Raw genomic sequence first — 115,343 nt, 5'->3', positions numbered from 1 at the left:
TATTTGGGTGGGAGGTCCGTTGGGAACTCCGGTCGGTACCCCCCATCCTGCACAAACTGATCCTGTAACAAGTCGCTCAAAATGGGGCTATTCTAATTTTTTTGAAAAATAAAATTACCAATAAGATCGCACTAATTAAAATTTGGTTAAGTCCTCATTTTTTAGAAAAATGGAAAGCATAAATTGCATTATACCTATTATTGAAGCCGTGTTTTCTCAAATATATAGTATATAATAAAGAAATTGGATTACATTTGCGACCTATGGAAAACAATTTTACCAGCCCATGACAACATTAGATTCTTATGATTTTTCGGGCAAAAAAGCCCTGGTCCGCGTGGATTTCAATGTCCCGCTTAACGACAAGTTTGAGATTACGGACGACACAAGGATCCGTGCGACAATTCCCACAATCACAAAGATTCTGAACGACGGAGGTTCCGTCATTTTAATGTCACACCTGGGGCGTCCGAAGGACGGGCCTACGGAAAAATATTCCCTGAAACACCTTGTTAACCCATTATCCCTGATTCTGGGCAGGACCGTAAAGTTCGCCGACGACTGCATTGGTGCCAGTGCCACTGAGATGGCTGAGGCATTGAATTCAGGCGAAGTTTTGTTGCTGGAAAATCTTCGGTTTTATAAAGAAGAGGAAAAAGGTGACGAAGAATTTGCCGAAAAACTTTCCAAACTGGGTGATGTCTGGGTAATGGATGCTTTCGGAACAGCTCACCGTGCACACGCTTCGACAGCAGTGATTGGTAAGTTTTTTGCGGATAAAGTGTGTGGCTACGTCATGCAGGCTGAACTGGATAACGCGCAAAGACTTTTGGAACATTCTGAGCGTCCTTTCACCGCGATCATGGGCGGTGCTAAAATTTCTGACAAAATATTAATTATTGAACGCCTGATCGATACGGTAGATAACCTGATCATTGGAGGCGGTATGTCCTATACATTTTCCAAAGCACAGGGTGGTAACATTGGCCAGTCACTGCTGGAAGCGGATAAGCAGGACCTGACATTGGAACTGGTTCAAAAAGCGAAGGATAAAGGAGTTAACCTGATATTACCTGTTGATTCGGTTATCGCTGATAAATTCAGCAATGACGCTGAGCGCAAAGTGGTGGCAGCTGGCGAGATTCCAGACGGATGGCAGGGATTGGATATCGGTCCTGAAACGATCAAGATTTTCGCTGATATCGTCAAAAATTCGAAAACCGTACTTTGGAATGGTCCAATGGGTGTTTTTGAATTCCCAAATTTCGCGCAAGGTACCAATGCGATTGCCAAATCGGTAGTAGCGGTTACGGAAGAGAATGATGCTTTCTCACTAATTGGTGGAGGTGATTCGGCATCTGCGATTAACAATGCAGGATATGGTGATCGTGTCAGCTATGTTTCCACAGGCGGAGGCGCGTTGCTTGAATATATGGAGGGAAAAGTACTTCCTGGCGTAGCTGCACTTGAAAGTTAAGAAAAGAAATTTCTGGGTTGAATATAAAAGAAATGCATCCCGCACATCGCGGGATGCATTTTCTGCATAACAAACCTAACTAATTTATGAATACGGGCTCATTAAAGCCGGAATTCCAACCTAACTTCCGCCATTCGCCCGTTTCTGAAGATCGTCAGAACCGGTATTGCGCTGGCGGGCACCTTTCACATTTTGATTACCAAAATTGTATGTGAAAGTCAATCTGAACTGGCGGCTTGGCCACTGCGATTTTACTGAAAAGTCAATGTCTTTATACATTGCTGTTCCACGAAATCGGTTCGTCCAGAAAATGTCATTTACATTTAAGCGGAGGGTGCCTTTTCTGTTTAAAATGGTTTTTTGCAGGCCCGCATTGACCATTCCCATCGGTTTGGCTGCATATAATCCGTAAAAGGCCTTGCTATTATACCAGCCGGAGATTTCGCCCGACCAAGTTTTTGAAATAGTGAATTGATTGCTCGCATACATATTCCAGGATACCTGTTTCAGTTCCAACTGCTCTTCTAGATAAAACGATTTATAGTGATTGTAGACTCCCGTGAAATTTGTCTGCACATTCCACCATTTCGCGATCTTGATTGGAAATGAAACTGTAAGGCTTACATTATCCTGGTTATCGAGGTTGTCGGATGTGACGAAAGTTTTGTTTTCGGAAGCGATCTGCTGAGGTAGCTCCTCTGCAATCATATCCTTAATCCGGCTGTAAGCCAACGTAGTATTCAGGAAGCTTTTGTAAACATGCACCAGCTGGAATGAGTTGGTATACTGTGGTTTAAGATTTGGATTGCCCCTCTGGAAAGTATAAGGATCCAGGTAGAATTCAAATGGATTGAGCGATTGGTAATTCGGACGGTCAATCCGACGGCTGTACGATAGGTTCAGTACATTGTTCGTATCCAGTTGATTGGACAGGAAAACACTGGGGAACAAATTGACATAGTTACGGTCGCGTTTCTGGTTCAGCGTGACGGAGTTACCAATCGAGTGGGTATGTTCACCGCGAAGGCCAAGCTGATATTTAACTTTTTTGGATATACTGCCGCTGTAATTCAGGTAAGCCGCATTCACATTTTCGGTGTATTTGAAACGATTGGAGCGAGTTGGGTCCAATACCCAGTCATCTGTTTTAATTTCAAAAACCATATCATTGTCGGAAGCCACGAGGCTGGATTTCAAACCTGTTTCAAATTTACCTTTCCAAAGCGGCTGCGCGTAATCCAGTTTGGCAACGCCGATGTTGATATCAGAAGGCATATTATTTTTGACGGTTTCGGGACTTCCGTCCTGTTGGCCGTCAGGTTTAAAATACCGTGTATCCAGGTTGCTGCTTTTCTTTCCATCATAATTCACAAAATCCAAATCAAAAGTCATTTCCTTGCCTTTATCATTGAACTGATGTTTAAAATTGACATTTGCGCTGACGTTGTTCATGATACCGCCATTGTAAACATTAGTCCTGAATGTCCGTTGCAGGGAAAGGTCTTCGTTCAGAATCCTGGTATTGGTTTGGCCGAAAGGGCTGCTCCAATTGTTATAAAAACCTGAAACCAGCACGCCAATGGTTGTTTTGTCGTTCACAAAATAGTCGAGGCCAGCGCGTACGTTGTAGTATTTCGATTTATTGATCCTTTCCGTTTTCTGGTCGAAAATGGTGACTTTGTTCTCGAAAGGAATTTTACGGTATATGTCGTTATTATTGAATCCTTTATTCAGGAAAGCGCCTCCGCTGATAAATGTGCTGATCTTGCCTGCCCTGTGATTGATGGTGGCAGTTGCATTTGATCTCCCGTAACGGGCATATGCAGCGCCAAGGTTAATGTTACCATTGGTGCCGTAGTTTTTATTCCGCTTCATCTTAATGTTGATAATGCCCGAGTTTCCGGCAGCATCATACTTGGCAGAAGGATTGGTAATGAGCTCGATCTTTTCAATGTTGTCGCTTGGCGTATTGCGGAGCAGGGTGATCAATTCTTGTTGTGACAGAAATGTCTGTTTTCCATCTATCTGAACAATAACACCTTCTTTTCCCCTTAATTTGAGCTGTTCATTTTGCTGATCAACGGTCACGCCGGGAGCGCGTTCGAGCACTTCCAGGGCCGTAGCACCAGCAGAAACAATGCTGTTTTCCACATTCACAACGGTGCGGTCAATTTGCTGTTCGATGAAAGGTTTTTTGGCGATAACGGTAACCTCGCTAAGCGATTTAATGTCTGTTTTGAGGGAAATTACGGGGAGATTAATGGAGGCATCAGCGACGGAAAAGACATCTGTGTAGCTCTTCTGATATCCTACCATCGAAACCAGAACGAGGTATTTACCGGCTGCAACCTGATCAAAAATGAACTTGCCACTTTCGTCGGCGGCAAGTCCTTTTACGAGTACAGAATCTTTGGCTTGAAGTAGCAATACATTGACAAACGGGAAGGGTTGCGACTTTTCATCCAGAATTGCTCCGGATACTTTTCCGTTACCAATGTTGTTTTGAGTGGTTTGTGCAGACGCAAAAATTCCACTCAGTAGCAATGCTACGGTTAGGTTAATAAAAAATTTCATGGCTAATAGATTACGTTAAGTGTACCGCTTTTAAGTTCCAGTACTTTGCAAATGTAAGTACTTGGTATAACATAGAACCTTAGATTACATAAGTGGTTTTTCTGTTATTTAAGCGGGAGAGGTGTGCGCCAACTTGTGATTTATAGATACAAAGGGAATCACGAAAGTTGCACGAAGCTTCAAAAAAAGTTTGAATGGCGATATTTGAATACGAACGAATGGGAGGCGCTATTTTTCCATCAATCTGCCTACCTTTGCGATTTAGATAGCATATATATGACTGAACAAATTCTGATTTTAGATTTTGGCTCACAGTATACACAGTTAATAGCGCGACGTGTCCGTGAACTTAATGTTTATTGTGAAATCCACCCATACAACAATTTCCCCGATCTCACCCCCAATATCAAAGGCGTAATTTTGTCAGGAAGTCCCTGCTCCGTCCGGGATGCAGATTCGCCCAGAATCGATCTAAACCAATTTCGTAAAATAGTGCCCGTGCTGGGTATATGTTATGGTGCCCAGTTGATGGCGCAGGAGTTGGGCGGTGACGTAAAACCTTCTGAGCATCGTGAGTACGGCCGCGCCCGTCTGGCGATAGATGATTCCGATTCTTCTTTGCTTGCGGGTTTGTCGGAGTCATCCCAGGTTTGGATGTCGCACGGCGATACAATCGTTCGTGCCCCCGAAGATTTCCACGTCATTGCTTCCACAGAATCTGTAAAAGTTGCTGCATTCAAGATTGAAAATGAATTGACGTACGGCATTCAGTTCCATCCGGAGGTAACACATACCACGGAGGGTAAAAAGCTGATGTTCAACTTTGTCGCTAAGATTTGCGGCTGCCGCCAGGATTGGACATCGGAGTCATTTGTGGAACAGACCATTGCCAATCTCCGAAAAAAATTAGGCAATGACAAGGTCGTGATGGCACTTTCGGGCGGGGTTGACTCGACGGTCGCTGCTACGCTGGTGCACCAGGCAATTGGCGAAAACCTGTATTGCGTTTTCGTAGATAATGGGTTGCTGCGAAAAGATGAGTTTGAGGAAGTATTGCATTCATATCAAAACATGGGATTGAATATCAAGGGTGTAGATTCAAAATCACACTTTTATCAATCTCTTTCAGGCCTTACCGAACCCGAATCCAAGCGTAAAGCAATTGGTAAGTCGTTTATCGACATTTTCGATCAGGAAGCGCATCTTATAGAAGAAGTGAAATGGCTGGGTCAGGGCACTATTTATCCTGATGTCATTGAATCTGTGTCCATCAACGGCCCGTCGGCTACCATCAAATCGCACCATAATGTTGGAGGCCTGCCAGATTTCATGAAACTGAAAGTGGTGGAACCACTGAACACACTCTTCAAAGATGAAGTAAGAGCAGTGGGTAGAACATTGGGGATAGACGAGAAAATTTTAGGACGCCACCCATTTCCAGGTCCCGGACTTGCAATTCGTATTTTGGGAGAAATCACCCCCGAAAAAGTGGCAATTCTCCAAGAAGTAGATTCCCTATTTATTGGTGGGCTGCGTAAATGGAATTTGTATAAAGATGTATGGCAGGCAGGTGCCATGCTTTTGCCAGTGCAGAGTGTGGGGGTTATGGGAGATGAAAGGACTTACGAAAGCGTAGTTGCATTGCGGGCGGTGACTTCCGTTGATGGAATGACCGCCGACTGGGCACATTTGCCTTATGAATTTCTGGCCGAGGTTTCCAACGACATTATCAACCGTGTAAAAGGTGTTAATCGGGTTGTTTATGATATCTCTTCTAAACCGCCTGCAACCATTGAATGGGAGTAGGTTATAAAACAAAAAAAGCGGATGTGAATCCGCTTTTTTTATTTAGCTATATTTTTTCGTGTCAGGATCGGCCTACACCTCTGCTGAGCAGGCTTAGTACAAATAATACAAGGAATACGAAGAAAAGAATTTTAGCAATTCCGGCCGCACCGGCAGCTATTCCACCAAATCCGAGAACTCCGGCGATAATAGCGACAATCAGAAATATTACGGTCCATTTCAGCATGATTGACAAAAGTTAAGTTTCTTGATAAATAAATCTGATAAGAGACTTAACAAATATGTGCCAAATCCACAACCATAATAAAATATCAAATAGATGTGTAAAAACAGTTTGAAAACAGATTTCAGCACCTTCCTTGTGGAGTTTGATGCCCATTGATTGTGGTATTAAACATGTTTTGGATGATAGGTGTCTTGCATAACCCTATAAATCCGTTATCTAGTAATTAACCTACTAATTAAAAAAGATGAAGTTCAAGTTATGTATTCTGCTAATCATTGCAGTAGTGGCCGAGGTTTCGGCGCAGAGTGACCGTTGGCAGCAGCGGGTGAAGTATCAGATGAATATTGACTTTGATGTAGCCAAAAATCAGTATAAAGGCACCCAAAAGCTGGTTTACAGCAACAATTCCCCAGACACGCTCCACAAGGTTTTTTATCACTTATATCTTAATGCGTTTCAGCCGGGCAGCCAAATGGATGTTCGTTCGAGGACAATCAGTGACCCGGATGCACGGGTTAAGGATCGCATTTCTAAATTATCCCCTTCCGAAATTGGCTATGAAAAGGTCATTTCTTTGAAACACAATGGGAAGCCAGTCAAATATAAGGTAGTGGGTACCATCCTTGAAGTTACACTCAATGACCAAATCCTTCCGAAGAGCCAGCACACATTCGACATGGAATTTGAAGCGCAGGTTCCCGTACAGATTCGTCGCACAGGACGGAATAATAGTGAAGGTGTCGAATTTTCAATGGGGCAGTGGTATCCTAAAATGAGTGAGTACGATTATGAAGGATGGCATGCGAATCCGTATATAGGAAGGGAGTTTTATGGTGTCTGGGGCGATTTTGATGTGAAAATAACATTAGATGCTGCATACACCGTTGCTGCAACAGGGTATCTTCAAAATCCGGATAATATAGGCCATGGCTACACAGAAAAGCAGGTAACGCATAAGCCTGGTAAAAAACTGACCTGGCATTTCGTCGCGCCGGAAGTACACGATTTCATGTGGGCTGCGGATCGCAATTACAAGCATGATGTCGTCAAAGTCGATGACCAGCTGGATCTGCATTTCTTCTACAAAAACGACAGCCTGACTACTGGATGGAAGGAAATGGAGCCTTTGGCGGTGCGTTGTTTTAATATTATGAATGAAAAATTCGGGCGTTATCCCTACAAGCAATATTCGGTCATACAGGGTGGAGATGGTGGGATGGAATATCCAATGGGCACTTTGATAACGGGGCGTCACAAGCCAGGCGGATTGATTAGCGTAGTGGTGCATGAATCGATCCACAGCTGGTTTCAAATGCTACTGGGAACCAATGAATCCAAATACCCCTGGATGGATGAGGGCTTTGCTACTTATGCGGAAAATCAAGTGATGGCCGCGTTGTTTTCGTCGAAGGCCGATCTTCAGCTCAAAAGCACAAACAGTTACCGCAACCTTGTGAAGTCCGGATTAGAGGAACCGCTTACTACTCACGCGGATCATTACAATACCAATCGTGCATACAGTATTGCAAGCTATGCGAAAGGAGCTGTATTTTTGAACCAGCTCAATTATGTGATTGGAAATGAAACATTTGAGCGCGGTATCAAACGTTATTTTAATGATTGGAAATTCAAACATCCCAATCCTACAGATCTTAAACGGATCATGGAAAAGGAATCCGGGCTGGAACTGGACTGGTATTGGGAAGATTTCATAGGAACCACCAAGACCATTGATTTCGGTATAAAAGAAGTGATACCCATTGTGGACAAAACCGACATTGTGCTCCAAAGAATCGGACAAATGCCTATGCCGCTGGATGTTGTGGTCAGTTACGTTGACGGGAGTCAGGAAAACTTTTATATTCCGCTGGAAATAATGCGGGGAGAAAAAGAAGAAAAACTCTTCGCCAAGACGCAACTTTTGGCGGACTGGGGTTGGACTTATCCCGAATATACCTTTTCGATCAACCGCAATGCGTCTGAAATTCAAAGAATCGCAATTGATCCCAGCCAAAGAATGGCAGATATCAACCTGGATAACAATGTATTTCCGCCACTCGTCAAAGAACTACCAAGATTCAGAAGTGACGTTATCAGATAACCTTATCTCCCGATTGGAATAGAAGTTCCAATACGCCAGCCCATTCCCTTAAAATGACTTCCGTGAAATTGAGCGACTGCTTCAAGCCGAACAACGCGGTAAATGTTATCAATGCCATAAACCAGTTCCGAATAATTCCGGATTGTTGGTACCCTCAGATAATGAAGCTGGATGGTTTCTGACAGTCCGGTAACCCGTAATGCCTGAATTTTTGTGATTACGAAATTTTGGGAAGACCAGATTGCATGTGCCTGAAAGAACCAAGAGGCTGTGCTGTAACGGTAATATTGCAGCATACGGAATTGATCCGACGGATAGGTGTACTGAAAGAAGAATTCATTACCCATAAAATGGCGGTAATCAGGGAAGTACATTGATTTTTTACTCAAAAAGCCACCTCCATTAGCCAGGTATTCAAGACTGCTTCTTGGCCCGAGGTTAAGATTTTGGCGAATCGTTCCCTGCAACATCGAATAATCAACATCACCCGCAAATCCAAGCCCTCTTTTGTAATTGGCAGTAAATGAAGGGCCTTTGCTTCTGAGGTATCGTTTTTCACCATTTCGGATCAAGTATCTGCGCCAGGGACGCAATGTGGCAGTCAGGTCGAGGATTGTGGCGTTATGTTCGGCAAATCCGGTATTTGGAAGCTCCTTGTTGAATGGGCGGTTGGAGGTATAGCTGTAATCACTCCAAAAGAAAATCGGCCGTGCGCTGGGCTGGTTAAAAAGCTCCTTCCGATGTTCTAAATCCAAGGCGGCATCGATCGTAAGGATATCCGCAATGTTGCGTAATGTAAAATCAATTCTACCATACTGCTTTTGGTAAAGCTTCATGTAATTACGGTCGAAAAACCTTGCACCTATGCTATTCGGAAGCGGCAAAATCGGATTTTTATTATTGATCTGGCTCGCCATTTCACCACCCGAAAGGCCCAGGTTCCATTTGTTATTGCCAATGTTAGTTTCCAGGTTTCCATAAACCCTTTTCCGACCAAAAGAATATCTGACCAGCGGCCTCAGACTTAGCTGATATGATTTGCCCCATTTTTTCTGCCATTCGGTAATAAAGTTGATCGCGTTGCCTTCAACCGTATTATAACTGATTGATAATATGGGACTTTTGAAATAAAACGTATTACGATTGCCCAGTGAATAGGTATTGCCTGTTACAATATGAATGGGTTTGAAGTAAAGAGAATCAGGTCGGGATTTTATTTTCAGGGAGTCTTTCACCACCTTAATGCTATCCTGCAAAACATAACTGGAAACCTCCGATTTTGTTAAGGGAATGGGCCGCAACGATTGCCAATAAGTGGTATCCCGTTTGTTAGCCATCGAATCGATCACAATCGAATCCTGTCTAACCAACCGATCGTCACTATCTAGTGATTGTGCTTCTTTCTTCTGTTCTTTCTCGTATGCTTTGGTGAGTTTTCGGAAATTCTTTGTAGAGAATTCTTTTTGATCTTTGATCAGGTTTTCAAGATCCTTCTTGCGTTTGCCTCCATCTGCAACCGATTCCTTTTTATGATCTTTAATAACAATATCTTCCTTCAAACCCGGATCAATGTCCAGTTTCTGATAGGTCAGAGAAACCAGATATTTGAATTCTCCTGCAAAACCCAGGTAACTCCCGTTGATCCGAAATTGCTGATTAACAGGGATCCATACGTCCTGAACTGGGCTGAAAAGTTGTTTGGCGGAAATATTTAATCCTTGGGTCGTTGTTTGAAGATCGTAACTATGGATAGACCAGCGGTCTTCCAGGATAAAAAGACTTCCTTTAAAGACGCCTTCGCCATAAGCTCTTGGTATCACTTTGATTTTGTTAATTAGCTGGCCCTGCTCCTGGAAATAGCCTTCATATTCAAACTTATAATATGCAAATGCTTTGGGGGAAAGCGGCGAGATGGTACCTGCTATTTCGGGGCTATATAAACTGGCAAGAATGTATTCATTGGGTGATGGGATGCTGTTATCCAGGCTATTACGTGTTGAAACAATGCGCTGGCTGTAATTGCCAGGGCGACGGTATTTTATTTCCGCAACACTTTCATTCAAAATTGCCTTACCCTCCTGAATGCCTTCTTTTTTCAATCGTCTTTCAACCAGATAGGGGATTTTGGTAGGTAAAGCCGTGCTTCTGGAATAAACCCTTGCTGTGTAACCTCTTACCTGAAGTTGGTGAAACCGCGCCTTTGCAATGGCGCGGCGCATAATGCTGTAAGCGGGATCTTCCTTGCTTTTTCCAATGGTCGCCTCTTGTAAACTCAGCGCCTGCTCTTCAAGCGTAATATTATGCTCCGAGAAATCGGTGGTTACTGTTACTGTTTTGTAAATGGTTTTGAAGCCAAGATATTGATACACAATCTCGTACGCGCCAGGAGATAAGCTGAATTCGTATTCTCCATCTTCATTAGCCATCGTACCATTACTAGTACCTTTTACGGCAATGCCAGCGTAGGGTAGCGCTTCGCCATTCTCTGTAGTGATACGACCTTTAATTCCCCCGCCCTGGCAGGATGTTCTAATTATAATGGAAAGGAACAGGAATAATGCAAGGCGCAACATGATAGAGCGTTATATAAGCTTAAAGTGCAAAACAGGTGAAATTACTACTCCACCTGTTTGCCTTTACCTATATAACCGTACCAGCGTTGCGAAATCTAGTCACATACCCCGTCTGGGCCGCATGACGAGCCTTCCGCGAATGTTACCAAGGGTTGAGGGTTTGCCTTTTCCCATTCACTAAACGATTTTTCCAATGCATTCAAAAAAGTTTCAGGTTGTTGTGCACCCGAAACCGCATATTTTCGGTCCATTACAAAAAATGGAACACCACGTGCACCAACTTGCTGTGCCTCATAAATATCGTTACGGACATCTTCACTGAACCGTGTACCTTGCAAAACTGCTATTAATTCACTGGCATTTAAGCCAATTTCGCTTCCAAGCTCCACCAGCGTTTCATGATTGGAAGTATCTTTCCCATCCGTAAAGTATGCTTTAAAAAGCTGCTCCTCAGCCGCATCACCCAATCCTTTTGTTTTTGCAAACTGAACAAAACGGTGTGCATCGAACGAATTCGCCACAACTGCCTCATCCATATTATATTTCAAGCCCACCTCCGCGGCCAGATTAGTGACATGATCGTTTACTTTTTGTGCATAATCGGGTGCCCAGCCCTTTACTTCGGCCAGATAGTCGTTAATGCTCTTACCCGGTTCCGTTTTCATTTGCGGGTTGAGCTGGAAGCTTTTCCACTCCACCTGAATTTGATCTTTCTGAGGGAACTGCGATAATGCATTTTCGAATTTGCGCTTCCCGATATAGCAAAACGGGCACATGACATCACTCCAGATTTCTACCTTCATAGCTTTATTTATTAACTACACTGTAATAAAAAACTCATCGTGCGGACGTTATCCAGTTTTTCTTTGGGTACCATTTCTCCATTCATTCGTTTGGCTGCATAGCGCCAGTTCAGTTTTTCTATCAGTTCACTCATCCTCTATATCCGTTTACTAAATGCTATTGTAAACTTAATTAAATATACTATACATTTGTAAGTACTATACAAAAGGATAGCGAATCAAGTTCAGCCAGTCATGAAAAACGAAGAAGTAAAAGTTGAGGGTTACACATTGGGTGAATGTACCAAAAACATTCTACCTGTGCGGGATGCATTGGAAGTACTCAGTGGCAAATGGAAACTGCCCATTATCATATCTCTGATGTTTGGAAACAAGCGTTTCTCCCAAACCGCCCGGGAAGTGCCCGGTATCACGGATAAAATGTTATCCAAAGAACTGCGCGACCTCGAATGCAATGAACTCGTCAAAAGGACAGTTTACGATTCAATCCCCGTTGTAGTGGAATATTCGCTGACGGAGTATGGGCATTCTTTGAAAGTGGTGATTGAGGTTCTGAGGGATTGGGGGGTGAAGCATAGGGAGCGGATTATGAGTGCGGTTTGAATGGGAGGGTTCATTCTTCTAGCACGATCCTATCCTCATAAACATTAAATCGAGAAGGATTTGGCCCCTGATAACTCCAATTTGTGAAATAGCCTGTATTTAAGCTCAGGGTATCTCCCCTAGCTAAGAGCGCAGTAATCATGAATCCTCCTTCTGGAATTCTAAGGTCTCGTTTGATATTGAGTTTTAATCTTTCAATTTTTCCAGGTTCTATATTTTTGATTATCCATACTTTGGTTCCGTAATCTCCGTCAATTTTTAACTCAGAAATTACGGTTGCAGTTTTATTAGTTATCAAGAACTCAATGTCATACTTCTCTTTGTATAGCCTGTCTTCGCAGGAAAAGAGGAACAAGAAGCTTAAAACGAATATGGTTTTCTTCATGGTGAGATGTATAGCTTGTCTGATTAGTATTCTACTATAAAAAGTAACCCAGCCCGATATCCAGCTGGGCTGGGTTGTTTTCATATTATCTGCTTCCTACGATAGTGTCTTCATAAATATGAAAGTCCGTTGGATTTTCTTCCAGAAAATAGCCATTGGTGTAATACCCGGTATTTAATGTTACACTATCCGTTGTACTAAAAAATGCAGTAATTATAAACGCTCCTTCCGACCGCCGAATGTCCCTTTTTATATTAAAGCGAAGCTTTTCTGTCGTTCCCGGCTGGGTGTTTTTAAACGTCCATACCTTCACACCGTAGTTAGCATCAATTTCTATTTCTGAGACCACCTTATTGGTATTGTTCGTGATTGTAAATTTCGTATCAAATTTCTTCTTGTAGAATTTGTCTTCGCAAGTGAAACTGATTGAAAGAAGCAGCATAAATATTATTTTTTTCATATTACAGTTCATTTCAGTCTAACCAGAACATTCAATGGTGAGCCATTTTGAATTTCGGCTGAACTGAGAACAAGTCTAGAAGTCAAGGCGCTGATATAATTAAATATTTCATCATCGCTTTTGGTTACGCGAACATTATAATCGAAAATGTTCTTTTTGTAGCGTTCAGCTATTTGTACATAATATTGCAGCCCCACCAGGTTGTTAAACAAATCCATATCCCTACTCAGGGTTCAGCATTTTCAAAATCGGGATGCTTTCTCCTGACGTTTTCAACTATTTCATCGAAACTATTTCCTGAATGCTCCCGGAGATTCGATTTATTCTCTGGATTTACAGTTAAGGAAATATGTTCCAGATCGCCGTAGGTGTAGCCAATCAAAGCGTCGGGGTAATCTTCGGGCATTTGCGCTTTCAAGCCTTGATACTGAACGGATTTCATTTTTACTTCCCGGCTAACTGACTTTTCCTGGGAAACTGACACCTCATTTTCACAAGCCATTGATAATGTGCACAGAATAACAAAAGCGGCAACTTTGAACTTAAAATGCATAACTAATCTCAATTTTTAGATGATGGAATAACTGATTTTCTTCCAAGCAATCTAAGCGAGATCAGTTCGGTAGTTTGTAGAAGCCAACTTAACATCCATCCTCCGGCCGACATCGCTTATTGATCGGTAAAATGACTCACCACGAATTACGTTGGCTACAAAAAAAGAGCAACCCTCACGGGCCGCTCTTCAATAATCAGGAATTAACCCGACATCTATAATATCTCAGCTTTTACCCCAGCTGATTAATGCAATTCAAATCTTCGAATGCACCTTTGAGGCGTTGGATCATGGATTCTTCGCCTTTACGAAGCCAAACACGGGGATCGTAGTATTTTTTGTTTGGCGAATCGGGGCCATCTGGGCTGCCCAATTGGGTCTGCAGATATCCTTCTTTTTCTTTGTAATATTTCAAAATTCCTTCCCAGGTCGACCATTGCATATCGGTATCAATGTTCATTTTGATCGCGCCGTATTCAATTGCCTCGCGGATCTCTTCGCGGGATGAACCTGAGCCACCGTGGAATACAAAATTCACTGGCAATTCAGCAGTATGGAATTTTTCCTGGATAAAGTTTTGGGAATTGCGAAGGATTTTCGGTTCAAGTTTTACATTACCTGGTTTGTAAACGCCATGGACGTTTCCAAATGCAGCGGCTATTGTAAAGTTTGGAGAAATTTTCAGAAGTTCTTCGTAAGCGTAAGCCACTTCTTCAGGCTGCGTGTACAATTTAGAGCTATCCACGTCGCTGTTATCCACACCATCCTCTTCTCCGCCTGTTACACCCAACTCTATTTCTAGCGTCATACCGATTTTCGCCATACGTTCGAAATATTTGGCAGAAATTTCGATGTTCTCTTCAATCGGCTCTTCCGATAAATCCAGCATATGGGAGCTGTACAAAGGCTTACCATATTGGTCAAAATGACGTTCGCCGGCGTCCAGCAGGCCATCGATCCAGGGAAGCAATTTTTTGGCGCAATGGTCGGTATGAAGGATTACGGGAATGCCGTAAAGTGCTGCCATTTGATGCACATGCATGGCTCCGGAGATACCACCCGCTATCGCTGCCTGCTGATTGGTATTGTTGAGACTTTTCCCTGCATAAAATATAGCACCGCCATTTGAGAATTGAATGATGACAGGGCTGTTTACCGCTTTCGCAGTTTCCATTACCGCATTCACTGAGTTGGTTCCTACCACGTTAACCGCCGGGAGGGCATAGTTATTTTCGTTGGCATGGCGGAAAATTTCGCTGACACCATCACCGGTAACAACCCCGGAGGCAAAGCGTTTTGTGGTTTCGCTCATAGTAATTAAGAAGATTTTTTCGAGAAATAATTTCACAATTCAGGTAACAAAAATGAATTGGGAACCGATCGACGCAAGTTAGGTATTTTACAGAAAATGGAGGAAATATGTATGGTTTATTATACATTATAGGGAAGATTAATACGGTTTTAATCGTTTTGGCACAATCTGTGTATCTTTGGAAATCATTGAAAAACCGGGTATTAACCTGCCTTCTTTTGTTACTAATTACGCATTAATGAATTCCAAACTTAACAGGACAGTATTACTAGCGCTCGCACTTGGTTTCTTTGCCGTTTGGGTCCTGGAATTCCGCAGAGCTGGACTGTTTGAAAGTTACTGGCTTCTGCTATTGAGCATTGTTTGCCTGCTTTTTTTTCAGTTTATCCGGTTGAAAGCAGCGACCCGCAACGGAGTTACAGAAGAAAAGAAAATCATTTCGCCAAGAAAAGCTCCTGGCAAAAAGCCTAAAAGATGATCACCCCGTTCGCCCTTACCATCGTATTCTTTGTTCTGGCCGGATATTTCGGAGCAGTGAGATCGGTATTGATAGATTTTTCGATTGACAGGTATTCGCTACGGAACGAAAAATCTGAAGTGGTAATCCAGACGCTGTACTGGCGACGGGTACTGCGAATGATACGTTTGCTGGCCGTGGCGCTGGGCTGTTTCATGGCAGTTATTACAATCTATCCCTATCTGTTCCTTACCTCTGGTTTTCAGGAAGTGCTCATCATCATTGCATTGTTTGCGGGATTGGCGGTTTTCTGGATGGTTTCATACAGCAGTTGGATCAAAGTTGGCCGCAGTTTCCCGCACGTGCTCGACTTAAAGTCTTTCCCCGTAAGATTTGGTGAATGGGTGATGACGCCGTTGTATTGGGTCGTCGAGCCATTTGTGAAGGAGAATATATTATCGGCCTCTCTTCGTGATGACATTGTTTCCGCCGACGATCCGGATTTTGATGACCACAGCATTGAAGAGCGGATGTTTATTAACGCCCTTGATTTCAAAGATTTGCGGATCAGGGATTGTATGATTCCCCGGACGGAGATTTCGGCAGTCAATGTGAATGCGACTATTGAAGATTTGAGGACGGCGTTTCTGACCAGCGGGCACTCCAAAATTATCGTCCATCGCGAGTCCGTGGATGAAGTGCTGGGTTACTGCCACGCTTTATCGCTTTTCAAAAAACCCAAAGAAATCAGCAACATCATTACCCCGATCCTGATTGTGCCCGAAGCGATGCACGCGAGGGATTTAATGCTCCGTTTTTTAGAAGAAAGAAGGAGTATTGCGCTGGTCGTGGACGAATTTGGCGGTACTTCCGGCCTGGTAAGTGTGGAGGATGTGGTCGAACAAATTTTTGGTGAGATCCAGGATGAATATGATTCTACTGAAGATTGGACCGAAAGGAAGCTGGACGATGATACATATATGCTCAGCGCAAGGCATGAGCTCGACTATTTAAATGAAAAATACGGCTGGGAGCTTCCGGAAGGCGATTATGATACCCTTGCAGGAATGCTCATCCAATATTGCGGCGATTTGCCGGACGTTAACGAAACGGTCAGCATACCTCCGTATTCCTTCCAGGTGATATCTGTTCAGGATACCCGGATAGAGCTTGTGAAACTGACCATTGAGGAAAAGGAGAAAAAAGGAAGCAGAGAGTAAGCAGTAACGCTTAAATTCATTTCAATAAGGTGCTCAGGTGCGGATATCGGTTGAAAATATTGGGAAGAAATTTGTGAGGGAGTGGATTATCCGCAATGCCAGTTTTGAATTGTCGGCAGGTCAGAAATATACTTTCGTCGGGCCAAATGGCAGTGGAAAATCGACGGTTCTGCAATTGCTGACAGGTATGGTACCGGTTTCGGAGGGAAAGATCAGATACCATTCAGATGGCAAAGAGATTGAGGAAGATCATTGGTACAAGCATTTGATCATTGCGGCGCCTTATCTCGAGTTGATCGAGGAATTTACTTTGCGGGAACTGATAACTTTCCACAGCAAATTCAAGCCATTCAAAGACAATATGTCGTACCAGGAATTCGAAGATTTCATTCAACTTTCCCACGCCAGCAACAAAACAATTCGTCATTTTTCTTCGGGAATGAAGCAAAGAGTAAAACTTGGGCTTGCGTTTATGTCCGATGTCCCCATCATTTTTTTGGATGAACCTACCACCAATCTGGATGCGCAGGGTATCAGCTGGTACCTTGATCATGTGGTTGATAACACTCAAAATCAGCTTGTTTTGCTTGGTTCCAATGTAAAACAGGAATATGAGTTTTGTGAAAATATCATATCTGTTTCTGCGTTCAAATAAAAAACGAGGTCGTGCCGATGCAGAAAACTTTACGCTCAATCTTCATCATCTTTATTCTTACTACTTTCTCTGCTCTGAAATCTTTGGGTGGTGGAATGTATTTCATTGAAAACCGTGGTCAATGGGAAAAGGACATTCTTTTTCGTGCTGAGATACCCGGAGGTTTTCTTTTCCTAAAAAATCACTCTCTTATTTATGTGCTGTACGATATCAAAAAAGTATCCGGACATCACGCAAAACATCATGCTACCGCTGCGGTCAGAGAGAGTTCATTGGACGAAAATATTCCTGCTCATGGTGTGGAAGTACAATTTCAAAATTCTCTTTCTTCTGTAAAGCATGATCCAAAGCGGCCAATAGAAACCTATTTCAACTATCTTCTTGGCAAAGAAGAAGCTAAATGGGCCGGAGGTGCGAAAGGTTTTGAGGAAATCATTTATGAAAATCTCTATCCCGGAATCAATTTGCGCATTTACCTTCACCAATTTAAGCTCAAATATGAATTTTTGGTCCAGCCCAATGCAGATCCAAGTCAGATCAAGCTTCAATATTCGGGTGCAGAAAAGGTGTCATTGAATGAGACCGGTCAATTGGTAATTAAAACTTCTATCGGCACATTCAAAGAAGCTGAACCCTATTCATTTCAAAATATCAATGGCAAGACAGTGGAAATTGCGTCCCCATTTTCTCTGCTGAATGAAAATACGGCGCAATTCAATCTACCAAAGGGCTATGATAAAAAACAGATTTTAACAATCGATCCAGAGCTTATTTTCTCTACCTATTCCGGATCGACCTCCGACAATTGGGGGCATACGGCAACGTATGACGATGAGGGTAACCTTTATTCCGGCGGTACTGTATTTGGTGCAAATTTCCCTGCAACTGTCGGTGCATTCCAAACCAAATTTGAAGGTCTGGTAGATATTTCGCTGATGAAATTCTCACCGGATGGCAGTAAGCTTATTTACGCGACATTTCTTGGCGGTAACAATACGGATCTTCCGACGAGCCTTATTGTCAATTCTAAGAAGGAGCTTTTAGTATTGGGTACTACTTCCTCGAAAAACTTCCCGACCCGGAGCAACGCTTTTCAGCCTGCATTCGGCGGAGGTACACGGGTAGTTCCCATTTCCGGCCTGGATCTTGCAAATGGTTCAGATATTTTTATTTCAAAATTAAGTATGGATGGCAAGCAGCTGGCTGGCTCCACCTATTTGGGCGGAAACGGTAATGACGGCGTCAGCAATAGCCTCTCATTTACAATCCGGAATTACGGGGATGCATTCAGGGGTGAAATCGTGGTGGATAACTCAGACAATGTATTGATTGTATCCTCCACCAATTCCGGGAATTTTCCTGTTAAAAACTTCGTGCAAGGAAAATTGGACGGAAGCCAGGATGGCATTGTTAGCAAATTTGATGCAGGTTTAAACACGCTTTTGTGGAGTACGTATTTTGGAGGTGAAAAAGAAGAAGCGGCCTATTCCCTGAAATCAATGGCAAATGGCGACGTCTATGTGGTCGGGGTGACAACGAGCAAGGTTTTGCCTACGACTGCATCTTCCTACCAGCAACATCTGAAAGGTACCGAGGATGGGTTTGTCGCAAAGTTTTCGGCAGACAAAATTGCTGCGGTTACTTATATGGGGACGGACAGGGAAGATCAAGGTTATATCGTCGACACCGATCCAAGCGGTAACGTCTATGTTTATGGCCTTACCAATGGCAATTACCCGGTGAGTGAGGGAGTTTATCAGAATGTCAAAAGCGGGCAATTCATTCATGCACTCGATCCTGCGTTATCCAAAACCATTTTTTCAACCGTAATTGGGTCCAGCCGCGGAACACCTGACATTTCGCCGACTGCGTTTCTGGTGAGTGAATGCGGCAATATTTACATTGCAGGGTGGGGAGGAAATGTAAACACCGATACCGATAACAACCTGGCGAGCAGTACAGTTGGCCTTAAAGTAACGGAAGACGCCATCAAATCATCAACCAACGGCAACAACTTTTACATTGCCATACTTGAACAAGGAGCGAAGTCACTTTTATATGCCACATACTTTGGGAGCGATAGCCGCAACAACAATGTACAGGGTGATCATGTGGATGGAGGTACCAGCCGCTTCGATAAAAACGGGACGATTTATCATGCTACCTGCGCATGCGGCGGCAGTTTTTTCCCAGTAACACCCCAGGCTTGGTCCAAAACCAATAACAGCGATAACTGTAACAATGCGGCTTTCAAAATCGACATCGATCGTTTAAAGGCTGATTTTGATGTTTACTCGGGAAAAACCAAAGATGTGTTGCGAGGTTGCGCCCCGCTGGCCTTATCCTTCGTCAATACCAGCGAAGGTGGCGTGGACTACATTTGGGAAGTAGGTGGAAGCACCATTTCCCGTGAAGAAGACCAATCTGAATATACCTTTACAAAACCGGGAGAATACATTGTTACATTGAAGGCCTATAACCGGCTCAGCTGCAAGCGGGTAGATGTAGCCCAAAAGACGATCATTGTCGAAACATTGAATGCAAAAGTTACAGGGGATACCGCAGTTTGTGAAAATACAGCCGTAAAACTGCTCGCTTCCGGAGGTACCCAATATAAATGGTCGCCTGCTGAAGGTTTGAGCAGCACGACCACTGCCAACCCGACAGCTATCGTAAAAGAGCCAACCGAATACTCCGTGGAAATCAGCAATGCTAGCGGCTGTAAGGTGAATGCGAAGGTGAAAATTGAGGTGGAGAAAAAGACGGATTTTTTGGATATGCCTGATACAGAAGTCTGCCAGGGAACAACGGTGGTACTATCTGTGAACGGCAAGGCTACCCAATATCGTTGGCTCGCCACCGCCGGGCTTCAAGAAACCATTGGCAAATCGGTCACTGTAAAGCCTACGCAAACTACAACGTATACGGTGGAGGGGATATATGCGGATGGGTGCAGGCCTGTGCGGGAGATTACTGTCAATATCGACAACTCCTTTGAGCCGCAGTTTGAAATTGTAACTTCCGGTGGCGCTTGCAATGAGCCATTCAGCTATTCCACGACCAATAAAACGCCCAATGCCCAGCGGTACGAATGGAACCTGGGAGTTGGTGGTAAGGTGACCGAGCCGGAGATCAGCGAATACATTTATGATACCCCTGGCGAATATGTCATCACCCTAACCGCTTATAATGCGGCCGGTTGTGCATTGACAACTTCCAAAAAGATAATTGCTTCGCCGCCATTCACTTTAACCAATGTAATTACCCCAAATGGTGATGGAAAGAATGATTTTTTTGTGGTACCTGTCTCGCCGTCCTCTCTGGAAATGTTCAATCGGTGGGGAAAATCCATTTTTAAAACAACAGATTATAAGAATGATTGGGGGAAAGAAATTTCCAACGGGACTTACTTTTATGTGGTGGATACACCGCAGGGAAACCATTGTAAAGGGTGGGTCGAGGTGCTGCACTAGGGTAGGTATTTCACTTTTGATCAACAAGTGTTATATTTAAATAAATTCTCGTTTTATCAATAAAAACAAATCTGACTCATGAAAAAGCTGTTTACATTTTTACTGGTCGCCACCGTTGCTTTCACAGCGAACGCGCAGAGCACTACTCATTTTGGCAAAGAAATCACTGAAAATAAAGCAATTGAGGCAAAAGCACTACCCGCAAAAATGGGTGATAAAACTGAAATGGAGGCGAAGGTAAGCGGTACTGTTGAATCTGTTTGCCAGGTTAAAGGTTGCTGGATGACGGTGAAATTGGAAAATGGTGAGACAATGCGGGTAATGTTTAAAGATTATGGTTTTTTTGTTCCGAAAGATATAGCAGGAAAAACAGTGGTCTTTGAAGGAGAGGCACAGAAGAAATCAGTTCCGGTTGACCACCTTCAGCATTATGCCAAGGACGCCGGGCAAAGCAAAGAAGAAATTGCTAAAATCACCGAGCCAAAGGATGAATTAACATTCGTTGCGGATGGTGTAATTGTGAAATAAACATATTTAATAGGGAAGAATTATATAACTGGACGCTTTGTAGAGATACAGAGCGTCCTTTTTTGTGTTTATGAAAATAAAGTTTTTTACCTGGCTGGCGATTTTTATTTGCGTTTCCTGGGCTGCCAATGCGCAGTCCGAAAAACTGAACTGGTGGAACCCGCAAACCGCCACCTTTCCGGTTATTGAAGGTCAGGCCTGGCCAAAAGAAATGAAAAACCCCTATGACCGTTTGCCTGCCAGGGCCGAGAATCAGGTAAGAGATGCGGTATGGACCTTGTCCAATCAGTCGGCTGGATTAATGATCCGGTTCCGGGCCAATGCGTCTCAGATTAAAATCAGATACATCGTGGGTGGCAAACACGCATTGCCACATATGCCCGCTACCGGCGTAAGTGGCGTGGATTTATATGCCATTGCGAGTGACGGAGATTGGCGCTGGTGTGCCGGGAAATATGCATTCGGCGATACGATTGTGTATGGTTTCAAAAATCTGGAACCGAATGATACCTACCATAAAAAAGGGCGGGAGTACAGGCTGTTTCTTCCTTTATACAACAGTGTAAAATGGATGGAAATCGGTACCTCCGAAGGAAGTGAGTTCACGCCATTGCCGGTGAGGCCGGATAAGCCGGTTGTTATTTACGGTACTTCCATTGCCCAGGGTGGCTGTGCTTCCAGGCCTGGTATGGCGTGGACGGCCATTTTAGGCAGAAAATTGGATCATCCGCTTATTAATCTCGGGTTTTCTGGAAACGGCCGATTGGAAAAGGAAGTGGTGGATATGATCGCGGAAGTCGACGCGAAGATTTTTGTGCTGGACTGTTTGCCAAACCTGACGATCAGGCCAGGTGCTGCGCTGCCCGTGACTGCCGAGGAAGTAAAAAAGCGGATTTTAAGCACGGTAAATACATTGCGCTCGAAGCATCCGGATACGCCTATTGCATTGGCAGAACATGCAGGATATACTGATGAAGCCATCAATCCTCAGAGCAAGCATTTTTATGTAGAAATCAATGAGCTATTGCGAGGTGCTTTCCAGCAGTTGAAATCGGAGGGAATGGGCAATATCTATCTCATTCCAAAAGCGGATTTTGGGTTGGATATCGAAGGAACCGTTGATGGCACGCATCCCAATGACGTTGGAATGATGAGCTACGCCGAAGGTTACGAAAAGCATATCCGGAACATTCTTCATGAATATAAAGGAGAGGTTAGCACTACAAAACCAAGTACTCAGCTGCGGGAACTGAATAATTATGACTGGGAAATGCGACACAAGGAAGTCCTGGAACTCAATACAAAGTCCGCACCTGCCACCATTGTGATCGGCAATTCGATTACGCATTTCTGGGGAGGCCTGCCGAAAGGGCCGCGTGCTACGGACGAAGATTCATGGAACAGCACATTTGGCAGTAATTCAAGGAACCAGGGATATGGCTGGGACAGGATCGAAAATGTGCTTTGGAGAGTATACCATGGAGAGCTGGATGGCTTTTTTGCCAAAAATATCCTGGTCAATATTGGAACAAATAACCTTCACCTGAATACGGATGAAGAGATCGTCGCAGGATGGACGTTGCTGATTGACGCGCTGAAATATAGACAACCCAAAGCAAGAATTACAATGATCGGAATTTATCCCAGAAGAAACCAGGAGCAGCGAGTTGCGACATTGAATGAGAAGCTAGCACTCCTGACCGGACAAACCAATGTGGTTTACATCGATCCAGGCAAGGTTTTCCTTCAAAAAGACGGGAAAATTGATGAATCACTTTTCTCGGATGGCCTGCATCCCAATGCGAAAGGATATACGGTTCTTGGAAGAGAAATTCAGCCTTTTATTAAATAGAGGCCTTTCACAAAACAATACCAATGCCAAAAAGAATCACAAAAAGCAATGTTGACAATGCCATTTGTTTGAGGTAGGGATCCAGTTCGCTTGCTTTGGTTAATCTCGAAATAGCAAGGCCATTTTTTATAAACAGCGGAAAACTGAAGAGGAAAATAAGGCTGGTGTAATGTGAGAAATGAAGAATGGTGTAAATCAAAACACATAGCATGCCGGTAATCAGGATAGCCCAATGATACCTAACTGCTTTTTCGCGACCAAGCCTGACTGGGATTGAATTTTTGCCAGTTGCCTTGTCTGATTCGATATCCCGGATATTATTGATATTCAAAACACCAACAGCAAAAAGGCCGCAGCTGCTTGCAGGAAGCAAAAGTCCCCAATCCCAAATGTGGGTATGCAGATAGCTGCTGCCCAAAACGCCTACCCAGCCAAAAAAGATAAGTACCGACAAATCGCCAAGGCCGACGTAGCCATATGGACGTTTACCAGCGGTGTAAGTAATAGCAGCAATGATACAGGCAATCCCGATTCCGAGAAACACCCAGAATGCATTGGCTGGCGCATTTCGCAAAGCAATGGTTAATAACAAAACTCCGGAAATGAGGGCTAATGCTGCAAAAACAACAATGGCCTTTAACATGGAGGAGGAAGAGATTTCACCAGAATGCACTGCCCGTTTAGGACCTTGCCTCAATGCAGTGTCCTTGCCATTTACCGCATCGCCATAATCATTGACGAAATTGGAGAGCACTTGCAGAATGATCGTAGTTAGGACACTCAGGAGAGCAACGGGCCAGCTGAATGTTCCGGACGCAGCGGCCAGGAAGCAACCCATTAAAATACAGGAAAGCGCCAAAGGCAATGTTCTGGGGCGCGCCGCTTCAATCCAGGGATTCATTGATAGGAGGTAGTAATAAACAAACTGCCAGGATGAAGTCCTGGCAGTTTTAATTTTTTTAATCAGATCCCTACGGATTTCAAAAACTCAGCATCGGTAGGCAATACTTTTGAAGCAAAGAAATTGGTAAGTTCACCTTTTTCATTTACGACATACTTGCAAAAATTCCAGGTTGGCACTTTATCATTCCAGCCATTCAAATCTTTGCTGCTCAGCCATTTGTAAATGGGAGCCTGATCTTCTCCCAGAACTGAAACTTTCTCGAACATTGGGAAAGTCACGCCATAAGTGGCAGAACAGAAAGTGGCAATTTCTTCACTGGTACCTGGTTCCTGGCCACCAAAGTTGTTAGCCGGGAAACCCAGGACAACCACTTTATCACCATGTTCTTTGTTGAATTTTTCCCAATCAGCATATTGCTTTGTGTAACCGCATTTAGAAGCAACATTCAGGATCACTACTTTTTTGCCTTTGTACTGGCTCAAATCCACTGTCTTTCCACCTACCAAAGATTTTACTTTAAAATCGTATAAGGATTGTGTGGCTACCGCTGCATTGTCGGGGCGGGAAGCACTTTCATTCTTGTCAGCAAACAGGCCGCTGACCATTGAGGTAATCATAATTAGAAGTGTTTTAATGAAGCTCATAATAGTCTTTTTGGTTATTGGTTAGTAAGAATTTATAGTAAACGATTTTAAAATAAGCCTGTGGTTTTGGTGTCTTCTACATTCTTTCCGGAACCCCTATGCCCATTAACCCCAAAGCTTTGCGAATTGTTTCCGAAACGGCGGCCGATAATCCGACGCGTAACCGTACGGCTTCAGGATCGGGATCCGAAAAGATGGAAACCTCCGCATAGAACTGATTGTAAACCTTCGCAAGCTCGAAAACGTATTGCGAAATGAGTGAAGGAGCGAATTCATTTGCACTCGCCGCAACCTTGACCGGGTATTGAGAAAGAACGAATATCAGCTCTCGTTCAGCCTGATGCAAATGGTAACTATCGCCGGGGATTGTCGGTTGGATACCCGCCTGCTCAGCCTTGCGGATAATCGACCGGATCCGGGCGTAGGTATACTGAATAAATGGCCCGGTATGTCCCTGAAAATCAATGGATTCTTCCGGGTTAAACAACATTCTTTTTTTAGGGTCCACTTTCAGGAGATAGTATTTTAATGCGCCCATGGCAAGCTGGTTATACAACAGCTTAGCCTCTTCACCATCGAAATCATCTATCTTACCCAGTTCCTGCGTACGGTCAGCGGCGGTTTGGATCATCTGGCTTACCAGATCGTCAGCATCGACAACCGTTCCTTCGCGAGACTTCATTTTGCCGGATGGCAAATCCACCATGCCGTAACTAATGTGATAGCAGCCCTCTGAATAAGTCTGGCCTAAACGTTTTAAAATGGCAAAAAGGACTTTGAAATGATAATCCTGCTCATTGCCGACCACCCACAAATAACGATTGTTATGAAAATCGCTGTTTTTCAATTCTGTCGTCCCTAAGTCCTGGGTTATATAAACGGATGTGCCATCGCCGCGTAACACCAGTTTTTCATCCAACCCTTCACTTGAAAGGTCAATCCAGACTGAATTGTCTGGTTTTTTATAAAATACGCCTGTTTTAATTGCTTCCTCAATAATATCTTTTCCAAGGAGGTAAGTGTCGGATTCATAATAGGTTTTATCAAAGCTGACACCAATTTTATTGTAGGTCTGGGCGAAACCTGCATAAACCCAATTGTTCATCGTTCGCCATAATGCCACTGTTTCTGCGTCGCCTTGTTCCCAAAGCAATAGTAACTTTTGCGCTTCCAGGATCCAGGGAGCTTTTTTTGCGGCTTCTTCCTCCGGGATTCCCTGTGCGACCAGTTCTGCAATTTGTTTTTTATATTCTATATCAAACTTGACATAATATTTTCCCGCCAAATGGTCCCCTTTTAAACCGCTGGTTTCGGGTGTTTCCCCATGCCCGAATTTTTTGTAAGCAAGCATTGACTTACAAATATGAATCCCGCGATCATTGACCAGACAGGTCTTAACAACATCATATCCACTGGCTTTCAGGATTCTGGACAAAGAATCACCCAGGAAATTATTCCTTAAATGGCCAAGATGAAGTGGTTTATTGGTGTTGGGTGAAGAGAATTCGATCATGACAGACAGGCTATTGGAAGGAAATGTTCCAAATGCTTCATCTGCTGAGATATCGGTAAATAAATTCAACCAGGTGCTGTCTTTCAGGCTTATGTTCAAAAAACCTTGTACAACATTGAAGCCTGCAACGATTGAAGCGTTTTCTACCAGATGTTCTCCGATAATCTGGCCAATTTCCGCCGGAGCTTTTCGGGTGGTTTTGGTTAGAGGAAAAGTAACGAATGTGTAAAATCCTTCAAATTCTTTTTTGGTAGGTTGTAACAGGATATCATCAGCAATAATATCAAAATGGGTGGAAATCGCCTTTCTTATATCCTCTCTCAAAATGTCTTCAATCGTCATGAAATATAGGGTAAGCAGGAGGCGGTACTTTAAAATCTGGTAATCGCTTCCCGAAGTTTTTATTTAAGTGAAATTATTTCTAATATTAATAGTAATGTTGTCCTTTTTGATGCAAAATTAGGGTAATTATTGAAGACAGTTATACGCTGAAGTAAGAAGTTATGCATTACCGTTTCCTAAATTGTTTTCGGATTTTTATAACCGCATTATTTGTCCTCGGGCCGGTATTGGGTGCGTGGGCTCAACTGCAACAATCCGATCGTCTGGAAATTCCTACCAGTACCTCTGCCAGCGAACAATTTGAAGTTTTCAGCCTGGGCGAACAAGGTATTTTGTCTGTAATCCGCGGCAATGAATATTCGAGTAACAGGAATGAGCAATGGCAATTTGTGAAGTATGACACCACGTTAAGAGTTGTTTGGAAAACGGCTTACAAGCTGGATTTCAGGTATATCCCAGTCATGGCATATAAAGGTGAGTCCATTGGATATTGGCTGTTCGCCGAACCGGATACTGACCGCTTTTTATTTATTCAGCTCAATTTTCAAGATGGTTCCATCGATACCTTCAAGGGTAACCTGCTCCCTGGTGTTGATGTACAACAATTCAAGGTTATTGGGAGTAAGGCGCTGGTTTCAGGTTATTACAGGTCTAGGCCCGTGGTCATTGTCCATTCTTTTTTCGATCACACTACCCGGGTCTTGCCTGGATTATTTGAAAAAAATACAGAGCTTAATAATGTGGATATTAATGAGATCGATGGATACATTAATGTGATCACTTATGCTTTCAGGAAAAAAAATTGTGTTTTTGAAATAAAAACTTATAATTATGATGGAAAGTTTTTAAAGAAAACAACATTAAGCGATCCAAGGTACAGTTTCATTTCGGGGCAGATTGTTCCGCTCAATCCAGACGATTCCTACTTGATTGGTAATTACTCTGTGGGTTGCACGCAGTATTCTCAGGGCTTGTATGTGACGCACATTGAAAGTGACACGCCCGCTGAGCCTCAATTCATAGAATTTTCGGAATTGCAGAATTTCTTCAATTATATGAAGCCGAAACGCAGGCAACGGATGCTGGAGAAGATCGGAAAACGCAAGAGTCTGGGGAAGGAAAACAAGTTCAGATATCGGCTGCTTGTACATGAGCTGATCCAAACGCCCGATGAAATCGTGCTGGTGGCGGAAGTTTACTACCCCAATCAGCGATCGACCAATCCGGTGATCGCAGGCGGCCTTTCACGTCCGTATGTTGCCCGGTCATTGGAAGGATACCGATACACTCACGCAATCGTTTGTGGGTTTGACAGGAATGGGAAGTTCATTTGGGACAATTGCATTACCATTAAAGACCTGACCAGTTTTGATCTTCAGGAAATGGTGCAGGTTACTCCCGTGGATGATTATTTTGTGCTGGCTTATCCTCAGGAAGGCGACATTCACACCGAGGTGATCAGCAGGAGCAAAGTAGTTGTTGAAAGCGAGAAATTTAAGATTAATCCAAAATCGGAAAGGGACAAGGTCCTTAATAATGAAGATGGTTATCTTTCACCATGGTATGGGCAGTACTTTCTGGCATATGGGATGCAGCGGCTTGGAACCTCGGCTGTAGGGCAGGGCAGGGAAGTATTTTACGTTAATAAGCTCACTTACAAAACCGAGGACATAGGCAAAGATGCTGAGAAGGAGGAGGCATCCAGGCCGAGATAAGGCCCTTACGCCTTAATCAACAAGCCAGATGTGGTCTGTTTCAAACCCTTGTTCCCGCCATTCCACCTGGACCCGCTGGCTTTCCACGGTACTCACCTTCATTCCCGAATAATCAGGGTCAATTGGTAATTCGCGGTTGTAGCGGCGATCTATCAATACCATGAGTTCGACAACCTTGGGACGGCCAAAAGCGGTCATGGCATCAAGCGCCGCCCGCACCATCCTGCCACTGGCAAGAACATCATCAATCAGAATTACCTTTTTACCTTCGATCAGAAACGGAACATTCGTTTTGTTGGGTACCAATGGCGATTCCCGCCTTCTGAAATCGTCGCGGTAAAAGGTAGCATCCAAGTAGCCCAATAAAATATTGTTGCCGGTACGCTCCCGGAGTTCGGCGACAATGCGCTCAGCAAAAAAGATACCTCTAGGCTGAAGTCCCATCACCAGTGTATTGGAGAAATCCTGGTGATTCTCAATCAATTGCTGGCATAACCGGCTGATCATGATTTCCAGAAGGGGACTGCTCAGTATTAAACGTTTTTGGGCTACCATGTAATTTCCCTGAATTTTAGCCTAATTTAAGTGCTCAAAAATGAAATCAAAAACTTTTACCAAATGAAATATCTTGTTGCCGGACTCGGAAATATTGGTCCGGAATACGCCTTTACCAGGCATAATGTTGGTTTCATGGTCCTGGATCGCCTGGCTGCGGAACATGGATTTACATTCAGTTTCGAAAAGTTAGCCTTTGTTGCGGAATGGAAATACAAAGGCCGTCAGATTTACTTCATTAAGCCAACGACATTTATGAATCTCAGTGGCAAAGCGCTGCGCTATTATATGGACCAGTTCAAAGTGACTGCCGAAAACTGCCTCGTCGTTGTCGACGAACTGCAATTGCCGTATGGAACTACGAGAATTAAACCAAAAGGAAGTCACGGCGGACACAATGGATTGAAAAATATTGAAGAGCTTTTGGCGACTTCCGATTACCCAAGATTGCGTTTTGGAATAGGCAATGATTTTCCGCGCGGAAGGCAGATAGATTTTGTTTTGAAAGCTTTTTCGAAAGAGGAAATGATAGAGCTTCCGATCTTTTTAGATCGGGCGGGAGATATGGTTTTATCTTTTTGTACTTTGGGAATACAGTCGACAATGAATAATTATAACCAATGATTGAACAATTTAAAGAAAATATAAATATTTCAAGATGCGATGATATTTGGATTTAGTGGTAGAAATTAGAATTTTATTCAGTAATAGGCGCTTTAAGTAGCATATTGTAGTTAAATAACGACTTATAAATGCTTTTTATTCCAAATAAAATTTCGTTCACCTCATTCTTGTTTATTTGTAATTTCAAAATTAATAGTGATATTTGTATTACAGTTGTTCAATACAAAAATTGAATAAATCAGGGAAGGGAAACTGACCGAGTTATAGGTTTGATGAAAATTAGAAAACTCTCTTTGGACTATGTTTCAGGCAAGTAAGTGAAGTTGGCTGGTGAGACCGGAATCGTGATAGGAGCAAAAATTAAGGCAGAATCTGAAAGTGGAAATCTTTCGTATATAGATAAAAATTCCCAAAGTTTAATAAATAAGAAGTTGGAGTATGATTTGTAATATTCCTGCTTTATAGAAAAAGAGACATCTGACATTCATGTCATAAAAATATCCAAGAAAAGAAAAGGTTAAGGGTTTAGGAATAGTCAGCATAAAGCCATCTCCATGAGATGGCTTTATCTTTTTATAGGCTCCGCCCAAATCTCAACTCTCCGATTGGATTTTTTCTGTATTTCCGTTTGGTTCATTTTGTTCGGTTGTGCCGAGCCAAAACCAGTACCCTCAATCCTCGTTTCTGCAATTCCCTTTCCCGTCAGGTAAGTTTTAATAGTAGACACCCTTTTGTTGGATAGTTCCAGGTTTTTCTCAAAACTTCCGGTATTGTCGGTATGTCCTTTCAGCACGATTTTTAAGTCTGGGCGCTTTTGAAAATAGGCGATTGTAGAGTCCAGACGTTGAAATGAACCATCTTCCAATGTTTCATTTCCCTGCTGAAAATACAATGTTGAGAGTGGTAAGGCGTAAGTTTCAGGAGAGAGGCTGATTAAGGACTTTACTTCTTCAAAACGGTTGGTTGTACGAATATTCACGCTTTTTGACTGAAAGCCTTCCACCTGGGCCGAAATTCGATAAGACTCATAAGGTGCCAATTCGAAATTGAAAACGCCTTCCACGGTCTTTGTTTGGGCTACCAATGAATCATTTGCAGATTTGCGCACCAGGACTTCCGCCTCGTGGACAGGTTTGAGGCTGCCACCGTCATAGACCCTTCCGGTTACTAATGTTAGGTTTTTATTTCTTGCGGGCTTTTCATCAGGCAGCGTTTCCTTTACTGGTTCCTCCTCTTCCTGTGCAACAGTTTCTTTGGCAACCTTGCTGATTGTCTGGTAGCTTCTTCTGATAAAAACTGGTGTCATCACGCGATCGTATAAACGAACCAGGACTATGGAACCTGCGCTGGACTCATGATTGGCAATGAGATCATCCTGGAAAAAGTTGAGAACCTGATCATTATCCAGCATGCCCTCAGTTCCCGGATCTTTAAATTCTAGCTTAGATTGCCCGTTAATGTACATTTTGATATTCTTGGTTTCAAAATCACGCGAATAAACATAATGCACATATTGATTGGCTCTGACAGGCGCCTTTTCACCGATGGCGTAATCATAAAAATTGAGCTTGCCATCATAAATGTAGCTTCCGTAGTCACTTTTTCTATTTTTGAAGTCGAGGACGCGTTTCCAGCTATCGAGCTCAGTCAATTTGAAATAGATCTCTATGGTAAAAGATTTATTTAAAAATCCTTTTGCTTCCGCATTATTAAATTGTAAGCCGCTGTTTTTTTCGAACTGGTAGATCGTCCTGTTGAGATAGTCGGAGCCAGGAATTTTTTCTTTAATATACTGGCCGGGTTGACCAAGTGGCTTTAATGCGGGCCCGCCAATTTCAATGGGATTAAGACCATTGTTAAAATCGTAAGTCCACTGGCTCTGCGAAAATGAGCATTCAGCTCGTGAAATCAGAAGAATTATTAGGAGCCACTGCACATTTTTATCAATCATTGCCAAAAATATGGAATGTGGCCGGAGAAGCCGAAAAGCAAGCTGTATTTTTGCGGGGTAATTCTTTTTGCTGGTGAAAAACATTGGTATTGGTATCCTCTTCTCTATTTTGTGGTCGTCGGCTTCGGTAGCAACGAAATTTGGCGTTCAATCTGCCGCTCCTCTTATACTTGCAAACGTTCGTTTTTTTATCGCAGGTATCTTGTTGCTCTCATTTTCGTATTTGTTTGGCAAAGATGATAGCTATCGTTTACCGACGCAAAAAGAATTGAAAAAACTCGCCTTGTTCGGATTTTTGAATACAACGATGTATCTCGGGCTCTACGTGTGTGCCATGAAATATACCGCGGCCGGGATAGGAAGCCTTGCTGTTTCCACAAATCCGCTCATTATCGTGTTGTTATCTTCCTGGTGGCTGGGCCGTCGGCCAAGAGCGGAGGAATGGATTGGTATTGCGTTGGGAATGGCGGGCGTCGGTATTGCAACTTATCCACTGCTGGCAGATAGTTATACAACCTTAGGCGGCATTTCACTATTACTGATCAGCATGGTCGCTGTCTCAGCAGCCAGTGTTTATTATGCCTCGGTGCAATGGGAGCTTCCTAATTTACTGATTAATGGCTGGCAGGTGTTTCTGGGCGCGTTATTCTTGCTTCCTGCAACTTTCGCATTAAGTGATTTTTCAAATACCGTTTTTGATGGTATCTTCTGGGGATCTGTTCTTTGGCTAAGTCTTGCGGTTTCTATTGTAGGGCTGATATGCTGGTTCTACCTGCTGAGGATCGATACCGTAAAGGCGTCGTTGTGGCTTTTTCTATGCCCTCCTTTTGGTTTTTTCTTTGCCTGGTGGCTCATGTCCGAACCGGTAACCATTTACACCATCGCAGGTACCTGCCTGGTAATCGCAGGCTTGTACGCTGGGCAAAAAAATAAAATCAAAGGATTGGGCTGAAATCAGTCAATCAGAATTTCACCTTTAAGAAAAAGCCGGGCCTGCCCTCCGATGAAAACCCTGTCTCCACTCAGCTCGCATTTAAGAAATCCGCCTCGCTTCGAAAGCTGGCGGGCAGTTAATGTTTCTTTGGACAGTTTTTCGGCCCAATAGGGAATGAGTGTTGTATGGGCGGAGCCGGTCACCGGATCTTCGTCAATGCCGGACTGAGGAGCGAAGAATCGCGAAACAAAATCCACCTCATCTCCTGCTGCTGTAACGATAATTCCGCGGGCAGGAATGGTAGAGAGCACAATGATATCAAGTTCCAGGTTTTGCAATGTCTCTTCTGATTCTACAACGACCATATAGTCGGTTTTTCCTTTGTAGACTTCCAGAAGCGTTGTGGTATTGAGGCATTCCATTAAGGCAGGAGGTGGAACAGCAATGTGATATTGATCAACCGGGAAATTCAATGTAAGCCAATCCTCTTTGCAATCAACCCTCAATTCTCCGCTTTTTGATTCAAAAAGGATGGTTTGTCCTTCGTATTTCTGAATGTTGAAGATGACATAAGCTGCTGCTAATGTTGCATGTCCGCATAGGTCAACTTCTACTGTGGGTGTGAACCAGCGGATGTGAAAACCGGATCCTGAGGGGACATAAAATGCAGTTTCTGCTAAATTGTTTTCGGCCGCAATGTTGATCATTGTTTCCTCGGGTAACCATTCTTCTAAGGGAACAATCGCGGCAGGGTTACCACCAAAAAGTTTATCTGTAAAAGCGTCAATCTGATATATAGCTAGTTTCATGTAAAGATTTAGTCGGTTTAGTATTTACAAGGTATTAAAAATATTTCCGATTCACGGACGATGCATCTGGATATTTTTAATATTATTTGTTGGAATGAGATAAAAACATCTCAGTATTTTGGAGACTTAACTTTTCCTGTTTTTCATTCTAAGATAGATCCCGTTGGTCCATCCGAATCCTTCCTGAATTTCGTATTCCCCTCCGCCCGCGACGAGGTTGGTGTCCGATACATTATATTTCTCAAGCATTTTTCCCGAATGTTTAAACTCCTTATCTATCAATCCCAGCCACTCCGCAGAAAGCTCATTTGCCGTACGGTGAAAATTGTAGTTTCTCAAACCCTTGTATGCAATCCATTGCAAAGGTGCCCAACCATTTGGCGCGTCCCATTGCTGGCCTGATCGGACTGTGGTTGTGAGCAAACCACCTGATTTTAGAAAATTGAGACGAATATAACCCCTTACATAGTGGGAATTGGACTTGGATGCCAGCTTGAAGAACAAAGGAAACGTCCCCGCCAGGGTTACTGATTTGGTGAAATTCTGCTTTTTAAAGTCATAATCCATATAGTAATTTTTCCCCTCGTCCCAAAAGTATTTTTGGATGCTTGCGGCACGTTGCTGTGCTTTTTCTTCATAGATCTTACTTATTGGCAGCGCGTCGTTCAGGCGATAGGCTTCTGAGAGCGTTTGTTCCAGATGATACATCAGGCAATTCAAATCCACAGGCAGAATATCAGTGGTATGGATGGAGGTAAAGTCGGTTTCATCTTCAAACCAGCGGCTGCTGAAATCCCAGCCCGACTCGGCCGCAGCGCGAATATGTCGGAATACTGCATCAGCAGGAGCTTTAAATTTGTGCAATGCCACTTCCGCGTGTTCCAAATCTTCCCGGTAAGATTCGGGTCGTGGGGTTGCTTTATCATCCCAATAGCGGTTTAATACAGCTCCGTCGGGCAAATGCACCAACCTTCGGTGTGGCTGAAAAGGTTCGGCGGGATTTGGACCGGCGTCCATCCAATAATCGTACTCCCGCTGCATTTGCGGCAAATAACGTTTCAGTATTTTTTTACCCTCCATTTCGCTGAACAAGCGAACCATCAGTGAAAAGAATGGAGGTTGCGAGCGGCTTAAATAATACGTGCGGTTTGCAGTTGGTATAAAGCCAAAGTTATCAATCAAGTATGCAAAATTATTGATCATACTCTCGATCAATTCCACGCGGCCTGATTCTCGCAAACCCAGCATTGTAAAGTAACTATCCCAATAATAGATCTCGCGGAACCTTCCGCCGGGTACAACATAGGGAAATGGTAACGGGATCAGTGAGCCGCCTCTTTCCTGGTTTTCAGGCTGGCGCGTGAGCACCGACCAAAGTCTTTTGATGTGCTCCGAAGTCGAAATGCTTGTATCTGTCTGAAATTCGGAAACAATATGTCCTGCCAGCTTGAAATATTTATCAACAAATGCTGCAATTTCAAAATCTGGCCCATCTTTTTCGCGGTGATATCTTTCGATAATGAGCAGGGGATCTTCCAATGGAATGGAATCCACAAAAGTCTTGGAATCAGGGAAAATATGGCTGTTTTGAACGTCCTTGAACAAAGTTCCGTACAATTCTTCGGGAGAAGCATTCGCTTGGCCGTAAGTATAAGAGGGGGTTACAAATCCGTACAATTCGGGCTGATTAAAGGGTCGCGAACATTGGTATCACAACCAAATCACAAAGATAGAGCCAGGAAATGCCACGGCAAAATAGAATTCATGCAATTGTTTGCATTTTCAGGCATCCACACTTAATATTGCACCATCAAGTCAATTGCTTCACAAACCGGCGATTGATTTATAAAGAAGAGGCGAGAGAATGGGCTCAAAGAACCTCTGGCAACCTGCTACCAATTTGGAGAAAGGTGCTAATTCCCACCTAAGTTATTAGGAGATATAAATTCAATTCGCGTGTACTTACAGTTAGAAATTTCCGTAAGCCGAATGGCTTTAATCTCGCACCTATAAACCTGTGCTGAGGCATCATGCAAGCGGAACAAAAAATATTCAAATATCCCTACGCTTATTCCCTGGAGATGGGAGGTGAACTTCCTGGCTTTGAGCTATCATATACTACATATGGAAAGATCAATGCGGCTGAAAATAACATTGTATGGATTTGCCACGCGCTGACGGGAAGCTCGAATGCTGCCGATTGGTGGGACGGACTGGTGGGGGATGAAAAATACTTTGATCCTGCGAAGCATTTTATTGTATGCGTAAATGTATTGGGCTCTGCGTATGGTTCCACCGGTCCGTTATCTGTCAATCCAAAAACACAGAAACCTTACTATCGTGATTTTCCCGTGATAACCGTTCGGGACGTCGTAGGTGCAATGGAATTGTTAAGGCAGGAACTGGGCATTCGTAAAATCAAGATTTGCATTGGCGGATCCTTAGGCGGTCAGCAGGCGCTCGAATGGGCAGTTGAAGTTCCTGATTTATTTGAAGAATTGATTCTGATCGCTTCCAATGCGTTACATTCTCCGTGGGGAATTGCTTTCAATGAATCGCAAAGAATGGCCATTGAAGCCGATCCAACTTTCAAAGATGAACATTTGGAAGCAGGAAGTATGGGCATGAGGGCGGCCCGCTCCATTGCTCTGCTTTCGTATCGCAATTATGATACTTACAATTTTACCCAGGCCAGGGATAACCCCGACCAGATCGACGATTTTCGTGCTTCTTCCTATCAGCAATATCAGGGAGATAAGTTTGTAAAGCGGTTCAATGCGTATTCCTATTGGGTTTTATCCAAAATCATGGATTCGCATAATGTTGGCCGAAACAGGGGAGGTATTGTGCATGCGTTGGGCCTGGTTAAGGCAAAGACACTTGTTCTAGGCATCAAATCGGATCTTCTTTTTCCCTTATCCGAACAACAATTTCTTGCCCGGCACATTCCAGATGCTGTTTTTCAGGAGATTGACTCTCTCTATGGTCACGACGGTTTTCTGATCGAATACAAGCAACTTACCCAGGTGATCCGCGCCTGGCAGGAAACGAACGGGCAACTTCAAATGGCTAGGATGTAGTTGTCGTGAATGCTATTTGGTAAGACTTAAAAGCAATTCCGGCTCATTAGTGGTGATGAAATCAATGTCTTTTTCGAGGAACCATTTCAATGCTGATTCGTTGTTTACAGTCCAGACATTACTTGTCAATTTTTTCTCCCGCATCGCCGAAATATATGCTTCATTTTTTTTGAAAACACCCTGATTATAGTCGATCCCATCCAGGCCAGCGGCCGCAATTTCGTCCGGCGTTTTATCACCATTCAAATATTCAACATGTGCTTTCGGATCTAATGCTTTGACTTTCAGGCAAACATCGAAATCAAAAGCGATGTAATCCGTGATATCCGTCACCTTAAGTTTTTTCACCAGTTCGACACACTTTGTCGCCAGTGCCAGCGATCTTTCTTTACTGACCGATGAAGTTTTAATTTCAAGAATCAGGCGGGTCTTTTTCTGTTTTGACCCAGCCTTAAGGTAAGCCTCTAGTGTTGGCAATGTTTCTCCATTTTCCAATTTGATCTGCGAAAGCTCCTGAGAAGTGGTTTTTTCAATGTGTGTTCCTTTAATCGAGTGATCGTGAAGCACATATAAAACGGAGTCAGCAGACATATGAACGTCAAATTCACTTCCATAGCAACCCAGTTTGATGGCATGCTCCAAAGCACCAATAGAATTTTCGGTAGCGCCGGTATTTTTCCAGGCACCGCGGTGGGCGATTACTTTATTTTTGTTCTGGGCCATGACCGGTGAAACGAGCAGGGTAAGCAATGCAATGGTTATAATGAACGAATGCTTTTTCATGAGCTTTAAGGTTTGCGTGAAAGGTAAATATCATACACCGAGCCTTTCCTTCCAAGGTATTGGTTTGCTTCCCCCGGGCCGGAAGTGATGTGAAGAAGGGTTTGATAAGTATTTGGATACGTATCATAGGGCATCGGAGTAAACGGGAATTTATCTGGAAACAATGCTGAAACTACCAGATTATTCCGCAGCGAACGCACAATATGTCCAGCTGGAATCAAAAGACTAAGCCCCATCAAAGTAATAAGAAAGTTAAAATACACAGTTCTTTTCCACTGTTTTGTTTGATAAAGTACATATAGTGACCGGACAATGAGGAGTAGCATCATGTACAGCAGCGGGTTATAACCCCGCACGAACCAATCATTCCAGTAGCCGATCCTGTAAGTCGACATGATTACGAATAATGCCAATGTTGCCATTGCAAACCAGTATGGAACCAGGTCGTCAACGCCGCGCAATTCTCTAATAATCAGAAAAATCAGTATTAGGTCCAACACTACGCCCACGAAGTATTCAGCCATGATTTCGGCCAGCGGTTCGAATTGCCAGATGAAACCATTGACAGGCATGCCATCGGACGATCTCAAAAAAATGAAGATGGGCAGAAATGCAATTCCTGCAAGCACTAATGGGGTCAATAGTTTGAAAGTGAAAAGCTGCTGCCACTCTCCTGCATATTTTTTTAAGAAAATAATCCCAAAAAGAAGCACAAAGATGATGGAAGGAAAGATTGCCCATAAAAAGCACAGGGTAATTGGTAAAAACATGTCTTCGACGCGGTCTGTGATGAAGGCGTCGTAAATTAGTATGGAAGACAGGAGCAGGATGGGGATAATCTGACTGGTAACCCAAATCGACTGGTCGAAGATGGACCATATCTCACTGTAAAACGTAGCGACATGGAATGGCTCACTGGTCATAAACAGGTAAAAGGCGACTTTCACAAGATGCCCAACTCCTCCGAGAAACAAAAAGAGTACTATCAGGAGTTTTCGGTTTCTCAGCAGAAGATAGAGCCATTGCAATGCAAGCCAATAACCCAGAACCGTCCAGGCGAGAAGCGCTGTGACCGAAAGGTGACCAAGCACTTTGGAAATTGCCGCCGGCACGATAAAATAGCCAAAATAATAACAGGCATACTGTCTTTTTTCTGGAAAATAAGTCGGCCAGGGATTTTTGAAAAGATCGTAAAATTTCGCATTGTGCGCCTGATGGTCTGCAATCTGAAAACTCAATCCTCCAACACCCGTGCAAAAAGTCCAGAAACAGGCAGCCAGAAGAAGCCAAAGCATATTACCCCGGGACATCTGGTAACGTTCGTTTGTTTGACCATTCCTCAGTTGCGTAAAAAAAAGGTAAGCGAAAATAAAGGTAACCGGAACGCTGTATTGCCATCTAAACCAGCCCAGGGCAAACAAGATATTAGGGGCCAGCAGATAACCGAGGCTAAAATTCCTTAACGTAGCAATATTCATTCATCAAGCTTTGGTAATCGATTCGGTTGAGCAGGTATTTGGTATTATTGGGCAATTACTTTGATAATCACGTGCTTGGAGGTTGGCGTATTGCTTTTTTCAGCGACACTGCCAATTGGCACCAGCACATTGGTTTCAGGGAAATAGGTAGCGGTACAACCTTCCGGAATTGGGTAAACCACCACGACAAATTTACGCGCAATGCGCTCTTTACCGTCAAAATGATTGAATAAATCCACCAGATCACCGTTTTTCAAGCTTCTTTTTTCCACATCTTTTTCATTCATCAAAATGATCCTCCGCTCATTATAAATGCCGCGATACCGATCATTCAGACCGTAAATGGTTGTATTAAATTGATCGTGGCTGCGGATCGTCATCATAATCAATTCATCTTCCGCTATTTGAGGATTATACATTGGTGCAATATTAAACTGTGCTTTTTTGGAAGAAGTATCAAAATCTCCCTCGCGATTGCAGTTGGGAAGATAAAATCCTCCGGGCAATCTCACACGCTCATTGTAATTTTCAAAACCAGGAATTGTACGTTCAATGTCTGCCCTGATCACATCATAATCTGCATATTTGTCCCAATTAATCTGGCTTCGCCTACCCAGAGTTGCTTTCGCAAGGCGGCAAACGATTTCAGGTTCGCTTAGCAATTGATCTGAGATTGGAGGTAAAACCCCCCGGGATAGCTGTATTACACCCATTGAATTTTCGCAGGAAACAAACTGACTTTCTTCGTCATTGCCATCCACATCACTTCTTCCCAAACAGGGAAGAATGATGGCTTCCTCACCGTGAACCAGGTGACTGCGGTTTAGTTTCGTAGAAACATGTACCGTCAGCTTACATTTGGTTAATGCTTCCGCTGTGAAATGGGTGTCGGGCGTAGCAGATAGGAAATTCCCACCCATCGCAAAAAATACTTTCGCTTTTCCGTCATGCATGGCATTAATGGATTGTACCACATCATAGCCATGTTTCTTGGGAGGAGTGAAGTGGAAATTTTTTTCAAGGGCGTTGAGAAGTTTTTCTGAGGGTTTTTCAAAAATTCCCATGGTACGGTCGCCTTGCACATTGCTATGCCCTCGAACCGGACAGGTACCCGCGCCGGGTTTTCCGATGCTCCCTTTCAGCAAAAGCAGATTTACAACTTCCTTAATGGTATCTACCGCATTTTTGTGCTGTGTCAGTCCCATTGCCCAGCAGGCAATGATCCGTTTTTTGGTAGCAAGGACCCTCACGGTTTCCTGGATTTTGGTTAATGGCATCCCGCTTATATTGGCCAGTTGCTCTTCGTTAAAAGACTGGATATGTTCAATGAATGCAGCATATCCTTCCGTTTTTTTGCCGATAAAGTCCTGATCGAAAACCATTCCGGGATTTGCCATTTCTTCTTTTAGTAACAAAAGCTGAATGGCTTTCAAAAGGGCCATATCGCCATTTATTTTGACCTGAAGAAAGATATCGGTAAGTGAGGAATTGAGGCCCAATACACCGGCTACACGTTGCGGATTGTTAAAACCCATTAAACCCGTTTCGGGCAATGGATTGATCGAAATAATTGTCGCCCCGTTTGCTTTGGCTTTTTGCAGGGCAGTTAACATTCGAGGGTGATTAGTACCCGGATTCTGACCCAAAATGATAATCACCTCAGCTTTATAAAAGTCTTCCAACGTGACCGAACCTTTCCCGATTCCCAGCGACTCACCCAATGCTACGCCGCTGCTTTCATGGCACATGTTGCTGCAATCCGGCAGATTGTTCGTGCCGAATTCACGTACAAAAAGCTGGTATAGAAATGCTGCTTCATTGCTGGTACGACCGGAGGTATAAAAAACCGCTTCGTCCGGGGAAACTAGTGCATTGAGGTTTAGAGCAATTTTGGTAAATGCTGCCTGCCAGGTAATGGGCTGGTAATGTGTGCCTTTCGCGGGCAAAAACATGGGCTGTGCAATGCGACCTTTTCCGCCGATCTCATAATCTGATAATTTGCCGAGATCGTAAACCGAATTTTGAGAGAAAAATTTAGCAGTTAACTTTTTAAGTGTAGCCTCCTCTGCTACGGCCCTCGCACCGTTTTCACAATATTCTGCAATGCCCGACCGCTCATCATCAGGATCTGGCCAGGCGCAGCTCGGACAGTCAAATCCGCCTTTTTTGTTTAAATGAAACAATGCCTTCATGCCCCGATTCACGCCGGCTTCTTCAATCGTTTTCTCAAAACTTGAAATCACCGCAGGAACACCGGCAGCAACTTTCATGATCTTGCCTTTCTTCAATCCGGTCAGTTTTTCAGGATTTTCTGCGCCTGCTACGATGTGAGGTTTGTCGGCCATATCTAGCAAATTTTATTAGGGTTTTCGTAATTATGCGACTGGTCCTCAGTGACATTGTCCAGACATTTAAAATCTTTTTCAATCAGCAAATGCAATGAGATTTGACCACTCACTACCATTTGTGCATCCAATCCTACAACTTCATTTTCAGCCCATTCCGATAAAAAATGGGCTGGAACGGCTAATGTTATTTTATTATTTTCAAATGAAGCAGATAACGTATTGATCTGAAAATTCTTTTGAACTGAATAAGTAAGTTGAGACTGCAGGAAAAGTGTTTGCTCCTCCACAATACCTTCTTTACACAATTGCTCAACTTCAGGTTTTGATAACCTGAACCGGACGGAGTTTGCTTGGATCCGAATTTTCATATGTCCAGTATTCGATGAAAACCTGTATAAATATTGAACCGCTCATTTCTCAGAAAGCCGATCAACGTAATGTCACTTTCCTCGGCTAGCTGCACCGCCAGACTTGAAGGCGCACCAATAGCAGCTACTATTTGAATGCCAGCCATGGCTGCCTTTTGGATCAGTTCAAAGCTGGCACGTCCGCTGAGCAGTAATATGTGCTGGAATAGCGGAAGTTTGTCTGCCAGAAATGTTGCTCCAATTAATTTATCCAACGCATTATGCCGGCCTACATCTTCACGGAGCATCAGAAAGTCGCCGTGTTGGTCGAACAAGAAAGAAGCATGCAGTCCGCCGGTACTTTCGAAAATATGCTGCTGTGCTTCAATTTGCTGGTCAAGTTGGAAAATGACTTCCCTGTTAATTTGTATCGATTGGGAAGGTACTTTGAAATCAGATACCGTTTTGATTGCGTCAATGCTGGCTTTGCCGCAGACGCCGCAGCTGGAAGTGGTGTAAAAATTCCGTTCAAGTGATTTCAGCGCTGGCTCGAAGGAATCGGCGAGCGTTACCAGGACAATGTTTTCTTCAAATGTAGGAATAGCGACCTCTTTAATTTCCGTGTGCAACTTTATTATGCCTTCTGAAAACAGAAATCCTACTGCGAGTTCCGCATCATTACCAGGTGTGCGCATTGTAACCGAAATGGCTTTCTGCGTCATTCTCCCTTCCGAGCGATATGCAATACGGATTTCCAGCGGCTCTTCTACCGCAAGCTGATCTTGCAGATCGACGGCATGATGCCTCCCGATTCTTTTTATCTGTTGATGCGTTATTCCTTTGGCCTCCATTTTTACTTCGTTTCTTTGTGCATATCCAATGCTTTTTGAAATTCCTCAGGTGTATCTACGCTCATCATACTGATTTCCGACGTTGGAATGTATTTATCCGCCCCAATCTGGTTTAAGAAATGTTGAAGTGAGCATTCTCCTTTTGTAAAAAAATCGAGCAACAGGCGTGCCGTATGTTTTGAATACCAGGCTAGCACCGGTTCATATGTGTTTTCTTGATTATAAAAGGCTGCGGCAAGTGATTCCCTTTGAACAGAATTCAAAAAAAGTTCTAATTCTGTCTGACTCAGAAAAGGATAGTCGCAACCCACGATTAGTAGATCCTGATCCGAAAATATTTGAAAGGCAGTCAAAAGAGCGGAGATTGGGCCCCTATCTTCAAATTCGGGTGCATCTATCACTTTTTCATTTGGCGTTAGCATTGTCGCAAATTGCTCTCTATTGCAAGAAATGACCACTTGTTTACAAATTGTCATAAGCTGGTCGTGCACGTAATCATGCTGAGGCGCATCGTAATAAACCAGCCTGCTCTTGTCCATTCCCATGCGCGAGCTCTTGCCACCGCAAACTACGACTCCGTAAGGTTTAAATTGAGCATCAATCATATGAAGGCCTTGGTAACGCTGAGTCGGTTCCGTCTGATTTTAAACTATCAGTCAAATATGCGTAACTTCCTTTTATGGAACAGGGGGATGTTACAATTTTAAAAAAGAAACCGATTTATCCGGTTAGTCCGGAGCTGAGGAAGTATTTGCGGGCCTATCAGCGCGACGCTCGACTTTCGGTTGGTTATCAGGACTTGCTCAATTTTTACGAATCGTTTCCGGTCACCGATAAAAATGGAAAAGATACACTTTGGGAAAGCCCTTTGTATCCCGCTCATGAAATGGAAAGATTGCATAACGGGCTCAAAAAAGTATATGCAATGCTCAAAGCATCGGGGAATCTCCGTATCGTGGAGCACAAGTACATTGACCGCATCGACTATTGTAAATTTGGAAATTCAAATCCATTCAGAATTAAAATCGTAAATCGACTGAATGACATTTATGATTATTTCTACGTCAAAAAGGCCGATGCTTCTCGAATCTATGGGTTAGAATTGGAAGAGATCTTTTCTCCCAATCAGGTTAATTATTTGGTAGACGGCGACTCGCTGATCGAAGAACATATAGCAGGAATACCTGGTGACGAGTTTGCAAAAACACGTCTTCGCCACACCGATTATAACCCAATCCGCATTGCAAAAGAATTTGTAAAGTTTAATGAACGCTGCATGATTACCCTTTTAGGCGATATGCGTTCTTACAACTTCGTCATGCAAATCACCCCGGATTTTGACGATTTTCAGTTCAGGTTAAGGGCCATTGATTTCGATCAGCAGTTTTACGAGGGAAATTTGAAAGTATATATGCCACAGTTCTTCAAGGAAAACCGACCATATGTTGAATTGGCAATGGAATTTCTTACAGATAAAACAGTTCTGCAATACCAGCAGGAAGAGCAATCGTCCATCATGTACCAGGCCCGAAGTGAACGTTATCGTTTGAAAGAGTTGCGTGACGTTTCAATCAAAGACAAAATATCCACTGTTGATAACATTCATCAGCTGCGTGAAGGTCTTTTCAAACATTTCGGGGATCCACATTACCACCATTGCGAGACGATGACGGAGATTATTGAGTTGAATATTAAGAGTATTATCCGGCAGGTGATTGCGTAGGGTGGTTGACAGTTTATAGAATGACTTTATAGGAACCAAAACCTGCAAGCTAAATATTATCTTACATTGCATTAATTGAATATTAATTAAAACTATTCTTGTATGATCAGATTCGTTCTACTTTTATTTTTTCTGAATACGTTGATTTACAATTCGCAAGCTCAGAATTGTACTGTGCAGCAATTTGATACACAGGCAAAAATCGATGGGTTTGCAGCTCAATATCCGGGCTGTACCAGAATTAGTAATACGGTCGATATCGCTGGCGATGACATCACAAATCTAGATGGATTGTCTGGTTTGATTTACATAGGCGACTTCCTTCACATTAATAATTGTCCTTTGCTTACTGACATTTCCGGAATTTCATCAGTAACAGAAATTGGCGGGGAGATTAATATTGAAAATAACCCGCTGCTGGAAAACCTGATTGGTTTGGAAGGGCTTACCTCCACGAATTCTAATTTGAGAGTTGTTTATAATCAAACTCTTAACAGTATTTCGAGTTTATCAGGTATCACATTGGTTAAAGGATTTTTGTCGGTTGGGGGCAATCCTGCATTGACAAGTTTGTCTGGGTTAGATAATCTAACAACCATTAACGGCGCTTTTTCCAGTGGGTTAAATGACAATCTGGTTGACCTGACTGGCCTGAATAACCTTACATATATAGGCGGGTTTTTCAATCTTATTCAAAATCCGAAACTCACGAGTGTTACTGCGCTCCTTAAGTTGACCAAAGTGCTTGACTATGTAAACGTTTCTAATAATGCGATTCTGACCAATTTAAGCGGTTTGGATAACATTGATCCTACCTTTTTTTACCTAAGAATTGAAAATTCTCCAATGCTTAGTGTCTGTGGAGTGAAGAGTATTTGTAAATATGTTTCCAATAGCATTGCTTCGGTTTCAGTTTTGGGAAATGCGACGGGTTGCGGTTCAAGGGAAGAAATTTTGGCCACCAGCGAGTGTGAGCAAATATTGCCGGTAACACTGATTAGTTTCTCCGGTAAGAATATACCTGAAGGCAACCTTTTGGAATGGCAAACTTCGTCAGAACTTAATAATGCTGGTTTTTCCGTGGAAAGCAGTCTCAACGCTAAAAAATTTGCAGAGATAGCCTTCATAGAAGGAAATGGCACTGTAAATACAACGAAGAACTATTCCTTCACGGAATCAATGCCGAGGAACCTAACCTACTATCGTTTGAAGCAATCAGATTTTGATAAGTCATTTTCATACTCCAAGATCATCGCCGTCGGGAAAGAGGACCCTGCAAATGCTGTTCAACAAGTTAACATATATCCCAATCCGGCGCGCGGGGAATTGGTAATTGAAAGCTCCAATAAAAGCCAGGGATACAGCCTTAAAAGTTTAAATGGTTATGTAATTAAAGAGGCATCCAGTCTGCCAGCCAAACCCATTGACACAGGTTATCTTCCAAACGGGCTGTACCTGCTGACCGTTGGCAAAGACGTTTTTAAGGTAATGATTGCCAATTAATTTTTATTGAGTGACTTATAAAAATACCTTTGCGGAACCAAACAGCTGAAATCGGCTGTTCCCAAATTTCAACTTTAATCAATCGGAAGGCATTCAACCTTCGCAGATTACCGAAATGAGCAAACACGGAAGAATTTTGGTCGCCATGAGTGGCGGCATTGACAGCTCTCTCGCAGCGGTCATGTTACACGAACAAGGTTATGAAGTCATTGGAATGACCATGAAAACCTGGGATTATGCCAGCAGCGGCGGATCCAAAAAAGAAACAGGCTGCTGTTCCCTCGATTCCATCAATGATGCCCGTAACATCGCCGTTGAGCTCGGTTTCCCTCATTACATTCTTGACATTAGGGCAGAATTCGGTGATTATGTGATCGATCATTTCACAGGAGAATATCTTGAAGGCCGCACCCCCAATCCATGCGTTTTGTGCAACACCCACATCAAATGGGACGCGTTGTTGCGACGAGCCGACCGGCTGGATTGTGAGTTTATAGCTACCGGACATTATGCGAATATGCAGTTTAATAATGGCCGACATTACGTTTCCAAAGGCATTGACGGTTGGAAAGACCAAAGTTATGTGCTTTGGGGCGTATCCCAGGAAAGCCTATCCCGCACGAAATTGCCGTTAGGTTATTTGCATAAATCCGAAATTCGTGAAATGGCAAAACAACGCGGATTTATTGATTTGGTTAATAAAGCGGAAAGCTATGAAATCTGCTTTGTACCTGACAATGACTACCGAGGTTTCCTAAAAAGAAGAATTCCAGGATTGGAAGCTGAAGTGGCGGGAGGGAATTTTGTATTTGAAGATGGTACCGTTGTTGGTAAACACGAAGGTTATCCTTTTTATACCGTTGGTCAACGCAAGGGTTTAGGCATTGCATTAGGTAAGCCAGCCTTTGTGACTGAAATCAGAAAAGAAACGAATGAAGTCGTTTTGGGCGACTTACCGGATCTTTTTAGGGATGGCATGCATGTTGGAAAGCTGAATTTCCAAAAATATGAATCCATTGCAGCGCCACTGGAAACGGTAACAAAAGTGCGTTACAAACATGATGGAACCCCCGCTCTAATTGAACAAACTGAGCCAGATAAATTAGTGGCGCGCTTCCACGACGGCGTCAGCGGCATCGCTCCGGGCCAGGCAGCGGTATTTTACGAAGGAGACGACGTGGTCGGTGGCGGCTGGATTTTGAAGAGTTTTCGGCAGCAGTAATAAAAAAAGGATGTATGACTTACAAAGTCTTTAAGACTTGGCAAGTCATACATCCTTTTTTTATCTCCTTTTATTTAACCCGCTGACGAACCGCCTCGTAAAGTACAATCGAACTTGCTACGGACACATTCAGCGAATCAACCTGTCCATTCAATGGAATCTTCGCACCACTGTCGGCGAGGTGAATGAATTCTTTTGAAATACCGTCTTCTTCGGAACCCATGATGATCACAGTCGGGATGGTGAAATCAATGTCATACAGCGACTTATCGGATTTCTCCGTGCAGGCTACGATCTGCAAGCCGCTGTTTCGCAGGTACAATAAGGTTTCGTATAAATTTGGCTCGCGACAAACCGGGAGGAAATTTAGCGCGCCCGAAGATGTCTTCATAGCATCTGCATTAATTTGAGCTCCACCTTTTGTCGGGACTATAAGGCCTTGAACTCCTGCACATTCTGCCGTTCTGGCAATTGCACCGAAATTACGGACATCCGTAACCCTGTCAAGCAAAAGCAATAAGGGAATTTTTCCGTCTTCAAATACCTGCGTAAGCACATTATGCAGGGGCATGTACTGGATTGGAGAAACGAATGCAATGACGCCCTGGTGATTTTTCCGGGTAATCCGGTTCAGTTTTTCAATGGGGACTCTTTGATAGGGAACGCCCAGTTCTTTGGCGGGTTTCTCAATTTCCGAGAGGCCTAACTCTCTCTGAATAAATAGTCGTTCTATTTCCTTACCCGAACGAAGGGTTTCTAGTACAGACTGTATACCAAAAACCATATCGGCCTGGGACTGTCTTGGGGCTGGTTGTCTTACCGTATACTTCCGTTTCTCCATGCTTCTACTACTGGATACCAGATGGGCTGGTATTCCGCATAGCGAACCAGTTCATAATGATCATCCACAAATTGATTGTTTTTTCTGTTAAATGTAAAGTTGACATTCTGGGCATTTCCACGCTGGTCGTAACTCCAAACCTCCCTGTCTTTGCTGCGCTGTACTTTATCCGGCGGTCCTAACACAATGTATATCATTCCCTTATCTGTTTTCCAGCCTTCTTTGTAAGTCGTGAAAAGTTGATTGGCTTCTTCAACACGGCTGTAAAATGAACGGATAGATTGTTGTGCCAATGGCGTATTGCCGTTCATTAAGGTAAGCCAATATTTATCAAGCGCTTTCTTATAGTCCTCAGCCTTTTTTATTTCGTTAATCTCATTATTGGTACTCATATAAAGTAATGGACCAAGCAAGCGTTGCGGCTGGGTCACTTTCGGAAAACGTTCATTCACTACCAGGATTCCAAGACCTTCTGACTGAGTGGTATCCGCAAAAATATTGTATAAGCCCTCCTTGTTAAAATGAAGCGTCTCGCTGGTGTTGATAGTGAATGTGCTGTCGGCTTCCAAAGTTTTAGTACTACCTTTTTGGGCGACATTCATGGGCGAACCGGCAGGTTCAAAGTCATGATTATAATAGAAAACATGCAGTTGGTCACTGCCATTTGCTACTTTTTTAAGAATGAAAGGCTCGTTAATATTGATATAATGGCGTTGCAGCGGTTGTGGACTCGATGCAGTATACACTCCATAAACCTGATTTACTTGTAGTTTTTTAAATTGAATCGTGAGATCGTTTAAAACCTTCTTTAAAGTTCCCACCTGGCTTATCTCGCTGAGCAAAACCCCATAATCCCTATTAGGACTTTTCAGGTCGTAAGCAATTACAATCTTACTGCCTACCAGAGACACATTCGATGAATCAAGCTTAACATTTCCATATCCTAACCTTTCTCTTGTTCCATAATCGGAATAGATGACATAATTGAGGTTGTATGTTTTGATGAAATCAGCGGGAGAAATGGTTTTTCTGCCTTTTAGCGCGTCTACATAAAGATACACTTTCGTCTGCGTAGTATCTTTCAGAAGGTATTTGCTTTGGATTGCAACGAGCGAAGGCTCTTCGTTCACTGACGAACTGGCTTGCTGTAATTGGGAAGGCCTTACCTGCGCTTCAGGCAATTGTTTTGTTGATTTGTTTGAAGATGCGCAACCGGCAATCCACAAAATCGAAAAAATATAAAGGTAAAAACTTGGACCTGGTCTCATATTCGTGTTTTCTTCATTTGTCAATTAACGAAGTAACCGCCAAAATTACCCAATAAAACCGTAAGAAATTTTTTATTCTGGTTTCTTGCTATCCCGGTTCGCATTTTTAATCTGATCTTCAATGGCATCCCATTGATCATCAGACACTTCTTTTAAGAAATTGAACTGTCCGGCTGCCAGTACCTCACCTCCATCCAATGTGATCACTTCACCTGTCATATAGGCCGAAAAATCAGACATAAGATAGGCTGCAAGATTGGCCAGTTCCTGATGATCGCCGCCCCGGCTAAGTGGTATACGGCTTTCAAAGGAAAACTTTTTTGATAATTCTTCGGGAAACAAGCGGTCCCAGGCACCCTTTGTTGGAAATGGCCCCGGAGCGATCGCGTTTAACCTGATTCCGTAATGGGCCCATTCAAATGCAAGTGATTTGGTCATTGCGAGCACCCCCGCTTTAGCCATCGCAGAAGGTACCACCCAGCCCGAGCCGGTCCACGCATAGGTGGTCGAGATATTGAGAACAGTACCTCTGATTTTATTCTCGATCCAGTATTTTCCCAATGCCAACGTGAAATAATAAGTCCCGCGCAAAACGATATCCACCACCACATCCACAGCTTTATAAGACAGGCGCTCGGTTGGACTAATAAAATTTCCCGCCGAGTTGTTGACCAGGCCATCTACCTTACCAAATTTCTCAATGGCTTTTGCAATCACATTTTCAATCTGGTCGGTCTTGCGAACGTCGCAGGCGACACATAAAATTTCAGCGCCGGTTTCTGCATTCAGTTCCTCTGCGGTTTTTTCGAGAACTTCCAGTCGCCTGCTGCAGATCACAATGTTTGCACCCAATTTTAAGAAATACCTGGCCATGGATTTGCCTAATCCAGTACCACCGCCGGTGATAATGATCGTTTTAGCTTTTAATGCATCTTCACGAAGCATTCCTTCAGTGTAGGCCATGAGGATAAAATTTGGAAGAATTTCTAACAGAAGAGCCGGGGTATTTTCAACTACTGCTGAGCGAGTAGATATAACACAGCCATTCTTACCGCCACACCGTTTTCTACCTGATTCAAAATAATAGAGTGGCTGGAATCGGCGGCATCAGAAGATAATTCAACCCCTCTGTTGATGGGTCCTGGATGCATTAAGACAATTTCTTTGTTGAGCTTGTCCAGCATTGCCTTGTTGATTCCGTAGTAAAGCGAATATTCCCTAAGTGACGGGAAATATTTGATTTGTTGTCTTTCCAATTGAATTCGGAGTACGTTGGCCACTTCGCACCATTCCAATGCCTCCTGGACATTATGGCTTATTTTAACACCCAATTCTCCCAAATGCTTGGGAATGAGCGTTGAAGGCCCGCAAACCATTACTTCAGCCCCCAGCTTTTGCAAACAAAATATATTGGATAATGCTACGCGCGAGTGGGTTATATCTCCTATAATCGCGATTTTCTTTCCTGTCAGGTCCCCCAGTTTTTCGTGCATGGAAAATGCATCTAAAAGTGCCTGTGTTGGATGTTCGTGGGTCCCGTCACCTGCATTTACCACATTGGCGGGAATGCGGGTGGCGAGGTAATGGGGAGCTCCCGGACTGCTATGCCGTATCACGATCATATCCACTTTCATAGCCAGGATATTGTTCACCGTATCCAGCAGTGTCTCTCCTTTTTTTACCGAGCTCCCAGATGCCGAAAAGTTAACTACATCTGCGGAAAGGCGTTTTTCGGCCAGTTCAAAAGATAACCTTGTTCGGGTAGAGTTTTCGAAAAAAACATTGGCAATTGTAATGTCCCGAAGTGACGGGACTTTCTTGATCGGCCTGTTAATAACTTCCTTGAATTGGGTCGCAGTATCTAATATGGTTTGAATGTCATTCTCGTTCAGATTTTTAATTCCAAGTAAGTGCCGAACCGAAAGTTTTGTCATTACCGATATGCTGTGAAAGTTTTGCAAAGATAAGAAGGAACCGCCCAATGAGGAAATGCGACAGACATTTAAAATGTACTTCCATTTATCTCTATCAAAAAATTTCTTTGCCAATTGTGACCGATTGAAGCTTTACACGTCTAAGTAAAAGCAGGTTAAAATTTTTCTGGTATTCAACAGTCAAAAACACATTATGAGCTTAAAATTTTTTACAATTCTCCTATTCTGCCACACATCAATCAAACTTTTCGGTCAGATAGAAATCAAGTTTCCGCCTGTCAGAATGGTTTATCAGCGGAACACATCGGGCAATGCTACGGTCTTTATAACTGGTACTTATGTCGCATCGATTGATCATGTACAGGCCCGCCTAAAAACCAGGGTGGGTGAGCCGGGTAGCCAGGTCAGCTGGACGCCAATTGCCGGTAATGTCGACGGACACGTCTTTGGAGGCTCACTTACGGCAAGTGGTGGCCGTTACGACCTTGAAGTCCGTGGGATGAAAAATGGACAGCAAGTGGGAAATAGTGTAACGGTTGAGAAAGTTGGGGTAGGCGAAGTTTTTTTGATTGTTGGACATTCCAATGCTGACGCAGCCAACAGTGCCATGGTCGGGGCCAATAATGATATGGTTAACTCTATCAATATTAGGAGCGACTGGCCCTTGCACGAAACATACCTGACCACAGGAAGTCCGAATGATCTGCAACCTTTGCAGCCATCCCAATTATGTCAGACCTGCGGGATTGGGCCAATGGCCGGATATCCCTGGTTGTGGTCAAGATTGGGCGATTTGCTGACTAGTCAGTCAGGCCTCAATGTTCCAGTTCTGTTTTACAGCGCTGCATTCGGCGGAAGCAATATGGAACAAACCTATCAGGCAGCCTACGACATTCCTTTTGCTCACGGCTTTATCAATTATTCAATCAGAATGCCTTATGTGAACATCAGGAATACATTGAGTAAGTACGCGCCGCAGACCGGCCTGAGAGCTATTTTGTCAATGCATGGAGTAAATGATCAGAATACGGACGGCGAAGGTTTCAAATTCAGGAGTCTGAAAGTGATAGAAAAAACCAGAGAAGAGTCACAGTATCAGCAACTTCCATGGATGGTCGCTACTTCATGTTACAACCACAACGGGGTCAATCAGTCCATCACAGCTGGTCAGGAATCGTTGATCGCAACAGTACCATACGTCTTTCGAGGGGCAAATTTGAATTCAATAGGCGACGATGGAAGATATGATCAGCTGCATTTTAACGAATTCGGTCAGAGTGAAGCTGCGAGATTGTGGAAAGAAGCCATCATGGATCCTGTCGTCAACGTTTTACAAAATGCCCAACCATTAATGGCAAAGGCTCCCTCGCTTCCAGGACCCCCGCTTCCGGTTACATTGGTTAATTTTAATGGGAAGAATACCGAAGATGGTCACAATCAGCTACGATGGACGACATCCGACGAAAGCAATAATGATTATTTCGAGATCCAGAAGAGTTCCGACGCTGTTGTATTTAAGCCGATCGGGACAGTTATTGGTTGGGGAAATAGCAAGGAAAACCATTCATACAGTTTTTCTGACGAATCAATAAGTAAAAATTTGACCTATTATCGCCTGAACCAGGTCGATTTTGACGGCACTGCTACATTGTCCAGGATCATAGCGATCCGTAACCAAAATGAAAATGCAGATGACTTTGTGTTCCCTAATCCGACTATCCATTCCATTGAAGTAGCGACGGATAATGGGGCGGTTGTAGAAGACATGACTTTATTTGATCTGGCAGGCCATGCGATTTTGCAAAAATCTAAATCCAGTCAAATGGATATTTCTACATTAAACCGTGGGGATTATATGATCGAAATCAAACTGAGTTCCGGTGAGGCGATCAGAAAGAAAATAGTTAAGATGTAGTTTTAGGAAGCGTTCGGCGCTTAACTTTACCATCAATGTAGTTCAATAAGGTTACCACTTCTGGTAACCTTTATTTTTAAATATGGATAAAACCCTGGTTATAAATCATCTCAAAACTTTGCTGAACGATCGCATGCAAGTGGCTTGGACGGCCATGGAGGCAGCGCAGGAATCCGCGAATGAGCAAGGAAAAAGTTCAATGGGGGATAAGTACGAAACGTCGCGGTCCATGGGCCAGCTGGACAGGAATATGCACGCACGCCAATTTGAACAGACCAGGCAAGAGCGATTAATTTTAGAGAGGATTAATGTCAATGAGGTAACACAGCGGGTTGCAGTCGGTTCGCTGCTGGACACAACGGGTGGCTGGTTTTTTATCGCGGTAAGTTTGGGAGCCGTAAAAATAGAAGATGAGACCGTATTAGCGGTCTCATCTTCATCCCCGGTTGGAGCATCTTTATTGGGTAAACAAACGGGAAGTAAATTTGATTTTATGAACAAGCAGCATGAGATCCGCGCTATCTGGTAGCCGGTTAACTCATGTTGTGAAAAACGCGCTGAACATCGTCGTCCTCTTCGATCTTTTCAACCAGTTTTTCAACTTCTGCCGCCTCTTCTTCGCTTAATGTTTTAGTATCATTCGGAATGCGCTCGAAATCAGCTTCTACAATCTCATATCCGTTTTCTTCAAGGTAGTGTTGCAGCGCACCAAATGCTGAAAATTCGCCGTACACATTAATTAAGCCTGATTCTTCGTCCAGAAAAACCTCCTCACCACCGACATCGATTAGCTCAAATTCAAGTTCTTCCAGGTCTTTTGCGTTATTTTTAAGCTTGAAAATACATTTCCTGTCAAAAATGAAATCCAGCATCCCCATTGTACCCAGGCTGCCGCCCAGCTTATTGAAATAACTCCTGACATTGGCAACGGTGCGTGTTGGGTTATCGGTTGTGCTTTCCACGAGGATAGCAACCCCGTGCGGCCCGTAACCTTCGTATACCATTTCCTTATAATCTTCCTGATCTTTAGAAGTAGCCCTTTTGATTGCCCGCTCTACCGTTTCCTTCGGCATGTTTGCCGCCCTTGCATTTTGAAGAAGCACCCTAAGCCGTGCATTGGTATTGGGATCTGCCGTTCCGCCTTTTACAGCCAGGACTATATCCTTTCCAATTCTGGTGAACGTTTTGGCCATTTTATCCCAGCGCTTAAACATTCTGGCCTTCCTATATTCATAAGCCCTGCCCATACTTATTGTAGGTTATTGTTAAGATTTTAAAATGAATACCTTGTGATTTTACTTTCCGAGCAGCAAATTTATAAAAGACCACCAAAATCAGGCAAAAATAAATTTTTCAAGAATTTTATAACAAAAATGGAATACAAGCTGGACTGGCATTTTCAGACATTTGACGAACTCACCAATGAAGAACTCTATCAATTGCTGCGTTTGAGAAGTGAGGTTTTTGTGCTTGAACAAAAATGCTGCTTTCTCGACCTGGACAATAAAGACCAGAAATGCCACCATTTGTCTGGATACCTGAACGGAATTTTAATGGCACACTCGCGCATCGTACCTGCAGGGCTTTCATACGAATATCCGTCGTTAGGCAGGATTGCGGTATCCGGGTTGGGACGCGGTTCAGGATATGGCATTGAACTCATGAATGTTTCTATCGCAAAGCTTGAAATGCTTTATGGTAAAAGCGTTATTCGGATCGGGGCGCAATTGTATCTGAGGAATTTTTACGAGTCATTTCATTTCAAACAATCAAGTGATGTGTATCTGGAAGATGATATTGAGCATATCGAAATGACTAGGGAAGCTTTATAAAAGTTGCGTTGTATTGTGGGGAATGAATTCCCAAATATGGTGTATTTGTAAACAGGCCGAAAAACATAATTTATTCAAATAGATGTTGATCCAAGCTGTATCTGGAAAATTCAAAGAAAAACGTAGTATTTAAACTACATTTTTGTGAAAAAAATTTGATATAAATTGTTCTCTTAAAGATTATGTAATAATTTGGCACAGAATTTTAGTTATTAGTATTCAGTCAAGCAAATTGTTGATGTGGAACTGACGCCCTGTCAGACGCCCAATAACATTTTTGACGAACACTGATAGAGGAGGGTTTACGTGGAATGGCCTACTGTAATGCGGTAGGCCATTTTTTTGTGCCTTTTGGATTGGTTTGGATGACTATATCGTGTTCATTTGTAAACATTTAGAACACAGCATTCATATTACATGACCAAAGTTACCGAGTTCATCAGCCAAGCCGCAGGCAAGACCCTATTCTCGATTGAAATTATCCCACCATTAAAAGGCCAGAATATCAACGAGCTATTGAACTCTATCGAACCATTGATGGAGTTCAAACCACCGTTTGTTGATGTGACTTATCATAGGGAAGAACTGATTGATCGAGTTGGCGCTGACGGCAATATCGAGCGGATCCCGATCCGGAAGAGACCCGGTACAGTCGGAATTTGTGCCAGGTTGATGGAGCGTTTTCACGTGGACGCTGTTCCTCATGTGATTTGCGGAGGATTTACAAAGGATGAAACAGAAGATGTTTTGATTGATCTCCATTATCTGGGGATCGATAATGTGCTGGTGCTTCGCGGTGACCCCGAAAAGTCTGCGGGTATTTTCAAATCCAAATCCGGAGGCCATACTTATGCATCTGAGCTAGTTGAACAGGTAAGTGCAATGAACAATGGCGTTCTGCTCAATGCTGAGACGGAAATGTTTCCTACTAATTTTTGCATCGGTGTAGCAGGTTATCCTGAAAAGCATTTTGATGCAACCAGTTTTGACACCGATTACACGCATTTGCGGCGGAAGGTGGAATTGGGAGCTAATTACATTGTTACCCAAATGTTTTTCGATAATGAAAAATACTTCCGATTTGTCGACAGATGCAGGGCAGAAGGAATCAATGTTCCGATCATTCCTGGGTTAAAACCTTTGTCGACCCGGAAGCAATTGTCCGTTCTGGCCCAAATCTTTCACCTTGAATTTCCGCAGGAGCTGGTTAAGGAAGTCGAAAAGTGTGCGTCGGACAAAGAGGTGAGGCAGGTCGGAATAGAGTGGGGCATTCAGCAATGCAAAGAATTAATGGCTTATGGCGTACCCGTGCTGCATTTTTATACAATGGGCAAATCGGATAATGTTGCCCAGATCGCAAGACAGGTTTTTTAGGAAATCAGGAGGGTCTACTCATAACAGACAGCTGTACCATTGGCACTGACCATCAGCATGGTACCTCCGATGGTTTCCATATCTATATCAACCCCAATCACCGCATTGGCGCCCAAACGTTGCGCCTGGTCCATCATTTCGCGGATGGCAATACTCTTGGCCTCCCGAAGTGCCTGTTCATAAGCGCCTGAACGTCCTCCTACCACATCCCTGATTCCGGACAGGAAATCCTTCACGATATTCGCGCCGATTATTGCTTCACCATTGACCAATCCGATGTACTTAATGATTTTTTTGCCTTCAATATTGGGGGTGGTAGTAACAAGCATATGTGTCAGGTTTGGATAAGTATGATTTGTGGATGAATTTAGTTCATTTTGAAAATGCGGAACTTAAAATAATGGTTTAGCGGCAAAGAAGCATAAAAAGCCGGTAATTTTCCCGTATGACGGACGGCATTTTCAAAAAGCAGTCCATGTAAGGCCGCTTGATTGCCCGGAAAGGGTCAATAATCGTTAGCTTTGTTTTTTGACAAATTCACAATAAAAATCAGTAATGGAACAGTCGGTTGAAACAATTAACAGCATTATCCGCAGCAGACGCAGTATTTTCCCACCCAGCTATATTCAGAAAGAGATTCCAAATGAGGTGATTAGCAATATTCTGGGAAACGCCAACTATGCGCCAAGCCATAAATTAACAGAGCCGTGGCGGTTCATTGTTTTTAAAGGTGAAAGCCTGAAACACCTTGCCGGCTTTTTCTCCGAACGGTACCGCACCACAACTCCGCCGGAATCTTATTCCCAAGCCAGGTATGATGCCGCTGGCGAAAAAGTGCTCAAATCCAATTGCGTTATAATTATCAATGTCGAACTTCATCCCGATAAACTTCCGGAATGGGAGGAAACAGCCTCGGTAGCTTGCGCAGTGCAAAATATGTGGCTTACAGCCACTGCCTACGGTATCGGTTCCTATTGGAGCAGTCCGGGCGTGTTGAAAGAGCTGGGCACATTCCTTGAACTCGATGAATCACAGAAATGCCTGGGGCTATTCTTCATGGGTTATCACGATGCCCCGGAAGCTCCTGCCCGCCGGACCCCAATCGAAAACAAAGTTACCTGGGCGGAATAATGGCAAGAAAAGAAACGACCCTGCGCGCCAGTTCATTATCCAAGTCATTTGGAGCAACGACAGTTCTCTCTGACATTCATTTGCAATTAAACGCCGGTGAATGGCTGGGGATTCTGGGGGAGAGCGGTTCGGGGAAAAGTACCATGTTACGCATTTTGGGCAGGTTCCTGGATGCAGATCAGGGGAAAGTTTTTTTTAAAGAAGTGGAATTGAAGCCGGTTAGCGGTGAACTGATCCCGGGTCATGAATCCATCCGGCTCATTCATCAGGAATTTGAGCTTTTTCCCAATCAGACCGTTCAGGAAAATATAGCTTATTCCCTAAGGTTTTTTGAAGTCGGATATCGTTCTGAGAAAGTTGCTGAGCTGTTGGAAACTGCCGGACTGGGCTATGTAAAAAATCAGAAGGCTAAATTGTTATCAGGAGGAGAGAAGCAGCGAACAGCAATAGCTAAGGCGCTTGCCGAGCAGCCCGACGTGTTACTATTGGACGAGCCATTTGCGCATCTCGACAATCACAACCGTCGTGTTTTAGGCGACGCGATCGAAACCCTTCGGAAGCAGCAAAAAATGAGCTGTATTTTCGTAACCCATGAAGCGGCGGATGCATTAGCATGGTCGGACCGGATTGCGGTATTACGCCATGGCAAAATTATTCAGATCGGTACGCCGCAAGAAGTTTATAATCAGCCATTTGACAGCTATGTTGCTGAGTTAACCGGAGATATCAATTGGGTGGAAGGTGGAAAAGACAAAAAGTCTTGTTTTATCCGGCCTGAAAAAATAAAGCCGACGAAAAACCCAGAAAAAAGTAAATGGCAGGGCAATGTTCAGGCTATTCGATTTCACGGCAACCATTGGGAAATACGCTGCTCGGACGGGAAAACGAAATTGTCTTTTTACCGCAATAAAACGGATCTGCAGGTAGGACAGCAGGTAATGCTGACCTATGCGGCCAAAGATCTGCGAATCATATAGTTTCTACAAATTAAACCAGAAGGATATCTTCACCGCAAATGGCGTCACATTTGGGTTTTTTAGGTAGGTCAACCGATGGACAAAGTCAATTCGACCGGCTTTAAAAATATTGTCAATTCCATACCCCAATTCCAGGTAAGGCCTGTCTTTCAGCTTACTAAATGTCTGGATTTCGTTCCCCGATTCGTCGGTCGTTGTGGTAAGCGAAACGTTAGCATCGCTTGTGCTGCCATAAAAGACACGTCCGGTTGCCAGCATTCTTAACTTCAACTTCTTGATTGCCGGAATGCGGTTGAGCAGGATACCTTCAAAATTGTGCTCCAATCGCAGCGCAATATACCGGTCGCTGATGAACTCGAAGTAACGCATCAGGTTGTACGCATTTTCGACATAAAACAGTGATTCATTACCCAGAGGCGTATAGAGCAACGGATAGGGTAGCGTGGATGGAATATATCCAAACGTGACATTATAGTAAGTCCGGCCGATAGCACCAGCGCGAAAGCTATGCTTAACGTTAAATGAGACCTTATTATAATTAAAGTCACCACCCAGGAAATTGCGGATTCCTAATGTATACCGAAGCGTAAATACGGGCGAATTGCCATTGCCCATGCTGATCCGCTCATTATCATTTTGTAAAAACGTTTCCTTATTGGCCAGGCGGGTTTCGAGGTTGATTTCCGTAATGTCGAAAGAACTTCTCAGCGGAGACTCAATTCCGGCTTCGGGATTAGTGCGGTATGCAAACGGAAATAACGGTTCAAAACCACGGTGCTTGAGCTGAATGCTGCCGGTAAAGCCCTTTACCAGCTCCCTTTTCACATATGCGGACACATCTTCTTGCCAATAGGGCCTCCGAAAGGCTCCAAATCTTGAAAAGGCACCAAAAATCGTGTTAGGCCCTATCGTTTCTGCCGTAACGCCAAGTCTTTCCAGGTCTCTGGAATAGGAAATCCCAGCGAGCGTCCAGGGTTTGCGGTCAATGATATAGTCCATCCCTGCGCCGTATTTAAATGCCTGATCCTTTGTACCATATGCCCCATACCCGCTAAAAATCCATTTTCTGCTGAATCCCGGATCAGTCCTGAAACCCAGCCTGAACCGGTGGCCCTCGGTCGCGTTATTGGCATATAAAAATAGGTAAGGGCCAATGTCAATGTTCCACTTATCAATTTTTTTGTAGCCGTTAACCAGTATGTTGAGGATCTCGGTATAAGTCTTTACGACCGGCAGAACGTTCAGGGAGTCAACCAATTGAAAGCTCAATTTTTCAGTAGCGCTAAGTGTTTCAGGTCGGTTTTTGATCCAGAATGTAGAATCGGAATCTTTATAATCTTCCTTCAGTTCAATGGCGGTATCGTAAAACTTGCTTTCATGCGGTGCATTGATCTTGTATTTTGAATTGGAAGAATAAAATTTGAGCAGCATTCCGGCCGTATGCTTGGTAGGCTCATCTACATCAATCAACACCCTGGTTTTAAGCGGTATCCAGGTTTTTTCATCTTCAAATAATTCGTAGGATTGCTGGATCTTAATCTTCTCAATAAAGTTGAGATTAGCGCTTCTCCCTACGCTGGCATCCATCTGTGTTAGCGCATAAGTATTTCCATCCACCCAGAATGAACCGGTAAATGCAAGGTCCTGTTCTTGTCTTGGCTCAAAATCGATATGATAGTCATAATTGGTACCATTGGAAACGCTGTCGGAAATATAATAGTCATAATACAGTTTCCAGCTGTCCGATATGGGAGATACGAAGTCTTTGGATAAGAGATTCAGCCAGTTGTTATAAAAATTATACTGCTGAAAAGACGACCCGATCACCTGTGAAACCAGGCTGCCATCGGTAAGCCCCACACCTGAAATTTTGGTTTTGTTAATAATCTCCTTCTTCTTCTTTGGGTTTTTTCGATAAAAGACATTGGAGACGGACTCGGAAATAAAGATCGGAATGATCGTTTCCCCATTTTCCCCTTTGACCTCATCAAATTTATCGACAATGTGAGTCATTTTCTTGATCGACTTCCGGTTCCTGAATTTATCGGAAAAGTTGTCAATGTCGATCTGGATCTTGTTATAGCTTTCATATTCGTAAGCATCCAGGTCTTCTGCATTATTGATTTTTTTATTCGCAACAATTTTCCGGATGATGGCAAAGGCCGGGTTTTCGCCCGCAAATATCTTCACTTCCTTCAATTGAAATGCGCCGGGAAGCAATTGAATATCAATAACTTGATTAACCTGGCCTGGAATGATGGCTTTACTTCGGCTTTCATATCCAACATAGGTGATCTGAACAGAATCTGCAGGTGGAGTATAATTCAATTGATAAAAGCCGTCAAAATTGGTGGTTGTTCCAAATGTGGTGGCCTTAATACCAATGTTGGCAAATGGGATCGGATCGCCCGTGCTGGCGTCGGTAATTCTTCCCTTAATAATGTAGTTTGTCTGGGCCTTTGCGACGAAAGAGAAGATGAATGCAATTAAAAATAAGGAAAGTCTTATCGGTGTTAAGCCAAACTTATTTAAGTGGTGTTTCAATATAGATCTCTGGCCATTCTTATTTCTCATTTTTTTCGTATCTCCTTATTAGAAGTCACATCTGCTGAGGGACGAAGGACATGAACATCCAATACCGCCTTGGGACGGGCCAGATATTCACGGACCAATGTTCGGAGGGAATAACCATCCGGAACATCCTGCGCCGCAAACGATATTGCCTGAATGCCTTCATTATGAGCAATATATAGTGCTCTTGCATTGTGAAAGTTTTGTGATATAATCGTAAAATTATCCTGATTAAAAACCTCTTTGCACCTGATAATGGAATCAAAAGTCCTGAAACCGGCGAAATCCAGTGTCATAACATTTTCCGGGATTCCCAGGTTAAGTAATGCCCGCTGCATGTCAAGAGGCTCATTATAATATTGTGAATCGTTGTTTCCGCTCAAGATAATGTATTTGATCTTTCCTTCCTTAAAAAGCCGGGCAGTAGCCTCCATTCTGTATTTAAAAAATAGATTTTCCTTTCCTTTCTCAGAACTTCTGCTCGTACCGAGTACAAGCGCAACATCATTTGAAGGCAAATTGTTTATAGAAAAGTAATTGTATTGCCTGGTACAGTACACAACCCAAAGGTTGCAGAGCAAGATAAAAACCAGGCAGAGAAACAGTAAGGCTAATATGATTTTGATCAATTTTTTCACCTGCATCCCGGATATTGCCTTTCAAATTTACCAGTTTACTGCCCTTTCCTGTTTCTTCGCACTTCATGATCTCTTGTTTTTAGACCATACGCAATTTCGGACACCTTCTGTTGCTTGTATGTGACTATTATGCTTTTTAAAATGATCATTCAAAAAGTCCTAGCTGGCTTTTAGGCGAATCCGGCCCTTTTTTACCATCTTTTTTAGGTTTAGAACCATTTGCCTGCTCATCTTCATCGGGATTCGGTTCTGCTTTTCCTTCCGCTGTTTCATCCGGAATTAAGGTAACAGTATTTTCGGGTAAAACGTCCGCCATAGCTTGATCCAACGGTTCAGTATTTTCCTCATCCTCTTCCTCGGTGTCCTCATAGAGTTGTGAAGCCTCTGTCACAGGATCTGGTATTGGGGCCAGCCAGCGCATTTCCTTGAATTTATCAGTCGGCAGCTTACTTCCCATTGCGCGCCAACCACGGATCTCCACCATTTCTTCAATTACATAGGTTACGGCGGTTTGTTCTTTTTGGGCTGTTTTTGGAAAAGTTATTTCCACTTGTGGACGCTTATCTGTGCTGGCAAGGACAAGTTTACTGCTTTTGGAATCGCTGATAAATACGAATTTCTTATCCAGCGAAGAAGTTTCAATGTTGAAACGCTTGATAAAATGCTGCTTCTGAACTCCATCAAGGTAAACTGCGGTAATGATAATTGCAGGATCAAATTTCTTGACGAGCAGCACTTCATTGGGAACGTAATGATTGGTCAGATCAAAATTCGTCAGTTCATAACTACCTTCCTTATAAATGACCAGAATGCTATCCGAAGGACCAAAATTTCCCAGATATTCTCCTCTTTCATCTCGGTTAAGCCTGCCGATCGTTGGGTTAAACCACATATCCACACCGCCCAATGTCGAGCGCCCTGCCTGTTTCATTGTAATTTTCCTGATGGGATATTTCGTCAGGATATTACCCATTGCGCTCCGGTTTTTGATCAGTAAATCAGCGAAATTGAAGTCGAACTGTTTTACTTTGGCTTTGCTTTGGGATGTCAAACTAACAGTAATCAGTTCAGCCTCACCATTTTCGTTTGGAGTGAAGTAGGTGATTTTAGATTTTGGAGTTCCCTGGGTCAGATCATATTCCCGGTCGCGCGTTACCGCGGTTATCTGACACCTTTTAATGTACGACACGCCGGTTTTGCCATCCAGATAAACGAGGTTATAAACCTTGCGTTCGTCATTTTTTAGAAAAACCGAACAGTGAATAATGTCCTTTCCAACAAATACCTTTTCCTGTACCTTGGTAACCAGACACTTGCCATCACCTTTAAAAACAATCACATCGTCAATGTCTGAGCAATCCATCACATATTCATCCTTTTTTAGACCGTAACCAATAAAACCTTCGGAACGGTTGACATATAATTTCTGATTATTGGCAGCAACGATATTGGCAGAAATCTGGTTAAATGCCCTTATTTCCGTTTTCCGACCTCTTCCTTTTCCATATTTTTTGAGCAGATCTTTGTAGTAATCGATTGCAAAACGGGTAATGTTGGCCAGGTTATCATCGGTTTCTGCCAATTCCTCCTCCCATTTACGCATCAGCTCATCCGCCTTGAAGCCGTCGTATTTCGATATCCGTTTGATCCTGATCTCGGTTAATTCAACGATGTCGTCATCATTGATTTCCCTGTAAAACTGCGCTTTGAAAGGTTCAAGCCCTTTGTCAATGGTCCTGATTACGGCTTCGAAAGTTTCACATTCTTCAATGTCTCGGTAGATGCGGTTTTCGATGAATATCTTTTCCAGTGAGCCATAAAGGATTTTCTCCAACAGCGCAAGCCTTTTGATTTCCAGCTCCCGGTTCAGCAGATGGACGGTCTGCTGAGTATTGTATTTTAAAATTTCCGTCACCCCAACGAAATGAGGTTTGTCGGCGATGATAATACAAGCATTGGGCGATATGGATACCTCACATTCAGTAAAAGCATACAGTGCGTCCATCGTTATATCCGGCGAAACGCCAGGCGCAAGATGCACCTGTATCTCCACTTCGGCAGCAGTATTGTCAACTACCTTTTTGACCTTGATTTTCCCCCCATCATTGGCTTTAACAATAGAGTCGATCAGGGAAGTGGTCGTTGTCCCGAACGGTATGTCGCGGATCACGAGCATTTTTTTGTCTTCCTCTTCAATTCTGGCCCGCACGCGGACTTTCCCGCCCCGGTGGCCGTCATTATAATTGGAAACATCTACTTGACCGCCCATGAGGAAATCGGGGTAGATGATCACATCTTTTCCTTGCAGGATGCTGATTGAGCCTTCGATCAGCTCGCAAAAATTGTGTGGTAATATTTTGGTAGATAATCCAACGGCAATCCCTTCGACGCCAAGGGATAGTAATAATGGAAATTTAACCGGAAGTGTGACGGGCTCGCGTTTACGTCCATCGTAGGATAGCTGCCACTCGGTAGTATTGTCATTGAAGACAATTTCTTTCGAAAACCGGGATAACCTTACTTCAATATATCGGGCGGCAGCGGCACTATCGCCTGTGCGGATATCGCCCCAGTTTCCCTGGGTATCAAACAGCAATTCTTTCTGACCAATGTTGACAATCGCATCGTAGATAGAGGCGTCGCCATGCGGGTGGTACTGCATCGACGAGCCGACAACATTCGCCACTTTGTTGAACCGGCCATCATCCATTTCATTGAGCGCATGCATAATGCGCCGCTGGACAGGTTTAAGGCCATCTTCAATGGCAGGAACAGCACGTTCCAGAATTACATAAGAAGCATAATCAAGAAACCAATTTTCATACAAACCCGAAATGGGCAATTTATCGTGCAATCCGCTATCTTCTACGTCAGGCGTAGCTCCGTTTTCGTCCATAAATGAAGGAGGAACCAGGGTTTAAATATTCAATAAAGTTAAGGCATCCATCTCGCCGTTTCGCGGAAGAACTGTTCCGTTCGAGGGAACGGACAGGGCGAAAATGATCGGAAGACGTGTTTGATTTACGTGCTAATATAGCAATTAAAGCAATACTTTTTAATTTTCCGAATCGGGTACAGGCGCGTTCAGAACGGTCAGAAGCTCGCTGATCATCATGGCAGTAGCCCCCCATATTTTGTATCCCTGAACCATGTAATGAGGCGCATGCACCTGTTCACCACGCACTTGAATGTCGCTTGAACCAATGATGTCCACATCCGATATTTCTTCCAGTTTGATTTCAAAAATATCTTCGACTTCACGGGGATCCGGATAGAAATCCGGCCGATAGGGCATGGAGGCTATGACGGGCAAAACGTAAAAATTACTCGCTGGAATGAAGAGTTCTGTCAGGACTCCGAGTATCCTGACATCATTCAACCGCAGACCAATTTCCTCCTGGGCTTCCCTCAATGCAGTTCGGATCAGATCCTTGTCGCTTAGTTCATAGCGGCCTCCCGGAAAAGCAACTTGTCCGGAATGTACACCGTCATATGCTGGACGAAGGATGAGAGGAAAATAGATATCTTCGTTATGGGGATAAAATAAAATCAATACTGCGCTCTTGCGGGTCCTTGCATTAGGTTTGAATGTTAGCCGCAATCTTGTTGCCGCCTGCATGACCCGGTGCGCTGATTCACCGGGAAGGGGGAATTTGAGTTTTTTTGCTATATGTTCACTAAAAGTGGAGAAAGATTCCAGTAAGGCCATGAAGGCTTATAATTTGAACGAGTTTGAGGTGCTGAGTGAGGCTTTTTAGATTTTTGCGTAGTGCAATTCCCTTTTAAAGTCAAAGAAACTTTCAAGGCTCAAATCTTCATCAATTTCTTCCCAATGGACACTATCACCTGTGGGGCCAATTTCAAAATTCTGGCGTTGCTTTAACGATGCATTTTTGAGACGGGCGAACCATTCCAGGGGATTTCCTATCGTATGGCCTGTATCAGTAACTATATAGATGTTAAGCTCATCAAACCAAACTTTTTGGATTTTCATATCACGCTTTCTTAAAGATTTACCTATGATTTCAGCTTCTATGAAACTCGTGCCATTTTGTGATTATCTGCTCTTTATTTTTTTCGATTAGCGCTTCTGCAAGAAGCAGATCTTTGGTTTTCATGCCATGACTCTCAATGAGGCGGATCGGGCTTACTTCAAATTTGGCAACTCCGTCTGAATTGCGAACATGGATATGAATCGGGAGATGCTCGAGACTGTAAAAAAAAAATCGCATTCCGAACATTCGAAATATTTCCGGCATAAGTGTGTGATGAAGTAACTCTCAAACTTGAACTATGCAAATATAACGAAACACTTTTTTTATAAATGAGTTATTGTTTTGATATAACAGCATATAACTTTGCCAGTTGCTCGGCGCACCTTTCGCCGTCCATGGCAGCGGACATAATGCCGCCTGCATAGCCTGCTCCCTCGCCGCAAGGAAACAATCCTTTTACTTCCGGATGCTCGCAACTATCTTGTTCCCTGGGAATTCTGACAGGAGAGGAGGTTCGGCTTTCAACGCCTATCAGCTGCGCATCCGGCGAAAGATATCCCCTCATTTTTTTTCCAAAATCGATAAGTGCTTCCCGCAGAGGAAATGCAATGTTTGGAGGAAGGACTTCATTGAGATCAACTGATTGCAGGCCGGGTTGATACGAAGTTTCTCTTAATTGAGATGAAATCTTGCCTTTCACAAAGTCAGTTGCCAATTGTGCAGGGGCCGTTTGCGTAAAACCTGCCAGCCTACATGCGGCCTGCTCTACTTCCTTTTGAAATTGCAACCCGGCCATCGGGCCAAATTCTTTGTAGGGTTCCAGATCAGCTTCCTCTACGGATACCACAAGTCCTGAATTGGCATAGGCCGAATCCCGGCGCGAAGGGGACATTCCATTCACCACCACTTCACCCAAGGCAGTGGCGGCTGGAACAATAAAGCCGCCCGGACACATGCAAAAGGAGAAAACGCCTCGCTGCACACCATTGTACTTTGTTTGAGTAACCAGGCTGTAAGATGCAGCGGGAAGATAAGGTCCCCGATCCGTTTCGCAATGGTATTGGATCTTGTCGATCGTGTTTTGAGGATGTTCAATGCGGACGCCCATCGCAAATGATTTGCTTTCGATCAGGATGTTTTTGGCATTTAATAAGTCATAAATATCGCGAGCGGAATGTCCTGTGGCAAGGATGACGCCAGTGCCCAAATGTTCCTGCGAGTCGTTGGTGATCACACCTTTAATCTTTCTATGATGAATAATCAGGTCGGTTACCTTGCTCTTGAAATGAATTTCGCCGCCAGCTTTCAGGATGCTTTCTCGCATTTCGGAGACGACAACTGGCAGCTTATTGGTACCAATGTGCGGATGGGTATCGATCAGGATTTGCTCACTTGCGCCATGATGAACAAGAATTTCCAGAATGCGGCGAATGTCGCCGCGCTTATTGGAGCGGGTGTAAAGTTTTCCGTCTGAGTAAGTCCCCGCCCCACCTTCGCCGAAACAGTAATTAGATTCGGGATTTACCAAATGTTCTTTGTTGATTGCAGCCAGGTCCCTGCGACGGGCCCGGACGTCTTTTCCTCTTTCCAAAATAACAGGTTTGACGCCCATTTCAATGAGCCTTAATGCAGCAAACATTCCGGCAGGGCCGCAGCCGACAATGATTGCCTGTGGACGATTGGAGATATTGAGATAGCTGATCTGCGAGCTGATCAATGAGGGTGGGAGCTCATTGATATACACTTCTGTCTGCACATTTACTTTTACCTGCCTGCTCCGGGCATCAATCGATTGACGTGTTTTCCGGATTATAGGATCGTCGCCTGTACGGAGACGCAGTTTTCGGATGATATGCTGGCGAAGCATTTCGTCGTCCAGCGCTATTTCTGGCGGGAGTGTTAATTGGAGCGTAGTATGCATTTTATCCTTTAATAAAACAAAGGTAAGCAGACTTGGGAATGGTACGAGGGTAGCATTGCGGGATTTTGATCTTTAATAGGAAGATTATTCAACCATATCTGACTTGAAAATGTCTTCAAACCGCCGCCAATTTCTCAATACCCTGGCAGTCTCCGCAGGAGCTGCCCTACTCGCAGAGCCTGCTTGGACACAGGGCAAAGCTGCCGCTATGCCCGTTTCCTGCAATCAATATTCATGGATAACCTTTTACGCAAGGGAGGGAAGGGAATGGGCTGCTGATCTGGACGTGTCTTTGTCAGAATTTGCCTCGACTGGTCTGGCAGCATATGAGCCTGCATTCACACAGGTCGAACAAGTAAACAGATTACTTCCTTACCTGAAGAAATATAAGCTTGTCATGCCTTCCGTTTATGTGAATAGTTCGTTACATCAGGCCGAGGAAGGGGCAAAGTCCATAGAATCCGTTTTGGCGATTGCCGATGCATTGAAACCTGCTGATACCAAAATCATTGTAACCAATCCAAATCCGATCAAGGGGGGGAGTGATCAGAATAAGTCGGATGCGGAGCTGACGGAGCAAGCAAGGAATATGGATAAGCTGGGCGCGGAGTTGAAAAAGAAAGGAATGACATTGGCCTATCACACCCACGACGTGGAATTGCGGGCCGCCGCACGTGAATTTCATCACATGTTGCTGGCGACCGATCCCAAGAATGTATCGCTGTGTCTCGATGTACATTGGGTTTACCGCGGCTCGGGAAATTCGCAAATTGCTTTATTCGATGTGGTCAAATTGTATGGCAAACGCATTGTTGAGCTGCATATTCGTCAATCAAAAGATGGTATTTGGCAGGAGAGTTTCGGGGAAGGGGATATTGACTACCCGAGGCTGGCCAAGTCGCTCAACGATCTCAATGTCAAGCCGCACCTGGTATTGGAACAATGCCTTGAGAAAACTTCACCTAAGACCATGAATGCGATTGAAGCGCATAAGATTGATCAGGTTTATTTGAAAAAGGTGTTTGGGGTTTAAACCTCCTTCTGCAATTCCTTACTCGTCTTCCGGGATCCATCTGGCGACCAGCCTGGCGCTTTGAGCAGATATTTGAATTTAGTTTTCATATCTACGGGCTGCCGGAAATCATTTCCGATTTCCTTCCACTCGTGAAAAACAGTATCAACCAAATTTTCATTTTCAATCTGTTTTGTCAGGCCATATCGTGGAGGTACCGCAGGGATTTCTTCCTGAAACGTGCCGAAAATCCGGTCCCAAACGATCAGGCACATGCCCATATTTTTATCAAGATACTGCACATTGCTCGCATGATGCACCCGATGGTGCGATGGGGTAACAAAAATATATTCCAGCCAACCTAACTTATCCACGTATTCGGTGTGCACAATGATGCCGTAAATCTGTGTGATGGAATACATGACTATGATATCAGCGGGGTCAAATCCGGCCCAGGCAAGCGGGATGAAATACACGAAACGGTAAAGCGGTTGGAAAACAGAAGACCTGAAACCCGTCGTTAGATTGAAGTGCTCGGATGAATGGTGCGTGACATGCACAGCCCAGAAAAGCCTGCAATGATGGTCGACGTAATGCAATGTGTAAAATGCCAGATCTTCCAGCAGAAACAAACAAATCCAATAGATGTAGGGATTTCCAATCGGGGAAATCAGTGCGAAGTTGTAAATCCAAATCAGTATACCAATGTAAAAAGCGCGAAAAAGGAGATCGACGCCACCGTTGATGAGCATTAGTAATGCGTTATTCAGGCTATCGCGGAACGAATATGAACGGCGAACCGAATGTTCGGAATGATGATTGTGGTAAGTAAGGAAAATTTCCAGGCCAATGAGTACAAGATAAAACGGCGTTGACAGCTTTAAAACAAGATCCTCAAAGTCATAAGTGCCAGGCATATCAATTTTTACAAATGGTATACAAAGATAGTTGAGTGTAGAAATGTTAGGCTTGATACGATAATTTTTAAGAATTTTTTAATCCTGAAATTTAGGGTTATTCTCATATTAGACATTCACCTCAATTAAAACCCCTATTAAGGAATAATTCTTCTTAACGCTTTCCTTAATTCTTCATTTTTATGCTTTTTCTGAAGAATGATAGGAGCTGCAATGCGCTCCCGACAATCGAACAAAGAGCAACGTTCGCAGGTCTGGTTCACATCCCTGGAATGCAAATGCGGATCATCCAGAAAAGCCAGCTTTTCCCGCGTTTGCTCGTCCAGATAAATTCCCATTGACACACTGACATTCAAATTAGGTGTTGGAGACATCGGCTGCGCAAAACTGATCACCAGATATTGATCCTTTGTATCGATGTAAGTGGATTTTTGGGCCTTGCAAAGGATTCGAGGCTTCCCTTTATTTATAATAATGTCGCCGAGATCGTTCAGGATAGTAAGTGCCACCCACCGCCTGCAATAATGCTCGTCCTTCACGGTATGCGGATAATGCTTTCTCGAAATATGCATTTCCTTCGTCATGTCGAACAAGTTCTGACCAACGAAATTATTGAAACGGGCAAAAAAGATCTGATTGATCCCAAAATAGCGCGGCAGCACATTGCTTAACCTATAGCAAAACGATTCGGGTGTTGTATTGAAATCGTGGATAAGCTGGATAAGCTTTTCGGGCTGCCAGGTTTTTTGCGCAAAAAAATCTGAAATCGCAGGCACCAACAAGCTCCTTTTGATAATAATCGCACTTGCGAAATAGGAGGCCTTGAAGTTATTAAGAAGCTGCTCAAACGACTCGGCTTCTACCAGTGCAGTAGTATGCAACCTGTTTTTCAAATTTAAAAATAGATAACCAATTTCCCGGCCGTAAATAAAAGCGCGTTGCACGGAGGATAAATGTGTGTTGATTAACAGCTTATTGCCAAGCAAATTGGTTATTGTTAACGAACGCACGGTGGAAAATTCAGGATGAACCCTTTCATTGATCGGTTCAATTGTATAATTGAACCTGCTTTTGAGAATTTCGGCTAGATATTTCTCGTCTAATTGCCTTTCCGCCTCCACGCCATTATCTTCCAGGAAACGCTCCGCTTCCAATTCGATATCCTCAAAATAATTATCGTGCATTTCCTGGTAAGTCCGGAGGGCAGAAAAGTAGAATTTCTCGATCGACATATTGTAATTTCTCGCAATCTCGATGAGGGTTCCTACGAATGCGCTGATCTTCATTGGAGCATCCGACAGGATTTCAAGCAAATTGGCAGGATCTATCCCGAAAAGCTCTAACGGAAGCTCCGTAAGTACATTGGAGCTGAGTAGTTGGGAAATAGGTTCGAGGCGCTTGCTCAATTTTAATGATACGAGCGTATCATAATCCGTGTCCATCGCCTGGGCTAAGGCCAGGATTTTATCTGATTTCGGGTATTTTTTTCCTTTCTCAATTTCATTAATGTAGGAGATCGACAATCCGGATTTTTGAGAAAGATCGCTGAGCGACATTCCTTTATCCAGCCGAAGCTGTTTTAATTTTAAGCCGAAAACCAATCTTACATTATCTGTATTTATTGCCACTGGAATAGGTGATGGGCTTGAATTTAAGCAAAAAACGGAATCCATCCACGATAGATCCCGCTTTTTACTCGTTTTCAGGTTTTATCAGAGGATAGCAAAACCCAATGTGGCCTGAAACAAATTACCTTTTTTACCAAATTGCGAAGCAGTAGTTGAATTGTTGAAATTCACATTCGCAATTTCCGTGAAATTCCCTTCATAACGAACGTCAAGCATCAACCGACCAAAGTCAAAGCCTATGCCTGCCTGATAACCGTACGCTAGTCTGTTTTTAAATTCAGTGTTCGAATTTGGCCCGGTAATCGCATTAAATGAATCGTTGATTTTGCCGTTGCTGGTCATTCTCAATGAAGCCATTGGACCCACATTGATCCGGAAAACACGAGCAATCCGGACGCCAAATAATACAGGAACATCTAAATTCGAAAAGCGTACATCCACTTTTCCGTCGGAATTTTGCACTCCATCTTCATATACATTAAACCTTCCACCTTTTTGAGATAATAAAACCTCCGGCTGAATGTAGAAAGTCTTACCAAAGCGAAAGAATACACCGCCCACAAACCCTACGGAACGGTTGTCGTTGTCTTTAAAATTAAATGCAGTTTCGGGCGAATTAAGTGATAAATCGTTAGTACCGTTGATGTTGGACAGGTTAGCACCTGCTTTGATGCCAAATCTGAAAGCCGGATCGTATTGAGCCGTTGCCGAGTAGCTCACAATCATCATCGCACACAGCGCAATCAAAATGTTTTTCATAGTAATCTTAGTTTTAAAAGTATTGATGAATGTTAAAATTATTTAAAAAGCTATGCCGCCAACTATATGCTCTGCGAATCCGTAATATGGGTATGCATTTCTACAAAGATGGATTTACCATAGGTATGCACAGGTTAATGTGAGACCGAATATGCTTGATAAGAGCAAAAAAGGCTATTTTTGCTGGAATAGGGTATTGTAAACCATCTAACGGTTAAGGGTAAGGCTTCCGGATCAGATCAAAGGCTTCGGAAAGTATTTCAAATAAATAAAAGTTATGAACGAGTACAGTCATCGGGAAATAGAGAAAAAGTGGCAGGATTACTGGGAAGAGCAAGGCACATTCCGTGTTTCTAACGAATCGGAACTTCCCAAATATTACGTTTTGGATATGTTTCCCTACCCATCAGGGGCAGGATTGCATGTGGGCCACCCGCTAGGTTACATCGCTTCGGATATTTATTCGAGATATAAAAGATTGAAAGGGTTTAATGTGCTGCATCCAATGGGCTTCGATAGTTTTGGTCTGCCAGCCGAACAATATGCGATCCAGACAGGACAGCACCCTGCGGTTACAACTGAGCAGAATATTACCCGCTATATCGAGCAATTAAAGAATCTGGGGTTAAGCTACGACTGGAAAAGGGAAGTTCGGACATCTGATCCGGGCTACTACAAGTGGACGCAATGGATCTTTATAGAGCTTTTCAAAAGCTGGTATAACAACGATGCTGATCAAGCAGAACCTATTGAAACTTTGACCGAGAAATTCAGTCAGCAGGGAAACAAGGGGATCAATGCACCTCATGATGAAGATACGCCTGTATTTTCCGCCGGAGATTGGAATTCTTGGTCGGAGGAAGAGCAATACAAAATCACATTGAAATACCGCCTTACTTATGTCGCAGATGCCACGGTCAACTGGTGTCCTGGATTGGGTTCGGTATTGTCCAATGATGAAGTAAAAGATGGTGTTTCCGAGCGTGGTGGATATCCCGTAATCCAGAAGTTAATGCGCCAATGGATGATGCGAATCACTGCATATTCGCAGCGTTTACTGGACGGACTTGATACCGTTGATTGGACAGAATCATTAAAAGAACAGCAACGCAACTGGATCGGAAGATCGGTGGGGGCGCTTGTAAGATTTAAAATTTGGGAGGAGGGGGAGAAAGGGGATGAAAGGGAGGAAGGAGGAAAGGAAAATAATACTCCATCCTCCCCTTCTTCCCATTCCTCCCTTTATTCCCCTTTCATCGAAGTCTTCACAACCCGCGTTGATACGATCTACGGGGTTACGTTTATGGTTCTGGCGCCGGAGCATGAGTTGGTGGATGTGATCACTACACCCGGGCAGCGTGCGGACATTGATGCGTACATTGCGATGACGCAGAAGAAGTCGGAGCGTGACCGGATGTCGGATGTGAAAACGGTTTCAGGGGCATTCACAGGCGCTTATGCCATCAATCCTTTTAATGGGGAGAAAGTACCTGTTTACATTGCAGATTATGTTTTGGCAGGATATGGAACAGGAGCAGTGATGGCGGTTCCATCGGGCGACCAGCGTGACTGGAATTTTGCCAAGCATTTTGATCTTCCTATCATTTCAATCCTGGATTCTCAAAAGGAGATTGAGACACAGGCCGATTCTACCAAAGAAGGAAAGTATATCAACTCAGGCATGATCAATGGATTGACTTTTCACGAAGCCAATAAAGTTTTGATTAGCTGGCTTGAAGAGAAAGGTATTGGAAAAGGCAAAGTTAACTACCGTTTGCGCGACGCTGTTTTTAGCCGCCAGCGCTATTGGGGCGAGCCGGTGCCTGTTTATTATCAAGACGACAGCGACGGTCAGCCGTTACCTTATTTGCTGGATTTGCATGAACTACCATTGAACTTGCCGGAAGTAGATAAATATTTACCTACTGAAAACGGTGAGCCGCCATTGGGCCGCGCGCAGGATTGGGCTCATGTGTCAGGAAATGGTTATGAGTTGAGCACGATGCCTGGTTGGGCAGGAAGCAGCTGGTACTGGTACCGATACATGGATCCACAGAACGGGCAGAAATTTGCTTCTGAAGATGCAATCGATTACTGGCGGTCGGTGGATTTGTACATTGGTGGTACCGAGCATGCGACTGGACACTTATTGTACAGCCGTTTTTGGAATAAATTCCTGAAAGACCGTGGTTATGTTCCTGAGGAAGAGCCTTTTAAAAAGCTGATCAACCAGGGAATGATCCAGGGAAGGAGCAACTTTATGTATCGGGTAAAAAGCGAAGATTTCAGCAAGCCCGTTTTTATAAGTGCCGGTTTAAGGTCTGCGTATGAAGTTTCGGCATTACATGTGGATGTTAACATCGTCGAAAATGATGTTTTGGATATTGAAAACTTCAAAGCTTCCCGGCTTGACATTGCGGGTGAGAACGCCACGTTCATTTTGGAAGACGGGAAATACATTTGCGGAGTTGAGGTCGAGAAAATGTCCAAGTCCAAATTCAATGTGGTCAACCCCGACGACATTGTAGAACGATATGGAGCCGATACTTTGCGTTTGTACGAAATGTTCCTGGGGCCATTGGATCAGGCGAAGCCCTGGAATACCAACGGGATTGACGGTACTTATAAATTTCTCCGGAAGCTGTGGCGTTTGTTTTACAGCGATATGGGCCAATGGCTTGTAAAAGACATTCCTGCCAAACCGGAAGAGTTGAAAATCCTGCACAAAACCATCAAAAAAATTGAAGAAGATATCGAAAACTTCTCTTTCAATACCGCCGTCAGTGCTTTTATGATATGCGTAAATGAGTTAAGCAGCATGAAATGTCATAGCAAAGCGGTTTTGCAGGAGCTGATTGTTCTGTTGTCTCCTTATGCACCGCATATTTCAGAGGAATTATGGGATACGCTGGGCAATGAAAAGGGAATGGTGTCTAAAACTGCTTTTCCAAAATGGGAGTTACAACATGTGACCGACGCAGTTTTTGAATATCCCGTGCAGATTAATGGTAAAGTGAGAATATCGCTGTCATTTCCAATGGATACCCCCGCTTCGGAAATTGAAAAAGAAGTTCTAGCCAATGAAACCGTTCAGAAATGGATGGAAGGCAAACCATTGAAAAAGATGGTCGTCGTGCCGAAGCGTATCGTGAATGTGGTTATTTAGAATATAGTTAGCTAAAAAGACGGAGGCCCAAGTCAGATCTGACTTGGGCCTCCGTCTTTTCAACGAATTGAGATTACTTCACGCTTATTGAGCGTTCTGCGATTTTGTCGGTAACATTAAAAGTTTTTACTTCTTTTCCGCTTTTCGAACTGATTTCGATTTGGTAAGTGCCGGAAGGCAGATCCGATACATTTACAGCTGTTCTGAATTTGCTGACACCTTTGCCGATCAATTCACGATACATTAATTGACCAGCGTCATTCGTGATAACCACTGCGGTGTTTTCGTTTCCGAACTTATCAACGTTGATATGGACTTTACCGCTTTTTGAAGCGAATATGCCAGTTGCAAATCCTGCTTTTCTCGCTTCTTTTTCGTCGGCGAAGGAATTGAAGGCGAAGACGGCTGAAAATGCGACTGCTAATGCGATGGTTTTGATCGAGGTTTTCATGATTTCTGAAAGGTTAAAATGTGGAATTGATTTTGGTTGATTGTTGCTCTCTTTGAACATGACAAATATGGGGTAATACTTAGTACTATGCATTACATAGTACATGAATGGTGGCTTTTTACAGTGAGTGGCGGAATATAAAGATGACTGATTCTACACCAATTATAGGGCTCAAAAAAACTTAAAAAAAACACGTAAAACTACGTATAGATTAAACTGGGGCATATAAATGCAAAAGACCCGGACGATTCGTCCGGGTCTTTTGTCTTCATGGCTAGGGGTAAGGTATTACTTCACGCTAATTTCGCGCTCTGCTTTTTTCTCCGAAACCTCGAAGGTCTTTACTTGTTTTTCGCCTTTACCTGCGATTTCAATTTGGTAAGTTCCGGCTGGCAGTTCGCTTACGTTCAATGTTTTTCTGAATTTGGTAACATCCTTCCCAACCACTTCGCGGTACATCAGTTTGCCGCTTTGGTCGGTTACAAGAACAACTGTGTTGTCGTTGGTGTACTTGTCAAGGCTGATGTGGATTTTACCGGATTTGGAAGCGAAAATACCTGTTCCGAAGTTGCTGGTTTTTTTCGCTTCCAAATCGTCTGCGAAAGAATTGAAACCAAAAACTGCTGAAAATGCTATTGCTAATGCGATTGTTTTAAATGAAGTTTTCATGGCTCTTTGAAGTTTATATGTTTATGTTTTTTTCTAATCCTTGTTCTGAATGAACATGACAAATATGGGGCAATGGCAGGTACTATGTATAACAAAGTACATGAATGGCAAGTATTCAAATTGAATGGTCATATGCCACGATTGCTGATCTTTTGTACTTTTGCAGCCTATGGCAAAAAGGAAGATTGGGGCCTCTAAGGCCAAAACAAGCTATATTAAACCGTTACCAGCGAAAGGCTGGGCGATTATTGCTGCTATCTTCCTGCTGGTGAGCGCTGTGCTTTGGTGGCGGAACAGTAAAGATGAAAACCAATGGGAATTCATCAGTAAGTTCGGGATCCGGCTTCCGCTGCGTTATCCCATCCATGGAATCGACGTTTCGCATCACAATGCAAAGATCAATTGGGACAAGCTTAAAAACACGCGATCGGATAAAGTCGGGATTGATTTTGTTTACATCAAGGCGACTGAGGGCGCAACACACCTCGACAGACAATTCAAGCGGAACTGGAGTGAGGCCAAAAGGGTAGGGATGAAGCGGGGCGCTTATCATTTTTACAATCCCCGGGTCATGTCCGATCGGCAGGTACAGAATTTCATTGGCCAGGTAAGGATGGAGCCGGGAGATTTGCCGCCGGTGCTCGACCTGGAATCACATGCCGGAAAGCCGGATGATATTATTATTAAAGGTATAAGGAACTGGCTTGAACTGATCGAAGCTCATTACGGTATAAAGCCCATCATTTACGTCAATGAGCATTACTACAAAAAATACATTGCGGGTAATTTTGACGAATATCCGCTCTGGCTTGCCGGGTATTCAAGGACGGATGTAAAGGATCTTGCAGCCGATGCGCACGTACTTTTCTGGCAACATAGCGAAAAAGGCTGGGCAGATGGGATCAGAGGTTTTGTGGATTACAATGTTTTCCTGCATGAAACGGGGGATTGGGCTGTTTTGGGGGAGTAACATTAAATAAGCGGTTCCTGCTGGCTTAGGCAGTGAAAGCTTCCCTGTCCCCAGATGATTTCGGTTGCCAGCAGCGGGATTACTTTACGGTTGGGGAATGCTGTTTCAAGAATGTTAATGGCGGTTTGATCATTTGGGTTATTGAAAACAGGAACAATAACGCCAGCATTGCAGATCAGGAAATTGGCATAAGAGCCGGGTGTACGGAAACCATCGATAATTACTGCTTTAGGCATGGGCAGCTCAATGATATTTAGCTGCTTGCCGTTTGTCAGCCGCATTTCTTTCAGCATTTTGAGGTTAGTATTTAGAATCTCAAAATTTTCATCACTCTGATTGCTTTCAACACAAGCTACTACGGTATCTTCATTAATAAAACGGGTCGTATCATCAATATGTCCGTCGGTATCGTCGCCTACAATTCCTCCTTCCACCCACAATATCTGTTCAATACCATAAAAATCGCAAAGGACTTGTTCAATCTGTTGCTGGTTCAAATGAGGATTGCGGTTGAGATTCAATAAGCACGACTTGCTGGTGAGCAGACTTCCGGCGCCATTGAATTCCACCGCGCCGCCTTCCATGATAATTCCTGGCTCAATGATTGGCAGATTTAGGTAAACGGCTACTGCTTTGGGCGTGCGATTGTCGTCGTCGTAAGGCGGATATTTGCCTCCCCAAGCATTATGGCCCCAGTCCACGATCATTTTTTGTCCGGTTTCTTTATTAATGACAAAAGAAGGCCCATGGTCCCTGCACCAGGCATCGTTCGTAGGTTTTATTAAAAATTCAATTTTTGATAGATCGACATTTATTTTATTGAGCTCTTTAATAATGTATTGTTTAAGATTTTTATCGTTCGCAATAAAACCGACATGCTCGCCAGCACTGATCTGTTTAATAAACTCAAAATATTGCGGGCGCATTTTCGCGAGCTTATCTCCCTGCCAGGATGCCTCGTTATGCGGGAATGTGAGCCACGTGGCGCGGTGCGGAAACCACTCGGCGGGAAATGTAAAGCCAAGGTCTTTGGGTGTCGCTAAGATATCGTGGTGGGGCATGGGAAATCAAGTTAGATTTTTGTAATCAAGGCGCAAAGGTCGGCAAGGTTTTCATGTGAGACAATTGCTGCGGTAATATACATTTGGGATAAAACCAAAAACCAAAGCCCCGTTTCGGAGACTTTGGTTGAAGCTGAGCAAATAATGTATGACTTAGTTATTGGCTACCATCACGTTATCGACAAGATAAGTGCCATCGACAGTAGCTAAATTGTAGGCTTTACTGATCCTGCGGGCATTCTCTTTCACCGCGCCCACTTTCCAGGACGAAACAATGCCTGTCAATGGTTCATAATGATAAAGGATATCTCTTTTAGAAAGTTTATTCATTCTTTTCTTGCCACGTTTGGTTTGTACCAAATGGTCGGGAGTTGCTTCCAGCAATAGTGCAGGAACAACAGTCTGACCTTTCAAAGCCCTTTTTTCATGCGCAGGCCTCAGGTACACAGCGGTTAATGTGGATTTAGGCTGATTATAGACGTCAATTTGTTTGACTTGCGTACTGGTACTCTTCCCGTCTTTGTAGGTCTTCACATGTTCTCCAATCTTAATGTCAGCCATGGATTTGGTGCTGCCATCCGCCATCGTTACGGGCGCATTTCCGGAGAAGTAGGTGTACCTTTTCTGTTTTTCAGAAACTTTAATGGTGACCTCCGACTGTACATTGTCAATTTCAGTCTGGGCAGAAACACTGAAAGAAAAGATTAAAAGAAAAGAGGTGGATACGAACTTATGCATAAATACTTTTTTGAATTACAAATCAAGCCTTCGACATTTTGACAAACACTTTGCTTAAGGCATTAGGCAATGCGCCAAGGGAAATTAAAATCAAACCGGCCGTCAGCAATGTGGAAGTATGCGCGAAAAATGTTCCCGACGAGAGGATTGCCAGAATCAGTATTGTTGAAAAAGGCAAAGAAAACGCAAGTAACAAAACGGCCAATTCCAGGTCAAATGTTCTTTTTTCTTTTGGTAACCCTTTGGCATCTTCTTTCAGGTTGAATGCTGAAATATGCGCCAGCGGCCAGAAACTTGCTGCACTCAATGGGATCACGATCGCCAGCAATACCATTGATGTATCAGAAATATTCAAAACATAGATCATTCCAGCGCTGATCAGCATTGTGATGCCGGCTCTGAAGAACAGTATACTTGCAACGATACGCTTTTTACCTTCCTTCAGTTGCACCGCGAGGCCAATAAAAAGCAATACCAACGGCGTCATCATTGCGCTGGTTTTGTCAAACAGATCGGTTACTACCGAAGGCAATGTTCCGTAATTGATACCCAGGCTCAGCAGAATAATGGCCATGAAAATTAGAATGTTAATGGGTTCCTGAAACATACTGGCAAAAAGGCTTTTCAACTTGCCGCCTACTTTGGTGTCTTTATCATCGCTGTTTTTCAAAAACATGTTCATAGCGAGGATATACAGGGAAATCAGTACAAAAAATTTGTTACCAACATCTGCTAATGCGGCAATCGCAAGGCTTTTTTCACCCAAAAATTCAGCAATGAATGGAAAGCATGACAGGCCTGGTGCGAGAGATGGGATCAGCATCATTAAGGTCCGGCCCGTGGGACTGTTTTTATCTACACCAAAAAGCGTAAAGGCAAGCGGAGCGGAAAAAAACATCAAAAAGTTGAAAACAAGCGTCACCAGCGGAATAATGATCATCGACGAATCGATGTCTATTTTCATCAGGGAGATGAAGATCGTAGAAGGCAGCGCAACGGATAGAATGATCTCCTTGATCCCGTTGGTCTGGTCCTTGCTTTTGAATTTGCCTTTGAGTATCAAACCCAAAGCAATTAATAATAAGAGTGTAATGGTTTTCTGCAATGCGTCACTCATAATCAGCAAAGATTTTGAAATGTCAGTGTTTTAAGAAGTAAAGAGGGTGTTGCTAACGGGAAGCAGTGTGTTGGGAGCAAAATTTTTGCCGCACCTTTTGTCACACTGAGCGGAGTCGAAGTGCAGGAAGCGCAATGCAGAACGCATAGTGGCTAGCCAGAAACGTCCTTCGACTTCGCTCAGGATGACAAAAAAATCCGATGTGCTACTAAGTAAATAGCGTCGAGCCTAGGCAGTTAGTGAACCCAGCGCCGATACGAAAGTTTTCATTTCATCCATTGTACCAAGACTTACGCGGCACCATGGTTTGTCTTGAATGTCAAAGGCGCGAACAGCAACACCCTTTGCAGCCAATTTGCCCAGCAACTCTTTCGAAGGCATTGTTACAGGGAATATCACGAAGTTGGTGAAAGATGGAATGTATTTGTATCCCATTTTATCCAGATTTTCGTACAGGTACAATTTGGCTTCGTGGTTCAATTTGCGGGTGGTGTCCTGGAAAGTTTTGTCATCCAAACTTGCAGAAGCCGCGAAGATGGAAGTGTAAGAAATTCCCATACCGCCACGTGTGATTTTATTGATGGTTTCCAGGTAGGAAGGAAGTGCAACCATATAACCAACACGGATACCAGCCATTCCCATAATCTTAGAGAAAGTACGGGCCACGATTACGTTTTTCTTCTGCGTAAGAAGGGATACCATGCTCTGAGTATCAGCACCTATTGCAAGTTCAATGTAGGCTTCGTCAACGAATACAGGTACTTTTTCTGAAACGCGTGAGCAGAAATCAAGCAGATCCTGTCCTTTGGTGATTGCACCAGTTGGGTTGTTTGGGTTACAAACATAAACCAGTTTGGTTTCGCTATCAACTGCTGCTTCCATTGCTTTCAAGTCGTGTGACCAGTCGGCAGTACATGGAACGGGTTTCCAGGTAGCGCCTACAGATTTAGCAACCTGTACCAGTGACATATAACAAGGGTCAGCTGAAACGATATTTCCTTTGCCTTTCATGAAAGTAACCAAAGCCACTTTTTCCAATAGGTCAGAAGAACCAGGGCCCATCATGATATGGTCAGCAGAAACGCCTTCTTTTTTGGCAATTTTGTCGATCAGATCATACATTTCTTTCCATGCATAACGGTTACCATTCTTTACTGAATCTGCAACAGCCTTTTGTGCGGACATAGGTGGTCCGTAAGGATTTTCGTTTGCGTTTAATTTTGCAAGGATTTTAGGGGCTTTAAAATCAGCAGGCAAAAAGTGCTCTCTTACCATTGGGCTACGGTAAATGCGGTTCTCAGGATCCAGTGATACTGGCGCGTTAGCGAAAGCTCCCATGCTTAAATGTGGGGCCAGGGTCATCCCTCCGATTGCCATTAAACCGGACTTAAGCAGGTTCCGACGGTCCATTTTTTGAGTCATTGTTCAATTGTTTTAGTAATATGTGACGATAAATTTGAATTGGTAATGGATAATTTTAGCGTAGGTACAATTTACAAATAAACAAGCCAACTATAGTACATATAGCAGGCTTGTTTTTCAATTACTTAGCTTGCACTTGTGAATATCTGGTGAACGCAATTCCTTTGTAACTGCCTGTCCATGAGATTTTAGTGATAGCTCCCGCTTTGGGCGTTGCCATTCCAAGTTCAGCCCAGGTTTTGTCGATGGTTACCAGTCCCTGGGCGTTGGAAGTAACCTCTCCAAGTGACGCACCGGTACGAAGCGTGATCTTGATGGCTACATTCGGAACCGGAATGGAATCAATGCCTTTGCTGTTCAGGATGTTTGTCTTGTCCAGTTCCAGTAGTCTTGCGGACAACGTCACCTTTGCATCTGTTGCGGCATAACCCACAGTAGGCTCGCTGGCGATCGGTGAACCAAAAGGCGCACCGACAATGTCAACCAGTACGGGAGCTACGTCCGCGTCCAGGAAAGGATCTTCCACTTCGCAGGAAGATATCCCTAATGTTACCGCCAGAAGCAGGCTGGCAATTGGAAATAATGTTTTGATATTTTTCATATTCAGGATTTCTTGAATGGTTGAACAACAGGCTTATTTCTCCGCCCACCAAAGTTTGGTTTTCATATCGTCGGCTGCACCATTCAGTGCTTTTCCCGCCGTAACTGCCGTTGCATTCAACGAGTATTCCGACGCTGGATAGTTGAAACGGGTAGGAAGGATACCTCCGTTATTCAACACAGCTCTTGGATCTGGTGCAGGGAAAACCGGGAAGCCGGTCCTGCGATACTCAGTCCAGGCTTCAACACCCTGGCCAAACAATGACACCCATTTTTGTTCAAGGACCTTTTCTCTGGATACCGCACCTACTTTGGTTAAAAAGTCGGCTGGGGCTGTGAGGCCGTATTGGGCAAAAGAGGCATTGATACCAGCTTCAAAGTAAGTCTTGGCGCTTCCCGTGATTTCTCCGTCCAATGCAGCTTCTGCAAGAATGAAGTTGAGCTCAGAAAAAGTCATGATTACTTCCGGCGCATCTGCTTTGGTGAAAGCACTTCCTATTGTTGAGCTGGTTGCCAGATAACTTGTGGCAATCGCATCGGGAAGACCATTTGGATGTCCCTGATATTTGCCGCTGCCATTTGGATTAGCATAAACAGTGATGCGCGTGTCGCCCAATGCATTCATTTTGTCTGCCAGCGTGCTGCTGATATTCCAGTCCGTCCGACCATCCTGAAGTAAAATCTGGTTCCACTCGTTGTTGCTCGGCAATACTGCTGAGGTTTTGAGAGAAGCATTGTCAGCATTGCTAGTGAAAACCGGGAATTTGGCTGCGTCAGCAAGTATTTCAGCCATAATCGCTTTGGATTCAGCTGGTTTCTTTGAAGCCTGACGATTTGCAAGGCGGAGACGTAAAGAGTTAGCAAACTTTTTCCATTTCAAAATGTCACCTGCATAAAGGATGTCACCTGCGATGGTTGGTCCGCCGACTGTTAATTTTTCGTTGGCCAGTTTAAGGTCGTTCAAAAGTCCTGCATACACAACTTCCATTGGATCGTACTTAGGCGTGTAAATCGGCGCTTCAGCAGTTCCCTGGATTGCCTCTGTGTAAGGGATCGCTCCGTACAGGTCTGTTAGCAAAGAGAAAACCCAGGAACGCATGACCAATGCAACGCCCTCGTAATTTACATTCGGGTTTTCCGACTCAGCGTTCGTCTGGAGAATGACACGTTGAAAGTTTAGCAGTCCGTCGTTATAGAAACCTTTCCAGTTATTGGTAAGAAGCGCGGGGGAAACCGTATAGTCATCGCCCTCATTGCTATAAATGTTCCTGGTCAGATGCTGTACGTACAATTCCGCCGCATCAATGTTGATCCTTTCAAACCGGTTCCTGTGACCCCAATAGCGGTCTATGGAAGTTTCTATCCCGGTTGGAAGCAGATACTGTGGTCCGATAGCCGTCGGGCTGTTCGGACTTGTGTTCATTTCATCAAAATCTTTGGTACAGCTCGTTGCAGTAAGAACCCCTGCCAGCGCTGTCATCCAAATCGTTTTATGATTAAATATGTTTTTCATCTCAAAATTCTTTTAAGTCCGTTAAATGGATTGACTGGATCAGAATGACAATGACAGGTTCATACCCACGCTGCGTGAACTTGGAAGTTCTCCGTAACCGAAACCTTGACCATTTCCACCTTTTGCATCAATTTCAGGATCGATATGCGGTGTATTTTTGAAGATCATCCAAACATTACGTCCTACTACTGAAAGTTTAGCAGACTGGATTTTGATCTTTTTCAGTACTGCCGGGCTGAAACTGTATCCCAATGACAACTCGCGAAGTTTCACATAACTGGCATCGAAAATAGCCGACTCGTGGTAGTTTCTGGGGTTGCTGTAACCATACAATTGGTTGGCTGTAACGATCACATCATTTGGTACATAAGATTTGCTTCCGTCTGTTCCTGTGATTTCACGAACACCTTTTCCGATCACACCTTCTTCGCGGCCCAATGCAGTTTCTGCATATTGACCTGTCCAGCGGGCAGTACCTGTTCCTTCGTCGTAGATGTCACCACCAATGCGGGCGTCAACCAGGAAGCTTAAAGAAAGTCCTTTAAAGTTCAATGTGTTAAGCACACCACCAATCCAGTCGGGCTGAACATTACCCAGTTTCTGACCAGCAGCTGTGATAGGCAAACCATTTGCGCCATAAACAATCTGCCCGTCCCTTTTCTGGAAACCCACACCATAGAATGTTCCGTAAGCTTCTCCTACACGTGCCTCAGAAGACATACCTCTTTGGGTGGCAAGCGTATAAGTGGTCAAACCTTCTGCCAGCTCTACAACTTTATTACGGTTTTTGGCCCAGTTAATAGAAACGTCCCAACTAAATCCGCCCGGCAACTTAACAGGAGTACCGGAAAGGGTTACTTCAACGCCTTTGTTGGTGATTTTTCCTGCATTTAAAATACGTGTATTGTAACCGCTAGCCTTGGAAATTTCAACACCAAGGATCTGATCTTTCGTAGTTTGATCATAATAGGTTACATCCAAACCAATTTTACCTTTCAAAAAGCGAAGATCTGCTCCAAGTTCAAGACCCGTTGTGATTTCTGGTCTCAGGCCGCTGTTTGCGATTTGAATGTTTTCAGAAAACTTAGGTACTGTACCGTTCCATGATCCGCTCGCAAGAAACGTTTGTGCCAACTGATAAGGCAATGCATCATTACCAACCTGTGCGTAACTCGCGCGGATTTTACCAAACGAGAAGATATTACCTTTAATGTCGAGCAATTCCGTAACCACTGCACTAAGAGAAGCAGAAGGGTAGAAATAAGAACGCGCATTAGAAGGCAATGTGCTCGACCAGTCGTTACGTGCTGTCAAATCAAGGAATAGAGCATCTTTCCACGAGAAGTTGGCAGTACCGAACACGCTTTGTGTTTCAGATTCTGTGATGTTACTTTCAATGGTGTTGGCACTTGGTACTGAATTACCTGCATTGTAAAGTCCGTCAACGACAAGCTCACCTACGAAGAAGTAGTTTCTCTTATAATAATTTTTGCGTTGAATACCTCCCACCTGAATGTTCAAACCAAAATCCGGCGTCAGGCTTTTGTTGAATGTCAACATGAAATCTGAGTTGGTTTCCTGGCTGCGCAATACCTCTTCCGAGAAACGGCCTGGCGTACGAACACCGTTACGAACACGGAGGAAGTTGGAAACGTTGATCCTCGTATCACTCCAGAAATCCGTTCCCGACCGAAGAAGCAATGTCAGAGATGGAAGGATTTTATAAGTAAGTGCAATGTTTCCCAACAGACGGTCCTTCTCATTGCTTGAAGGTAAATTTCTTTGTGAGAAATAAGGGTTGGTAAAGAATGTATGCTGCCAGTTTGGTGGTTCTGTATCAGCGCCGCGTTGGTTATGTACGCCAATGTAGCTTTCATAATCACGAAGCTGTTCCCACGAAACCGAACGGTGAGACCAGATAAATTCTTGACCGCCCGTATAGCTGCGGTTGTCGGAACCTGATTTGATATATTCACCAGAAAGCGTAACGCTTATGTTTTTCGTAAGGTTGTAGCCTGAATTGATACGGAAGTTATTGCGATGGAAATCATTATAGTACATAATACCTTTTTGATCAACACGGCTCAGCCCAAGACGGAAATAGCCTTTGTCGTTTCCGCCGTTCAAAGCTACACTGTTTGTGATCGTACGGCCAGTCTGCCAGTATTCTTCCCAGTTGTCAGGCTGAGGAGTCAGTGGTGCAACATCGTCACCAGTCCACCACTGTCTCACCAGGCGCCCGTCCATTGGAGCTCCCCAGCTTTCATCGGTACCTTCTGAACCTGCCAGAGGATATCTTGCATCATAAACTGATCTGTACTGTGCAATTTCTTTTGGATCTGTGATGCTACCGCTCCACCCGTCATTGTACCAGGAACGGTATCCATTTCCACCACCATAGGTGTTTTGGAAATCAGGTTTGATCCACGGACGCTCGAATGTAATGTTTGAATTGATGTCAACGCCAAGTCCTTTTGTGCCCTGGCCATTTTTTGTAGTGATCAGAATAACCCCGTTAGCTGCGCGTGAACCATAAAGGGCCGCTGCATTGGGTCCTTTCAAAACGGACATTTCTTTAATATTGTCCGGGTTAACTTCTGAAATACCGCCTCCGTATGTTTTGCTTGCAGTTTGTTCCATTGGCACACCGTCGATAACAATCAAAGGCTGGTTGTTTCCTGAAACAGACGATGATCCCCGGATCTGGATAGTAGAACCACTACCAGGTCCGCCATTAGATTGGATTCTCACGCCTGCAATTTTTCCTGATAATGCATTTGCTACGTTTGTTGAGCGCGACTCTGTCAGCGCACTCCCTTTCACTTCCTGCACGGTGTAACCCAATGCTTTTTTCTCGCGCTGAATACCAAAAGCAGTGACCACTACCTCCGATAACTGGCGGGTGTCTGCATCCAATTTGATGTCAAAATCGGTTTGGTTGCCGATTGTGATTTCCTTAATAAGAAAACCAACATAAGAAACCACAAGAGTTCCGTCGCCTGGAACAGAAAAATTGAATTTTCCGTCAGCATCTGCATTCGTACCCACATTGGTACCCTTATAAATGACAGAAGCTCCTGCAAGTCCGAGACCATCTTCGGCAGCCGATATCTTTCCGCTGATCTGCCTGACCTGGGCAAAAGCAAGCGGAGAGCAAAGGCAGACCCATAATAATAAGAGTAGAACTTTACGCATGAGTAATTGGAGTTAAATTGTTGTTAGGTAAGCAATTAGTAAGAGAGGAGAAAAAGTTATGGCTGTGTGGTGTCCACGTTGCCGTGCGCCGCACACACTTTCGCGTGGACAGAACAACACAGCCATAAGCTTGCAAAACTGCTTTTCCGGAAAGCAATACCCTCTTTAATCGAGGACAAACAGAATTTTAGTTGTGTAAAGCAAAAAGCCAGACATCAACAATGTTGCTTGTCCACGGTATCAAGAATCCAGTATCAAAAAAATTATATTGTGCTGAGTCGGAATTCACCGGAAGGGCTGTACGTCCTCCATCGGGCTTTTGCTCGATTCCTCTCTGCACATTCAGAAATATTCAAGTGCGGCTGGAATATTTCCTTGTTAAGGAGTTCAGTTATTCGTTTAATAACATGTCAAATATACTGACAATGTGAAAAAATGCAAGAGAATAAATTTAAAAATTGAATTTTTTTACAATAAAAATTGGTCTTCGGGAATTGAGGTAAAATATTATAGTAATTATTTTATAAATAATTTAAATTTCCCTGCTTCTTAACATCTCTATCAATCGAATAGACTTGAAATTTGGTAATCAACAATTAATCGACCTAAATTGAGATAATTATATACGTAAAACTTGCATATTTTGTATAAATACGGTTACAAAGTTGATTTTTGAAACCTGTTTTTACAAAACTTGCAAAAAACGAAAAGAGAACCCCGAAACCGGAATTCTCTTTTTTGCTTACCTAGAAATAATTATATTTTGTATATATCAAGAATCAATGTACCTCTTCAAAATCGGCCGGTAAGAATCAATCCTTCTATCCCTCAAAAATGGCCAGGTCGTACGGTAATGATCCAATTTTTCCAAATCCAGTTCCTGCACATAGGTAACCTCTTCGTCATGAGGAGCGAGATAGAGCAATTTGCCATGCGGATTGGCGATAAATGAACCTCCCCAGAATTGCTGGTCTGCTTCCCGACCCACGCGGTTGACAGATACCACATACACGCCATTGGCAACGGCGTGACCGCGCTGAATGGTCTGCCACGCTCCGTACTGCTCTTCATTTGTGTCCGGATCTTGTTCATTGGTATCCCAGCCGATTGCGGTGGGGTAGAAAAGAATCTCTGCGCCCATCAGGCTGGTAATCCTTGCTGCCTCGGGATACCATTGGTCCCAGCAAATCAGAACGCCTATTTTAGCAAACTTTGTTTCGAATATCCTGTAACCATCTCTCCCTTGTCCGTCCGCAACGGTGTCCGCATCGCCCGGCGAAGCGTCGCCCGGAGTGAAATAAAATTTTTCATAATAGCCCGGATCATCTGGAATGTGCATTTTGCGATACTTACCCAGATAGGCGCCATCAGCGTCCAGCACTGCGGTTGTATTATGGTACAACCCGTGCGCCCGCTTTTCGAAAAGCGAAGCGATAATCACAACCCCAAGTTCTTTGGCAAGTGTACCTAACGATTCGGTGGAAGGGCCAGGAATGGGTTCAGCCAGCTTGAAGTTGGCATGATCTTCCACATCACAGAAATATAGTGATTTGAACAGCTCTTGCAGACAAACTACATTCGCGCCCTTCGCTGCGGCTTCGCGTATTTTTTCCTTGGCTTTCTGAAAATTAGCATCAACATCATTGGTACAACTCATTTGCACCAAACCTATGTTTACTTTTTTTGTCATGGAATTTGTTTGTGAGGTATTTCTTTGATCGGAAACGTAAAGGAAATCTCATTCATGCATTTAAAATGCTTTTTGGGACAGGCTTCATGGCCTATCTTGGAACACGGCCTGCAACTAAGCCCATTTTTTTCGAGAATTTCGAAAGCGGTTTTATAGGGGTACATTCCAAAAGCCGGTATTGTATTCCCCCAGATCGAATAAACTTTTTTCTTAAATGCGGCTGCCACATGCATTAACCCGGTATCATGAGAGAAAACGATCATCGCCTTCTGAACCAATGAAGCCGACTGATTGAAGTTGTATTTTCCACAAGTATTATGGATCAAGGTTTCTCCAATCGCTGTTCTGATCGCCTCTCCCGCCTCAAAATCCTCTTCACCACCTAATAATATGATGGGATAGTTGATTTTCTGGCATAATTCAATCATTCTCGGGATGGGTAATTTCTTTGTATTGTGTTGGCCGCCAATGGCATAAGCCACGAAGCTTTGGCGGTGGGAGGGGGGTAGCCATTCCGGTTCCACATTATCCTTATATGGAATGAAATAATCCAGCCCTTCGCCGTCATTCACCACGCCAAATGATTTGAGCGTACCCATATACCGATCTACAATGTGCAGATCCGGCATCAGGTTAATTTTGAATTGGGTCATCAGCCATTTCTGCACATTCAGTTTTGAAAAGCTGAATGAGGGTACGCCAAGAGACAATTTGATCTTTAATGTGCGGATATTGGTATGTAAATCAATGATGTAATCAAATTTCTCATTTTTCAATGCTTTAAGAATCTGGCTCGCATTGTTATCCCAGAGCCATATCTTATCTATATAAGGATTGTCTTTCAATAAAAATTCAAATTTGCTTTTGGTAAAGTAATGTACCTCTGCCTGCGGAAACTGCTTTTTGAGACACCTGACCACCGGCGTTGTCAGCACGATATCTCCTATGGATGAAAATCGGAGTACTAGAAATTTGGTCGGTTTATTCACTTTTTAATTTGCGAGGTTTTGAGAATGGAAGCTATTTTAGAGCTAGCGTTTGCTCGGGTTTTAAAGATTCGGGACGCTTATGCTTCCATCGTCTGTGGCTCCAAAGCCAGTTGTGCGGCTGATCCTTGATGTTTTGTTCAAGAATGCGCAGCTGTCTTTCCAGGATCTCATTGTTCTTTACTTCCTTCGGCTTTTCTGTAATAATGGAAATATCAACGTGATAAAAACCTCTTTTGTTCGCAACCTTGCAAAAATCTGCATACAAAACGGTAAGGTTATAACGTCTCGCAATGGTTTCTACTCCTCTGAAAACGCCTGTATCCTGGTGCAGAAAACGCGTCCAGAAGGCTGTTTTGGGATTTGGCGACTGATCATTGGCAAGTACCACCACATAAGGCTTTTCCCGGGGCTTTTGCAACTCCTTAAAAATGTTGTCCATGGGAACCAGGATCGCTCCAAATCGGGTCCTGAGATCCAGGAACCATTGGTCGGAGGCCTTGTTTTGCAAAGGCCGGTACACTACGATACAATCGTGCGTAAAGCAAAGTGACGAAAACAGGTTTGCAAGCTCCCAATTTCCGCGATGTCCCATCAGATAGATGATGTTGGTTTTATTGGCGTAAAAATCATCCATAATACTAATGTCACCCTGCAGCCGCTCCCGCACACATTCCGGGCTAGCAGTCCTGAATTTTATGGTTTCAACGATCAGATCTGTAAAATGCAGATGGAACTTTCGGGCGATTGCAGCCAGCTCTTCATCGCTCTTTTCGGGGAAGCTATTTTTTAAATTTTCCGTGATTACTTTTTTCCGGTAACCTCCAACATTGAACACGGCCCAGCATAAAAAGTCGGAAAGCCTAAAAGCATTTTTCCAGGAGATAAACGAAATTTTGTTAAGTAGTATGAACAGTATTTTTTGCAAAACAGGACAAGATCAGATCAATTATACAATATTACGGAGATATAATATGTAATTAAAATATGGCATTTATGGCCTATTTTGTTAGATTCACTGATTCAAACCGTTACTACTGTGCTGGAAGGAATATTTGACATCAAGAATGATCGCCGCCTGAGCATGTATTTGTACAGGATGGGATTTGGGATGTGGCTGATGTATCTGGTACTTGGAGCGCCTGCATTGCGCACATACCAGCATTATCGGCAGGATTGCGGTCTACTCTCCTTCGTGTTAATGATCTTCGCATTCACCGCCTCCATGGTATATGATTATTTTCATCACCATGAACAATTCGAACTCAAGAAAAAGTGGTTGTTTATCAGCTACGCTATCCTGGCGGGAATCATCAACTTTCTGGAATTTGGCGGAAAAAATAAGGTTCCGGACCTCAATTGGCTTTTCAATTTGCTTTAATCAGCACTTCCCGCGAGCGTATTACCTTTCTGCATCATTGCCCGGATCCTTTGATGTGTTAAATCCGGAAGAGCGGCTACTTTGCCAATGACAATGATTGCCGGAGAACCCATTTCACTCACTTTTGAAAGGGGTATAATGTTACTTATTTTGCCTGTTACCAGCTTTTGATCTTCCAGCGTACCATTTTGGATAATGGTGATGGGCATGTCCAGTTTGTTCAACCCGGAATACATGGAGACGATTTCTTCCAGCTTATGTAAACCCATTAATATCACAACAGTTGCCGTAGATTGGGCAGCAAGGTAAAGGTCTTTGGAAAGATTATGTTCCCTGGTTGTACCGGTGATCACCCAAAAACTTTCACTGACGCCCCTGGATGTGAGCGGTATCCCTGCCATTGCAGGAACAGCGTAACTACTTGAAATACCGGGAATAACTTCTGATTCAATGCCGTGCTCGGCTGCAAATATGATTTCCTCATAGCCCCTGCCGAAAATGAAAGAATCGCCCCCTTTGAGTCGGACGACGTTTCCATATTGATGGGCTTTTTCAACGATCAGTTCATTAATTTCATCCTGTCCGCAGCTTGTTTTTCCAAATCTCTTACCGACCAAAATCTTTTCAGAATTGGCAGGGCAATAGTCGAGCAGTGAGGGATGTACAAGGGAATCATACAAAACAACTTCGGCTTTTTGCAAAGCTTTAATCCCTTTTAAGGTGATCAGATCAGGATCGCCCGGACCAGCACCAATTAATGTAAGTTTCATGTTTTTAGCTTTTAGCTTTTAGCGATTAGCTTTTAGCTTTTTTACCTTGTGGCTAAAAGCTAACGGCTAAAAGCTAAAAAACTAACTATCTTTTCCAAATATAAGCTCCTGTAAGGCCGGTTCCCCGGTTTCCATGAGTTGCGCTTCCCGGGTACCGCGGACAAAATCTAAAAATTTGTCAGCTGTACCGATAAAATAGGTTGCAAATGCTTCCGTTGGCTCAAATTTATTGATACTAAATGCAAGAGACTTGAAAGGTGTCTCCGCTTTTTCTGCAAGTTCAAACTCCGCGGGCGTGTCGTAGATAAAATCGTGTCCGAAATGTGTTTCAAAATCATTGACGATTCCATACTGCGTATTGGTGTTGACATCCTTGGTCATCAACAAACCTTTTGCGCCCGTAATCAATACATTATAAGCATGATATATGGCATCAGCCCAGATTCCTGACTGGAAATTTTCACTAGCCAGATTCAATTTTTCTTGGCCCTCAGTAATGGTTGTAGCAACAAGGTCCACCAGTACACTCGCACATTCACCAACACCAATCTCAGTTTTGAATAATTCATCATGGTCCCAGTCGCGATAATCGTCATCCGTTAATGTCGACAGATCAGCAAGTGGTTTCAGCAATTGGAAGAAGTAGTTTTTGGTCTGGCGCAGATAATATTGATTGTAATATTCACCATCATAACTATTCGCCTCGTAGTCATTGAATAAAGTGCGCAATGTCTCAGGTCCGCGTTTCGCAGGAACTTTGATCACTTTATCTCCAATCAAACCAATACCATCGCCGGAAAAACCACCTCCAAGCAACACCTGCAAGGCTGGAAGTACCAGCTTCCCATTTTTGATCGAGCTGCCGTGGAAACCAATGTTACACGCATTATGCTGGCCGCAGCCATTCATACATCCGCTGATCTTGATTTTGATATCCTGATTATAAATCATTTCGGGATACTCGTCGCGCATTACATCTTCCAAAACGCGGGTTATGCCATAGCTGCTCGAAATTGCGAGGTTACAAGTATCCGTTCCCGGGCAAGTGGTAATGTCCATGGTGCTGTCGAACCCTGGATTTACAAGTCCTAACTTCGCCAATTCGTGGTAGATTGCAACAAGGTCTTCTCCTTTTACAAAGCGAAGAATGTATCCTTGGTTAACAGTAACACGGATATCATCAGCAGCATATTTACGTACAACATCTGCAAGACTGCGGGCAGTATTGGAGTGCATATCTCCCAATAAAACCCTCAATTGTACTGCATGCCAGCCTTTTTGTTTTTGTTCAAATGTATTCGTACGCAACCACTTCTTGAAAATATCCAGCTTGTCGGCGTCAATGCTTTCAGCAGCAATTCTCAAGATATCCGTTTCCGTCAGAGAGGGGCGGGGCGCATAAGCGATAGATTCCACCTCTTCCGTCCCGAACAGATCCTCAGGAATTGTGAAAACCTTGTTTTTAACCGCAACACGCTGTTCCTCGACACGCGCTAACATTTCTTCCAGACCCAGGTCATTCAAAAGAAACTTCATACGAGCCTTATGCCGACGTACACGTTCTCCGTAACGATCAAATACACGAAGTAACGCTTCAATGAAAGGGATAACGTCTTTTTCTTCCAGGAATTCAAAGGCTGTTTGAGCAGAGAAAGGCTGCGCGCCCAGGCCTCCGCCAATAAGCACTTTAAAACCTTTTACACTTTCACCTGCGTCATTAGTACCCATTTTGGCGATCAGGCCAACGTCATGGATAAAAGCGAGTGCGGAGTCCTTTTCAGAAGAAGAGACAGCAATTTTAAATTTCCTTCCCATATCCTGATTAATCGGATTGCGAAGAAAATAAGTGAATATAGAATGCGTAATTGGGGTTACATCAAAAGGTTCGTCTGGATCAATACCAGCAACCGAAGAAGCGGTAACATTCCTGATTGTATTGCCACAAGCTTCCTTCAGTGTTATCCCTGCATCTTCCAGATCGGCCCAAAGCTGGGGCGAATCAGAAAGCTTTACAAAGTGCAGCTGAATGTCCTGACGCGTCGTTGCGTGTAAATTACCCGTGGCGAACTTATCCGAAGTATCGGCAATGCGTACAAGCTGATCTGCCGTGACGCGCCCGTAAGGAAGTTTAATGCGGATCATTTGCACGCCCGGCTGGCGCTGGCCGTAAACGCCGCGTGTCAGACGAAACTTACGGAAAGCCTCTTCCGGCGTTTCCCCCGTGTTAAATGCATTAATTTTGCTATTTAAATCAATAATATCACGCTTTGCAACGGCGGAAACTTTGTCAGAAATGATTATTTCGCTCATGGTATAATGGTCATTTATTCAATCATGCAAGCTCCCACCGTCACATTCGAAGTTTCGTCAATCAGGATCGCAGCGCCGTTTGCGCGGTTTTTCTGGTAGGGATCGTAGGCAACGGGTTGGGCTGTTCTCAGAACGATTCTTGCGACATCATTCAATTTCAGGCTTTCTGCGTCGAGTTTTTCGTAAGAATTAATGTCAATCTGGTATTCAATGTCACGGATCGAACAGCGGGATCTTGCCGTGCCATGTTGTAATACGTATTTATTACCTGCTTTTAACTGTTTTTTGTCATCCATCCAGCACACAAGCGCCTCAATATCCTGACTCACAATCGGAGAATTGTTCAAGGAAACAATGGAATCTCCACGGCTGATGTCGATATCGTCTTCCAGAAGAATGGTCACAGATTCCAAAACAGATGCCTCCTCGATTTCGTTTCCGCCAAATTCAATTTTAGCGATTTTAGATTCCTGCTCAGAAGGCAACACTTTGATCAGATCACCCTTTTTAAATGTTCCGCTTTGAATGCGACCGGCATAACCCCGGTAATCGTGCAATTCTTCAGTTTGAGGCCGAATTACATATTGCACCGCAAACCGCCCATCGTCCTGATTTTGATCTTTCAGAACATTCACCGTTTCCAGAACCTGAAGCAATGTTTCGCCGGTATACCAGTTCATATTAACTGATCTGTCGACAATGTTATCACCATTCAATGCACTCACCGGAATAATAGTCAGGTCTCTAATGGAAAGCTTCTGAGCCAAATCCGTGTAACTTTTTGCAATCTCTAAAAACGCATCTTCCGAGTTTCCAACAAGATCCATTTTATTAATAGCAACAATCACATGAGGGATTCCAAGCATTGAAGCGATCAACGAATGTCTCCTGGTTTGCTCCACTACGCCATGGCGCGCATCAACCAATATGATTGCCAGATCTGCATTGGAAGCACCGGTTACCATGTTGCGGGTGTATTGAATGTGCCCTGGCGCATCAATGCTGATGAATTTGCGATTGGGCGTCTGAAAATACTTGTAAGCAACATCAATCGTAATGCCTTGCTCTCGCTCCGAACGAAGTCCGTCGGTTAGCAATGCAAGATCAATTTCGCCTGTATTGCGGGTTTTGCTGGCACGCTCGATGGCTTCCATCTGATCCGCCAGAATATTTTTTGTATCGTAAAGCAAACGTCCGATCAAGGTACTCTTACCATCATCAACCGAACCTGCCGTAATAAATCGTAATAAATCCACTTTATTAATTTTGAATGAGTGAATGAGTGAATGAATGAGTGACCGGCTCGTCGGTGCAATGACTGAAGATTTTCCTTCCACCCATTCATCCCTTTTTTCCTTTCCTCCCTTTTAATTTTTCTTTCCTCCCTTTTTAAAAATACCCTCCCTTTTTGCGATCTTCCATGGCTGCTTCCGTCTGCTGATCGTCAATCCTTGTTTCGCCGCGTTCGCTGATTCTTGAAATAGTAATTTCTGCAATTACCTCGTCCAAAGTCGCTGCGCTGGATTCGACGGCAGCGGTGCATGTCATATCTCCGACCGTACGGAAACGAACCTGGCGCGTCACAATTTGATCTTCGGGATCCGTTTCAATAACCGGTGTATTGTTCAGCAATTTTCCATCACGCAAGATCAATTCTCTTTCGTGGGAAAAATAAATGGAGGGAAGCGTAATGCCTTCTCTTTTCAGGTAAGCCCAAACATCCAACTCGGTCCAGTTTGAAATGGGAAACACACGGACGTTTTCACCTTTCTGGATACGACCATTGAACAAATTCCAAAGTTCAGGACGCTGGCGTTTCGGGTCCCATTGACCGAACTCATCGCGGAATGAGAAAATCCGCTCTTTTGCACGCGCTTTCTCCTCATCTCTGCGGGCGCCGCCAATGCAGGCATCAAATTCAAATTCTTCAATGGTATCTAGCAAAGTGAATGTCTGCAACCAGTTGCGGCTTGCATTCTTACCAGTCTGTTCTTTCAGACCTTTCGCCTTAATGGTATCTTCCACATATCGCACAACCAGCTTGGCGCCAATTTTTTCGGCTAGTTCGTCGCGGTATTCGATGGCTTCAATAAAGTTGTGGCCGGTATCTACATGCACCAATGGAAAAGGTATCTTCCCAGGTGCAAATGCCTTTTGGGCCAAACGAACAAGCGTGATGGAATCTTTTCCACCCGAAAACAAAAGCGCAGGTCTTTCAAACTGACCGGCTACCTCACGCATAATGTAAATAGCCTCGGCTTCCAGCTGGTCCAGATAATCCGGAGTGCTGCGATAGGTGGTTATTCCTGAGGCTTCTTTAACTGAAATTGACATACGGGGTTATTTTTCTTGCAAGATTGACTTTGTGCAAAAAGCTATTAGCTGTTAGCCGTTAGCTTTTTATTATTTATAGAGGGCTAATAGCTAACCGCTAACAGCTCATTTCGCATGTAACCCACATTCCTTCTTCGACTCATCTTCCCACCACCATCGGCCAGCCCTGAAATCTTCGCCTTCCTGGATTGCACGGGTACACGGTGCGCAGCCAATGCTAACGAATCCTTTGTCATGCAGCGGATTATATGGAAGTCCGTTTGACTTTACATAATGTTTTACTTCTTCAAAGTTCCAGTTTAAGATCGGATGGAATTTCACCAATTGATGTGCTTCGTCCCATTCCAGCTGCGGCATATCGTGTCTGTTGCCCGATTGTTCTGCGCGGATCCCGGTAACCCATATCCTAGCACCTTTCAATGCCCGGTTCAATGGCTCAACCTTGCGGATGAAGCAGCATTCCTTTCTGTTTTCAACCGAATCATAAAAACTCAAAGGCCCTTTTGTGCTTACCAACTCTTCAACTGCGGTTGTTTGTGGGTAGTAAACCTTAACCTTTGAATCGTATCGGTTATTTGTCTTTTGCAGCGTCATATAAGTCTCTGCAAAAAGACGGCCCGTATCCAAAGTAAAAATCGTAATGTTCAGGTTGTTCTTCCAGATAAAGTCGGTTATGACCTGGTCTTCATAACCCAGGCTGGTTGAAAAGACAACTTCTCCGGGAAAAAGATCAGCCAGTATCGCGAGCGATTCTGTTTCACTTTTGCCTTCAATGGCAGCGTTGAGAGAGGATATGATGGTATTGTTCATGGTGATTATTCTCCGGCTTCCTTCAAAGCCTCATTTATCATTCGATCACTGAGACGGAAGTCAGTTTTAAGTATTTTATCGAATACTGACTTGGCTGATGGTACCTTGTTTCTCATTTTGGCAGCCAAAATAACTCCAATCGTGCCAGTTACTATAATATTCAAGTTTGCCGCAGTCTTGCGGGCTTTCATATCATCAAGAATCACTGTACAGTCTTGCGTTTCAAATGCAAGGGCTAATGCAGAAGATTCTCCAATATCAAGTGTGTCTTCAAATAGCAATTGCAGCGCCTTGTTTTGAACCTCTTTTATTTCAATCCAGTCCGGAAGATCGCTGCCAATCTCCTCTGCTATTTCTTGCGTTATGTATATCTGCTTGTAAACACTTCTAAGTATTTCTAGTTCTTCGATTTTAGATACAAAATCAGACAACTGGAATCTGCAATAACCAGCGCATCATGCATTCGTAATATCATTATGCAGATCCTCAATGGAATCGCTGAATAGGGAGAAGCCAAATCTCCCCATGATTTCTATAAAAGAACGTTTGCTAATACCAACAATCTCTGCCGCCTGACCAGTGGTAATCTTCCCCCGCTCATATAATCGGCCAGCCACAAGCATTTTTATTTCAAATTCTTCTGAATCCAGGGAGTCTGGTAAATTGATGGTCAATGCTTTCATGTGATCCAAGATTCGAATTAAATTCCTACTCTAATATATCACTTTTAACCGACACCTCTACGGCATTGGTGAAGTCTTCGATCAAATCTTCTATGTCTTCCAAGCCGACTGAAATGCGGATCAGACCTTCGGTAATGCCCAAAGCTTTTTTCTCTTCTGGTTTCAGTTTTGCATGCGTGGTCGTATTTGGGTTCGTTACGATTGTGCGTGTATCTCCAAGGTTGGAAGACAGGGAAGCAATTTCGAGCGCATCCATGAATGCTGCTACCCTTTCAAAACCACCTTCCAGCTCAATGGTAACAATAGCCCCGCCAGCGGTCATTTGTTGTTTTGCCAACTCGTGCTGCGGATGCGATTCAAGAAATGGATATTTAACCTGCTTTACGTCCGGATGTTTTTCCAAAGCCTCCGCCAATGCCAATGCATTCTGAGAATGTTTTTCCATTCTCAATCCAAGCGTTTCAAGACTTTTGCTTAAAACCCACGCATTAAAAGGCGACATAGATGGTCCCGTCTGGCGACAGAAAAAGCGTAACTCCTTGATATATTCTTTTTTACCCACAACAATTCCACCCAGCACACGGCCCTGACCATCCATGAATTTGGTAGCAGAATGTACAACAAGGTCTGCACCGAATTCAGCCGGATTTTGCAGTGCCGGCGAAGCAAAGCAGTTATCTACATTAAAAATCAGATTGTGTTTTTTGCAAAGCCTTCCTACCATTGCAAGATCCACCAGATCCAAGCCAGGATTTGAAGGTGTTTCCAGATAAACCATTTTAGAATTGGGTTGTACCGCTGCTTCCCAATCAGCCTCGCTTGCGTCGGCATCCAGGTAAGTATGAGTAATGCCCCATTTGCTCAAAATTTGAGTAATCACCTGATGCGCAGATCCGAACAATGCCCGGCTTGCAATGATGTGGTCGCCGGTTTTCAGCAAAGCAGCCATACTTGCAAATACTGCCGCCATACCCGTTGCGGTTGCAACGCCATCTTCACAATCTTCAAGATAACAAACCTTGTCCACAAATTCCTGAACAGTAGGATTTGAAAAGCGACTGTAAATGTTGCCTTCTTCGGTTTCTTCAAAAAGGGCTTTGCCCTGCTCAGCACTTTCAAAAGTGAAGCTGCTGGTCAAGAAAAGAGGGGTAGAATGCTCGCGATACTTGGTTTGTGATGTCTGCGTGCGTATCGCTCTGGTTTGCTTTTTCATGGGAAGCTGTTGGCTATTAGCTTCGGCCGCCGCGCGGTTAGCTGTTAGCCTTTTTTATTTTTTTATTTACTTAAATCAAATTCAATGTTAAGTCTTGAACGAATGAAGCTAAAGGCTAATCGCTAACTGCTATAAGCTTTTAGCTACAAGCTACTAACAACCATATAAATGATCCTCAAACTCACAATCACCACAATGGTACCGACCATAATCATCATTGTTTTAATCGGTAATCTTCTTGATAGGTTGGCTGCAATTGGAGCCGCTACCATTCCTCCCAAAATTAATCCTAGAACAACCTGCCAATGTGAAAATCCGATGAGGGTGATGAATGTTACTGAGCTCGCCAGCGAAACAAAGAATTCGGCCAGGTTTACCGAACCGATTGTGTATTTCGGATGCCGTCCTCTCGCGATCAGCGTTGAGGTTACAATTGGCCCCCAGCCTCCTCCGCCAATTGAATCCAGTGTTCCTCCTGCCAATGCAAGCCATCCAATTTGTCTGATGGGCTTTTTTTCGATTCGTTTCTTCAACGCTTTCTGAATAATAAGAATTCCCAGAATCAGCGTATATACTGCGACCAATGGCTTAATAAGATAAATATATTGTTCGAGGGAAGATAACAGGTAGGCTCCAAGGATCGCGCCAAGCACTCCTGGGAATAAAATCTTCTTAAAAAGTTTGCTGTTGACATTACCGAATTTCAAATGCATATAGCCAGAAACCCCACTGGTGAATATTTCGGAAGTGTGTACGCTCGCACTTACTGCAGAAGGCGGCACACCCAAAGTCAACAAAAATGTAGCTGCTGTAACACCATAAGCCATTCCCAGCGCTCCATCGATCATTTGCGCCACAAAACCACCCAGGACATAATAAAAAAAACTCTCATTCAGTTCGAGGTCATTCCAAAGAATATTAAGGCGATCGTAAGTGAAGAATGTAAACAGGAGATGTCCTAAGACCATTAGCGCAATGGCGGAAAAAACATTAACCGCAATTTCCGTCCTGCTTCTTTTCCTTATCGTAGCTGCCCAGATCTTCTGTTGCACAGTTTCCCACGTTAAGGGTGTTTTTGTATTATTTCGGGAAGAAGGTTGGTGCTGATCTGATGGAAATGCCGACGAGGAAGTGTTTGTGAAGCGGATATCTGATTCTTCTGGCAGATCACGAAGATAAACCACTTGACCTTTTTCCTTCGCAAGAGCCGCCAACCGGCGGTCTTCTTCAGGATCACCACTTGCGATGTACGCAACGTCTAAAGATTCCCAATTAGAAAAATTTATATCAGCTGAGGGTAAAGAATCGGCCACTTCCTTCAAAGTCTATGTAGTATACTATTATTATAGAGTAAACTTCCAATAAAATAGCAAACGGATGTTTGCTATTCAGGATGGTAAAATTAAGAGCAAATTGTTAGTTTTCAAAGGAACAGCCCGACTTGCGCCACATTGATGGAGACACTGAATTGAAATGAGGGTAAATTCATTATAGCAAAACAACAAAATTTTATTGTCGTATTTTACAAACCGAGTACCATTTACATGCCAAAGATATGCGGTTGTCAAAATTTTAATAATAACGTTGTTTATGTCCAATCACTTCCTTGCTCTCATTTTCGCATTGTTAATAGCAGCGAATGCCAATTCGCAGTCAACGCCTGATTACAAGGCGAGGATGGGGCAGATCATGTGGAATATCCAAAAGAATTTTTACGAGCCGTCCACGGGGTTGTTTTTAGAAACAAATGGAAAGAATGATAAGCCGCATTCGTACCTGTGGCCGTTATGTGCGTTGCTGCAAGCTGCGGATGAAGTGGAGACTGTTTTACCAGGGAAGCAATACGTGAAGCCGGTTTTGGAAGCGATAGGACAATATTACAATACCGATGCGCCCGCGCCCGGTTACCAGGCTTATGTTAAAAAAGAGCAAAAAGATTCCCGGTTTTATGATGATAACCAATGGATTGCAATCGCTTGTCTGGATGCGTACAACCGGACGAAGGATAAATCCTATCTGAAAATTGCCGAGGAGATTTACCAGTTCCAAATGACAGGTTATGACGCAAAAGCAGGCGGCGGAATTTATTGGAAGGAAGATGAAAAGAATACCAAAAATACTTGTTCAAATGGCCCGGGAATCCTGATTGCATTGCAATTGTACAAAATCACGAAGGAAAAGAAATACCACACGACGGCCATCCAATTATACGACTGGACAAAGAAACATTTGAGATCGCCAGAGGGCATCTATTATGATTCGGTCAAAATCCCGGATCTCAAAATTGACTCTGCCAGGTACACTTATAACACGGGAACTATGCTTCAATCGAACGTGCTGCTTTATTCTCTTACAGGGGAAAAACAATATTTGGACGAGGCAATACTGATGGCGGAGGCGTCCAAAAAATATTTTTACAAAAACAGCCGGTTACCTGGCAATTATTGGTTTAATGTGGTATTGCTGAGGGGATTTGAAGAATTGTATAAGGTAGATAGTACCGCCGGAGATTTTCAGATCTTCTTTGATGATGCAGAAAGGATCTGGAAAGAAGAAAAGGATCCGACCGGCTTGTTAGGTAACAAACCAGTCAAATCCTTAATTGATCAGGCAGCTATGCTTGAAATGTACGGAAGATTGGAAGAGTTGAAAGCGGGACGGTGATCTCCGGCTTCCCAATATCAACTACTCCGAATCCTTATAAATTCCAAACTCGCTGATTGCCACACTGACAGGCGATTTGGTAATTCTTAGCCGGATTCTTTGGGAAGTGACCGGTACTTCCAGTTTGATAAGCCGTTTCGCTCCGATGCTGGTCCCTTTGTGGATTTCTTTCCATTCGGTGCCTTGCATTGCATCCACAGCGAATTCTTCAATCCGCTGGCCCAACTTAATGAATTCCTGGATACTGATAATATCGAATACTACAGGCTGACCAAGATCGACACTAACTTCCGGCGTTTTGAAATCGTCGTCGGTGGCCCAATATGTTTCCGGTTTGCCGTCGAGAATATTTTTTGCGCTGTAAATCGAATTATAACCCCTAACATTAATTCCTTTTGCCGACCCGCGGGAAATCAGATTGGTTGCAAAGGTTTGTTTCACATGATCCCCAAAGGATTTTAGAGCAGCCACATCATCTTCATGCAAATGTCCGCGTGTATCGGGCGCCAGCCCAAGATCGAGCGCTGCTCCGCGACCGACACTTTTCAGGTAGAGATCAAAGAGTTTTTCCGGAGTCTTAGGTTTTTCAGTAGGATGGAAAAACCAGCCTTTTCGTAATGGGACATCACATTCGGCAGGTATCCAGAATTTCCCATTTCGGGTACCGCCGGGATTCTCAGTTGCATTGGCCTGACCTGGCACAGCCACGTTCTTACCTTCCGAAGGTTTTGGTGTTATTGTAGCCCAGGAAGTCGCGTTGACGCTTCCATCCTCATTGCCTGCCCAACGCACATCCCAACCAATATCGCTGAAAATGTTAGCCGAGGGCTGCAATTTACGTGTCAGGTTTGTCCAGGTCGAATCCCATTGATAGTAGGTTGTGTTATCGATCGAACGCTTTTCATTTGCACCGCCGTAATAGCCGTCGCCTCCATTCGCACCATCGTGCCAGGACATGAACAGTTCGCCATAATTAGTGTAGAGTTCGCGAAGTTGCTCACGGTAAATGGCAAGGTAATCGGGCGTGCCATATTTAGCATTATTACGATCCCAGGGTGAGCAGTACACGCCAAATTTCAGCCCATGTTTTCTGGCTGCATCGGCTACTTCTTTCACCAAATCCCCTTTTCCGTCACGGAACGGGCTTTTTGAAATGTTATATTCTGTTGTTTTGGTTGGCCAGAGTGCAAACCCGTCGTGATGCTTTGCGACGAGGACTATTCCTTTCAATCCACCAGCTTTGGCAGCTAGTATAATCTGTTCTGCATTAAAATCGCTTGGATTGAATGTCTTAGGATCAGCATCACCAAAACCCCATTCTTTGTTTTCAAAAGTAGTTGGCGTAAAGTGCATGATGCCATATACCTCAGTTTCATGCCATGCAACCTGCCTGGGTGCCGGTGTTACGCCGTAAGGTTTTGGAGGGGTTTGTGCGAATGCATTCAGTGCCGTTAAGAGTATAATTGCGGCCAGAGATTTTGTCATTTTCTATCGTATGTATCAGGTAGTAAGTATCTGGGTGTATTGAAAAGTGAAGATCGGTTTTTTTAAAACAGTTCACTAATTTTTGCTGCGTATGTTGATTTAAATTCCTAATCCCGGATTTCAATGGTTTGACTGAGAGATTCCATAACAGAAATCTTAATTTTAATTGGTATATTTGAAATACTAACGTTCAACTCAAATAAGAAAACATGTTCAATATTGTCGAAAACTATATGGAATTGAAGAAAAACATGAGTGCGTTAATTAATAAATCTGGTTATAAGAATGCTTTTTTGGCGGAGCAGATTGGTATCCCCGCTCCGTCTTTTAGTGTTAAGAAGCAACGTGGCAATTGGACTGAAACCGAAATGAAGCAAATATTGGACATAATTGAAAATGAAAAATTAGAAGACTTCTTTTTCCTCGAACTCATGCGTGCTGAAAAAGATGAACCACGCCATCCGGTCTCTGACCTGAAAAAGGAAATGGGATGGTAGTTGAGTATGCTACAAGATTTAAAAAAGATCTTAAAAATACCCCGAGGGATATTCAAAAAAGAGTTTCTGATGTCATCGATAGGCTTGAAGTGGCACAAAACCTCGAATCTTCGGGTCTAGATTATAAAAAAATGGAAGGTCAGAAAAGCGGTGAAAACTATTTTCGGATCCGTGTCGGGGATTGGCGGATCGGCATTGAATGCATTCACCCAAATATCACGTTGCTGAGGATGTTACACCGCAGCGACAACTACAAATCCTTCCCTCCCAAATCCTAGTCGATCACAAACAAAAACAACCTGATAATTTCAGGAGAAATGACTTTTTGAAGGGACTACAATTCCTTTTCCACCTTTTTCAGTCATGGTATAACTGAATCCTTTTTGGATGGAATACGCACCGATTTCGCCTTGTTTATTTATTGCGATAAAACCGACCTGGAACGTCTTGGCTTTCTCCGGATTGATTTTAATAATGCGTTCTATGGCTTTTTTGCATGCTTCTGCGGGTGAAAGTCCGTTCCGCATCAACTCAACAATAGTATGGGTGCCACAGATACGGATTACTTCCTCGCCCTGTCCCGAGCCTGTTGCTGCGCCAACCTCATTGTCCACGTAAAGTCCTGAACCAATGATCGGGGAGTCGCCAATCCTTCCGCGCATTTTGAAGCCTAACCCACTTGTTGTGCACATACCCGACAAATTGCCCGAAGCATCCATCGCAATGGTACCCATGGTATCATGATTGAAAGTGCCGTCATCAAACCGTTTCGGCGCAAACGGCCCATTGCCTTTTGGATGGGATTGCTGATGTTCGACGTTAATAACTGGTTTATATTCTCCATTCTTCAACCACTCTTTATAAGCTTTGTCCGCGTCGGGAGAAAGTTCGCCAGATTCCAGCTTTATACCGCTTTCCACTGCAAATTGCTGCGCGCCCGCGCCAGCCATAAACACGTGAGGTGTATTTTCCATGAGCTTCCGGGCTAGCGATATCGGGTGCTTAACCTTTTCCACAAAAGCAACTGAACCACAATTGAACTTATCATCCATCAAACATGCGTCCAATGTCACAAATCCGTCGCGATCCGGATTTCCACCCAGGCCAACGCAGCAGTTGATTTCATTTTCCATCGCAATAGCGCCTTGTTCCACAGCATCCAAAGCACTTCCTCCTTTTTCAAGTATCGGCCAGGCGGCTGCATTTGAGATCTGCCCACTATCCCAGGTTGAAACGACCAGAGGCTTTCTAACTGCATTGCTTTTTGCAAACAGCTGATTTACACGGGTAAACGGTAGGGCGAAGGCAGACAAACGTAAGAATGACCGGCGATTGGATTTCATAGGTTCCGATTTGGGAGTAAAAATAGAGAATGGACAGACTTGAAATTTATAGATTTTTTTAAAAAGTCGTAAGGAGCAAATTTAAATTTTTTTCAAATATGGAAATTCGCTTTAATGCTTCGAATGAAAATACAAAATTTTGCCCGGGTGCAATACAAGTGCGTCATATATGGAGATTTTGTATTTTGTTTGCAAACTGTTTAAGCCGACTACATTCAATACACCTCAAATGAATCTTCCGAAAGCCAGCGTTGATGTCGCCATCAATGCTTATGGAAAGCCTTATCAAACCGCGATCACGCTTTTGACCTTATTGAAACATTCAGGGCAATGGATTGACAAAATCTATTTCGTAGAAGAAAAGAAACAGCCTGAACCAGTTGACTTTAAGTTTATTTTTAAGATGATTGGGCAGAATAAAATCATCTATTACCGACCTCTTTTCTGGTTTTGGTACAATAAGGTAAACCGCACATTACAAAAATTCAAGCCCTACCGACGCGCAATCCGATATCAATATGCCTGGGAAAAGACAGATAAAAAATATTTGTTGCTGATACATAATGACTTGTATTTCTCCGGCGATCTTGTTGGTGAATATTTGAAAGGCATTGGAAACCATACGGGCATAGGAAAAATAGGGCAGTGCTGGAATTGTCCGGCTCATTCCGCTGGCTTATGTGACGGGGATAAGTATCTGTACTACAAGCCCGAATATGCGGAAATTATGGAATTATCCGTCAAATATCCAGGCCCTCCCAGAACTCGCTTTTACACTGAGTATATTGACAGAGCCAAACCCTGGCCATTACCGGAATGCAGGCTTAATGAGTACGTGGCGCTAGTCGATATATCAAAGGCCAGACCTGATACAATACCTTATGGTAAGGCGACACCTTTTGGCATTATTAATGTGATTGACGTGGGTGTAGCATGGTTTCATCACCTGAACAACCTCGGACATACTTTCGCAAACTTCGATTATGATCCTTACGCAACGCACAGCTGGGTAAGTTTGAAAAACGCAGGACACGAAGCACTTTTTAATAAGGATTTGTATAAATATGAAGAGGAGGTCGCCTTAAAGGTTTTAATGGATGAATTTGGCTACCGACCTTAGGATAACCTTATATTAATATCACTGATTTTATGGTTCTGGAAATACGGGATCTTCACCAGCAATATGGTGACCAGGAAATTTTAGCGATTCCGTCCTTTCAAATTAATCACGGCGTTTACTGGATCCAGGGTGAAAATGGCGCAGGTAAGTCGACCCTTTTCCGGACATTGTCTGGCATGCTGCCGTATCAGGGAACCGTTTTGCTCGACGACCGCTACAATCTTAAAAAACACCCGGTAGACTATCGACTGCGGCTCAATCTAGGCGAAGCCGAGCCGCTTTATCCTTCCTTTCTAACTCCTTCTGATCTCATTAGTTTTGTTGCCGAGGCAAAACGCGCGCCGAAAGGCCAAAGCGAAATGTTGATTGGTGCTTTCGGTATTAATTATTTAAAAACTCCTTTTGGCAGCTGTTCGAGTGGAATGGTTAAGAAAGTTTCTCTGGCAGTCGCATTTTTAGGTGAACCATCTGTAATCATTCTGGATGAACCGCTGATTACAATTGACCGGGAAGCGCAGGAAGGATTATTAAGTCTGATCAAATCCACTCACTTGGCCGGTGTAACATTCCTGCTTTCGTCGCACCAGCTATTTCAGCAGAACGGATTGTCGGTAACAAAAGGCTTTTTGCTGAAAAACAAGACACTTGTCGAAATCGCCAGGCCATGAAAACATTGATGCTTTCGACCGTATCGGCATTTTTCCGACAGAGGGCTGGAATGTTTTTCGTTTTTCTTGGAATTTTGTTTGGCTTTTTGAGTGGCGCGGAGCACCACGCTTTCGCCGTTTTCTTTCTGACTGGCTCGTATGGAATGGCTTATCTATTCGGGATCTGGTTGGCTTATACCATTTTATGCGCTCAATTTTTAATTCAAACCTGGAAATTACCAACTTATACATTCGTATATAATGCGAGAATTTGGCCTGCGGAGATACGGTTGATTCGTTTTGCGTTACTTGCCCTGGGCTTTTTGCAGCCAATTCTTTTTTATGGAATTTATCTCATCTCAATTTCAGTTCAGGACAAGATACTAAGCAGGCTCTGGCCGGTTATACCATTTTACCTTTTTTTTATATTCAGCATTGCGTTCATCGCTGAATGGAGAGTCCGAAATCCGGTCTTATATGTTGCCAAAACAAACAACTCCTTCTTTAAATCGCCTTTTCCCCGACCGGTTTCATGGCTTTATTGGGCCATTGAATGGATGTTTCGGGAAAAGGGAATCACAATGCTCGCTGGTAAACTGGGTGCAGTCCTGGTTTCGGTGGGGACAATGCTTTATTACAGTACCGACAATTACGATATACGCCTTCCGGCAGTAGGATTGTCTCTCGCTTATATGCTGAACCTGGGAATTTCCTATGAATTTTTCAAATGGGAAAGTCAGGTTTGGTTATGGGGACGGTCAATGCCAGTTTCCAATGCGAGGCGTTTTTTGAGGATATTGGCTTTCCACGCGATTATTATTTTACCAGAAACCCTTGCGGCGATGCGAAATGGACCCCTCAACTTTGTTGAAATCATTCAGCTGTACCTTTTGGGTCTGGCTTTGATCACCTTATCTCATTTATTCTTTTACAGAAAAAACGGGATTCAAGAAGATTCAATGGGAGCTTATTTGTTTGGCTTTATTGGACTTACGCTTTTGATATTATATAAAATCCCGCTTTTAATGATCGCCGGAGCAGCAATCGTCTTTTCGTTTTTTGTTTTTCCAAAATGGTATAAAGTTTGAAACCAGGCCAGTTAAACTAGCCTGGTTTCGTAATGCTATTTTGGGGGCATCGATGGCCTCACTTCAATTTTGCTTGGCAGCGTACGTGCTGGTATTTTGATCAGATCGGCCACAATTTGTCCAATATCTTCCGGCTGAATCTTCCACGCATCTTTTTCAGAAGGTTTGTGATCGCTGAATTCTGTCGCTACCGAGCCGGGCATAATAGTCGTTACTTTGATCCCTGCATTTCTGACATCCATCATCATTGCTTGTGAAAAGCCGACCAAACCAAATTTGCTGGCATTGTAAGCCGAGCCGCCTGGAAAGAAATTGGTGCCTGCTAAACTGGAAATGGTAATGAAGTAACCTTTTGATTCGGTTAATGCACTTAAAGCGGCTTTGGCGCTGAAAAACACGCCGGTCAGGTTGATATCGATCGTTTCCTGCCAAGCTTCGGCTGTTAAGTCCTGAATTGGCGCGAAATGGCCCACACCCGCATTGGCGATGAAATAATCCAGACGGCCCCACCGATCCACAACAGCAGCGACCGCAGCTTCCTGGGATTCAAGATTTCTCACATCGGATTCTATGCCAATCGCATAACCCTTACGGATTTCGTTAAGCGAGGCAGCTGCTTGCGCTGCATTTTCCTTCGAGCGGCTGGTAATGGCGACGTAAATTCCTTCTTTTATCAACACTTCGGCAATCCCGTATCCAATCCCTTTTGAGCCGCCTGTTATCAAAGCGGTTTTGATTAATTCTGACATCCAATGAATGGTTTAGTGAAAAAAACTGTCTGCATGTAACAGTCTCGAAGGTCAGAAGGTTTGAAGAAGTTACTGCCTTGTCCGAAAATTTGCATATCACGTTTGTTTTTCTGTACCGCAACGGCGCGGGCGGCGGTTTCTCTACTTTGTTTTTTGATGGTCTCTGGGCAATATTCTATTTTTGGCGGTTGTAATTCATTCTGACAGATTAAACATCATTTATGAAAATAGTAGAAAATAAGGTGGCGCTCGTAACCGGAGCTTCCAGGGGCATTGGCCGATCCATTGCACTCAGGCTTGCCGAGGAAGGCGCTGATGTTGCGTTTACCTATCTATCCAGTGTTGAAAAAGGAGAGGCATTGGCAAAGGAACTGGAAGCATTTGGGGTGAGAGCAAAAGGCTACCGTTCGGATGCATCCGATTTTGTGGCTGCTGATCAGCTTGTTACCAATGTGATCGCCGATTTTGGCAAACTTGATATTTTGATCAACAATGCGGGTGTTACGCGCGACGGACTGTTGATGCGCATGAGTGAAGAACAATGGGATACTGTCATCAATATCAATCTTAAATCCGTTTTCAATCTGACCAAAGCTGCTACTAAAAGTATGATCCGCGCCAAAAGCGGGTCTATTATCAACATTACTTCGGTAGTTGGGATCCGGGGTAATGCAGGACAATCCAATTACGCCGCTTCAAAGGCCGGTATCATAGGTTTTACCAAATCCATCGCCCTGGAATTGGGTTCCAGAAATATTCGCTCCAATGCAGTTGCCCCCGGGTTTATCGAAACCGAAATGACGGGTGCTGTGGAATCCAAAGCTGTAGACGAATGGAAACAATCCATACCTATGAAAAGGGGCGGGCAACCCGAGGAAGTGGCTGATGCATGCGTTTTTCTGGCCTCAGATCTATCTCGCTACATTACCGGCCAGGTTATTCAGGTGGACGGTGGTATGTTAACCTAGTGTCTTTCTTCGTTTGTAAATAGCTGGCAGTTTCCTTGTATATTGTATCGCTGCCAGCTAGCGATTTCCACACATGCGGTCCGAACTGATCTTTCAAACTCCTTATTGGTTTATTCTTTTCTGCCTGCTTGCGGGAGTTCTTTACGCCTTTTTACTCTATCAGCCTGAACCTTCCTGGGACAAGAGATTAAATTATGTACTGGCCGGATTCAGGGGAATTACGGTTGCAATAATCTGTTTTCTGCTCCTAAGCCCGCTGGTGAGGAAAACCGAAACGTCGGTAGATAAGGCGAAAATTGTATTTGCAATCGATAACTCGGAGTCGGTAGGAACGTATGGAAAAGCGGTTTTAAAACAAATTCAGGATGCCACTGCCGAGCTTACTGAATCGGGTTTTGAAGTGAGTGTCGAAACATTGGAAAAATCAGCAACGAAGTCCTCCATGGATTCCATTCGGTTTGATCAGAACAAGACAGATCTTTCCAGCATGTTGCAGACAATCAAAACCAATTTTGAAGGCAGAAACCTGACAGACGTAATTTTGCTTTCAGACGGGATTGTCAATCAGGGTATCTCTCCAGCCTATAATCGTTTTCCATTTAAAATCAGCACATTGGCAGTCGGTGACTCAGTGCCTGATCTGGACATTCGTATCAAGGATGTGATCAGCAACCGCATCGCGTACCTCGAAAACGAATTCCCAATCAGGGCTGAAATTGTTGCAAATGGACTAACTGGTAAATCGACGACCATATTTTTAAAACAAAACGGACGGGTTATTCAAAGCCAGACTGTGCTCATTGATCGCCCCAATTTTTTTAAGGCTTTTGAATTCAAAGCTTCTTCTGCACAAAAAGGGGTACAACATTATACCTTGGAATTGGGAGGCGTATCAGGCGAAACTTCGAGCCGGAACAACAGGAAAGACGTTTATATCGACATTATTGACGGGAGACAAAAAATATTGCTGATGGCCCTGGCGCCTCACCCGGATATCAAAAGCATTCGCAGCATTGTTGAGACCAATGATAATTATGAGCTGGATATCAATATTCTGTCTATCTCGAATAATCCGCCCGTCAGTACCAAACCCTACGATCTGGTAATTCTGCACCAAATACCAAATGTGCTGGGGTTGGGTAATGCACAGGTTCGCAAATTCATTGAATCAAAAATTCCTCTGTTCTTTATTTTGGGTAACCAATCTGCCGTTCCATTGGCCAGTTCTCTGAACAGATCCTTGTTGATCAATACTTCCAATAATCAGGTAGATAAAGTGACTGCCCGATTTAATCCATCATTTCAGCAGCTCAATTTCGATACGGAAAGCCTGAAACTCCTGGAACGCTTGCCGCCATTGTCGGTGCCATTTGGAGAGTATAACATATCGTCGGGGACTGAGACCATCTTATATCAAAAAGTAGGAACACTCAACACCAATAAGCCGCTGCTCGTGCTGAATACAAATGGTGAGCAGAAAATCGCGGTATTGGCTGGCGAAGGTTTGTGGCAATGGAGACAGGAGGAATTCGCCCAGACCAGCAAGCAGGAAGTGGTTGATAATTTATTTCAAAAGTTAATTCAGGTGTTGTCCGTACGGGAAGATAAGCGCAAGTTTCGTGTTTATCCCGTTCGCAATGAGTTTGAAGCGGGCGAGCAGGTGGTGTTCCAAACGGAGATTTACAATGACATTTATGAACCGATTTTCGGCCAGGAAGTGATTCTGAACCTGACTGACGAAAAAGGCAAGGCCCGTCAGTTTACCTATACCCATACCAAAGAGTCGCCCCGGTTTAATATTAGCGGGCTGTCCCAGGGAGTGTACCGTTATGTTGCCTCGGCTACATTACGTGGCGGGCAGGAGCGAATCAGCGGGCAGTTTGTGATTAGAAATGTTGACCTCGAACTTAATAATACCACCGCCGATTTCGGAATGCTGAGGGAATTGGCAGGCAGGTCCGGGGGAGAATTTGTTGCACCGTCCACATTTGCCAGCTTTATCAGCAAATTGAAAAGTGATCGCCCCGCGGACAGGCTCGATAGCAGTGAAGAAATGGTCGAGCTGATTTATATGAAATGGCTGTTTTTTCTGATTGTATTCCTATTGGGCACAGAATGGGGGTTAAGAAAGTACCATGGCGGATATTAGTAAACCGTTATCGTTTGTTTTTCTGAAACAGCTTGTCATTTGTCTGCTCCTTTGTTATACTAACTCTTCGATTGCCCAATCGGTACTTCATTTGGATTCAGTCGAAAAAGATTCGACAAAGCTTCATCCCAATTACAAGTTATTACGCGGGATTTTCGCAGCACAATCCGCATTGTATGTGGGTAGTGTTTACGGCCTGAGCAAGACATGGTATAAGACCAAGTTAACCCATTTCAGCATGAAAGATGATACGCGCGAATGGCTCCAAATGGACAAAATGGGGCACGTTTACACATCGTATCAAATTGCCCGACATACCGCGGCGCTTTATCAAAAAACAGGCATTTCAAAAAAACAGATGCTGGTTTACGGGGCTATTTCGGGGATCATTTTTCAAACGCCGATCGAGATATTGGATGGGTTTTCACCCGATTATGGTTTCTCGCCGGGAGATATGATTGGTAACATTGCTGGGTCGGTACTTTATCTAAGTCAAGTCGCGCTTTGGGATGAAGTCAGGATACAGCCTAAGTTTTCTTTTCACTACACATCGCTGTCCAAAGTAAGGCCTGAGTTATTGGGCAGCAACCATTACGAAAGCTGGTTAAAGGATTACAATGGACAAACCTATTGGCTTTCTGCCAGCCCGAGATCTTTTTTTAAAGGGAGTAACTGGCCTGCCTGGCTCTGCTTTTCAGTAGGATATGGGATACACAATATGGTTAGTGCTGAAAAAGGCAAAAGCATTGAAATGGGCTACCGGCCTTACCGTCAGTATTATCTTTCCCTCGACATTGACCTTACCAAGATCAAATCACGGAGTAAATTTGTTCGTACCATTGGGTTTCTTGCCAATTCTCTCAAAATCCCTTCGCCTGCATTGCAATTCAGCAGCAAGGGAATTGACTTTAAACCATTGTATTTTTAAGGATTGAAATAAAAAGTTATGAATATAGGAGATAAAGTGAGGCTGGTACATGGACGTGAGGAAGGTATCATTTATGCCTTTTTGCCAGGTAATGTAGTCGAGGTTGAAATTGAGGATGGTTTCAGGATACCGGTCATGCGGAACGAAATTGTAACCATTTCACCAGTTGAATCGCAGCGGATGATGAAAGACCCAGGCGCAAAGAAAGTAGGTGCCCAGGCGGATGTAATCGTGTCGCGGAACCTGCCATTTGCCGAAAAAGGAATTTATCTGGCCTTTGTCGCGGTCAATGATCGATCGCTTACCGTACACATGATCAACAATACGGACTGGACCCTGCCATTTACGGCTGTGGCTGCCAATGAGACGATCAGTACCGGTTTGGCGGCGGGTACGCTTACTGCAAGATCTTCGCAGAAATTGACCGAGATACTGATTAAGGATTTTGAGCATTGGCCGATTTTTGATTTTAAAATACTGTATTACCGAGAGGGGAGTTTTGGTTTACCACCAGCTCTCGCAAAAAGAATTAAATGCCGAGCCCAATCTTTTTATAACAATAAAAAGAAGGCACCGCTATTGGAAAAGGAAGCTTATGTATATCAGCTTGATGAGGAAAATTTAAAGACCGAGGATCCGGTTCAAAATGAAAATTTATCCATCTCATTGAAAAACAGCCTGTTAGGTGGTACAGTAGCTGAACAAAAAATGATTGCAAAGCCTGACCAGGTGATTGACCTACACGTTGAAAAATTAGGAAAAGATACAACGCGGCTTTCCAATGATGGCATTTTGAAAGCGCAGCTGGATACTTTTGAGAGTAATCTTGAAATGGCTATTGCAAACGGCATGGAAGAGATCACCTTCATTCATGGAGCGGGAAGCGGTGTTTTGAAGAACGAATTACATCGTCGCCTGGGAAAGAATCAGCACGTTCATTATTTTAAGGATGCTTTAAAAGAAAAATTCGGATACGGTGCAACGCTCGTCAAAATTAAATAGCCTGCTTGTCAAATGCGCGCACATGCTGATTGCCTGTGTCATTTTGTTGGCCCAATGGCAGTGCCGCCCCAAAAGTACCTCGCCCAAAGCGCCTATGGAAGAATATAAGTACTCTGAGACGGAAATTCAAAATGAAAAGCATATTTCCGTTCTGAATATTCCGGTGGAAATTCCGGTTTCAGAAATTGAAAACCAGATTAACGCGAAAATAAAGGGGTTGATCTACGAGGACAACAGCTATGAGGATGATGACAATGATAATCTCAAAGCGAAAGTCTGGAAAATCAGCCCTATCCGTATTGTCGCCATCGATTCCTCCTTTCTATTTGAAGTTCCCCTGAAGATCTGGGTGAGTGCGGGGTACAAGATAAGCCCTTTGGGCATTACGATGTCCGGATATAAGGACACGGAATTTTCTATAAAGATCCGGCTCATTTCAAAAATTGGTATTTCCCCTAATTGGCAGATCAAATCTGAAACATACGTTGATAGTTACGACTGGATCACCGATCCGAGTGTGAAGGTCGCGGGTATCAGCATTCCCATTAAAAGTATGGCCAGCCGGCTTTTAAATAAGAATTTCGAAAAGATCACAGAAGCGATTGACCAGGAAGTGGCAAATAATCTTGAACTCAAAAAGAATGCGGAACTCGCCTGGAATATTGCCCGTCAGCCTGTGATGCTGGCGAAGGAATATGATACATGGCTTACCATTGTTCCTAACTCGGTAGTAATGACGCCGCTGCTGGCAAAGAATAATGTCCTTCGTTCGGTGATAGGCATTAAAGGTTACACGCAGACCATTACATCGGCTACTAAACCAGCAGTTACGGGAATTCAGAAATTGCCTGACCTGCAAATTGTGGACAAAGTTTCAGAGGATTTTAAGATCGGTTTGATTAGTCTTGTTTCTTATGAAGATGCCGCCAGACTTGCGACGGCCAAATTTGCGGGCGAAAAATTCTCTTTTTTGGGCGGGCAATACAATGTTGAAGTGACGTCGGTAGAAATGTATGGTCAAAACGACCGGCTGGTTATCAAGGCAGGTTTAAAAGGAAATATCAATGGGGATATCTATCTGAAAGGTACCCCTTTTTACGATCCTGTAACTCAGCAACTATCCTTAAAAGGACTTGATTATGACCTGTATACAAAAAGTACAATCGTCCGTACGGCGGGCTGGCTTTTGCAGGGACAGTTCAGCAGAATGATGGAAAAGAAAATGGTTTTCCCGGTGGGTGAACAAATAACGGAGGCAAAAAAGACGATTCAGAAAGCACTGGCAAATTATAAAATTACCGAGGGGGTCACTCTCAAAGGAACCCTGTCAGACATCGTTCCCGACAAAGTTTATTTAACTCCAAAACACCTTTATTCTGTTGTATTTGCGAATGGTAAGGTTAATTTAAGGGTGGATGGATTGAAGGGAATTTGAAACAAAATTTGCATAATAATCAGTGCAATTACTATAAATTTTTACTTTTTATAGTATATTGACTGCTGTTGAAAGAAAGTATTTCTTAGCTTTGTGCACAGAGGAAAGGATTAAGCTGTCCTACCGCCGCGGGTTAAACCGGGGAGGAAAGTCCGGGCAGCATAGAGTACCGTACTTCCTAACGGGAAGGCAATAAATTGGTGACGATTTGTTGACAGCAAGTGCCACAGAAATGATACCGCCTTGGCATGTTTTTTATATATCGAGGTAAGGGTGAAATGGTGGAGTAAGAGCCCACCGCTCATTGGGTAACCTACGAGGCAGGGTAAACCTTACGGGCTGAAAGATCAAATAGGTGTTAATTTGTGGGATTACTCGTCCCCGTTCTATTGAGCATTAACACGGGTAGATCGTTAGAGATTCCGGGTGACCGGAGTCCTGGATAAATGGTAGGATTCTTATCAGTTGTTGATTAGAAAACAGAACCCGGCTTACTGGCTTGTCCCTTTTTCTGATTTTAAGTTAATTATTTAATGCTATATTGAATCACATAACGCGTGTTTCCCATGAATAAAAAGAACCTTTACGTTGCTTTGATTTGTTTCTCCCTGCTAAGTTTTAATACGTTTGCTCAGAATAGAACGTATGACGGACCCAACAAAATGAACACCTGGTCCATCACAGGTTATGGAGGGATTACAAAATTCTTCGGTGATATTAAAGAATACGATTTTAAACGTGGCAGCAACGAAAAACTCACAGGTGGCTGGGGGCTTTCTATCAATAAGCAGCTATCACCTCTATTTGGAGTTCAGTTTACCGGATTGAACGGCCAACTTCAAGGATCTAAGCCAAATCATTTTAGTACGCTTAGTGGTGAAACCTACAGCGTCTTTTTCAACAGCCCATCTTTTGTACAACTTACCATAGACGGAACACTTAATTTGAATCGCCTTCTTTTCGGGTATAAAAAATTGAGAAGATGGAAGGTTGACGCACATTTAGGTGGGGGAGTGATTTATTACCACACAGATCTTACCGCAATTAATACCAATACTGCCAGTCAGTGGTTTGGTACGGAATGGGATGTTT

General features: G+C 43.6%; 103 protein-coding genes, 1 other RNA gene and 1 riboswitch (2 of these 105 cut by a window edge). Of the genes, 40 read left to right on the top strand and 64 right to left on the bottom strand.

Annotated features, from left to right (window positions below; all coding sequences use genetic code 11):
• A protein-coding gene (locus FHS68_RS11965; RefSeq protein ID WP_229211862.1) for a VRR-NUC domain-containing protein crosses the window boundary here: on the bottom strand, positions 1-80 show its beginning. Its footprint begins 1,654 nt before the window's first position; only the first 80 of its 1,734 coding nucleotides appear in the window; it begins with the start codon at positions 78-80; the stop codon falls past the left edge of the window.
• Between the two features lie 206 nt (positions 81-286).
• Here FHS68_RS11965 and FHS68_RS11960 point away from each other — a divergent pair, with 206 nt between their 5' ends.
• On the top strand, positions 287-1,477 hold the full coding sequence (locus tag FHS68_RS11960; RefSeq protein ID WP_167270260.1) for a phosphoglycerate kinase: 1,191 nt from the start codon (positions 287-289) through the stop codon (positions 1,475-1,477).
• Between the two features lie 120 nt (positions 1,478-1,597).
• On the opposite strand, the gene FHS68_RS11955 is transcribed toward FHS68_RS11960, so the two are convergent.
• On the bottom strand, positions 1,598-4,051 hold the full coding sequence (locus FHS68_RS11955; protein ID WP_167270259.1) for a TonB-dependent receptor: 2,454 nt from the start codon (positions 4,049-4,051) through the stop codon (positions 1,598-1,600).
• 276 nt (positions 4,052-4,327) lie between these two features.
• Between FHS68_RS11955 and guaA the strand changes: the two genes are divergently transcribed.
• Entirely contained in the window at positions 4,328-5,857 is a 1,530-nt protein-coding gene (guaA, locus tag FHS68_RS11950; RefSeq protein WP_167270257.1) for a glutamine-hydrolyzing GMP synthase, read from the top strand.
• Between the two features lie 61 nt (positions 5,858-5,918).
• Here the strand turns inward: guaA and FHS68_RS11945 are convergent, their stop codons facing one another.
• Complete coding sequence (locus FHS68_RS11945; protein WP_031526823.1) at positions 5,919-6,083, bottom strand: DUF1328 family protein; 165 nt, start codon at positions 6,081-6,083, stop codon at positions 5,919-5,921.
• Between the two features lie 244 nt (positions 6,084-6,327).
• On the opposite strand from FHS68_RS11945, the gene FHS68_RS11940 reads away from it, so the two are divergent.
• Positions 6,328-8,184, top strand: a complete 1,857-nt coding sequence (locus tag FHS68_RS11940; protein WP_167270255.1) for a M1 family metallopeptidase — start codon at positions 6,328-6,330, stop codon at positions 8,182-8,184.
• A 2-nt stretch (positions 8,185-8,186) separates the two neighbouring features.
• Here the strand turns inward: FHS68_RS11940 and FHS68_RS11935 are convergent, their stop codons facing one another.
• The 3 genes from FHS68_RS11935 to FHS68_RS26580 all read right to left on the bottom strand — a co-directional run bounded on the left by FHS68_RS11935 (position 8,187) and on the right by FHS68_RS26580 (position 11,694).
• Complete coding sequence (locus tag FHS68_RS11935; RefSeq protein ID WP_167270253.1) at positions 8,187-10,757, bottom strand: DUF5686 and carboxypeptidase regulatory-like domain-containing protein; 2,571 nt, start codon at positions 10,755-10,757, stop codon at positions 8,187-8,189.
• Positions 10,758-10,852: 95 nt separating this feature from the next.
• Entirely contained in the window at positions 10,853-11,560 is a 708-nt protein-coding gene (locus FHS68_RS11930; protein WP_167270251.1) for a DsbA family oxidoreductase, read from the bottom strand.
• An 11-nt stretch (positions 11,561-11,571) separates the two neighbouring features.
• Entirely contained in the window at positions 11,572-11,694 is a 123-nt protein-coding gene (locus FHS68_RS26580; RefSeq protein ID WP_262889582.1) for a hypothetical protein, read from the bottom strand.
• 100 nt (positions 11,695-11,794) lie between these two features.
• On the opposite strand from FHS68_RS26580, the gene FHS68_RS11920 reads away from it, so the two are divergent.
• Complete coding sequence (locus FHS68_RS11920) at positions 11,795-12,163, top strand: winged helix-turn-helix transcriptional regulator (protein WP_167270249.1); 369 nt, start codon at positions 11,795-11,797, stop codon at positions 12,161-12,163.
• A gap of 10 nt (positions 12,164-12,173) precedes the next feature.
• Here FHS68_RS11920 and FHS68_RS11915 read toward each other — a convergent pair whose 3' ends face one another.
• The 5 genes from FHS68_RS11915 to fbaA all read right to left on the bottom strand — a co-directional run bounded on the left by FHS68_RS11915 (position 12,174) and on the right by fbaA (position 14,873).
• Positions 12,174-12,548: a hypothetical protein gene (locus FHS68_RS11915; RefSeq protein ID WP_167270247.1), complete on the bottom strand. Its 375-nt coding sequence runs from the start codon at positions 12,546-12,548 to the stop codon at positions 12,174-12,176.
• 85 nt (positions 12,549-12,633) lie between these two features.
• Positions 12,634-13,008: a hypothetical protein gene (locus FHS68_RS11910; protein ID WP_167270245.1), complete on the bottom strand. Its 375-nt coding sequence runs from the start codon at positions 13,006-13,008 to the stop codon at positions 12,634-12,636.
• A gap of 8 nt (positions 13,009-13,016) precedes the next feature.
• On the bottom strand, positions 13,017-13,226 hold the full coding sequence (locus FHS68_RS11905; protein ID WP_167270243.1) for a hypothetical protein: 210 nt from the start codon (positions 13,224-13,226) through the stop codon (positions 13,017-13,019).
• Positions 13,227-13,234: 8 nt separating this feature from the next.
• Positions 13,235-13,561, bottom strand: a complete 327-nt coding sequence (locus tag FHS68_RS11900; RefSeq protein ID WP_167270241.1) for a hypothetical protein — start codon at positions 13,559-13,561, stop codon at positions 13,235-13,237.
• A gap of 232 nt (positions 13,562-13,793) precedes the next feature.
• Positions 13,794-14,873 (bottom strand): class II fructose-bisphosphate aldolase, encoded by a 1,080-nt coding sequence (gene fbaA / locus FHS68_RS11895; protein ID WP_167270239.1) that lies wholly within the window; start codon positions 14,871-14,873, stop codon positions 13,794-13,796.
• A gap of 178 nt (positions 14,874-15,051) precedes the next feature.
• Here fbaA and FHS68_RS11890 point away from each other — a divergent pair, with 178 nt between their 5' ends.
• The 6 genes from FHS68_RS11890 (at position 15,052) to FHS68_RS11865 (ending at position 23,058) form a co-directional block, all read left to right on the top strand.
• Positions 15,052-15,351, top strand: a complete 300-nt coding sequence (locus FHS68_RS11890) for a hypothetical protein (RefSeq protein WP_167270238.1) — start codon at positions 15,052-15,054, stop codon at positions 15,349-15,351.
• Positions 15,348-16,550, top strand: a complete 1,203-nt coding sequence (locus tag FHS68_RS11885) for a hemolysin family protein (protein ID WP_167270236.1) — start codon at positions 15,348-15,350, stop codon at positions 16,548-16,550. The genes FHS68_RS11890 and FHS68_RS11885 overlap by 4 nt, the downstream gene beginning before the upstream one ends.
• 37 nt (positions 16,551-16,587) lie before the next feature.
• Positions 16,588-17,205, top strand: a complete 618-nt coding sequence (locus FHS68_RS11880; RefSeq protein ID WP_167270234.1) for an ABC transporter ATP-binding protein — start codon at positions 16,588-16,590, stop codon at positions 17,203-17,205.
• 17 nt (positions 17,206-17,222) lie between these two features.
• Positions 17,223-20,678 (top strand): DUF7948 domain-containing protein, encoded by a 3,456-nt coding sequence (locus FHS68_RS11875; RefSeq protein WP_167270232.1) that lies wholly within the window; start codon positions 17,223-17,225, stop codon positions 20,676-20,678.
• A 78-nt stretch (positions 20,679-20,756) separates the two neighbouring features.
• Positions 20,757-21,206 carry a DUF4920 domain-containing protein gene (locus tag FHS68_RS11870; protein WP_167270230.1) on the top strand — a complete coding sequence of 150 codons (450 nt, stop codon included), beginning with the start codon at positions 20,757-20,759 and terminating at the stop codon, positions 21,204-21,206.
• Positions 21,207-21,276: 70 nt separating this feature from the next.
• Entirely contained in the window at positions 21,277-23,058 is a 1,782-nt protein-coding gene (locus tag FHS68_RS11865; protein WP_167270227.1) for an SGNH/GDSL hydrolase family protein, read from the top strand.
• 7 nt (positions 23,059-23,065) lie between these two features.
• Here the strand turns inward: FHS68_RS11865 and FHS68_RS11860 are convergent, their stop codons facing one another.
• The 3 genes from FHS68_RS11860 to argS form a co-directional block, all read right to left on the bottom strand.
• Complete coding sequence (locus FHS68_RS11860) at positions 23,066-23,959, bottom strand: 1,4-dihydroxy-2-naphthoate polyprenyltransferase (RefSeq protein WP_167270225.1); 894 nt, start codon at positions 23,957-23,959, stop codon at positions 23,066-23,068.
• A gap of 62 nt (positions 23,960-24,021) precedes the next feature.
• Positions 24,022-24,579, bottom strand: a complete 558-nt coding sequence (locus FHS68_RS11855; protein WP_229211861.1) for a glutathione peroxidase — start codon at positions 24,577-24,579, stop codon at positions 24,022-24,024.
• 103 nt (positions 24,580-24,682) lie between these two features.
• Entirely contained in the window at positions 24,683-26,461 is a 1,779-nt protein-coding gene (argS, locus tag FHS68_RS11850) for an arginine--tRNA ligase (protein WP_167270221.1), read from the bottom strand.
• Positions 26,462-26,622: 161 nt separating this feature from the next.
• Here argS and FHS68_RS11845 point away from each other — a divergent pair, with 161 nt between their 5' ends.
• Entirely contained in the window at positions 26,623-28,176 is a 1,554-nt protein-coding gene (locus FHS68_RS11845) for a hypothetical protein (RefSeq protein WP_229211860.1), read from the top strand.
• A 12-nt stretch (positions 28,177-28,188) separates the two neighbouring features.
• Here the strand turns inward: FHS68_RS11845 and pyrR are convergent, their stop codons facing one another.
• Positions 28,189-28,731 carry a bifunctional pyr operon transcriptional regulator/uracil phosphoribosyltransferase PyrR gene (pyrR, locus tag FHS68_RS11840; RefSeq protein WP_167270219.1) on the bottom strand — a complete coding sequence of 181 codons (543 nt, stop codon included), beginning with the start codon at positions 28,729-28,731 and terminating at the stop codon, positions 28,189-28,191.
• Between the two features lie 63 nt (positions 28,732-28,794).
• Between pyrR and pth the strand changes: the two genes are divergently transcribed.
• Entirely contained in the window at positions 28,795-29,355 is a 561-nt protein-coding gene (gene pth, locus FHS68_RS11835; protein ID WP_167270217.1) for an aminoacyl-tRNA hydrolase, read from the top strand.
• Positions 29,356-29,920: 565 nt separating this feature from the next.
• Here the strand turns inward: pth and FHS68_RS11830 are convergent.
• Positions 29,921-31,306 (bottom strand): OmpA family protein, encoded by a 1,386-nt coding sequence (locus FHS68_RS11830; RefSeq protein ID WP_167270215.1) that lies wholly within the window; start codon positions 31,304-31,306, stop codon positions 29,921-29,923.
• Between the two features lie 73 nt (positions 31,307-31,379).
• Here FHS68_RS11830 and FHS68_RS11825 point away from each other — a divergent pair, with 73 nt between their 5' ends.
• The gene (locus FHS68_RS11825) at positions 31,380-32,258 is read left to right on the top strand and encodes a DMT family transporter (protein WP_167270213.1); all 879 of its coding nucleotides are present in this window, start codon (positions 31,380-31,382) and stop codon (positions 32,256-32,258) included.
• Between the two features lie 2 nt (positions 32,259-32,260).
• Here the strand turns inward: FHS68_RS11825 and FHS68_RS11820 are convergent, their stop codons facing one another.
• Positions 32,261-33,049, bottom strand: coding sequence for a PhzF family protein (locus FHS68_RS11820; RefSeq protein WP_167270211.1), 789 nt, complete (start codon positions 33,047-33,049; stop codon positions 32,261-32,263).
• 126 nt (positions 33,050-33,175) lie between these two features.
• A complete protein-coding gene (gene treA / locus FHS68_RS11815; RefSeq protein WP_167270209.1) occupies positions 33,176-34,726 on the bottom strand; it encodes an alpha,alpha-trehalase TreA in 1,551 nt (516 codons plus the stop codon).
• A 163-nt stretch (positions 34,727-34,889) separates the two neighbouring features.
• Positions 34,890-34,997, top strand: a riboswitch (SAM riboswitch).
• An 82-nt stretch (positions 34,998-35,079) separates the two neighbouring features.
• On the opposite strand from treA, the gene FHS68_RS11810 reads away from it, so the two are divergent.
• Positions 35,080-36,129, top strand: a complete 1,050-nt coding sequence (locus FHS68_RS11810; protein WP_167270207.1) for a homoserine O-acetyltransferase family protein — start codon at positions 35,080-35,082, stop codon at positions 36,127-36,129.
• Between the two features lie 12 nt (positions 36,130-36,141).
• Here the strand turns inward: FHS68_RS11810 and FHS68_RS11805 are convergent, their stop codons facing one another.
• Genes FHS68_RS11805 through mobA form a run of 6 tightly spaced genes read right to left on the bottom strand, consistent with a single transcriptional unit; the run spans position 36,142 to position 42,541 of the window.
• Positions 36,142-36,912, bottom strand: coding sequence for a glycerophosphodiester phosphodiesterase (locus FHS68_RS11805; protein ID WP_167270205.1), 771 nt, complete (start codon positions 36,910-36,912; stop codon positions 36,142-36,144).
• Positions 36,913-36,917: 5 nt separating this feature from the next.
• Positions 36,918-38,390 carry a hypothetical protein gene (locus FHS68_RS11800; RefSeq protein WP_167270203.1) on the bottom strand — a complete coding sequence of 491 codons (1,473 nt, stop codon included), beginning with the start codon at positions 38,388-38,390 and terminating at the stop codon, positions 36,918-36,920.
• A 44-nt stretch (positions 38,391-38,434) separates the two neighbouring features.
• Positions 38,435-40,735, bottom strand: coding sequence for an FdhF/YdeP family oxidoreductase (locus tag FHS68_RS11795; RefSeq protein ID WP_167270201.1), 2,301 nt, complete (start codon positions 40,733-40,735; stop codon positions 38,435-38,437).
• 2 nt (positions 40,736-40,737) lie between these two features.
• Complete coding sequence (locus tag FHS68_RS11790) at positions 40,738-41,106, bottom strand: DUF7009 family protein (protein WP_167270199.1); 369 nt, start codon at positions 41,104-41,106, stop codon at positions 40,738-40,740.
• Positions 41,103-41,936 (bottom strand): formate dehydrogenase accessory sulfurtransferase FdhD, encoded by an 834-nt coding sequence (fdhD, locus tag FHS68_RS11785; protein ID WP_167270197.1) that lies wholly within the window; start codon positions 41,934-41,936, stop codon positions 41,103-41,105. The genes FHS68_RS11790 and fdhD overlap by 4 nt, the downstream gene beginning before the upstream one ends.
• A gap of 2 nt (positions 41,937-41,938) precedes the next feature.
• Positions 41,939-42,541, bottom strand: coding sequence for a molybdenum cofactor guanylyltransferase (mobA, locus tag FHS68_RS11780; protein WP_167270195.1), 603 nt, complete (start codon positions 42,539-42,541; stop codon positions 41,939-41,941).
• Positions 42,542-42,615: 74 nt separating this feature from the next.
• On the opposite strand from mobA, the gene FHS68_RS11775 reads away from it, so the two are divergent.
• The 3 genes from FHS68_RS11775 to mnmA all read left to right on the top strand — a co-directional run bounded on the left by FHS68_RS11775 (position 42,616) and on the right by mnmA (position 46,384).
• Entirely contained in the window at positions 42,616-43,659 is a 1,044-nt protein-coding gene (locus FHS68_RS11775) for a hypothetical protein (RefSeq protein ID WP_167270193.1), read from the top strand.
• 102 nt (positions 43,660-43,761) lie between these two features.
• Entirely contained in the window at positions 43,762-45,162 is a 1,401-nt protein-coding gene (locus tag FHS68_RS11770; protein ID WP_167270192.1) for a T9SS type A sorting domain-containing protein, read from the top strand.
• Positions 45,163-45,277: 115 nt separating this feature from the next.
• Positions 45,278-46,384 (top strand): tRNA 2-thiouridine(34) synthase MnmA, encoded by a 1,107-nt coding sequence (gene mnmA, locus FHS68_RS11765; RefSeq protein ID WP_167270190.1) that lies wholly within the window; start codon positions 45,278-45,280, stop codon positions 46,382-46,384.
• Positions 46,385-46,454: 70 nt separating this feature from the next.
• Here mnmA and rlmB read toward each other — a convergent pair whose 3' ends face one another.
• The 4 genes from rlmB to FHS68_RS11745 all read right to left on the bottom strand — a co-directional run bounded on the left by rlmB (position 46,455) and on the right by FHS68_RS11745 (position 50,427).
• Complete coding sequence (gene rlmB / locus FHS68_RS11760; RefSeq protein WP_167270188.1) at positions 46,455-47,225, bottom strand: 23S rRNA (guanosine(2251)-2'-O)-methyltransferase RlmB; 771 nt, start codon at positions 47,223-47,225, stop codon at positions 46,455-46,457.
• Positions 47,201-48,493 (bottom strand): GWxTD domain-containing protein, encoded by a 1,293-nt coding sequence (locus FHS68_RS11755; RefSeq protein WP_167270186.1) that lies wholly within the window; start codon positions 48,491-48,493, stop codon positions 47,201-47,203. Before FHS68_RS11755 ends, rlmB begins: the two co-directional genes overlap by 25 nt.
• 72 nt (positions 48,494-48,565) lie before the next feature.
• Positions 48,566-49,456 (bottom strand): SDR family oxidoreductase, encoded by an 891-nt coding sequence (locus tag FHS68_RS11750; protein ID WP_167270184.1) that lies wholly within the window; start codon positions 49,454-49,456, stop codon positions 48,566-48,568.
• Between the two features lie 50 nt (positions 49,457-49,506).
• Entirely contained in the window at positions 49,507-50,427 is a 921-nt protein-coding gene (locus tag FHS68_RS11745) for an aspartate carbamoyltransferase catalytic subunit (RefSeq protein ID WP_167270182.1), read from the bottom strand.
• A gap of 193 nt (positions 50,428-50,620) precedes the next feature.
• Between FHS68_RS11745 and FHS68_RS11740 the strand changes: the two genes are divergently transcribed.
• Both FHS68_RS11740 and FHS68_RS11735 read left to right on the top strand, forming a co-directional pair.
• Positions 50,621-52,342, top strand: a complete 1,722-nt coding sequence (locus FHS68_RS11740) for a T9SS type A sorting domain-containing protein (RefSeq protein ID WP_167270180.1) — start codon at positions 50,621-50,623, stop codon at positions 52,340-52,342.
• 82 nt (positions 52,343-52,424) lie between these two features.
• Positions 52,425-52,871, top strand: a complete 447-nt coding sequence (locus FHS68_RS11735) for a transcription elongation factor (protein ID WP_167270178.1) — start codon at positions 52,425-52,427, stop codon at positions 52,869-52,871.
• A 4-nt stretch (positions 52,872-52,875) separates the two neighbouring features.
• Here the strand turns inward: FHS68_RS11735 and FHS68_RS11730 are convergent, their stop codons facing one another.
• A complete protein-coding gene (locus FHS68_RS11730; protein WP_167270176.1) occupies positions 52,876-53,589 on the bottom strand; it encodes a YebC/PmpR family DNA-binding transcriptional regulator in 714 nt (237 codons plus the stop codon).
• Between the two features lie 126 nt (positions 53,590-53,715).
• On the opposite strand from FHS68_RS11730, the gene FHS68_RS11725 reads away from it, so the two are divergent.
• Both FHS68_RS11725 and metF read left to right on the top strand, forming a co-directional pair.
• A complete protein-coding gene (locus FHS68_RS11725; RefSeq protein WP_167270174.1) occupies positions 53,716-54,174 on the top strand; it encodes a GNAT family N-acetyltransferase in 459 nt (152 codons plus the stop codon).
• Positions 54,175-54,591: 417 nt separating this feature from the next.
• Positions 54,592-55,548 carry a methylenetetrahydrofolate reductase [NAD(P)H] gene (gene metF / locus FHS68_RS11720; RefSeq protein ID WP_167270172.1) on the top strand — a complete coding sequence of 319 codons (957 nt, stop codon included), beginning with the start codon at positions 54,592-54,594 and terminating at the stop codon, positions 55,546-55,548.
• 14 nt (positions 55,549-55,562) lie between these two features.
• Here the strand turns inward: metF and FHS68_RS11715 are convergent, their stop codons facing one another.
• On the bottom strand, positions 55,563-55,877 hold the full coding sequence (locus FHS68_RS11715) for a YbjQ family protein (RefSeq protein ID WP_167270170.1): 315 nt from the start codon (positions 55,875-55,877) through the stop codon (positions 55,563-55,565).
• Positions 55,878-56,103: 226 nt separating this feature from the next.
• Here FHS68_RS11715 and FHS68_RS11710 point away from each other — a divergent pair, with 226 nt between their 5' ends.
• Complete coding sequence (locus FHS68_RS11710) at positions 56,104-56,679, top strand: nitroreductase family protein (RefSeq protein WP_167270168.1); 576 nt, start codon at positions 56,104-56,106, stop codon at positions 56,677-56,679.
• Positions 56,679-57,656, top strand: coding sequence for an ABC transporter ATP-binding protein (locus FHS68_RS11705; RefSeq protein WP_167270166.1), 978 nt, complete (start codon positions 56,679-56,681; stop codon positions 57,654-57,656). Before FHS68_RS11710 ends, FHS68_RS11705 begins: the two co-directional genes overlap by 1 nt.
• A 3-nt stretch (positions 57,657-57,659) precedes the next feature.
• Here FHS68_RS11705 and FHS68_RS11700 read toward each other — a convergent pair whose 3' ends face one another.
• The 7 genes from FHS68_RS11700 to FHS68_RS11670 all read right to left on the bottom strand — a co-directional run bounded on the left by FHS68_RS11700 (position 57,660) and on the right by FHS68_RS11670 (position 66,781).
• Entirely contained in the window at positions 57,660-60,230 is a 2,571-nt protein-coding gene (locus FHS68_RS11700) for a DUF5686 and carboxypeptidase-like regulatory domain-containing protein (RefSeq protein ID WP_167270164.1), read from the bottom strand.
• On the bottom strand, positions 60,227-60,871 hold the full coding sequence (locus FHS68_RS11695) for a SanA/YdcF family protein (RefSeq protein ID WP_229211859.1): 645 nt from the start codon (positions 60,869-60,871) through the stop codon (positions 60,227-60,229). Before FHS68_RS11695 ends, FHS68_RS11700 begins: the two co-directional genes overlap by 4 nt.
• 139 nt (positions 60,872-61,010) lie before the next feature.
• Positions 61,011-63,761 (bottom strand): DNA gyrase/topoisomerase IV subunit A, encoded by a 2,751-nt coding sequence (locus FHS68_RS11690; RefSeq protein ID WP_167270162.1) that lies wholly within the window; start codon positions 63,759-63,761, stop codon positions 61,011-61,013.
• A gap of 159 nt (positions 63,762-63,920) precedes the next feature.
• Complete coding sequence (locus FHS68_RS11685; protein WP_167270160.1) at positions 63,921-64,574, bottom strand: NUDIX hydrolase; 654 nt, start codon at positions 64,572-64,574, stop codon at positions 63,921-63,923.
• Positions 64,575-64,619: 45 nt separating this feature from the next.
• Positions 64,620-64,859 carry a DUF2442 domain-containing protein gene (locus FHS68_RS11680; RefSeq protein WP_167270158.1) on the bottom strand — a complete coding sequence of 80 codons (240 nt, stop codon included), beginning with the start codon at positions 64,857-64,859 and terminating at the stop codon, positions 64,620-64,622.
• Between the two features lie 31 nt (positions 64,860-64,890).
• The gene (locus tag FHS68_RS11675) at positions 64,891-65,097 is read right to left on the bottom strand and encodes a DUF4160 domain-containing protein (protein WP_229211858.1); all 207 of its coding nucleotides are present in this window, start codon (positions 65,095-65,097) and stop codon (positions 64,891-64,893) included.
• Between the two features lie 97 nt (positions 65,098-65,194).
• On the bottom strand, positions 65,195-66,781 hold the full coding sequence (locus tag FHS68_RS11670) for an NAD(P)/FAD-dependent oxidoreductase (RefSeq protein WP_167270154.1): 1,587 nt from the start codon (positions 66,779-66,781) through the stop codon (positions 65,195-65,197).
• Positions 66,782-66,890: 109 nt separating this feature from the next.
• Here FHS68_RS11670 and FHS68_RS11665 point away from each other — a divergent pair, with 109 nt between their 5' ends.
• Entirely contained in the window at positions 66,891-67,814 is a 924-nt protein-coding gene (locus FHS68_RS11665) for a sugar phosphate isomerase/epimerase family protein (RefSeq protein WP_167270152.1), read from the top strand.
• Here the strand turns inward: FHS68_RS11665 and FHS68_RS11660 are convergent.
• From FHS68_RS11660 to FHS68_RS11650, 3 genes are all read right to left on the bottom strand, one after another.
• Positions 67,811-68,710 (bottom strand): sterol desaturase family protein, encoded by a 900-nt coding sequence (locus FHS68_RS11660; RefSeq protein WP_167270150.1) that lies wholly within the window; start codon positions 68,708-68,710, stop codon positions 67,811-67,813. The two genes, FHS68_RS11665 and FHS68_RS11660, sit on opposite strands and share 4 nt — an antisense overlap.
• A gap of 137 nt (positions 68,711-68,847) precedes the next feature.
• Positions 68,848-70,338, bottom strand: a complete 1,491-nt coding sequence (locus FHS68_RS11655; RefSeq protein WP_167270148.1) for a helix-turn-helix domain-containing protein — start codon at positions 70,336-70,338, stop codon at positions 68,848-68,850.
• An 84-nt stretch (positions 70,339-70,422) separates the two neighbouring features.
• Positions 70,423-71,097 (bottom strand): porin family protein, encoded by a 675-nt coding sequence (locus FHS68_RS11650; RefSeq protein ID WP_167270146.1) that lies wholly within the window; start codon positions 71,095-71,097, stop codon positions 70,423-70,425.
• A gap of 277 nt (positions 71,098-71,374) precedes the next feature.
• Here FHS68_RS11650 and leuS point away from each other — a divergent pair, with 277 nt between their 5' ends.
• Positions 71,375-74,263, top strand: a complete 2,889-nt coding sequence (gene leuS, locus FHS68_RS11645) for a leucine--tRNA ligase (RefSeq protein ID WP_167270144.1) — start codon at positions 71,375-71,377, stop codon at positions 74,261-74,263.
• Positions 74,264-74,336: 73 nt separating this feature from the next.
• Here leuS and FHS68_RS11640 read toward each other — a convergent pair whose 3' ends face one another.
• On the bottom strand, positions 74,337-74,714 hold the full coding sequence (locus FHS68_RS11640; RefSeq protein ID WP_167270142.1) for a T9SS type A sorting domain-containing protein: 378 nt from the start codon (positions 74,712-74,714) through the stop codon (positions 74,337-74,339).
• 288 nt (positions 74,715-75,002) lie between these two features.
• Positions 75,003-75,383, bottom strand: a complete 381-nt coding sequence (locus tag FHS68_RS11635; protein WP_167270140.1) for a T9SS type A sorting domain-containing protein — start codon at positions 75,381-75,383, stop codon at positions 75,003-75,005.
• Positions 75,384-75,552: 169 nt separating this feature from the next.
• On the opposite strand from FHS68_RS11635, the gene FHS68_RS11630 reads away from it, so the two are divergent.
• Positions 75,553-76,353, top strand: a complete 801-nt coding sequence (locus tag FHS68_RS11630) for a glycoside hydrolase family 25 protein (protein ID WP_167270138.1) — start codon at positions 75,553-75,555, stop codon at positions 76,351-76,353.
• 2 nt (positions 76,354-76,355) lie between these two features.
• Here FHS68_RS11630 and FHS68_RS11625 read toward each other — a convergent pair whose 3' ends face one another.
• The 10 genes from FHS68_RS11625 to FHS68_RS11580 form a co-directional block, all read right to left on the bottom strand.
• A complete protein-coding gene (locus FHS68_RS11625; RefSeq protein WP_167270136.1) occupies positions 76,356-77,414 on the bottom strand; it encodes an agmatine deiminase family protein in 1,059 nt (352 codons plus the stop codon).
• 153 nt (positions 77,415-77,567) lie between these two features.
• Positions 77,568-78,152 (bottom strand): Hint domain-containing protein, encoded by a 585-nt coding sequence (locus FHS68_RS11620; RefSeq protein WP_167270135.1) that lies wholly within the window; start codon positions 78,150-78,152, stop codon positions 77,568-77,570.
• Between the two features lie 22 nt (positions 78,153-78,174).
• Positions 78,175-79,269 (bottom strand): AEC family transporter, encoded by a 1,095-nt coding sequence (locus tag FHS68_RS11615; RefSeq protein ID WP_167270133.1) that lies wholly within the window; start codon positions 79,267-79,269, stop codon positions 78,175-78,177.
• Between the two features lie 228 nt (positions 79,270-79,497).
• Positions 79,498-80,691, bottom strand: coding sequence for a pyridoxal phosphate-dependent aminotransferase (locus tag FHS68_RS11610; RefSeq protein WP_167270131.1), 1,194 nt, complete (start codon positions 80,689-80,691; stop codon positions 79,498-79,500).
• Between the two features lie 121 nt (positions 80,692-80,812).
• Entirely contained in the window at positions 80,813-81,292 is a 480-nt protein-coding gene (locus FHS68_RS11605) for a hypothetical protein (protein WP_167270129.1), read from the bottom strand.
• A 33-nt stretch (positions 81,293-81,325) separates the two neighbouring features.
• Positions 81,326-82,804, bottom strand: coding sequence for a SusD/RagB family nutrient-binding outer membrane lipoprotein (locus FHS68_RS11600; RefSeq protein ID WP_167270127.1), 1,479 nt, complete (start codon positions 82,802-82,804; stop codon positions 81,326-81,328).
• Positions 82,805-82,843: 39 nt separating this feature from the next.
• Entirely contained in the window at positions 82,844-85,999 is a 3,156-nt protein-coding gene (locus FHS68_RS11595) for a SusC/RagA family TonB-linked outer membrane protein (protein ID WP_167270125.1), read from the bottom strand.
• Positions 86,000-86,771: 772 nt separating this feature from the next.
• Positions 86,772-87,689 (bottom strand): carbon-nitrogen hydrolase, encoded by a 918-nt coding sequence (locus tag FHS68_RS11590; protein ID WP_167270123.1) that lies wholly within the window; start codon positions 87,687-87,689, stop codon positions 86,772-86,774.
• Positions 87,686-88,678, bottom strand: coding sequence for a glycosyltransferase family 9 protein (locus FHS68_RS11585; protein WP_167270121.1), 993 nt, complete (start codon positions 88,676-88,678; stop codon positions 87,686-87,688). Before FHS68_RS11585 ends, FHS68_RS11590 begins: the two co-directional genes overlap by 4 nt.
• A gap of 31 nt (positions 88,679-88,709) precedes the next feature.
• Positions 88,710-89,603, bottom strand: coding sequence for a lysophospholipid acyltransferase family protein (locus tag FHS68_RS11580; protein ID WP_167270119.1), 894 nt, complete (start codon positions 89,601-89,603; stop codon positions 88,710-88,712).
• Positions 89,604-89,714: 111 nt separating this feature from the next.
• On the opposite strand from FHS68_RS11580, the gene FHS68_RS11575 reads away from it, so the two are divergent.
• Positions 89,715-90,056, top strand: a complete 342-nt coding sequence (locus FHS68_RS11575) for a hypothetical protein (RefSeq protein WP_167270117.1) — start codon at positions 89,715-89,717, stop codon at positions 90,054-90,056.
• On the opposite strand, the gene cobA is transcribed toward FHS68_RS11575, so the two are convergent.
• The 9 genes from cobA to FHS68_RS11530 all read right to left on the bottom strand — a co-directional run bounded on the left by cobA (position 90,053) and on the right by FHS68_RS11530 (position 99,498).
• On the bottom strand, positions 90,053-90,826 hold the full coding sequence (cobA, locus tag FHS68_RS11570) for a uroporphyrinogen-III C-methyltransferase (protein WP_167270115.1): 774 nt from the start codon (positions 90,824-90,826) through the stop codon (positions 90,053-90,055). The genes FHS68_RS11575 and cobA overlap by 4 nt on opposite strands.
• An 81-nt stretch (positions 90,827-90,907) precedes the next feature.
• Positions 90,908-93,136 carry a ferredoxin-like domain-containing protein gene (locus FHS68_RS11565; RefSeq protein ID WP_167270113.1) on the bottom strand — a complete coding sequence of 743 codons (2,229 nt, stop codon included), beginning with the start codon at positions 93,134-93,136 and terminating at the stop codon, positions 90,908-90,910.
• 14 nt (positions 93,137-93,150) lie between these two features.
• Complete coding sequence (locus FHS68_RS11560) at positions 93,151-94,392, bottom strand: sulfate adenylyltransferase subunit 1 (protein ID WP_167270112.1); 1,242 nt, start codon at positions 94,390-94,392, stop codon at positions 93,151-93,153.
• Positions 94,393-94,525: 133 nt separating this feature from the next.
• On the bottom strand, positions 94,526-95,470 hold the full coding sequence (gene cysD, locus FHS68_RS11555) for a sulfate adenylyltransferase subunit CysD (protein ID WP_167270110.1): 945 nt from the start codon (positions 95,468-95,470) through the stop codon (positions 94,526-94,528).
• Positions 95,471-95,575: 105 nt separating this feature from the next.
• The gene (locus tag FHS68_RS11550; RefSeq protein WP_167270109.1) at positions 95,576-96,280 is read right to left on the bottom strand and encodes a phosphoadenylyl-sulfate reductase; all 705 of its coding nucleotides are present in this window, start codon (positions 96,278-96,280) and stop codon (positions 95,576-95,578) included.
• A 5-nt stretch (positions 96,281-96,285) separates the two neighbouring features.
• On the bottom strand, positions 96,286-96,711 hold the full coding sequence (locus FHS68_RS11545; RefSeq protein ID WP_229211857.1) for a PIN domain-containing protein: 426 nt from the start codon (positions 96,709-96,711) through the stop codon (positions 96,286-96,288).
• A 24-nt stretch (positions 96,712-96,735) separates the two neighbouring features.
• Entirely contained in the window at positions 96,736-96,963 is a 228-nt protein-coding gene (locus FHS68_RS11540) for a UPF0175 family protein (protein WP_167270107.1), read from the bottom strand.
• A 25-nt stretch (positions 96,964-96,988) separates the two neighbouring features.
• On the bottom strand, positions 96,989-98,176 hold the full coding sequence (locus tag FHS68_RS11535; RefSeq protein WP_167270105.1) for a trans-sulfuration enzyme family protein: 1,188 nt from the start codon (positions 98,174-98,176) through the stop codon (positions 96,989-96,991).
• 143 nt (positions 98,177-98,319) lie between these two features.
• On the bottom strand, positions 98,320-99,498 hold the full coding sequence (locus FHS68_RS11530; RefSeq protein ID WP_167270103.1) for a TSUP family transporter: 1,179 nt from the start codon (positions 99,496-99,498) through the stop codon (positions 98,320-98,322).
• Positions 99,499-99,766: 268 nt separating this feature from the next.
• Here FHS68_RS11530 and FHS68_RS11525 point away from each other — a divergent pair, with 268 nt between their 5' ends.
• Positions 99,767-100,840, top strand: a complete 1,074-nt coding sequence (locus FHS68_RS11525) for a glycoside hydrolase family 76 protein (RefSeq protein ID WP_167270101.1) — start codon at positions 99,767-99,769, stop codon at positions 100,838-100,840.
• Positions 100,841-100,861: 21 nt separating this feature from the next.
• On the opposite strand, the gene FHS68_RS11520 is transcribed toward FHS68_RS11525, so the two are convergent.
• The gene (locus FHS68_RS11520) at positions 100,862-102,325 is read right to left on the bottom strand and encodes an alpha-L-fucosidase (RefSeq protein WP_167270099.1); all 1,464 of its coding nucleotides are present in this window, start codon (positions 102,323-102,325) and stop codon (positions 100,862-100,864) included.
• A 209-nt stretch (positions 102,326-102,534) separates the two neighbouring features.
• Here FHS68_RS11520 and FHS68_RS11515 point away from each other — a divergent pair, with 209 nt between their 5' ends.
• Positions 102,535-102,822, top strand: a complete 288-nt coding sequence (locus FHS68_RS11515; RefSeq protein WP_167270097.1) for a hypothetical protein — start codon at positions 102,535-102,537, stop codon at positions 102,820-102,822.
• The gene (locus FHS68_RS11510) at positions 102,816-103,100 is read left to right on the top strand and encodes a type II toxin-antitoxin system RelE family toxin (RefSeq protein ID WP_167270095.1); all 285 of its coding nucleotides are present in this window, start codon (positions 102,816-102,818) and stop codon (positions 103,098-103,100) included. The genes FHS68_RS11515 and FHS68_RS11510 overlap by 7 nt, the downstream gene beginning before the upstream one ends.
• A gap of 30 nt (positions 103,101-103,130) precedes the next feature.
• Here the strand turns inward: FHS68_RS11510 and FHS68_RS11505 are convergent, their stop codons facing one another.
• On the bottom strand, positions 103,131-104,165 hold the full coding sequence (locus FHS68_RS11505) for an isoaspartyl peptidase/L-asparaginase family protein (protein WP_167270093.1): 1,035 nt from the start codon (positions 104,163-104,165) through the stop codon (positions 103,131-103,133).
• 229 nt (positions 104,166-104,394) lie between these two features.
• On the opposite strand from FHS68_RS11505, the gene FHS68_RS11500 reads away from it, so the two are divergent.
• The 3 genes from FHS68_RS11500 to FHS68_RS11490 are packed head-to-tail and all read left to right on the top strand — an operon-like array spanning position 104,395 to position 107,020.
• A complete protein-coding gene (locus FHS68_RS11500) occupies positions 104,395-105,285 on the top strand; it encodes a hypothetical protein (RefSeq protein WP_167270091.1) in 891 nt (296 codons plus the stop codon).
• A 29-nt stretch (positions 105,286-105,314) separates the two neighbouring features.
• Positions 105,315-105,953, top strand: a complete 639-nt coding sequence (locus tag FHS68_RS11495) for an ABC transporter ATP-binding protein (RefSeq protein WP_167270089.1) — start codon at positions 105,315-105,317, stop codon at positions 105,951-105,953.
• Positions 105,950-107,020 (top strand): hypothetical protein, encoded by a 1,071-nt coding sequence (locus tag FHS68_RS11490; RefSeq protein WP_167270087.1) that lies wholly within the window; start codon positions 105,950-105,952, stop codon positions 107,018-107,020. Before FHS68_RS11495 ends, FHS68_RS11490 begins: the two co-directional genes overlap by 4 nt.
• A gap of 35 nt (positions 107,021-107,055) precedes the next feature.
• Here the strand turns inward: FHS68_RS11490 and FHS68_RS11485 are convergent, their stop codons facing one another.
• Positions 107,056-107,769 carry an SDR family oxidoreductase gene (locus tag FHS68_RS11485; protein ID WP_167270085.1) on the bottom strand — a complete coding sequence of 238 codons (714 nt, stop codon included), beginning with the start codon at positions 107,767-107,769 and terminating at the stop codon, positions 107,056-107,058.
• 221 nt (positions 107,770-107,990) lie between these two features.
• Here FHS68_RS11485 and fabG point away from each other — a divergent pair, with 221 nt between their 5' ends.
• The 7 genes from fabG to FHS68_RS11450 form a co-directional block, all read left to right on the top strand.
• Entirely contained in the window at positions 107,991-108,737 is a 747-nt protein-coding gene (gene fabG, locus FHS68_RS11480) for a 3-oxoacyl-[acyl-carrier-protein] reductase (protein ID WP_167270083.1), read from the top strand.
• Positions 108,738-108,810: 73 nt separating this feature from the next.
• A complete protein-coding gene (locus tag FHS68_RS11475) occupies positions 108,811-110,886 on the top strand; it encodes a VWA domain-containing protein (RefSeq protein WP_167270081.1) in 2,076 nt (691 codons plus the stop codon).
• Positions 110,873-111,814, top strand: coding sequence for a DUF2279 domain-containing protein (locus FHS68_RS11470; RefSeq protein WP_167270079.1), 942 nt, complete (start codon positions 110,873-110,875; stop codon positions 111,812-111,814). The genes FHS68_RS11475 and FHS68_RS11470 overlap by 14 nt, the downstream gene beginning before the upstream one ends.
• Before the next feature lie 18 nt (positions 111,815-111,832).
• A complete protein-coding gene (locus FHS68_RS11465; RefSeq protein WP_167270077.1) occupies positions 111,833-112,816 on the top strand; it encodes a Smr/MutS family protein in 984 nt (327 codons plus the stop codon).
• 22 nt (positions 112,817-112,838) lie between these two features.
• Positions 112,839-114,251, top strand: coding sequence for a DUF4403 family protein (locus FHS68_RS11460; RefSeq protein WP_229211856.1), 1,413 nt, complete (start codon positions 112,839-112,841; stop codon positions 114,249-114,251).
• 107 nt (positions 114,252-114,358) lie between these two features.
• Positions 114,359-114,761, top strand: an RNA gene (rnpB, locus tag FHS68_RS11455) — RNase P RNA component class A.
• A gap of 56 nt (positions 114,762-114,817) precedes the next feature.
• On the top strand, positions 114,818-115,343 hold the start of the coding sequence (locus FHS68_RS11450; RefSeq protein WP_167270075.1) for an OmpA family protein. The gene runs 995 nt beyond the window's last position; the window shows 526 of its 1,521 coding nt (coding positions 1-526); the start codon lies at positions 114,818-114,820; the stop codon falls past the right edge of the window.

It is taken from the genome of Dyadobacter arcticus (assembly GCF_011762185.1).
Classification (GTDB): domain Bacteria; phylum Bacteroidota; class Bacteroidia; order Cytophagales; family Spirosomataceae; genus Dyadobacter; species Dyadobacter arcticus.
This window is presented reverse-complemented; position numbering and strand designations above follow the sequence as displayed.

Bases quoted from the DNA above. Each gene is read 5' to 3' on its own strand.
- guaA (WP_167270257.1), top strand. From the start codon at position 4,328: ATGACTGAACAAATTCTGATTTTAGATTTTGGCTCACAGTATACACAG.
- FHS68_RS11820 (WP_167270211.1), bottom strand. From the start codon at position 33,049: ATGAAACTAGCTATATATCAGATTGACGCTTTTACAGATAAACTTTTT.
- FHS68_RS11500 (WP_167270091.1), top strand. From the start codon at position 104,395: ATGAATCTTCCGAAAGCCAGCGTTGATGTCGCCATCAATGCTTATGGA.
- FHS68_RS11730 (WP_167270176.1), bottom strand. From the start codon at position 53,589: ATGGGCAGGGCTTATGAATATAGGAAGGCCAGAATGTTTAAGCGCTGG.
- FHS68_RS11485 (WP_167270085.1), bottom strand. From the start codon at position 107,769: ATGTCAGAATTAATCAAAACCGCTTTGATAACAGGCGGCTCAAAAGGG.
- FHS68_RS11945 (WP_031526823.1), bottom strand. From the start codon at position 6,083: ATGCTGAAATGGACCGTAATATTTCTGATTGTCGCTATTATCGCCGGA.
- FHS68_RS11800 (WP_167270203.1), bottom strand. From the start codon at position 38,390: ATGAATATTGCTACGTTAAGGAATTTTAGCCTCGGTTATCTGCTGGCC.
- FHS68_RS11590 (WP_167270123.1), bottom strand. From the start codon at position 87,689: ATGACAAAAAAAGTAAACATAGGTTTGGTGCAAATGAGTTGTACCAAT.
- FHS68_RS11675 (WP_229211858.1), bottom strand. From the start codon at position 65,097: ATGCGATTTTTTTTTTACAGTCTCGAGCATCTCCCGATTCATATCCAT.
- mobA (WP_167270195.1), bottom strand. From the start codon at position 42,541: ATGATTGATGCTCAATTTAAACCTTACGGAGTCGTAGTTTGCGGTGGC.
- FHS68_RS11745 (WP_167270182.1), bottom strand. From the start codon at position 50,427: ATGACAAAACTTTCGGTTCGGCACTTACTTGGAATTAAAAATCTGAAC.
- fbaA (WP_167270239.1), bottom strand. From the start codon at position 14,873: ATGAGCGAAACCACAAAACGCTTTGCCTCCGGGGTTGTTACCGGTGAT.
- FHS68_RS11905 (WP_167270243.1), bottom strand. From the start codon at position 13,226: ATGGATTTGTTTAACAACCTGGTGGGGCTGCAATATTATGTACAAATA.
- FHS68_RS11845 (WP_229211860.1), top strand. From the start codon at position 26,623: ATGCATTACCGTTTCCTAAATTGTTTTCGGATTTTTATAACCGCATTA.
- FHS68_RS11735 (WP_167270178.1), top strand. From the start codon at position 52,425: ATGGATAAAACCCTGGTTATAAATCATCTCAAAACTTTGCTGAACGAT.
- pth (WP_167270217.1), top strand. From the start codon at position 28,795: ATGAAATATCTTGTTGCCGGACTCGGAAATATTGGTCCGGAATACGCC.
- fdhD (WP_167270197.1), bottom strand. From the start codon at position 41,936: ATGGAGGCCAAAGGAATAACGCATCAACAGATAAAAAGAATCGGGAGG.
- FHS68_RS11770 (WP_167270192.1), top strand. From the start codon at position 43,762: ATGATCAGATTCGTTCTACTTTTATTTTTTCTGAATACGTTGATTTAC.
- FHS68_RS11870 (WP_167270230.1), top strand. From the start codon at position 20,757: ATGAAAAAGCTGTTTACATTTTTACTGGTCGCCACCGTTGCTTTCACA.
- FHS68_RS26580 (WP_262889582.1), bottom strand. From the start codon at position 11,694: ATGAGTGAACTGATAGAAAAACTGAACTGGCGCTATGCAGCCAAACGA.
- FHS68_RS11660 (WP_167270150.1), bottom strand. From the start codon at position 68,710: ATGCCTGGCACTTATGACTTTGAGGATCTTGTTTTAAAGCTGTCAACG.
- FHS68_RS11470 (WP_167270079.1), top strand. From the start codon at position 110,873: ATGGCGGATATTAGTAAACCGTTATCGTTTGTTTTTCTGAAACAGCTT.
- FHS68_RS11665 (WP_167270152.1), top strand. From the start codon at position 66,891: ATGTCTTCAAACCGCCGCCAATTTCTCAATACCCTGGCAGTCTCCGCA.
- FHS68_RS11620 (WP_167270135.1), bottom strand. From the start codon at position 78,152: ATGCATAAGTTCGTATCCACCTCTTTTCTTTTAATCTTTTCTTTCAGT.
- FHS68_RS11495 (WP_167270089.1), top strand. From the start codon at position 105,315: ATGGTTCTGGAAATACGGGATCTTCACCAGCAATATGGTGACCAGGAA.
- FHS68_RS11605 (WP_167270129.1), bottom strand. From the start codon at position 81,292: ATGAAAAATATCAAAACATTATTTCCAATTGCCAGCCTGCTTCTGGCG.
- FHS68_RS11650 (WP_167270146.1), bottom strand. From the start codon at position 71,097: ATGAAAAACATTTTGATTGCGCTGTGTGCGATGATGATTGTGAGCTAC.
- FHS68_RS11920 (WP_167270249.1), top strand. From the start codon at position 11,795: ATGAAAAACGAAGAAGTAAAAGTTGAGGGTTACACATTGGGTGAATGT.
- FHS68_RS11935 (WP_167270253.1), bottom strand. From the start codon at position 10,757: ATGTTGCGCCTTGCATTATTCCTGTTCCTTTCCATTATAATTAGAACA.
- FHS68_RS11810 (WP_167270207.1), top strand. From the start codon at position 35,080: ATGCAAGCGGAACAAAAAATATTCAAATATCCCTACGCTTATTCCCTG.
- FHS68_RS11855 (WP_229211861.1), bottom strand. From the start codon at position 24,579: ATGATTACCTCAATGGTCAGCGGCCTGTTTGCTGACAAGAATGAAAGT.
- FHS68_RS11775 (WP_167270193.1), top strand. From the start codon at position 42,616: ATGGAACAGGGGGATGTTACAATTTTAAAAAAGAAACCGATTTATCCG.
- FHS68_RS11515 (WP_167270097.1), top strand. From the start codon at position 102,535: ATGTTCAATATTGTCGAAAACTATATGGAATTGAAGAAAAACATGAGT.
- FHS68_RS11610 (WP_167270131.1), bottom strand. From the start codon at position 80,691: ATGACTCAAAAAATGGACCGTCGGAACCTGCTTAAGTCCGGTTTAATG.
- FHS68_RS11685 (WP_167270160.1), bottom strand. From the start codon at position 64,574: ATGGCCTTACTGGAATCTTTCTCCACTTTTAGTGAACATATAGCAAAA.
- FHS68_RS11860 (WP_167270225.1), bottom strand. From the start codon at position 23,959: ATGAATCCCTGGATTGAAGCGGCGCGCCCCAGAACATTGCCTTTGGCG.
- pyrR (WP_167270219.1), bottom strand. From the start codon at position 28,731: ATGGTAGCCCAAAAACGTTTAATACTGAGCAGTCCCCTTCTGGAAATC.
- FHS68_RS11475 (WP_167270081.1), top strand. From the start codon at position 108,811: ATGCGGTCCGAACTGATCTTTCAAACTCCTTATTGGTTTATTCTTTTC.
- FHS68_RS11465 (WP_167270077.1), top strand. From the start codon at position 111,833: ATGAATATAGGAGATAAAGTGAGGCTGGTACATGGACGTGAGGAAGGT.
- FHS68_RS11690 (WP_167270162.1), bottom strand. From the start codon at position 63,761: ATGGACGAAAACGGAGCTACGCCTGACGTAGAAGATAGCGGATTGCAC.
- FHS68_RS11635 (WP_167270140.1), bottom strand. From the start codon at position 75,383: ATGAAAACTTCATTTAAAACAATCGCATTAGCAATAGCATTTTCAGCA.
- FHS68_RS11550 (WP_167270109.1), bottom strand. From the start codon at position 96,280: ATGAACAATACCATCATATCCTCTCTCAACGCTGCCATTGAAGGCAAA.
- FHS68_RS11630 (WP_167270138.1), top strand. From the start codon at position 75,553: ATGGCAAAAAGGAAGATTGGGGCCTCTAAGGCCAAAACAAGCTATATT.
- FHS68_RS11680 (WP_167270158.1), bottom strand. From the start codon at position 64,859: ATGAAAATCCAAAAAGTTTGGTTTGATGAGCTTAACATCTATATAGTT.
- metF (WP_167270172.1), top strand. From the start codon at position 54,592: ATGACCAAAGTTACCGAGTTCATCAGCCAAGCCGCAGGCAAGACCCTA.
- FHS68_RS11795 (WP_167270201.1), bottom strand. From the start codon at position 40,735: ATGGCCGACAAACCTCACATCGTAGCAGGCGCAGAAAATCCTGAAAAA.
- FHS68_RS11700 (WP_167270164.1), bottom strand. From the start codon at position 60,230: ATGAGAAATAAGAATGGCCAGAGATCTATATTGAAACACCACTTAAAT.
- FHS68_RS11510 (WP_167270095.1), top strand. From the start codon at position 102,816: ATGGTAGTTGAGTATGCTACAAGATTTAAAAAAGATCTTAAAAATACC.
- FHS68_RS11915 (WP_167270247.1), bottom strand. From the start codon at position 12,548: ATGAAGAAAACCATATTCGTTTTAAGCTTCTTGTTCCTCTTTTCCTGC.
- FHS68_RS11910 (WP_167270245.1), bottom strand. From the start codon at position 13,008: ATGAAAAAAATAATATTTATGCTGCTTCTTTCAATCAGTTTCACTTGC.
- FHS68_RS11520 (WP_167270099.1), bottom strand. From the start codon at position 102,325: ATGACAAAATCTCTGGCCGCAATTATACTCTTAACGGCACTGAATGCA.
- FHS68_RS11535 (WP_167270105.1), bottom strand. From the start codon at position 98,176: ATGAAAAAGCAAACCAGAGCGATACGCACGCAGACATCACAAACCAAG.
- FHS68_RS11790 (WP_167270199.1), bottom strand. From the start codon at position 41,106: ATGAAAATTCGGATCCAAGCAAACTCCGTCCGGTTCAGGTTATCAAAA.
- argS (WP_167270221.1), bottom strand. From the start codon at position 26,461: ATGACGATTGAAGACATTTTGAGAGAGGATATAAGAAAGGCGATTTCC.
- rlmB (WP_167270188.1), bottom strand. From the start codon at position 47,225: ATGGAGAAACGGAAGTATACGGTAAGACAACCAGCCCCAAGACAGTCC.
- cysD (WP_167270110.1), bottom strand. From the start codon at position 95,470: ATGTCAATTTCAGTTAAAGAAGCCTCAGGAATAACCACCTATCGCAGC.
- FHS68_RS11875 (WP_167270232.1), top strand. From the start codon at position 17,223: ATGCAGAAAACTTTACGCTCAATCTTCATCATCTTTATTCTTACTACT.
- FHS68_RS11715 (WP_167270170.1), bottom strand. From the start codon at position 55,877: ATGCTTGTTACTACCACCCCCAATATTGAAGGCAAAAAAATCATTAAG.
- FHS68_RS11865 (WP_167270227.1), top strand. From the start codon at position 21,277: ATGAAAATAAAGTTTTTTACCTGGCTGGCGATTTTTATTTGCGTTTCC.
- FHS68_RS11695 (WP_229211859.1), bottom strand. From the start codon at position 60,871: ATGCAGGTGAAAAAATTGATCAAAATCATATTAGCCTTACTGTTTCTC.
- FHS68_RS11750 (WP_167270184.1), bottom strand. From the start codon at position 49,456: ATGGCCTACACTGAAGGAATGCTTCGTGAAGATGCATTAAAAGCTAAA.
- FHS68_RS11940 (WP_167270255.1), top strand. From the start codon at position 6,328: ATGAAGTTCAAGTTATGTATTCTGCTAATCATTGCAGTAGTGGCCGAG.
- FHS68_RS11640 (WP_167270142.1), bottom strand. From the start codon at position 74,714: ATGAAAACCTCGATCAAAACCATCGCATTAGCAGTCGCATTTTCAGCC.
- FHS68_RS11525 (WP_167270101.1), top strand. From the start codon at position 99,767: ATGTCCAATCACTTCCTTGCTCTCATTTTCGCATTGTTAATAGCAGCG.
- FHS68_RS11705 (WP_167270166.1), top strand. From the start codon at position 56,679: ATGGCAAGAAAAGAAACGACCCTGCGCGCCAGTTCATTATCCAAGTCA.
- FHS68_RS11565 (WP_167270113.1), bottom strand. From the start codon at position 93,136: ATGAGCGAAATAATCATTTCTGACAAAGTTTCCGCCGTTGCAAAGCGT.
- FHS68_RS11710 (WP_167270168.1), top strand. From the start codon at position 56,104: ATGGAACAGTCGGTTGAAACAATTAACAGCATTATCCGCAGCAGACGC.
- cobA (WP_167270115.1), bottom strand. From the start codon at position 90,826: ATGAAACTTACATTAATTGGTGCTGGTCCGGGCGATCCTGATCTGATC.
- FHS68_RS11960 (WP_167270260.1), top strand. From the start codon at position 287: ATGACAACATTAGATTCTTATGATTTTTCGGGCAAAAAAGCCCTGGTC.
- FHS68_RS11505 (WP_167270093.1), bottom strand. From the start codon at position 104,165: ATGAAATCCAATCGCCGGTCATTCTTACGTTTGTCTGCCTTCGCCCTA.
- FHS68_RS11930 (WP_167270251.1), bottom strand. From the start codon at position 11,560: ATGAAGGTAGAAATCTGGAGTGATGTCATGTGCCCGTTTTGCTATATC.
- FHS68_RS11490 (WP_167270087.1), top strand. From the start codon at position 105,950: ATGAAAACATTGATGCTTTCGACCGTATCGGCATTTTTCCGACAGAGG.
- FHS68_RS11600 (WP_167270127.1), bottom strand. From the start codon at position 82,804: ATGAAAAACATATTTAATCATAAAACGATTTGGATGACAGCGCTGGCA.
- FHS68_RS11460 (WP_229211856.1), top strand. From the start codon at position 112,839: ATGCTGATTGCCTGTGTCATTTTGTTGGCCCAATGGCAGTGCCGCCCC.
- FHS68_RS11830 (WP_167270215.1), bottom strand. From the start codon at position 31,306: ATGATTGATAAAAATGTGCAGTGGCTCCTAATAATTCTTCTGATTTCA.
- FHS68_RS11540 (WP_167270107.1), bottom strand. From the start codon at position 96,963: ATGAAAGCATTGACCATCAATTTACCAGACTCCCTGGATTCAGAAGAA.
- FHS68_RS11755 (WP_167270186.1), bottom strand. From the start codon at position 48,493: ATGAGACCAGGTCCAAGTTTTTACCTTTATATTTTTTCGATTTTGTGG.
- FHS68_RS11595 (WP_167270125.1), bottom strand. From the start codon at position 85,999: ATGCGTAAAGTTCTACTCTTATTATTATGGGTCTGCCTTTGCTCTCCG.
- FHS68_RS11900 (WP_167270241.1), bottom strand. From the start codon at position 13,561: ATGCATTTTAAGTTCAAAGTTGCCGCTTTTGTTATTCTGTGCACATTA.
- FHS68_RS11625 (WP_167270136.1), bottom strand. From the start codon at position 77,414: ATGCCCCACCACGATATCTTAGCGACACCCAAAGACCTTGGCTTTACA.
- fabG (WP_167270083.1), top strand. From the start codon at position 107,991: ATGAAAATAGTAGAAAATAAGGTGGCGCTCGTAACCGGAGCTTCCAGG.
- mnmA (WP_167270190.1), top strand. From the start codon at position 45,278: ATGAGCAAACACGGAAGAATTTTGGTCGCCATGAGTGGCGGCATTGAC.
- leuS (WP_167270144.1), top strand. From the start codon at position 71,375: ATGAACGAGTACAGTCATCGGGAAATAGAGAAAAAGTGGCAGGATTAC.
- FHS68_RS11725 (WP_167270174.1), top strand. From the start codon at position 53,716: ATGGAATACAAGCTGGACTGGCATTTTCAGACATTTGACGAACTCACC.
- FHS68_RS11740 (WP_167270180.1), top strand. From the start codon at position 50,621: ATGAGCTTAAAATTTTTTACAATTCTCCTATTCTGCCACACATCAATC.
- FHS68_RS11670 (WP_167270154.1), bottom strand. From the start codon at position 66,781: ATGCATACTACGCTCCAATTAACACTCCCGCCAGAAATAGCGCTGGAC.
- FHS68_RS11615 (WP_167270133.1), bottom strand. From the start codon at position 79,269: ATGAGTGACGCATTGCAGAAAACCATTACACTCTTATTATTAATTGCT.
- FHS68_RS11885 (WP_167270236.1), top strand. From the start codon at position 15,348: ATGATCACCCCGTTCGCCCTTACCATCGTATTCTTTGTTCTGGCCGGA.
- FHS68_RS11955 (WP_167270259.1), bottom strand. From the start codon at position 4,051: ATGAAATTTTTTATTAACCTAACCGTAGCATTGCTACTGAGTGGAATT.
- FHS68_RS11805 (WP_167270205.1), bottom strand. From the start codon at position 36,912: ATGAAAAAGCATTCGTTCATTATAACCATTGCATTGCTTACCCTGCTC.